Source organism: Kitasatospora sp. NPDC087861 (genome assembly GCF_044742585.1).
In the GTDB taxonomy this organism is placed as follows: Bacteria; Actinomycetota; Actinomycetes; order Streptomycetales; family Streptomycetaceae; genus Kitasatospora.
Genome location: NZ_JBIUUS010000003.1, coordinates 57,672 through 173,014 on the forward strand (window position 1 = coordinate 57,672; position 115,343 = coordinate 173,014).

A 115,343-nucleotide genomic window follows, 5' to 3' on the forward strand; every position below is an offset into this window, starting at 1 on the left:
GTACGACACCGTGTGACCGGTCCCCCTCTCCCGCCGTCGGCGCGGACGTGCCATGATGTGCGCGTTCGACGGCGCGCCGCGCCGCCGGACCCACAACTCCATACCGGCCGCTCGAACCCGCGCGGGAGAGCCCGGAGTGCCCCGTCAGGCGGCACGGCCGGCGCCGAAGGAGCAAGTCCTCCCCGGAATCTCTCAGGCCCCCCTACCGCACGGGTTAGGCACATCTGGAAAGTGGCGCACGGCCCTGTCGCGCGCCCACCCACGGTGCAAGCCACCATGCTGTCCTGGATGCTGGAAACAGCTGCGGGCAGGTGGGCGGTGAAGCTCTCAGGTTCGACGACAGATGGGGAGACCCACGCCGCCGCATGCCCGCGCGCAGGGTCGGTCCCCGAGCGGATCCGGTTCCGGCGCGTGCACCCATGAGTGCCCCGACCGAGGAGTTCCAGGCCATGTCGTCCCTCCGCCTCACCGCGCTCGACGCGCTGCACCGCGCCCTCGGCGCGACCATGACCGACTTCGCCGGCTGGGACATGCCGCTGCGCTACGGCAGCGAGCGCGAGGAGCACCTCGCCGTCCGCACCCGGGCCGGTCTGTTCGACCTCTCCCACATGGGCGAGATCACCGTCACCGGCCCGCAGGCCGGCGAGATGCTGGACCACGCGCTGGTCGGCTTCGTCTCCGCGCTGGGCGTGCTGCGTGCCCGCTACACCATGATCTGCGCCGAGAACGGCGGCATCCTGGACGACCTGATCGTCTACCGCCTGCGCGAGGACGCCTTCCTGGTCGTCGCCAACGCCTCCAACGCCCAGCTGGTGCTGGACGAGCTGATCGCCCGCGCCAAGGGCTTCGACGCCGTCGTCACCGACGACCGCGACACCTACGCGCTGATCGCCGTCCAGGGCCCGGAGTCCACCGCCATCCTGGCCGGGACCACCGACGCCGACCTGCCCGGCCTGAAGTACTACGCGATCCTCCCGGCCCAGGTCGCCGGCCGCGACGTGCTGCTCGCCCGCACCGGCTACACCGGCGAGGACGGCTTCGAGGTCTTCTGCAACCCGGGCGACGCCGAGGCGATCTGGCAGGCGCTGACCGCCGCCGGCGAGGGCCACGGCCTGGTCCCGTGCGGCCTGTCCTGCCGCGACACGCTGCGCCTGGAGGCCGGCATGCCGCTGTACGGGCACGAGCTCTCCACCGACCTGACCCCGTTCGACGCGGGCCTGGGCCGGGTCGTCCGCTTCGACAAGACCACCAACGAGGGCGCCTTCATCGGTCGCAAGGCGCTGGAGAAGGCCGCCGCCGAGGCCGAGGCCAACCCGCCGCGGGTGCTGGTCGGCCTGGTCTCCGAGGGCAAGCGCGTCCCGCGCGCCGAGTACACCGTGGTCTCCGCCGACGGCGCCCCGATCGGCCGGATCACCTCGGGCTCCCCGTCCCCGACGCTGGGCAAGCCGATCGCGATCGCCTACGTCGACGCGGCCCACGCCGCCCCCGGCACCACCGTCGCGGTGGACGTGCGCGGCAAGCACGAGCCGGTCCAGGTCGTGGCGCTGCCGTTCTACAAGCGCGCCCGCTGAGGCCCCTGCGGGCGCGCCTGCCGACGACCCACCGGCGCGCCCGCCGAGGCCTCCTCCCCCGTAGACCCACGTCGAAGCCGTCCGTGCGGCGGCCCGCTTCGTCGTACCCGCTTCCCATCCTGGAGAATGACGCCATGAGCAACCCCCAGCACCTGCAGTACACCAAGGAGCACGAGTGGCTGACCGCCACCGAGAACGGTGTCTCCACGGTCGGCATCACCGCCCACGCGGCCGACGCGCTCGGTGACATCGTCTACGTGCAGCTGCCCGAGGTCGGCGACGACGTGACCGCGGGCGAGTCCTGTGGCGAGCTGGAGTCCACCAAGTCGGTCAGCGACCTGTTCTCCCCGGTGACCGGGAAGATCGTCGAGATCAACCAGGACGTCGTGGACGACAACAGCCTGGTCAACAGCGCCCCCTTCGAGGGCGGCTGGCTGTTCAAGGTCCAGGTCGAGTCCACCGACGAGCTGCTCAGCGCGGACGAGTACACCGCCTTCATCGGCGGCTGACCCTCTTGTGACGGGGCGGCCGCAGCGCGGCGGCCGTCCCGCCCCGGCTCCCCTCTCTCTCCTCCCGGGAAGACCACACCATGACGGTTCTGAACCAGTCCCTGCACGCCCTCGACCCGGAGATCGCCGCCGCGGTCGACGCCGAGCTGCACCGCCAGCAGACCACCCTGGAGATGATCGCCTCCGAGAACTTCGCCCCGGTGGCGGTCATGGAGGCCCAGGGCTCGGTGCTCACCAACAAGTACGCCGAGGGCTACCCCGGTCGCCGCTACTACGGCGGCTGCGAGCACGTCGACGTGGTCGAGCAGATCGCGATCGACCGCATCAAGGCCCTGTTCGGCGCCGAGCACGCCAACGTCCAGCCGCACTCCGGCGCGCAGGCCAACGCCGCCGCGATGTTCGCGCTGATCCAGCCGGGTGACACCATCCTGGGCCTGAGCCTGGCCCACGGCGGTCACCTGACCCACGGCATGAAGATCAACTTCTCCGGCAAGCTCTACCACGTGGCCGCGTACCACGTGGACGAGAAGACCGGCCTGGTCGACATGGCCGAGGTCGAGCGCCTGGCCAAGGAGCACCAGCCGAAGCTGATCATCGCCGGCTGGTCCGCCTACCCGCGCCAGCTGGACTTCGCCGAGTTCCGCCGCATCGCCGACGAGGTCGGTGCGCTGCTGATGGTGGACATGGCGCACTTCGCCGGCCTGGTCGCCGCCGGTCTGCACCCCAACCCGGTGCCGTACGCGGACGTGGTCACCACCACCACCCACAAGACCCTGGGCGGCCCGCGCGGCGGCGTCATCCTGTCCAAGGCCGAGTACGCCAAGAAGATCAACTCCGCGGTGTTCCCCGGCCAGCAGGGCGGCCCGCTGGAGCACGTGATCGCGGGCAAGGCCGTCTCCTTCAAGATCGCCGCGTCCGAGGAGTTCAAGGAGCGCCAGGAGCGCACCCTGGAGGGTGCCCGGATCCTCGCCGAGCGCCTGCTCCAGGCCGACGTCGCCGAAGCCGGTGCCTCGGTGCTGTCCGGCGGCACCGACGTGCACCTGGTCCTGGTCGACCTGCGCAACAGCGAGCTGGACGGCCAGCAGGCCGAGGACCGGCTGCACGAGGTCGGCATCACGGTCAACCGCAACGCCATCCCGAACGACCCGCGCCCGCCGATGGTCACCTCCGGCCTGCGCATCGGCACCCCGGCGCTGGCCACCCGCGGCTTCCGGGCCGAGGACTTCCGCGAGGTCGCCGACATCATCGCCGAGGCGCTCAAGCCCGCCTTCGACGAGGACGCCGCCGCCGCGCTCAAGGCCCGCGTCACCGCGCTGGCCGAGAAGTACCCGCTCTACCCCAACCTGTAAGCGACCGGTCTCCGATCACTGCGGTGATCCTTCGGGCGGGGTGACCGGCCTCACGCCGCCGCGGTACCTGGGACCCCGGGGCACCGCGCACACTGGACAGTGCGCGCGGTGCCCCGACCCGTGTCAGCAGCCCTGCCCGCACGTTCCTCCACGAGACCAGACAAGGACGTCCCCCCGTGGCCATCAGCGTCTTCGACCTCTTCTCCATCGGCATCGGCCCGTCGAGCTCCCACACCGTCGGCCCGATGCGCGCGGCCCGGATGTTCGCCCGCCGCCTGCGGTCCGAGGACCTGCTGCCCGAGGTGGCGAGCGTCCGCGCCGAGCTCTACGGCTCGCTGGGCGCCACCGGCCACGGCCACGGCACCCCGAAGGCCGTCCTGCTCGGCCTGGAGAACAACTCCCCCCGCACGGTCGATGTCGACCAGGCGGACAAGGACGTCGACCGGATCACCGCCGAGAAGCGGATCAACCTGCTCGGCACCCACGCCATCGCCTTCGACCCCGACACCCAGCTGATCCTGCACCGCCGCCGCTCGCTGCCGTACCACGCCAACGGCATGACCCTCTGGGCGTTCGCGGCGGACGGTTCCACGCTGCTGGAGAAGACCTACTACTCGGTCGGCGGCGGCTTCGTCGTCGACGAGGACGCCATCGGCGCAGACCGGGTCAAGCCCGACGACACCGCGCTGCGCTACCCCTTCCGCACCGGCGAGGAGCTGCTGCGGCTCACCCGCGAGACCGGGCTGTCCATCTCCGGCCTGATGCTGGAGAACGAGAAGGCCTGGCGCTCCGAGGAGGAGATCCGAACCGGTCTGCTGGAGATCTGGCAGGTCATGCAGGAGTGCGTGCGGGCCGGCATGTCCCGCGAGGGCATCCTGCCCGGCGGCCTCAAGGTCCGCCGCCGCGCCGCGGCCGCCGCCCGGGCGATGCGCGCCGAGGGCGTCGGCCCGGCCAACGCGATGGAGTGGGTGACCCTCTACGCGATGGCGGTCAACGAGGAGAACGCCTCCGGCCGCCGGGTGGTCACCGCGCCGACCAACGGTGCGGCCGGGATCATCCCCGCCGTCCTGCACTACTACCTGAACTTCATCCCGGGCGCCGATGAGGACGGCATCGTCCGCTTCCTCCTCGCGGCCGGCGCCATCGGCATGCTCTTCAAGGAGAACGCCTCCATCTCCGGCGCCGAGGTCGGCTGCCAGGGCGAGGTCGGCTCCGCCTGCTCGATGGCCGCCGGCGGCCTCGCCGAGGTCCTCGGCGGCACCCCCGAGCAGGTCGAGAACGCCGCCGAGATCGGCATCGAGCACAACCTCGGCCTCACCTGCGACCCGGTCGGCGGCCTCGTCCAGATCCCCTGCATCGAGCGCAACGGCATGGCCTCGGTCAAGGCCGTCACCGCCGCCCGGATGGCCCTGCGCGGCGACGGACGGCACCACGTCTCGCTCGACAAGGCGATCAAGACGATGAAGGAGACCGGCGCCGACATGAAGATCAAGTACAAGGAGACCTCGCGCGGCGGCCTCGCCGTGAACGTCATCGAGTGCTGATCGCCCGGGCGGCGGGCGTTGACGGCTGGGCGCTGACCGCCTGAGCCCCGTACCGAGCCTCCGGAGGGGATCCCTCCGGAGGCTCGTGGCGTTCTCCCCCGGCGCCCGCCGGGCCGCACCCGACGCCGTCGCCGGTGGGGCCCCGCGTGGCCCGTCAGGCCTGACCCTCGCCCTCGCCGTCGCCCTCGCCCTCGGCTTCGAGCCGGGCCGCGACGGCGCCCAACCGACCCATCGCGTGGGCCACGCCGAGCCCGCCCGCCGTCCCGACGGTCAGCCCGCCCCCGCCGGGGCCGACGCGCCCTCCGGGGCCTCCTGGTCCGCGCCGACGCCCAGGCCCGGCCGGCGGCTCGGGCGGGCCAGGCAGGCGACGGCGGTAGCGACGGCGGCCAGCACCACCCCGCCGGCCACGGCGCCGTGCAGGCCGTCGGTGACGGCCGCCCCGACCGCGTCCCGGACGCCGGTCGGCAGGCCGGTGAGCGCCGCCGGGGTGAGTTCGCCGCCACCGGTCAGCCGGGCGCTCCGGCCGGCGCCGAGCCGCTCGGTGAGGGCGGCCGTCATCCGGGCCGTGTAGACCGCGCCCAGCGCCGCCATGCCGAGCGAGCCGCCGATGCTGCGGAGCAGGGTGACCACCCCCATCGCGGCGCCCATGTCCCGAGGCTGGACGGCGCCCATCGAGGTCAGCATGGTGCTCTGCATGAGCAGGCCGATCCCGACCCCGGCGACGGCGGTCAGCGCCGAGGCGAGGACCGTCGGGGTGCCGGTGCCGAGGAGCAGCAGCAGGGCCGCCCCGACCACCGCCAGGGCACCCCCGAGCAGCGGGTAGCGCCGCTCGCCGCCGGGCTCGGCCATCAGCCGGGCGGTGAGGAGTTGGGTGCCCATCATGCCGAGCATCAGCGGCAGCAGGAGCAGGCCGCCGGTGGTCGGCGAGGCGCCCTGCACGAACTGCAGGTACTGCGGCAGGTAGCCGACCAGGGCGAGCATCAACGCGCCGGTGAGGAAGCCGAGGACCTGGGCGACCGTGAAGTTGCGGTCGCGGAACAGGGCGGGCGGGATCAGCGGTCCGGGCGCACGCCGTTCCACCCGGGCGAACCAGGCGAGCGCGATGGTCGCGACGGCCGCCGTCCCGAGGATCCAGGGCGAGGTCCAGGAGTACGTCACGCCACCCCAGCTGCCGATCAGGGTGAGGGCGAGGATGCCGGTGGTCAGCAGGGCCACCCCGGCCCAGTCGAACGGCGCGCGGACGCGTTCCGTCCGCAGCCGGACGCCCAATCCGACCGCCGCCAGCGCGAACAGGCCCACCGGCAGGTTGACGTAGAACGCCCAGCGCCAGCTCAGCCGGTCGGTGAGGAAGCCGCCGAGCAGCGGCCCGCCGACGAAGGCGATCGGCATCAGCACCCCGATCACCGACTGCACCCGCCCCCGGTCGGTCGCCGGGATGAGCACCCCGATCACCGAGAGCGCGCCGACCATCAGCCCGCCGGCGCCGACCCCCTGGACCGCCCGGAAGGCGATCAACTCGCCCATGTTCTGGGCCAGTCCGGACAGCACCGAACCGGCCAGGAACACGCCCACCGCCCACTGGTAGGCACCCTTGCGCCCGTACAGGTCGCCGAGCCGGCCCCAGAGCGGGGTGGCGGCGGCGGAGGTGAGCAGGTAGGCGGTGACCACCCAGGAGAGGTGGTCCAGCCCGCCGAGGTCGCCGACGACGGTCGGCAGCGCGGTGCCGATGATCTGGCCGTCGAGGGCGGAGAGGAAGATGCCGAGCATCAGCCCGAGGATGCCGAGCAGCGGCGGCTTGGGGCGCTCCTCGACCGGTTCCGTCACCATGGTGGGTCCACCGTCCGCCGTCCTGGGGCCACCGGGTCAGGCCGCGAACGGGCGGACGCGCCGGGCCTCGCGCAACGCCTCGGCCCACCAGGCGAGTTGGTCGAGCATGGTCTTGGCGGCGGCGTCGGCGGCCGGCTCCAGCGGCTTGCCGTCGGCGTCGAAGCACTGGGCGGCACCGTGGAAGCTGACCGTGTTGCGGATCGTCATGGCGTTCAACTCGGCGAGGACCACCCGCAGTTGCTCGACGGCGCGCAGGCCGCCGGAGAGTCCGCCATAGGAGACGAAGCCGACCGGCTTGCCGTGCCACTGGTGATTGTGCCAGTCGATGGCGTTCTTCAGCGGGGCCGGGAAGCTGTGGTTGTACTCGGGCGTGACGATCACGAAGGCGTCGGCGGATTCCAGCCGGGGCGAGACGGCGGCGATCAACTCGGCGGCGCCCGGCTCCAGTTCGCCACCGAAGGACGGGAAGGTGGTCGGCAACGGGGTCTCCACCAGGTCGATCAGGTCGGCGGTCATGTCGTCGCGCGTGGCGACGTGGCCGAGCAGCCAGTCGGCGACGACGGGCGCGAACCGGCCGTTCCGGGTGCTGCCGGCGATGACCGCGACCTGCAGGCCCTGCCGGTTCCGCTTGTTCTCCGTGGACATGGGGGTCCCCCTCCGGGACGATGTGTACACCGTATCTGGTGGATACAACGTACACATCGTCGCGTACGCCGTCCACTACCGATACGCCGTACACGCGAGTGGTACGGTGGGGAGCCCCAGCCGGAAGGAGCCCGCCCCATGCCCGCCCCGCAGGCCCCCACCGGGGACGACGACCGGACCAAGCCCCCGGCCTCACTCTGGGAGCGCCTCGCCCGCCCGGCGCCCGCACCGCGCACCACCCTCACCCCGTACCGGATCGCCGAGGCCGCGGTCGAGATCGCCGACACCGAGGGGCTCGACGCCGTCACCATGCGCCGGCTCGCCACCGCCCTCGGCGTCGCCCCGATGGCCGCCTACCGGTATGTCTCCGGCAAGGACGAACTCATCGAGCTGATGGTCGACTTCGTCTACGGCCGGCTCCCCCTGGACGCCCCGGCCGCCGGCTGGCGCGACACCATGCGCATCCTGGCCGTCCACCTGCGCGCCATGAACCTGGCCCACCCGTGGACCGTCCGCGCCGCCGCCGCCTCCCTCAGCCCCAACCAACTGGCCGTCCCCGAGCGGGCCTTCGCCGCCCTCGCCGACCACGGACTGGACGCCGACACCACCATGGCGGTCTTCCGCACCGTCACCGGCTACGTCCACGGCTCCGTCGCCGCCGAGATCGCCCTGCAGGACCTCCAGCGCGACCACGGCTGGTCCGGCGGCGACGAGACCCGCGCCGCCCTCGCCCCCCGCATGTCCTTCCTCATGAACACCGGCCGCTACCCCGCCTACCAGCGCTACCTCCACGAGGCCACCCGCAAGGACGACCCCACCTGGCAGTTCGAAACCGGCCTCGACTGCGTCCTCACCGGCATCGCCACCCACCTCGGCATCTGACCCCGCCCCCGCCCCGCCCCCGACTGCGCAGGACGTCGGACGGGCCGACGTCCTGCGCGGTGGACGGTCCGTGACGGTCCGACCCGGTCAGGGGCGGCGGCGAACCGGGCGGGTGGGGAGGGCGAGGAGGGCGAGGCCGGCGGCGAGGACGGCGAGGCCGGACCAGGAGACGGCGGGCAGGCGTTCGCCCAGGGCGGCGACGCCGAGCACGGCGGCGACGGCGGGTTCGGCGAGGGTGAGGGTGGTGGCGGTCTGGGCGGAGGTGTGCCGCAGGCCGTGGCCGAAGAGGCGGTAGGCGAGGAAGGTGGTGATCACGGCGAGGTGGAGCACCACCGCCGCGCCGCGCGCAGTGCCGATCCACCGCACGTCGCCGAGCAGCAGGACCGGCAGGACGAGGAGCGCCGCCCCGCCGAACATCGCCCCCATCACCCCGGCCGAGGGGTGCCCGCGCATGATGAGCTTCCCGCCGACGAGCGAGTAGGCGGCGTAGGAGAGCCCGGCGAGCGCGGCCAGCACCACCCCGGTGGCGTCCACCGCCGCGGCGCCGCCGGTGAGTTCGGGGCCGAGCACCAGGACGGCGCAGCCGACGACCGCCGTCGCCGTGGCGCAGGCCCAGCGGCCGGTCGGCCGGCCCTGCCGGGTGAGCCAGCCGAGCAGGCCGGTGAAGACGGGGGCGCTGCCCAGCGCGATCACGGTGGCCACCGCCACGCCGGTGCGGCTCACGGCCGGGTAGAAGCTGATCGGGTACCCGACCACCGCGACCGCGCCGAGGACGAGCAGCCACCGCTCCCGGCGGCCGCACGTCCGGGGCAGCGCGCGGGCGCTACGGGTGGAGAGGAAGAGCAGCAGCCCGCCGAGGACGAGCGCGGCGGCGCCGATGCCCGCCGCCGGGGCCCCGGCGGGCGCGAGCGAACTGGCGGTCCCGGTGGTGCCCCACAGCAGGGCGGTGGCCAGGATCGGGACCGGCCCGTCGAGGGGGTTGGTACGGCGCCCGGCGGGGGCCGGGCGGGTGGGCGCGGGCACAGTGGTGCGGTTCGGCACAGTCGTGAACTTCCGTCGTCGAAAACCGTGAGAGAGGACTGGTTTCGAAACGGGCGCACACGGCAAACCCCTGGCGGCGGTCTGCGCCGGCCAGGGTCGCGGGGCTCAAGCCACCAGCGCGCGCCCGATCAGGCGCTGAGCGGTGGCAGCGCGACGCGCCAGTACGAGTTCACGCGCCGATGGTAGCCGGGAGGAGGTGGCGGATGGCCCGGAACAGCCGCCCACGCAGCCCTCCGATGCGGGCGATCGTGAATATTCACAGGCGGCGGCGTTAACCTATGCAAAATCCAAAGGTGAACTAGGTTACAAACCTTTCAATCCAAGACGCCTGGTTTGCCCACATGCTGAGATCCGTGCGATAGTCGAAGCAGCCCGACGGCGGGCGCCACAGCACGCCGCCCTGGGCGCGGAGACTTCGGCTGGCCCGACCTGGCACGGCCGACGCCCATCGCGCGGCACGCACCCCCTTGGCCGGCGCGATGACTTGCAGGGGCCCCCACCCGCCGGACCACGGCGACCTCGGGGGCCCTGCGCGTTTTCCGGGGGACGCCCGGACCCGCAACACCGGACCCGCGACGCCCGGACCCGCGACGCCCGGACCCGCAGGCCCCGGCACGCGGACTTCGCAAGCCCTCAGGGGCGCTCACGGAACTCGCGGACCTTCAGCTCGAACCAGACGCCCTTGCCGCGCGGCAGCAGGTCGGCACCCCAGCGGTCGGCCAGGTCGTCGACGACCCGCAGGCCCCTCCCCCGCTCGTTGGCCGGCTTCGCCTCGGCGAGGATCATGCAGGGCAACGCCCGGGAGGAGTCCCGGACCTCGACGCGGAGCCAGCCGGGCTTGCGGACCACCTGGAGCCCGATGGTGCGCCCGGCGGCGTGCCGAACGGCATTGGAGACCAGTTCGCTGGTGAGTAACTCCCCGGCCTCCAGGTGCTGGTGGAGGTCCCAGGCCTCCAGGACCGACAGCACCAGCCGGCGGGCCACCGGGCCGGTCTCCGGCCGGGACGGCAGTCGTACCTCGTTCGGCACGGACTGATCGCCCAACCTGCCGCAATACATCTCCTGCAGTTCCTCGGAGCTGAGCCGTTCCAGCGCCGCCAGCGCGCCCTGGACATCGATCCACGACGCCTCGGCGACCATTCCGGCCCCGGGAACTGATGACTGATCTGTTTCGCCCCAACCCGCCATGCGGTCCATCATTGCGGAACGCAAGCGGCCGCGTACGGACAATGAGCAAACGATCTCCCCCGAGTCGGCATATGCCGCGTGCAAGAGGAGGGCGGCAGGAGAGCGACAAGAAGCCCCGGAGGAGCCGCGGCGAGGGCAACCCGGGCCGCGTCGGCGTCAAGCCCGGGTTGCCGCGAAGCCGCCCCGACCAGGGCGATCAGCAGCCGGTCCCCGGCCGGCTACCAGGCGCTCCAGGCCAGGTTCCAGCCACTCAGACCGTTGGCCGGGTCGAGGGTCTCCTTCTTCGTGGAGTTCTTCACGATCACCACGTCGCCGACGATCGAGCCGTCGTAGAACTTGCCCATCGAGGTGGAACTGCCGCCGCCCTCGACGTCCTTGAGGCCGACGCAGCCGTGGCTGACGTTGTCCTCGCCGATGACCTTGCTCCAGTAGTTACCGTGCACGTAGGTGCCGGACGTGGTGAGCCGCATCGAGTGCGGCACCTGGAGGTCGTACGGGGAGCCGGTCATGCCGGGCATGGTGCTGGACTGCATCCGCACCACGCCCTCCTTGGACATGACGACCATGGTGCCGTTCCAGGTGGGGTGTTCGGGCGAGCCGGAGGTGATGTCGATCTCGGACGCCTGGCCGTTCAGCTCGACGGTCATCCGGTGCGCGGCGGCGTCAACCGTCGAGATCTGGGATCGCCCGATCGTGAAGGGCTCGTCCCGGTCGGTGCCGTACACCCCAGGGGTGATCTCGACGTTCTTGAGGCGGTAGTGCACGGTCACCTTGGTGCCGGGCGTCCAGTACTTCTCGGGACGGAAGTCCAGCCGGCGGTCGTCGAACCAGTGGCCCTTGACCACGGTGCCGTTGTCGGTCTCGAACGTGATGCCCTTGAGGACCGCCTCCTTGTTCTTGACGTCCTTGCTGAAATCCACCGAGACGATCATGCCGACGCCGTACGTCGCGTCGTTGTCCACGTTGTCGACGGCCTTGGCGAGGGCCGTCGGCGTCAGCGTGGTGAAGCTGCTGTCCGCGGTGGCGACCGCGCCGCTGGCGTCCGCGGCCATCGCGCTCACCTGGTAGGCGGTGCCCACCGAGAGGCCGGCGGACGGGGTCCAGCTGGAGCCGTCGGCGGCGATCGTGCCGGGTACCTCCTTGCCGCTCTTGTCGCTGACCTTGACGGTGGTGAGCTTGCCGCCGGTCGCACCGACCTTGAGCGCGTCGGGCGCGACGTCCACCGCGCCGGCCTGCGGCGCGATGGTCACCGCGGCCTGGGACGCCTTCGGCGCCGCACTGCTGGGCGTCGCGGTCGGAGCGGCCGTCCCGGCGGCCGCGCCGGCCCCCAGGTCCGCCTTGGCCACGCTTCCGCCCCCGTTCCCGCTCCCGCTCCCGCCGCCACCGCACGCGGCCGTCAGCACCATCGCCCCGCCGACCAGACCGACGGCCACCACTCTGCGTATCGACCTCAACGTCGATCCCTCCCTCTGAACCCTCCGCGGAGGAACCCCCGCGGACCCCACCAACACGACGGACCACACCGACACGGCCGACCTCACCAGCACGGCGAACCCGACCACTACACGCACCGGCCCCCGGAAAGGTTGCGCCATTCGAGGGCCGGGGCGCTCCCGAAACGCGAGCGGCCCGACCCCAACGGGTGAGGATCGGGCCGCTCGTCCGTACCGCGCCGACGAACCGGGACTATCCGGGCCGTCGGCGGGCAGGGATTACCAGTTCGCCCAGGCCACGTTCCAGCCGCCCAGCCCGTTGGAGGGCGCGACGGTCTTCTCCTTGGTGTTCACGATCTTGACCACGTCACCGACCATCGAGTCGTTGAAGAACTTGCCCGCGACCGAGGTGTCGCTGCCGCCCTTCTCGTCCGCCATCGAGACGCACCCGTGGCTGGCGTTGGTCTTGCCGAACGGGTTGGCCCAGTAGTTGCCGTGCACGAAGGTGCCGGAGGTGGTCAGCCGCATCGCGTGCGGCACGTCCTGGATGTCGTACTCGCCGCCGAGACCGACGGTCTGCGAGTTCATCCGGGTGACCTTCTCCTTGGACATGACCACCATGGTCCCGCCCCAGGACGGCGTCGCGTCCGCGCCCAGGGTGACCGGCACGGTGGTGCTCTTGCCGTCCCGCTCGACCGTCATCTGGTGCGACTTGGCGTCGGCGGTGGAGATCTGGGAGCGGCCGACGGTGAACGGCTCGTCCTTGTCCACGTCGCCGTAGACGCCCGGGGCGACCTCGACGCTCTTCAGCCGGTACTTGATGGTGACCTTGGTACCCGGCTTCCAGTACTCGGCCGGACGGAAGTCCAGCCGGTTGTCACCGAACCAGTGGCCCTTCACCTCGGTGCCGTTGTCGCTCTCGAAGGTGATGCCCTTGAGGACGGCGTCCTTGTTCTTGACGTTCTTGCTGAAGTTCACCGAGACGATCATGCCGACGCCGTAGGTGCCGCCGTCGCTGATGTTGTCGTTGGTGGAGACCTTCTTGTCCGGCGTCAGCGTGGTGAACGAGGTGGTGGACGCGGCCACCAGGCCCTCGGCGTCCTTGGCCTGCGCGTTCACCTTGTACGCCATGCCGACGGTGAGCGCGGCGGCGGGCTTCCAGCCGGTGCCGTCCGGGGTGATCGCCCCCTCGACCGGCTTGCCGTTCTTGTCCGTCACGTCGACCGCGGTGAGCTTGCCGTTCGAGACGGACACCTGCAGCGCGTTGCTCGGCGCCACGTCCTGGGCACCGTCCTTCGGCTCGACCGCCAGCACCGCGGCCGAGGTCTTCGGCTCCGCTGACGCACCCGCCGTCCCGCCCGCACCCGCCGTCGCCGCGGGCGCCGCGTTGTCGCCCCCGCCGCTCGTGCCGCCGCCCTTGTCGTCGTTGCAGGCCGCGGTGAGCAGCAGCACCCCACCCATGACCAACGCCATCGCACCCCTGCGCCCGTAGCGGCTGGTGGTACGTATCGCGGCGCCGGCCGTCTTCCCCGTCTTCACGGTTTCTCCCCTCCCGGTATTCACTCCCTTGACGCGTTGAGTGCCCCCATGAGTTGCACCGGGCGTCGATCTTTCGCGCCGGGTCAGGGCGCGCCGGAGCAGGATAGCCGGGCCGTCTGAGCGAGCCCCGGGCGGAGGTGGGTGGAGCGGGGGTGAACCGGCAGTGAAGATCGACTACTGCGGGGTGGAGCCGGCGGCGGCCGAGACGGGACCGAGGGCACTGCCGGCCACCCACTGCTCCCACGGCACGTTCCAGCCGTTGAGGCCGTTCTGCGGCGGCACGAAGTCCCCGGCGGAGGCCTTCACCTCCACCACGTCCCCCGGAACGGTGTGCTCGAACAACCAGCCCGCCGGGGAGTCCTTGCTCGCGCCGCCCTTGGCGTCGACCAGGCCGATGCAGCCGTGGCTGGTGTTGGCGGTGCCGAACACCTCGGGATCCGCCCAGTAGTTGCCGTGCAGGAAGGTGCCGGAGGTGGTCAGCCGCATCGCGTGCGGCACGTCCTTGATGTCGTACTCGTCGCCCATCCCGACGGTCTGCGAGTTCATCCGGGTCACCTTGTACTTCTCCGACACCACCATCACCCCCCGGTAGGTGGTGTGGTCGGGGCTGCCGCCGGACACCTTGAGCACCCGCACCACCCGGCCGCCCTGGCCGGCCCGGACGGTCAGGGTGTGCGCGTCCAGGTCGACGGTGGAGACCTGGGCCCGGCCGATGGTGAAGTGCAGGTCCTTGGTCTGGGTGCCGAACTCGCCCGGTGCGCCCTGCACACCCTTCATCCGCAGCGCCACCGTCACCTTGGTGCCGGCCGCCCAGTACTGCTGCGGGCGGACGTCCAACCGCTGGTTGCCGAACCAGTGCGCGGCCACCGGGACGGGCGGGTCGGCGCTCACCTGGACGGCCTTCTCCACCGCCGCCCGGTCGGTGATCGGCCGGCTGAAGCGCAGCGACACCGGCATGCCGACGCCGACCGTGGAGCCGTCCTCCGGGGTGAAGAAGGCGACGAAGGTGTGCGCCCGGGTCATCGTCGAGAACGCCGAGTGCTGGGCCGCCCGTTGACCCTGGTCGTCCTCGGCGACGGCGTCCAGGGTGTACGCGGTGCCCAGCGGCAGCGGGCCGTCGGGCGTCCAGGTGGCACCGTCCGGGGCGATCGTGCCGGGGACCTCGGCGCCCTTGGTGTCCGCCAACCGGACGGTGACCAACCGGCCCTGTGCCGCGGTCACCCGGACCGGGCCCTCGGGCGGCACGTCCTGGGCGCCGTCGGCGGGCAGCGTCGCGACGACCGCCCGGGACGGCGGCGGGGGCGGGGTGTGCGCCCCCGGCCCGGCGGCGTCCTGCCCCGGGGCCGCCGGGGAGCCGCCGCACCCCGTCAGGACGGCGAGGCCCCAGGCCACCGCCGCCGCCCGCCGCGCCCACACCCGTCCTCGGCGCCGCATTCCGGGGCCTCCCACTGTCCACGTCCGATACCGGGAACAACGAGGGCAATCACGGCGGGGACACGCGGAGCGGCCCGAAATCCCCCCATCCATCAGCCGCCATCCGCCGGTAAGCCCCCGTTCAGCCGCTTCCGATCTGCGCAATCCGGGAAAGAGGAAGTGAACGGGGTCCGGGACACCCCGTCCAGGGAGGGTACGGCCATGGCGTCAGGGCAGGAGCTGGAAGCCGGAGTGCGGCCGCCCGGCGGGGACACTGCCGAGCCACCGTGGCCCGGCAGCTGGCAGCCGCTCGGCGCGCGCTTCCGGACCGACCAACAGGGCGGCCAGGGCACCAACTTCGCGCTCTGGGCGGCCGGCGCCGAGGCGGTCGACCTCTGCCTGTTCGACGAGGACGGCCGGGAGAGCCGGCACCGCCTCACCGAGCAGGACTTCCAGATCTGGCACGGCTTCCTGCCCGGCGTCCGCCCCGGCACCCGGTACGGCTTCCGGGTGCACGGCCGGTGGGACCCGTGGACCGGCGCCCGCTGGAACCCGGCGAAGCTGCTGCTCGACCCGTACGCCCGGGCCGTCGACGGCTGTTACACCAGCCACGACGCGGTCTGCGCCGCCGTCCGCAACTGGCCGGAGCCGGACGTCGCCGACACCGTCCGGGACAACCGCGACTCGGCCGACTACGTGCCCAGATCCGTGGTCGTCCACGATGACGACGACTGGTACGACGACCACCGGCCGAAGACCCCGTGGGCCGAGACGGTCCTCTACGAACTGCACGTGCGCGGGTTCACCATGCGCCACCCCGACGTCCCGCCGGAGCTGCGCGGCACCTACGCGGGCCTGGCCCACCCGGCCGCGATCGCCCACCTGACCCGGCTCGGCGTGACCGCCGTCGAGCTGCTGCCGGTCCACCAGTACGCCAGCGAGGACCACCTGCAGGCACGCGGCCTGGTCAACTACTGGGGCTACAACACGATCGGCTACTTCGCCCCGCACGCCGGCTACTCCGCGGCCGGCTCGCGGGGCGGCCAGGTCGGCGAGTTCAAGCGGATGGTCCGCGCCCTGCACGCCGCCGGGATCGAGGTGATCCTCGACGTGGTGTTCAACCACACCGCCGAGGGCGCCGAGCTCGGCCCGATGCTCTCGCTGCGCGGCATCGACAACGCCGCCTACTACCGGCAGGCCCCGCACCGCCCGCGCGGCTACGCCGACTACACGGGCTGCGGCAACACCCTGGACACCCGCCGCCCGCAGGTGGTCCGGCTGGTCACCGACTCGCTGCGGTACTGGGTCACCGAGATGGGCGTGGACGGCTTCCGCTTCGACCTCGCCGCCGCCCTCGCCCGCGGCACCGACGGGGTGGACATGGACCACCCCTTCCTCGCCGCCGTCTCCCAGGATCCGCTGCTCAGCCGGGTGAAGCTGATCGCCGAGCCTTGGGACGTCGGTCCGGGCGGCTACCAGGTCGGCGGCTTCCCGCCGCTGTGGGCCGAGTGGAACGACAAGTACCGCGACACCGTACGGGACTTCTGGCGCGGCGCCCGTCCGGACGTGCGCGAGCTGGGCTACCGGCTGTCCGGCTCCTCCGACCTGTACCAGCGCGGTGGCCGCCGCCCGTACGCCTCCGTCAACTACGTGACCGCGCACGACGGTTTCACCCTGCGCGACCTGGTCAGCTACGACCGCAAGCACAACGAGGCCAACGGCGAGGCCAACCGGGACGGCACCGACGACAACCGCTCCTGGAACCACGGCGTCGAGGGCGAGACCACCGACCCGGAGGTGAACGCCCTGCGGCTGCGCCAACTGCGCAACCTGATGGCCACCCTGCTGCTCTCCACCGGCGTCCCGATGATCACCGCCGGGGACGAGTTCGGCCGCACCCAGCGCGGCAACAACAACGCCTACTGCCAGGACAACGAGGCCAGTTGGCTGGACTGGTCGCTGCTCGCCGAGGGCGCCGAACCCGGCTGGCGGGAGCTGAGCGAGCTGACCGCCCGGCTGATCCGGCTGCGCCGGGCCCACCCGGTGCTGCGCCAGCGGGCGTTCTTCTCCGGCCGGGCCGCCGCCCCCGGCGGCCAGCCGGACCTCGCCTGGTTCACCCCGCTCGGCAAGGAGATGACCGAGGCCGACTGGTTCGCCCCGACCGCCTGCCTCGGCATGCTGCTGTCCGGCACCGCGATGTCCGAACGGGACGAGACCGGGCGGCCCTCGCGGGACGACAGCTTCCTGCTGCTGCTCAACGCCGGCCACGAACCGGTGGTGTTCACCCTGCCCGGCGAGCCCTGGGCCGCGCCGGAGGCGGCGTACCGGACGGTGGTCGACACGGCCGCCGCGGGCACCGGCGAGCCGCGTCCGCGGGGCGCCGTGGTGCTCGGCGGGCGCTCGCTGCGGCTGCTGCGGGCACCCGCCCAGGCCTCCTGACGGACCTCGACCGCGCAAGAGGCGCCCGAGACGCGCCCGGCGCGCGGTCCGGCCCGCTCAACCGGCCCCGCCCGCACCACCGTTCACCCGTGCCCCACCCGTACGGGTGGCCGGTTCTCGCCGAAGAGCCCTGTCAGGGGTGAAAAACCTGATGAGAAATGACGCGGCCTCGTCCTACCCTCACGACGATGGCCGAGAACCGACAACACGACGACACCGCGACCGGGCACCGCTCCACGGTCCGCTCCCTGCTGCGCCTGTGGCCCTACGCCCGGGCCGTCCGCCGCCAGTTGGCCACCTCGGCGACCGCCGCCGCGCTCGCCATGTTGAGCGTCCTCGGCGTCCCGCTGATCCTCGGCCGGATCGTCGACGGCCCGCTCGCCCAACACGACCTGCGCGGGCTGTGGCCGCTGGTGGGCCTGCTGCTGCTGCTCGGCCTGGTCGAGGCCGCACTGTTCTACACCCGCCGGGTGATCCTGGCCCGACCACTGGCCGGGCTGGAGACGGCCATGCGCGGCGACCTCTTCGCCAAGCTCCAGCGGCTGCCGATCTCCTTCCACGAGCGCTGGGGCTCCGGCCAGCTGCTCTCCCGGGCCACCGCCGACATGTACACCATGCGGCTGTTTCTGGCCTTCCCGCTGGTCTTCCTGATCGTCAACTCGGTGATGTTCCTGGCCGGCACGGTGGTGATGTTCACCCAGGACTGGCGGCTGGCGCTGATCACCCTGCTGCCCTCCGTCCCGCTGTTCCTGCTCACCCGGCGCTTCGAGTCCGGTTACTCCGGCGCCGCCCGCCGCGCCCAGGACCAGAACGGCGACCTCGCCACCGTCGTCGAGGAGTCCGTCCTCGGCATCCGCATCCTCAAGGCCTTCGGCCGCCACCGCTCGATGGCCGAGCGCTTCCGCGCCCAGTCCCACGACCTGCGCCGCACCGAACTGCGCAAGGCCGGGCTGCTCGCCAACCTCTGGGCGGTCATCGTCGGCCTGCCCGAGATCGCCCTCGGCTGCGCCCTCGCCGTCGGCGCCTACCTGGTCGCCCACGACGAGCTGAGCGCCGGCACCCTGGTCGCCTTCCTCTCCACCGCGCTCGCGCTGCGCTGGCCGGTCGAGTCCCTGGGCTGGCTGCTCGCCTACGCCAACGAGGCCGCCACCGCCACCGACCGCTTCTTCGAGGTGCTGGACGAGCCCGAGAGCGCCGATACGGGCACCGCCGACGGCCTCGGCCCCACCCCCGACGGCATCCGCTTCACCGACGTCCGCTTCCGCTACCCCGACGCCCCCGACGACACCCCCGACCTGTTGGCCGGCATCGACCTGCACATCCGCAGCGGCGAGACGATGGCCCTGGTCGGCGCCACCGGCAGCGGCAAGACCACCCTCACCGCGCTGCTCCCCCGCCTCCACGAGGCCACCGCCGGCGCCATCACCCTGGACGGCCGGAACATCCGCGACCTCCCCCGGGAGCGGCTGCGCGAACTCGTGGCCGTCGCCTTCGAGGAGCCCACCCTGTTCTCCGCCACCGTCCGGGAGAACGTCCTGATGGGCGCGCCCGGCGCGGGCAAGGAGCAGCTTCGTTCCGCCCTGGCCACCGCCCAGGCCGCCTTCGTGGACAAGCTCCCCGAGGGCGTGGACACCGAGGTCGGCGAGCAGGGCCTGAGCCTGTCCGGCGGCCAGCGCCAGCGTCTCGCGCTGGCCCGCGCGGTGGTCGGCGACCCGGCCTTCCTGGTGCTGGACGACCCGCTCTCCGCCCTCGACGTGCACACCGAGGCACTGGTCGAACGGGCGCTGCGCGAGGTCCTCGGCGCCACCACCGCCCTGGTGGTCGCCCACCGCCCGAGCACCGTACTGCTCGCCGACCGGGTCGCGGTGCTCTCCGACGGCCGGATCGAGGCCGTCGGCACCCACCAGGAACTGCTGCGCGACTGCGCGCACTACCGCGAACTGATGTCGGGCGAGGCCGCCCTCGTACCCGAGACCGCCCTGATCTCCGAGGGGGGCACCACCCGATGACCACCACCGTCTCGCCCGCCGGCCCCGCCGAGCGGGAGACCGCCGATCCGGCCGAGGAACGGCTGCCGCCGCCCCCGGCCGACGAGGAGGACATCCCCGTCCCGCCCGGCGCGCCCCGGGCACTGCTGCGCTCGCTGCTCGGCCCGCACCGCGCCCGGATCGCCGTCGCGATGGTGGTGATCCTCGTCCAGCAGGCCGCGCTGCAGTCCGGCCCGCTGCTGGTCGCCGTCGCGATGGACCGCGGCATCCCGGCGCTGCGCGAGCACGACTCCGGCCCGCTGATCGCGGTGGTCGGCGCCTACCTGGCCTGCGCGCTGATCAGCCCGGTGCTGCAGTGGGCGTTCATCAAGATCAGCGCCCGGGTCAACCAGGACATCCTGCTGGAGCTGCGCGGCCGGATCTTCCGGCACGCCCAGCGGCTGAGCCTGGACTTCCACGAGCGGTACACCTCGGGCCGGATCATCTCCCGCGCCACCAGCGACGTGGACGCGTTGCGCGAGCTGCTCTCCGAGGGCCTCCAGGAGCTGCTGACCGTCTTCCTCTCGGTCTGCTACATCTCGGTGCTGCTCCTGGTGCTGGACTGGCGACTCGGCCTGGTCTCACTGGTGTCGGTGCTGCCGCTGGCGCTGATCGCCCGCTCCTTCCGCCGCCGCTCTCGCCGGGTCTACCGGCGCTCCCGCACCTCGGCCGCCTCGCTGATCGTCCGCTTCACCGAGACCATGAACGGCATCCGCCCGGTGCAGGCCTTCCGCCGCGAGCAGGCCAACGACGACGCCTTCGCCCTGGTCAACCGGCAGTCCGCCACCGCGACGGCGGACGGCCTGCTGGAGATCGCCCGCTACGTCGGCCTCTCCCGCGCCACCGCCAACCTGTGGACCACCGGCGTGGTGCTGCTCGGCGCCTACCTGGTCGCCGACGGCACGGTGGAACTGGGCGTGCTCACCGCCTTCGTGCTCTACCTGCGCCGGCTCTACGACCCGATCGACCAGCTGGCGATGTTCCTGAACAGCTACCAGTCGGCCGCGGCCGCGCTGGAGAAGATCGCCGGCCTGCTCGCCCACGAGCCGACCGTCGCCGAACCGGCCGAGCCCACCGAGCTGCCGGCGGCCGCCGGCAAGGGGCGCGAGGTCCGCTTCGAGGACACCCGCTTCGCCTACCGCACCGGCAAGGAGGTGCTGCCGCCGTTCGACCTGGTGATCCCGGCCGGGCAGACGGTGGCGGTGGTCGGCGCGACCGGCGCGGGCAAGTCGACGGTCGCCAAGCTGCTGGCCCGCTTCTACGACCCGACCGACGGCCGGATCCGGCTGGACGGCGTGGACCTGCGCGACCTCGCCACCCCCGAGCTGCGCCGCGGCGTGGTGATGGTGACCCAGGAGTCCTTCCTGTTCTCCGGCACCGTCGCCGAGAACATCGCGATCGGCCGCCCCGGCGCCGGCCGCGAGGAGGTCGAGCAGGCCGCCCGGGACATCGGCGCCCACGAGTTCATCGCCGCGCTCCCGGACGGCTTCGACACCGACGTGCGCAAGCGCGGCGGCCGGATCTCCGCCGGGCAGCGCCAGCTGGTCGCCTTCGCCCGTGCCCTGCTCGCCGACCCGGCGGTGCTGATCCTCGACGAGGCGACCAGCTCGCTGGACGTCCCCGGCGAGCAGGCCGTCCAGCGGGCCATGCGCACGGTGCTGGCCGGCCGGACGGCGGTGATCATCGCGCACCGGCTCTCCACCGTGGAGATCGCCGACCGCGTCCTGGTGATGGACCAGGGCCGGATCGTCGAGGACGGCTCCCCGCAGGAGCTGGTCGACGGCTCCGGCCGCTTCGCCGCCCTCCACCAGGCCTGGCGGGACAGCCTGGTCTAGGCCGTCCCGCCAGCGCAGCCCTAGCGCAGCACCCCCGCGTCCATCCCCGCCGACTCGGCGGGCAGGGCGACCAGCCCCAGCTCGGCCGGGGAGGCCAGCCGGGGGTGGGCCGGCAGCACCCGGACGGTGTAGCCGAACGGCCCGGTCCGGCACAGCTCCAGCGAGCCCTCGTAGCGGGTCCGTCCGTCCAGGTCGGACCCGCCGACGGGCTTGAGGGCGAGCACGCAGGCATCCGAGATGCCGTCCGACTCGTCCACCCGGCCGGACACCGCCTGCACCTCGACGTCGCCCGGGTCCAGCGTCCCGAGCGCGACCTGCACCCGCAGCGACAGCGCGCTGCCCAGCTCCTGCGCCTCGTCCGGACAGTCCGCCTCGACGTGCTCGACCCGCACGGCCGGCCAGCCCTCGCGGACCCGCGCCTTCCACTCGGCCAGCTCCCGCGCGCCGCGGTAGGCCGCGCCGGCCAGCTCCCGCTGGGCCAGCGCCGCCGGGGTGTACAGCCGTTCGACGTACTCGCGGACCATCCGCCCGGCCAGCACCTTGGGCCCGAGGGTGACCAGGGTGTGCCGGACCATGGAGATCCAGCGGTGCGGCAGCCCGTCCGTGCCCCGGTCGTAGAACCGGCCGGCGACCTGCGCCTCGATCAGGTCGTACAGCGCGGCGGCCTCGATGTCGTCGCGGTGCTCGGCCTCGCTGCTCTCCGGGTCGAGCACGCCGCCGGTCTCGTCGGCGGTGGGGATCGCCCAGCCGTTCTGGCCGTCGTACCACTCGTCCCACCAGCCGTCCAGGACGGACAGGTTGAGGCAGCCGTTGAGCGCGGCCTTCATCCCGGACGTGCCGCAGGCCTCCAGCGGGCGCAGCGGGTTGTTCAGCCAGACGTCGCAGCCCGGGTAGAGGTGCCGGGCCATCGCCATGTCGTAGTCCGGCAGGAAGACGATCCGGTGCCGGACGGCCGGGTCGTCGGCGAAGGCGACCATCTGCTGGATCAGCCGCTTGCCGCCGTCGTCGGCCGGGTGGGCCTTGCCGGCGACCACGATCTGGACCGGCCGGACGGGGTGCAGCAGCAGGGCGCGCAGCCGGTCCGGGTCGCGCAGCATCAGGGTGAGCCGCTTGTACGAGGGCACCCGGCGGGCGAAGCCGATGGTGAGCACGTCCGGGTCGAGCACCGAGGAGACCCAGCCGAGTTCGGCCTCGCCGGCGCCGCGCTGGCGCCAGGAGTCGCGCAGCCGGCGGCGGGCCTCGTCGACCAGTTGGGCGCGCAGGCTGCGGCGCAGGTCCCAGATCTCGGTGTTGCCGATCCGCTCCAGGCCCGTCCAGCGCTTGGCGTCGCCGGTGGTCATGGCGTCCTCGGCACGGTCGGCGCCGATCTCGGCGGCGCCGAGCCGCACGACCGCCGGGTCGATCCAGGTGGCGGCGTGGACGCCGTTGGTGACCGAGGTGATCGGCACCTCGGTGGCGTCGAATCCGGGCCAGAGGCCGTTGAACATGGAGCGGCTGACCTCGCCGTGCAAAGTGGACACCCCGTTGGCGCGCTGGGCGAGCCGCAGGCCCATGGCGGCCATGTTGAAGAGCTTCGGGTCCCCGCCGGGCCAGGTCTCGGCGCCGAGCGCCAGCACCGGTTCGACCGGGACTCCGGGCAGCGCGGCGTCGCCGCCGAAGTGCCGGGCGACCAGCTCGCGGTCGAAGCGGTCGATGCCGGCCGGGACGGGCGTGTGGGTGGTGAACAGGGTGCCGGCCCGGACGGACTCCAGGGCGGCGGCGAAGTCCAGGCCGGCCGCATCGTCGGCGACGAGTTCGCGGATCCGTTCGACGCCGAGGAAGCCGGCGTGGCCCTCGTTGGTGTGGAAGACCTCGGGGGCGGGGTGCCCGGTGAGCCGGCAGTAGGCGCGGACGGCGCGGACGCCGCCGATGCCGAGCAGCATCTCCTGGAGCAGCCGGTGCTCGCTGCCGCCGCCGTAGAGCCGGTCGGTGACGTCGCGCTCGGCCGGCGAGTTGGCCTCGATGTCGGAGTCGAGCAGCAGCAACGGCACCCGTCCGACCTGGGCCTTCCAGAGGTGCGCGGCCAGGGTGCGGCCGCCGGGCAGGGCGAGGTCGACCCGGGCGGGGGTGCCGTCACCCTCCCGGAGCAGGCTGACCGCGAGTTCGTCCGGATCGAGCAGCGGGTAGCGCTCCTGCTGCCAGCCGTCCCGGTCGAGGGACTGGCGGAAGTAGCCGTGCCGGTAGAACAGCCCGACGCCGATGATCGGGACGCCGAGGTCGCTGGCGGCCTTGAGGTGGTCGCCGGCCAGGATGCCCAGGCCACCGGAGTACTGGGGCAGCGCGGCGGCGATGCCGTACTCGGGGGAGAAGTAGGCGACGGCGGCGGGCGGCGGGGTGGCGCCGGCCTCCTGCTGGGTCTGGTACCAGCGGGGGCCGCTCAGGTACTCGCGCAGGTCGTCGGCGAGATCGCCGAGTCTGCGCAGGAACCGCCGGTCGGCGGCGAGTGCGGCGAGCCGGGCGGCCGGGACCTCCCCGAGCAGCCGCACCGGGTCCTCGCCGGTCGCGGCCCAGACCTCCGGGTCCACGGACCGGAAGAGGTCCCTGGTCTCGGGGTGCCAGGACCAGCGCAGGTTGAGGGCCAGCTCGTGCAGCGGCTGGAGTTGTTCGGGCAGGACGGTGCGGACGGTGAATCTGCGGATTGCCTTCACGGCGTGAAGCGTAGCCGCGATGGCCGTCATGACCGTGCGTCAAGTGGGCTATTGGGCATCCGTTCGGCCTATTGATGAGATCGCATTCGGCGCATTGGGCTGCACGGGGGGCGCGCGAGGCGCACATTCCGGGGGCCCGCGCTACCAATGCATGAACACTGTGGAACAGGTCCATTTCCGATGGCTCATCCGCTCAGGACAAAGCCCGAAACTACTGTCGTACCGCTGCAAAAGTCTTGTCCCCGGTGCGAGGATGACTCAAGGTCGTTGATGCTGCGGGGAGTGCGGCGGCGGGTGGCGTCCGCCTTGAAGCAGCACGTCCGAATCCTTTTCGCGTTGATCGTTCCCCTTCTTCTTAGCCCATTCGGCGCCCACCGCGCACCGACGCGTGTCCTCGTACCCGGCCTGCTCGTTCACGGGTGGACCGGGTCGCCCAGGGGCGTGCCCCTGGAGGCGCGCGCCGGGACGCGCACGGGCTCCGGGCGTCCCGCCGCGGGCTCGGCGGGCGCCGGGCAGGTTGCCGGGGACAGCGACGCGGGCAGGCTTCCGGTCGCACGTCCTCCCCACCCAGCAGTCCTCCCGGTACTCCCCTGGCCCATCCCGGCCCGCGGGAGCTGCCGCCGATCTCGGGCAGGAGTTTGACATGCACGGCGACACGCGGGACCAGTCCACACCGGTGGCCGACGCCATCGACGCAGCGGTCGCGGAATCCGCCGGACGGATGGATTCTGACACTCGGACGGATCCGGCGATGCCGGCGCCGCGGGCCGGGGCGGTCCACGGCGAGCCGACCGGCGCGGCCCGAGAACCCGGGTCCGAGGAGGGCCGGTCGGCGACACCGCGCAGGCGCACCACCACGACGCGCCGCGCCGCCGCCACCGCGAAGGCCACCGCCGACGCCGCCGAGGCCACCGCCGACGCCGCGCCGCGCAAGGCCCCCGCCCGCAAGCCCGCCGCCCGCAAGACGACAGAGAGCGACACCGTGATCGGCCGCATCCCCGTCCTGGACGTCAGCCCCCTCGTCGACTCCGGCCGCCGCCCGGCCAAGGCCGTCGTCGGCGAGACCTTCCTGGTCACCGCGACCGTGTTCCGCGAGGGCCACGACGCCGTCAACGCCAACGTGGTGCTGCGCGACCCGCGCGGCCGCAGCGGCCCGTGGACACCGATGCGCGAGCTGGCCGAGGGCACCGACCGCTGGGGCGCGCACGTCACTCCGACGGCCCCCGGCCGCTGGTCGTACCTGGTCGAGGCCTGGAGCGACCCGATCGCCACCTGGCGCCGGACCGCCGCCGTGAAGCTGCCCGCCGGGATCGACACTGTGCTGGTCCTGGAGGAGGGCGCCCGACTGCTGGAGCAGGCGGCGAACGGGGTGCCGAAGAAGGAGGGCCGGGCGCACGTGCTGGCCGCCGCCGACGCGCTGCGCGACCCCGGGCTGCCGCCGCTGTCCCGGCTGGCCGCCGCGCTCGCCCCCGAGGTGCTGGAACTGCTGGACCGCCACCCGCTGCGCGAACTGCTCAGCGCCTCCCGCCCGCTGCCGCTCCAGGTGGACCGCGAGCGCGCGCTGTACGGCTCCTGGTACGAGTTCTTCCCCCGGTCGGAGGGCGCGGTGGTGGACCCTGGCGGCGTCGAGCCGCCGCGCTCGGGCACCCTGCGCACCGCCGCCGAGCGGCTGCCGGCCGTCGCCGCGATGGGTTTCGACGTGGTCTACCTGCCGCCGGTCCACCCGATCGGACGAGCCTTCCGCAAGGGCCCGGACAACACCCTGACGGCCGGTCCGCACGACGTCGGTTCGCCGTGGGCGATCGGCTCCCCGGAGGGCGGCCACGACGCGATCCACCCGGACCTCGGCACCATCGAGGACTTCGACCACTTCGTCACCGAGGCCCGGGACCTGCACCTGGAGGTGGCGCTGGACTTCGCCCTCCAGTGCTCCCCCGACCACCCGTGGGTGAACAAGCACCCGGAATGGTTCAACCACCGCGCGGACGGCACCATCGCGTACGCCGAGAACCCTCCGAAGAAGTACCAGGACATCTATCCGGTCAACTTCGACCAGGACATGGATGGAATCGTCAAGGAAACCATCCGGATCCTCCGGTTCTGGATGTCCCACGGCGTTCGGATCTTCCGGGTCGACAACCCGCACACCAAGCCGGTGGTGTTCTGGGAGAACGTGCTCGCCGACATCGCCCGCACCGACCCGGACGTCGTGTTCCTGGCGGAGGCCTTCACCAGGCCCGCGATGATGCACACCCTGGGGAAGATCGGCTTCCACCAGTCGTACACGTACTTCACCTGGCGCACCACCAAAACGGAACTCACCGAGTACCTCACCGAACTCACCGGTGACGCCGCCGCCTACATGCGGCCCAACTTCTTCGCCAACACCCCGGACATCCTGCACGGCTACCTCCAGCACGGCGGCCGGGCCGCGTTCGCCGTCCGCGCCGTGCTCGCCGCCACCCTCTCCCCCAGCTACGGCGTCTACGCCGGCTTCGAGCTGTACGAGAACGAGCCGGCCCACCCGGGATCCGAGGAGTACCTGCACTCGGAGAAGTACGAGCTGCGCCCGCGCGACTGGGCCCGTACCGACTCCCTCGCCCCGCTGCTCACCGTGCTGAACCGGCTGCGCCGGCGCCACCCCGCCCTGCAGCAGCTGCGCAACCTGCGCTTCCACCCCACCGACAACGACCAGGTGCTCGCCTACTCCAAGACCGCGACCACCCCCGAGGGCCTCGCCGACCAGGTCGTCACCGTGGTCAACCTCGACCCGTACCAGGTCCAGGAGGCCACCGTCACCCTCGACGGCGACGGCCCGTACGCGGTGCACGACGAGCTCACCGGCGCCGTCTACACCTGGGGCCGGCACAACTACGTCCGGCTCGATCCCTCAGCCGAGCCGGCTCACCTCCTCACGGTTCGGAGGAACCCAGCGTGACAGTGAACGAGCCCGTCCCCGACATCTTCCCGGAGACCTCGAAGAAGAACCTGGACCCGGAGTGGTTCAAGCGTGCGGTCTTCTACGAGGTGCTGGTGCGATCCTTCCAGGACAGCAACGGCGACGGGGTCGGGGACCTGAAGGGGCTCACCACCAAGCTCGACTACCTCCAGTGGCTCGGGGTCGACTGCCTCTGGCTCCCGCCGTTCTTCGCCTCGCCGCTGCGCGACGGCGGGTACGACGTGGCCGACTACAAGTCGGTGCTGCCGGAGTTCGGCGACCTCGCCGACTTCATGGAGTTCGTCGACGCCGCGCACGCCCGCGGCATGCGCGTGATCATCGACTTCGTCATGAACCACACCAGCGACCAGCACCCGTGGTTCCAGGCCTCGCGGGCGGACCCGGACGGCCCGTACGGCGACTTCTACATGTGGGCCGACGACGACAAGCAGTACCCGGACGCCCGGATCATCTTCATCGACACCGAGACCTCCAACTGGACCTACGACCCGGTCCGCAAGCAGTACTACTGGCACCGGTTCTTCTCCCACCAGCCGGACCTCAACTACGACAACCCCCGCGTCCAGCAGGAGATGATCGCCGGGCTGCGGTTCTGGCTCGACCTCGGCATCGACGGCTTCCGGCTGGACGCGGTGCCGTACCTGTTCGCCCGCGAGGGCACCAACTGCGAGAACCTGCCGGAGACGCACGAGTTCCTCAAGCGGGTCCGCAAGGAGATCGACGCCGACTACCCCGACACCGTGCTGCTCGCCGAGGCCAACCAGTGGCCCGAGGACGTCGTCGACTACTTCGGCGACTTCACCGCGGGCGGCGACGAGTGCCACATGGCGTTCCACTTCCCGGTGATGCCCCGGATCTTCATGGCCGTGCGGCGGGAGTCCCGCTACCCGGTGTCGGAGATCCTCGCCAAGACCCCGCAGATCCCGGGCGGCTGCCAGTGGGGCATCTTCCTGCGCAACCACGACGAGCTGACCCTGGAGATGGTCACCGACGAGGAGCGCGACTACATGTACGCGGAGTACGCCAAGGACCCCCGGATGCGCGCCAACGTGGGCATCCGGCGCCGGCTCGCCCCGCTGCTGGAGAACGACCGCAACCAGATCGAGCTGTTCACCGCCCTGCTGTTCTCGCTGCCCGGCTCGCCGGTGCTGTACTACGGCGACGAGATCGGCATGGGCGACAACATCTGGCTGGGCGACCGGGACGGCGTGCGCACGCCGATGCAGTGGACCCCGGACCGCAACGCGGGTTTCTCCTCCGCCGACCCGGGCAGGCTCAGTCTGCCGCCCATCATGGACCCGGTGTACGGCTACCAGGTGACCAACGTCGAGGCGCAGCAGAGCAGTTCGAGTTCGCTGCTGCACTGGACGCGTCGCATGATCGAGATCCGCAAGCTCAATCCGGCGTTCGGCCTCGGCACGTACACCGAACTGCCCTCCAGCAACCCCGCCGTGCTGGCCTTCGTGCGCGAACACGAGGGGGACCTGGTCATGTGCGTGAACAACTTCTCGCGGTTCGCGCAGCCGACCGAGCTGGACCTGCGGCAGTACGGCGGACGGTACCCGGTCGAGCTGATCGGCGGGGTGCGCTTCCCCTCGATCGGCGAGTGGCCCTACCTGCTCACCCTGGCCGGCCACGGCTTCTACTGGTTCCAGCTCCGGCAGCCCCCGCGCCTGAGCGGGACGAGGCGCTCGAAGTAACGATCCGCCACATCCGGCCCCAACAGCACCACCAGACCCTCCGGGGGCGCGAGTTGAACCCCTGCGCCCCCGGAGTTCTCTGCACCACCGCGTACGGAGAACAGCCCAACGGCCACCCACACGAAGGCGTGACACCTGAGCCCCGCTCGCGTGCCGCCGCCGCCGCGCCGCCGAAATCCGGAAGACTGACGGACCCGGCCAGACCCGTCGGGCCGTCCGCCCGCTTCCGGGGAAAGGGAGTCATGTCCGAAACCTCCCGTTCTCAAGCCCATGTGCAGCACGACACCCCCGCCGAATCCGCCGCGTCGGCGGGCCCGCGGAGCACCGGGGCCCGGAGAACCGCCCTGGGGGTCAGCGAACTCGTCCAGGCGGCCCTGCCGCTGATCGCCGAGTGGCTCCCCACCCAGCGCTGGTACGCCGGGAAGGGACGGCCCATCACCGGCCTCACCCCGATGGTCGGAACCCCGCTGCAGGTCGGCGACCCGGCCCTGCTGCACCTGCTGCTGCGGGTCGAGCACGCCACCACGGCCGGCGCCCCGCACGGGGACATCTACCAACTCCTGCTCGGCATCCGCTCGGACGGGCCCGCGGACATCGAGCCCAGCGCCGTGCTCGGCCGGCTCAGCCAGGGCCCGTACGACGGCGCGGCGCTCTACGACGCGGTGCACGACCCCGAACTCACCGGGCGGCTGCTGGAACACCTGGCCACCGGCGACCGGTTCGGCTCGCTGTCCTTCCGCCGCACCCCCGGCTCCGGGCTCCCCGCCAACCTCCCCGGCCGCGCCTCCACCGCCGAGCAGTCCAACAGCTCGGTCATCTACGGCACCTCGTACATCCTCAAGCTGTTCCGCCGCATCCACCCCGGCACCAACCCCGACCTCGAACTCTCCCTCGCCCTCTCCCGGGCCGGCTCCACCCGGATCCCCCGGGTCGCCGCCTGGTTCGAGAGCCGGATGGAACGCGCCGAACCCGCCACCCTCGGCCTGCTCCAGCGCTACCTGCCGGACGCCGAGGACGGCTGGGAGCTCGCCCTCGATCAGGTCGGCCGGCTCAAGGGCGACCCCTCCCCCGGCAACTTCGCCATCGAGGCCCACCGGCTCGGCCGGGCCACCGCCGAGGTGCACCGGGTCCTGGCCCGGTCGATGCCGGTCGCCCGGCTCGACCGCGCCCAGACCAGCCGGCTCGCCACCACCATGGCCGACCGGCTGGACAGCGCCGTCGCCGCCGTCCCCGGGCTGCTGCGCTACCGGGCCGCGCTGCGCACCGCCTTCCAGCAGCTCGCCGACGCCCACCCGGACGGCCTGCCGGTCCAGCGCATCCACGGCGACCTGCACCTCGGGCAGGCCATGCGCACCCCGCACGGCTGGGTGCTGCTGGACTTCGAGGGCGAACCGGCCAAGTCCGTCAACGAGCGCCGGGAGCCGCAGCCCGCGCTGCGCGACATCGCCGCGATGCTCCGCTCCTTCGACTACGCGGCCGCCCACCTGCTGGCCGGCGGCCCGGTCGACCCGGAGCTCGCCCACCTCGCGGCCGCCTGGGCGCAGCGCAACCGCACCGCCTTCTGCGCCGGCTACACCGCCGGCGGCGGCGCCGACCCGGCGGCCTCGCCGGAGCTGATGCGGGCCCTGGAAATCGACAAGGCGGTGTACGAGGTGGTCTACGAGGCCCGGCACCGGCCGAGCTGGCTGCCGATCCCGCTCGCCGCGATCAACCGGCTCGCCCTCACCGTGTGACCGCCCCGGCCGCACCCGCACCCCCGGTTCCGCCGCCCTGGAGTTTGCCCACCCCCCGTCGCAGGAGGACCCAGCCGTGACTCCGCTCGATCCGCCCGGCCGCACCACCCGCCCCGTACCGGCCACCTTCCTGGCCGGCCCGGACTCCCCCGGGCCCGAGCCCACGACGCCCCGGGCGGCCGCGGAGCCCGAGCCGGCCGCCGAGCCCGGGCCGGTCGCGGCCCCGCCCACGGCCTCGCTGCGGCTGCCCGAGGCGCCGCTGCCGCCGTCCGAGGTGGACCGGCTGGTCGGCGGGCAGCACCACGACCCGCACGCCCTGCTCGGCGCCCACCCGGTGCACGGCGGCACCGCGATCCGGGTGCTGCGTCCGTTCGCCGAGCGGGTGGTCGTCGAGACCGCCCAGGGCCCGGCCGAACTCACCCACCAGCAGGGCGGCCTGTTCACCGGGCTGGTGGCCGGCGGGAGCGTGCCGGACTACCGGCTGCTGGTGACCTACCCCGGCGGCGAGCCGCTGGTCCAGCACGACGGCTACCGCACCCCGCCCACCCTCGGTGAGCTCGACCTGCACCTGATCTCCGAGGGCCGGCACGAGCAGCTGTGGCGGGCGCTCGGCTCGCACCCGCGCACCGTCGACGGCGTCGCCGGCACCGCCTTCGCGGTCTGGGCGCCGAACGCCGTCGGGGTCCGGCTGATCGGCGACTTCAACCACTGGGACGGCACCGGGCACCCGATGCGCTCGCTCGGCTCGTCCGGGATCTGGGAGCTGTTCGTCCCGGGCCTCGGCGAGGGCGCCGCGTACAAGTACGAGATCCACACCCGGCAGGGCTGGGTGCTCGACAAGGCCGACCCGCTGGCCCGCGCCGCCCAGTGCCCGCCCGCCACCGCCTCGGTGGTCACCAGCTCCGACTACCGCTGGCAGGACGGCGAGTGGATGGCCCGCCGGGCCCGCACCGCGCACCACCGGGCGCCGATGTCGGTGTACGAGCTGCACCTGGCGTCCTGGCGGCCGGACCTCACCAACTACCGCGCCATCGCCGAGGAACTCCCGCGCTACCTCAAGGAGTTGAACTTCACCCACGTGGAGTTCATGCCGGTGATGGAGCACCCCTTCGGCGGCTCCTGGGGCTACCAGGTGTCCGGTTACTACGCCCCCACCGCCCGGCTCGGCGGCCCGGACGACTTCCGCCACCTGGTGGACACCCTGCACCGGCACGGCATCGGCGTGATCGTCGACTGGGTGCCCGCCCACTTCCCCAAGGACGCCTTCGCGCTCGCCCGCTTCGACGGCGAGCCGCTGTACGAGCCCGCCGACCCACTGCGCGCCGAGCACCCCGACTGGGGCACCCTGGAGTTCGACTACGGCCGCAAGGAGGTACGCAACTTCCTCGTCGCCAACGCGGTCTACTGGTGCGAGGAGTTCCACATCGACGGCCTGCGGGTGGACGCCGTCGCCTCGATGCTCTACCTCGACTACTCCCGCGAGGGCGGCGCCTGGACGCCCAACCAGCACGGCGGCCGGGAGAACCTGGACGCCGCCGCGTTCCTGCAGGAGATGAACGCCACCGTCTACCGGCGCTGCCCCGGCGTGGTCACCATCGCCGAGGAGTCCACCGCCTGGGACGGCGTCACCCGCCCCACCGACGCCGGCGGCCTGGGCTTCGGGCTGAAGTGGAACATGGGCTGGATGCACGACTCGCTGGTCTACATGTCCAAGGAGCCGGTGCACCGCAAGTACCACCACAACGAGATCACCTTCTCGATGGTGTACGCCTACTCGGAGAACTACATCCTGCCGATCTCGCACGACGAGGTGGTGCACGGCAAGCAGGCGCTGGTGGCCAAGATGCCCGGCGACTGGTGGCAGCAGCGCGCCAACCACCGCGCCTACCTGGGCTTCATGTGGTCCCACCCGGGCAAGCAACTCCTCTTCATGGGGCAGGAGTTCGCCCAGGGCGCGGAGTGGCACCACGAACAGGGCCCGCAGTGGTGGGTGCTCGACGAGCAGTGGCCGGCCCACCAGGAGCACCTCGGCGTGCGCCGACTGGTCCGCGACCTCAACCGGCACTACCTGGACACCCCCGCCCTCTGGGAACGGGACGCCACCCCGGACGGCTTCCGCTGGCTCGACGGCGGCGCCGCCGAGGACAACCTGCTCTCCTACGCCCGGTACGCGGCCGACGGCTCGCCACTGGTCGCGGTCTGCAACTTCTCCCCGGTCGTCCGGCACGGCCACCGGGTCGGCCTGCCCGCCCTGGCGGGCCGCGACCAGCTGTGGGAGGAAGTGCTCAACACCGACGCCGAGGCCTACGGCGGCGGCGGCATCGGCAACTCCCACCCGGTCAAGGCCGACCCGACCCCCTGGAACGACCAGCCCCGCTCCGCCGAACTGGTCCTCCCCCCACTCGCCACCCTCTGGCTCCGCCCGGCCCGCTGAGGCTCCTCCGCGCCGGAACCGGACGGCGGCACTTCGGACGTCCGACGTCCGAAGTACCGCCGTTCGCCGTGTGTGTGGGGGGGTCGCGACTGCGACCGCGGCCGCGCAGAGCCCGCAGCCCCCGTCCCGCCGCGGGACCTTCGTCCCCTTGCCTCCGCCGGGTCGCTCTGCTCGCGGACACCCGTTCGCGGTGCGAAGGTATGGTCGATATGGCCATATTCCGAGACGACGGGACGGAGACACCCACGTGGCGCGCAGCGTGTACGTGACCGGCATCGACCGGGGGGACGGCCGGCAGGCGGTCGAACTCGGGGTCATGGAACTGCTCACCCGCCAGGTGGACCGGGTCGGGGTGTTCCGCCCGCTGGTGCACGCGCACGCGCCCGGGGCGCCGGGCTCGGACCACGTGGTCGAGCTGCTGCGCGGCCGGTACCGGATCGACCTGCCGAGCTCCGAGCTGTACGGGCTCACCTACGAGGAGGCCGCCGCGCTGCAGGCCGCCCAGGGGCAGGACGAGCTGGTCTCCACCCTGGTCGACCGCTTCCGGGCGCTGGAGCGGCACTGCCAGGCGGTGCTGGTGCTCGGCACCGACTTCGCCGACACCAACATCCCGGACGAGCTGGCCTTCAACGCCCGGCTGGCGAACGAGTTCGGCGCCGCCGTGCTGCCGGTGGTCGGCGGGCACGCCGAGGACCCGGAGGCCGTGGTCGCCGAGGTCCGCAACGCCCACCGGGCGTACACCGACCTGGGCTGCGAGACCCTGGCGATGGTCGCCAACCGGGTCGCCCCGGGTGCCAAGCAGCGGATCCAGCGCAAGCTCACCGAGAAACTGCCGGTCCCCGCCTACGTCATACCGGAGGAGCCGGCGCTGGCCGCGCCGACCGTCGCCCAGCTGGTCGAGGCGACCGGCGCCGACGTCCTGCTCGGGGACGCCGCCGGCCTGGCCCGCGACGTCCGCGGCTTCGTCTTCGGCGGCGCCATGCTGCCGACCTTCCTGGACGCCCTGACCGAGGGCGCCCTGGTCGTCACCCCCGGGGACCGCGCCGACCTGGTGATCGGCTCGCTGGCCGCGCACGCCGCCGGCGCCCCGCCCATCGCCGGCGTACTGCTGACGCTCGGTCAGCACCCCGGTCCGAACGTGCTGGCGCTGGCCGCCCGGCTCGCCCCCGGCACCCCGGTCGCGGTCGTCCCCGAGGGCAGCTGGCCGACCGCCGCCACCCTCACCCACCTGGAGGGCAAGCTCACCGCGGCCAGCCCGCGGAAGGCCGAGATCGCCCTCGGCCTGTTCGAACTGCACGTCGACACGGCCGAGTTGACCAACCTGATCGAGGTCGGCCGGTCCGAGCGGGTCACCCCGATGATGTTCGAGCACGAGTTGCTGGAGCGGGCCCGGGCGAGCCGGCGGCACGTCGTCCTGCCGGAGGGCACCGAGGAACGGGTGCTGCGCGCGGCCGAGATCCTGCTGCGCCGCAACATCTGCGACCTCACCCTGCTCGGCGAGCCGGACGCGGTGCGCCGCAAGGCCGCGAGCCTCGGCATCGACCTCCCGCAGGTGGGGGCACCTCCCGGCCAGCAGGCTGGCGGAGAGCCGGGCGCCGACCGCGCCCAGGTCCGGATCGTCGACCCGGCCACCAGCCCGCTGCGCCGCCAGTTCGCCGAGCTGTACGCCCGGCTGCGCGCCCACAAGGGGATGACCGTCGAGCTCGCGCTGGACGTGGTCACCGACGTCTCGTACTTCGGCACCCTGATGGTCCAGGAGGGCATCGCGGACGGCATGGTCTCCGGCGCGGTGCACTCCACCGCGGCCACCATCCGGCCCGCCTTCGAGGTGATCAAGACCTCGCCCGGCGCGTCCATCGTGTCGAGCGTCTTCTTCATGTGCCTGGCCGACAAGGTGCTGGTGTACGGCGACTGCGCGGTCAACCCCGACCCGGACGCCCAGCAGCTGGCCGACATCGCGATCCAGGCCGCCGCCACCGCCGCCCAGTTCGGGGTCGAGCCGCGGATCGCGATGCTCTCGTACTCGACCGGCACCTCGGGCTCCGGCGCGGACGTCGACAAGGTCCGCAAGGCCACCGAGCTGGTCCGCGAGCTGCGGCCGGACATCCTGGTCGAGGGCCCGATCCAGTACGACGCGGCGGTGGACGCCCACGTCGCGGCCACCAAGCTGCCGGGCTCGCCGGTGGCGGGCCGGGCCACCGTGCTGATCTTCCCGGACCTCAACACCGGCAACAACACCTACAAGGCGGTCCAGCGCTCGGCGGGCGCGGTGGCGGTCGGCCCGGTGCTGCAGGGGCTGCGCAAGCCCGTCAACGACCTCTCGCGCGGTGCGCTCGTCCAGGACATCGTCAACACCGTCGCGATCACCGCCATCCAGTCCCAGGACCGCAAGGAGCCGCAGGCATGAGCGAAGGTACCCGCGTTCTGGTGCTGAACGCCGGCTCCTCGTCGGTGAAGTACCAGCTGATCGACATGCTGGACGGCGCCCGGCTGGCCTCCGGCCTGGTCGAGCGGATCGGCGAGTCCAGCGGGCGGCTGGTGCACACCCCGCACTCGGGCGAGCCGCGCGAGACCCTGCAGGTCTTCCCGGACCACGCCGCCGCCCTGAAGGCCGTCGCCGAGGAGCTGGCCGCCGACGGCCTCGGGCTGGACTCCCCCGAGCTGGCCGCGATCGGCCACCGGGTGGTGCACGGCGGAAAGCGGTTCACCGAGCCGACCGTGATCACCGACGACGTGCTCAAGGAGATCCGCCGGCTGATCCCGGTCGCCCCGCTGCACAACCCGGCCAACATCACCGGCATCGAGGTGGCCCGCGCGCTGCGCCCGGACCTCCCCCAGGTGGCCGTCTTCGACACCGCCTTCCACGCCTCGATGCCCGAGTACTCCGCCCGGTACGCGATCGACAAGGCCGTCGCCGACGAGCACCGGGTGCGCCGCTACGGCTTCCACGGCACCTCCCACCAGTACGTCTCGCGGGCCACCGCCCGGCTGCTCGGCAAGGACCCGGCCGAGGTGAACGTGATCGTGCTGCACCTGGGCAACGGCGCCTCCGCCTCGGCGGTCAGCGGCGGTCGCTGCGTGGACACCTCGATGGGCCTGACCCCGCTGGAGGGCCTGGTCATGGGCACCCGCTCGGGCGACATCGACGCCGGCGTGGTCTTCCACCTGCACCGGGTCGGCGGGCTGTCCATCGACGAGATCGACGACCTGCTCAACCGCCGCAGCGGCCTGCTCGGCCTGTGCGGCGACAACGACATGCGCGAGATCATGCGCCGGGCCGAGGCAGGGGACGCGGACGCCCGGCTCGCCTTCGACTCGTACATCCACCGGCTGCGCAAGTACATCGGCGGCTACTACGCGGTGCTCGGCCGGGTGGACGCGATCGCGTTCACCGCGGGCGTCGGGGAGAACGCTGCGCCGGTGCGCGCGGCGGCCACCGCCGGGCTGGAGGAACTGGGTATCTCGGTCGACCCCGAGCTGAATTCGGTGCGCTCCGGCGAGGCCCGGATCATCTCGCCGGCGTACGCCCGGGTGACGGTCGCCGTGGTGCCCACCGACGAGGAACTGGAGATCGCCCGACAGGCCTTCGCCCTGGTGCACCGGCAGTCCGGGGGCTGACGAGACGTCGTCTCGACCCCCGGAATCCTTCGTCGGCGATTCCTCACGATTCGTGCCGAATGCACCTATAACACGAACGGATAGACTGATCCATATGCGCCGAGCGAAAATTGTCTGCACCCTGGGTCCGGCGACGGACTCCTACGAACAGCTGAAGGCCATCGTCGAGGCGGGCATGAACGTCGCCCGACTGAACATGAGCCACGGCAACCACGCGGACCACGAGGAGCGGTACCGCAAGGTCCGCCAGGTCTCGGAGGACACCGGCAAGGCCATCGGCGTCCTGGCCGACCTCCAGGGTCCCAAGATCCGTCTGGCGACCTTCGCCAACGGCCCGGTGACCGTCGACAACGGCGACGAGTTCACCATCACCACCGAGGACGTCCCCGGTGACCAGCACATCTGCGGTACCACCTACAAGGGCCTGCCTGGCGACGTCAAGCCCGGCGACCCGATCCTGATCAACGACGGCGTCATCGCCCTGGAGGTCGTCAGCGTCGACGGCCCGCGGGTGAAGACCGTGGTGATCGAGGGCGGCGTGCTCTCGAACAACAAGGGCATCAACCTGCCCGGCGCGGCCGTGAACGTGCCCGCCCTGTCCGAGAAGGACAAGGACGACCTGCGCTTCGCGCTGCGCCTGGGCGTCGACATGATCGCCCTGTCCTTCGTCCGCAACGCGGACGACATCAAGGACGTCCACGAGGTCATGGACGAGGTCGGCATCCGCGTGCCGGTCATCGCCAAGATCGAGAAGCCGCAGGCCGTCGAGGCCATGGAGGAGATCGTCCTCGCCTTCGACGCCATCATGGTCGCCCGCGGCGACCTGGCCGTCGAGTACCCGCTGGAGCGGGTGCCGCTGGTCCAGAAGCAGCTGATCACGCTGGCCCGCCGCAACGCCAAGCCGGTCATCGTCGCCACCCAGATGATGGAGTCGATGATCCACGCCTCGCGCCCGACCCGCGCCGAGGTCTCCGACGTCGCCAACGCCATCCTGGACGGCACCGACGCGGTGATGCTCTCCGCCGAGTCCAGCGTCGGCAAGTACCCGATCGAGACCGTCCGCACCATGAGCCGGATTGCCGAGAAGGCCGAGGAGGAGCTGCTCTCCCAGGGCCTGCAGCCGCTCAACCCGGGCCGCAAGCCGCGCACCCAGGGCGGCTCGATCGCCCGCGCCGCGTGCGAGCTGGGCGACTTCCTCAACGGCCAGGCGCTGGTCGCGTTCACCAAGTCCGGTGACACCGCCCGCCGCCTGTCCCGCTACCGCTCGCCGATCCCGGTGATCGCGTTCACCCCGGACGTCGCCACCCGCAACCAGCTCTCGCTGAGCTGGGGCGTCGAGGCGCACGTCACCGAGCAGGTCGAGACCACCGACGAGATGGTCGCCCAGGTCGACCGCGAGCTGCTGAACATGGGCAAGCTCGCCGAGGGCGCGACCGTCATCGTCACCGCCGGCTCGCCGCCCGGCATCCCCGGCAACACCAACATGGTCCAGGTGCACCACCTGGGCACCCGGGGCGAGTAGCACCCGGTCGCACCAGCGCCCGTGGGGCGGTCCTCCGCAGTGGAGGACCGCCCCACGGGCGTTTCCGGGCCGTGTCGGCGCCCGGGGCCGTCACTTGTCGCTGTACGGCGCGTCGTCGTTGAACAGGTGCATGCCGGGGATGGTCAGCGTGCCGCCGAACTGGCCGGCCTGCTTGGCGGTGACCCCGGTCAGCTCCAGGTCCAGCGGGATCGGGATCGAGCCGATCAGGTCGTACAGCCAGCGCGGCAGGGTGTCCGGGGTGAGCGTGATCTCGCCCAGGTCGATCGGGATCGGCAGGCCGAGCAGCTTGGAGAGGTGGCCGGACAGCCGCTCCACGTACATCGTGACCGGGCCCTTGCGCATGGTCGAGGTCGATCCCCGGGCCCCCTGCACGTGGAAGGTCTTGCCGTTGCCCTCCAGGGTCGACATGTCGAGGTTCTCGATGTCCACGCTGTCGACCACGAACTTCAGCACCCGCTTGGTGCCGGTCGGGGTCCGCACGTCGTAGACGCCGTGGAAGACGGCGCCGTGCAGGCCGAGCCGGCTGGTCTGCAGCGTCCAGTTCTGCTCCGGGACGACGTCCCCGGTGGCGGGCGCGCCGGCGGTCAGGCCTCTGGTGTCCACCGCACAGTTGGGATTGGCACTCGGCGAGGCGGACGGGGTGCCGGAGGCCGCCGTGGACGGAGTGGCGCTTCCGGAGGCGGCCGCGGACGGGGTCGTCTTCGGGCTCGCCTTGCCGCTCGGCTTCCCGGTCGCGCCACCGTCCGCGGACGGTGGCGCGGTGGGCGAGGCCTGGTCACCCGCCGGGGTCCGGTCGCCCGCGCCGCCGGCGGGCGGCTGGGCGGCGGGCTGCCCGTCGGCCGGGGCTCCGGTGGTCGGGGCCTGCGGCTGGGCCGGCGTCCCGGCCCGCGGCGCAGGGGCGGTCGGAGCGGGGGCCTGGGTGGTGGTCGGCGCCGTGGCGGCCGACTTGGCGCTCGACGACGGGCTCGGCGAAGCACCCGGGTTCAGCAGGTGGTCGATGCCGCCCACGAGGTCGTCGATCAGCCCGGCCCGGCTGGCCGTACCGGGCCCGTCGGCGCCGCCCTGGTAGACCGCGCTCGTCGTGCCCGAGCCGCCGGTGGCGGCGGAGCGGGTGGCCGGCGGGGTCGTCGGGGCGGTGGCCGCACCGGTCGGGGTCGCGGTCGGGGGCGCGGTGGCGGTCGGCGTACCGGCCGGCGCGGAGGGCTGTTGGGCGGGCCCGGTGGTCGGCGTCTGGGTGGGAATCGCGCTCGGACCCGTCGAGGGCGCCGCGGCCGGGCCGGGCGGCGGCTCGGGCAGCTCGCTCTTGGGGACGGGCGTCTCCAGCGGCGCGACGTCCGGGACGGCGGCGGGCGCGGTGCCACAGGCCTTGCCCGACTCGGCGACCGCCGGGTTGGGGGTGTACGCGGCAGCCATCAGCAGTGCGGTCGGCACCGCGGCCATCGCCAGCGCGCGGCCTCTCAGCCGGACCCGTACGGGCGTGCGCGGGGCCGCGTGCCGGCCGGAGCGCTGCGGTTGATCCTCCGACATGCTCACCGCGTCTCCTTCGGGTCCGCGGCAGCGGCCTGCTCGTTCGACGCGGCCTGTGCGGGCAGCTTCGCGATGGGCGCCTCGACGGCCGCGGACTCGGCGACGACGGTCTCGGCAGCGGGGGCCTCCGTAGCAGGGGTCTCGGCGGCGACGCTCTCGGCGACGCCGGCCTTGGCCGCCTTCGGCTCCGCCAGCGGCGCCCAGGACGCCATCAGACCGCCGCCGATCAGCCCCGGCAGCAGCGCCAGGCCGAAGCCGGCCAGGTTGGAGACCGGGATCGAGACCAGCGTCAGCAGGGTGGTGGCGACCCCCGCGAAGACCCGCACGGTCGGCTGGAACCACGCGGTCAGCCCGAGCACGATCAGCAACACACCGATGATCAGCGATCCGGCGCCCGCCGTGGTGGCCATGGCCACCGTCATGCCGCCCAACGAGAGCTTGGCATACGGGAAGTACATGATCGGGACGCCGGCGATCATGGCCAGCAGGCCGCCGTAGTACGGCCGCGTCCGACGGAAGGTACGGAACACCCGGCGCAGCCACTGGACGGGGTTCTCGTGCTCGGCGGGCCGGTATGAGGCAAGGGCGCTGGACACGATGCAGCTCCTCGATGGTGTGAACGAGGGATGGACGAGACACGGGATCCGGAAACGGCGCACGCACCGTCCCCGGTCCCACAGGCGCCGTCAGAGCGGCGGGCCGGGCCCGGCCCGCCGCCCGTCAACGGCCTAGTAGCACTCGCCGGTGCCGTCGGTGTGCAGCGCGAGCTTCAGGCCGGGGAGCTTGAAGGTGCCGGCCGAGGTGGCCCAGGCGGTCTGCTGCACGTTGTACAGGTCGGCCTTGTCGGCGGCCTGGGCGAAGCCGGTCGCGCCGGACGGCAGACCGCCGAGCTTCGACTTCCAGCCCTGGGTGGCCTCGCCCTTGAGGGTCGAGGCGTCCTGGCCGATGTTGATGTTGGTGAACTCGGCGTCCGCGTTCAGCTGGTCGAGGTCGATCAGCAGGTTCTTGGCGTAGACCTGCTTCTTGACGTCGTCGCTGTTGCCCGCCTCCAGACGCAGGATGATCTTGGGCAGCTTCCACGGCAGGCCGGGGATGATGTTGGGGTCGGTCACCACCGACTGGCAGAGGCCCTTGATGGTGGCCTCGTCGAACGCCGAGACGGCGACCGGGTGCGGAGTGCCGTTCACCTCGGCGTCGATCGAGCCGAACTGGGCGAAGTTCTTGCCGTGCAGCTCCGGCGTGGTGACCTTGAAGCTCTGGCCGGAGACGCTGAACGAAGCCGCCAGCGCATTGTTGGCCATGGCGACGCCGACCATCGCGGTGGCCGCGATGCTCGGCACCATCACCAGGGCGAAGCGCTTCCAGCGGGTCTTGCCGTAGGTCTGGGACATGCGAGTCCTCCTTCTAGGACGTACATCTCCGGCTCCCCGGCGGCGCGTCCCGCGCCGGTGGGGGCCTGGGATGGGAGAGAGCTACGTCCTCGGTAGCGGAGAGCGCCTTGGGCGTCGTCGGACGCGGGAGCGGCCGGCGTACGGCGGCACTCCCGTTCCTCCACCGGCCGTCCTTGCGGAGCGGCGGGCAGGACCGACGACATCGGCGATCACCCCCGAGCGACAACCAGCGACCGCGCAGGGCCGCGCGGCCGGTCGAAGGACAGGAACCGCCGTGGGACCGCGGATACCCCCCTGCCCTCCCTACCGCCGACCGGAGCCGGCGGAGCACCCGGTGGGGATCCCGCACTCCGCATGGCCGACCGGCTTGTCGGAGGGTGTGGAGGCTGGGACCGGGCGTCGCCGATCGTGCTCGAATCCCGGGCGAAGCACAAGAGGTTCCTTACTGACGGGTAATGCAACACCCGGCGGCGTTGATCATGGAATCGGCCCGACATGCACCGTCCGTGACGCCTTGAAGGAAACGTGACGACGAAATCCGCCGGAAACACCAGCGAAACACCCGTGGACGGTCACAAGTTGTGACCGTCCACGGGTGTTGTCAAGATTTGGTAAACCTCTGTCCGGTTGACCGGATTGTCGCCAAATCACCCGGCGACACCGCAGGTCATCCGCCGTGCCAGGACCCGCTCGGAGCCCGGCCCGGAGAGGGCGTCAGAACAGCACGCGCGCCAGCGCCGTCCGGGCCGCGGTGACCCGCGGGTCCTCCGGGCCGATCACCTCGAACAGCTCCAGCAGGCGCAGCCGGGCGGTGTCCCGGTCCTCGCCGGCGGTCCGGCCGACAGTGTCCACCAGGCGGCCGAAGGCGTCCTCGACGTGACCGCCCACCAGGTCCAGGTCGGCCGCCTGCAGCTGGGCCGTCACGTCCTTCGGGTCGGCCGCGGCCGCCGTGCGGACGGTCTGCGGGTCCATGCCCTCGATCCGGTGCAGCAGTTCGGCCTGGGCGAGGCCCAGCTTGGCCTCGGTGTTGCCCGGCTGGTCGGCCAGCACGTTCCGGTAGGCCTGGATGGCGCCGCCCAGATCGCCGCTGTCCAGCGCGTCGTGCGCGGCGGCCAGCGCCGGGTCCTCCGGTCGCTCCGGGGCGGCGGCCGGGGCCTCGCCCGCGGCCGCGGCGCCGCCGACCACGCCGAAGCGCTGCTCGGCGACCAGGATCAGCTGGTCCAGCACCTTGCGGACGTTGGCCGCGCTCTCGGCGCCCTGGAACAGCGGCACCAGCTGGCCGGCCACCACGGCCATCACGGCCGGGATGCCCTGGATGCCGAACTGCTGGGAGATCAGCGGGTTGGCGTCCACGTCGATCTTGGCGAGCACGAAGCGGCCGGCGTACTCCTCGGCCAGGCCCTCCAGGATCGGGCTGAGCTGCTTGCAGGGCCCGCACCACTCGGCCCAGAAGTCGATGACGACCGGCACCTCGGTGGAACGCTGGACGACCTCGGTCTCGAAGGTGTCCTCGGTGACGTCGATGACGAGCGAGTAGGCGGACTGGGCGGGGGCGACTCCGGCCGCCTCCGCGGCGGCCGCCTGACGGGCCCGCTCGACCCTGGCCTGCTCGGCCTTCTGGGCAGCCTCGCCGGCTGCCTTCACTGCGGCGAGGTCGACCGCACCGCGCAGGGCGGAGCTGTTGGGACGCGAATTCCGTGGCTGCATGGCACCATCCTCCCCCGTCCGCGCCGCCTGCGGGCACCAACCTCCGGAAAGTCGCCCCGCGCGGGCCGCGCGGCGCGGGTTCCCGGGCGCCGTGACCCTCCCCCGGTAGCCTGAACCGTTCTGCGCGGATCCCCACCCGCGCCCGCGCCGCCCCGTCCCACGGGTGCGGCGCCTGGTTGTCACTGCTTTCGCTACGAGTCGTAGCGTAACTGGATCCGGGGCCCCGGCCGCAAGCCCCGCCGGGAGTTCGGGAACGTGAGCTGCCCCACTTTCCCGGGCGGCCCGGCTGCCCGGATCGACGATCAGCCGCTACGGTTACCAGCCCCACCCATGTTACTCACCAGTAGAGCGCAAGGAGGCCCGGTGCCGGCCCCCCAGCCCCCCGCGAGCCCGGACGTCCCCGCCCCGGAGACCCCGGACGACCCCGCCCCCGCGGCGGGCACCGCCGCCAGGGCCAAGGGGCGCCCGCGCAGCGCCGCCGCCGACCGCGCGATCCTCGACGCCACCCGCGAGGCCCTGGCCGAACTCGGCTGGGGCGGGCTGACCATGGGCCACGTCGCGATCCGCGCCAAGGTCGCCAAGACCACCCTCTACCGCCGCTGGCCCTCCAAGAACGAGCTCGTGGTGGACGCCGTCGCCAGCCTCTTCGACGACCTGGTGATGCCCGACCTCGGCAGCCTGCGGGCCGACATCGAGGCCGTGGTCGCCCAGTTCGCCGACCTGCTGGCCCGCCCCGAGAGCCAGGCCGCGCTGCTCGCGCTGTTCGCCGAGGGCACCCGCGACCCGCACCTGCGCCGCCGGATCCGCGAGGCCATCGTCGACCCGCAGAAACGGCTGGTCCGGCAGGGCCGGGCGGCCGCCCAGGCCCGCGGTGAACTCGCCGCGGACACCGACCCGCGGACGGCCGGTGAGGAGATCGACATCATCTTCGACACCATCGCCGGGACGGTCGAGCACCGCGTCCTGGTCAGCGGCGAGCCGATCACCGCCGACTGGACCCGCCGCTTCACCGACCTGCTGCTCGGCCCGTTCCCGAGCCTGCTGTCCGGCTGAGGGCACGGCGGAGCCGCCCCACGCACGGTGCGTACGGGGGCGGCTCCCGGGCCGGTCGTCAGAAGGCCGCGTTCTCCTGGTACGTGCCCCACTCCTGCCGCAGCGCGTTGCAGATCTCGCCCAGGGTCGCCTCGGCGCGCACCGCGTCCAGCATCGGCGGGATCATCGACTCGCCCGAGCGCGCGGCCGCCAGCATGGCGTCCAGCCCGGCCCGCACCGCCGCCTCGTCCCGGCCGTCCTTGCGCTCCCGCAGCACCCGCACCTGCTCGCGCTCGACCTCGTGGCTGACCCGCAGGATCTCCAACTCGGGGGTGACGCTGCGCGGGTGGCAGTTGACGCCGACCACGCGCTTGTCGCCCTTCTCCACCGACTGCTGGTACTGGAAGGCCGCCTCGGCGATCTCGCCGGTGAACCAGCCCTCCTCGATCCCGCGCAGGATGCCGGCGGTGATCGGGCCGATCTCGTGGTCCTCGCGGCCCTTGTCCAGGATCCGCTGGAAGATCGCCTCGGCCTGCTGCTCGATCCGGTCGGTGAGCGCCTCGACGTACCAGGAACCGCCCAGCGGGTCGGCCACGTTGGCGACGCCGGTCTCCTCCATCAGCACCTGCTGGGTACGCAGGGCGATCTCGGCGGCCTGCTCGGAGGGCAGCGCCAGGGTCTCGTCCAGGGCGTTGGTGTGCAGCGAGTTGGTGCCGCCGAGCACCGCGGACAGCGCCTCGACGGCGGTGCGGACCACGTTGTTGTACGGCTGCTGCGCGGTCAGCGAGACGCCGGCCGTCTGGGTGTGGAAGCGCAGCCACTGCGCCTTGTCGGTCTTGGCACCGAAGCGGTCGCGCATCCAGCGGGCCCAGATCCGGCGCGCGGCGCGGAACTTGGCGATCTCCTCGAAGAAGTCCAGGTGCGCGTCGAAGAAGAAGGACAGACCGGGCGCGAAGACGTCCACGTCCAGGCCGCGGGACAGGCCCAGCTCGACGTAGGCGAAGCCGTCGGCGAGGGTGTAGGCCAGCTCCTGCGCGGCCGTCGCGCCGGCCTCGCGGATGTGGTAGCCGGAGACGGACAGCGGCTTGTACGCGGGAATGCCCTGGGCGCAGTACGCCATCAGGTCGCCGATCAGCCGCAGGTGCGGCTCGGGGGCGAAGAGCCACTCCTTCTGGGCGATGTACTCCTTGAAGATGTCCGTCTGCAGGGTGCCGTTGAGCACTGCCGGGTCGACGCCCTGGCGCTCGGCGGCGACCAGGTACATGCAGAAGATCGGGACGGCCGGGCCGCTGATCGTCATCGAGGTGGTGACCTCGCCGAGCGGGATGCCGGCGAACAGCACCTCCATGTCGGCGGCCGAGTCGATGGCGACGCCGCAGTGGCCCACCTCACCGAGCGACTTCGCGTCGTCGGAGTCGTACCCCATCAGGGTGGGCATGTCGAAGGCGACCGAGAGGCCGCCGCCGCCCGCCTCCAGGATCATCCGGTAGCGCTCGTTGGTCTGCTGCGCGTTGCCGAACCCGGCGAACTGGCGGATGGTCCAGGTGCGGCCCCGGTAGCCGGTGGGGTGCAGCCCGCGGGTGTACGGGTACTCGCCCGGCCAGCCGATCCGCTCGAAGCCCTCGACGGCCTGCCCGGGGGCGGGCCCGTACACCGGCTCGACCTCGTCACCGGAGAGGGTGGTGAAGTCCGCGTCCCGCTTGCGGGCGCTGTCGTACCGCTGCTGCCAGCGCTGCCGTCCGCGCTCGATCTCCTCGGCGTCCATGGGCCCCGAACTCCGCTCCGTACGGCCGCCACGGCACCGGGGCGGCACAGCTATTAGGACGTCCTACTAATTTACTCGGGCGTCCTACCAGCTGTCGATGGATACCGGGGCCGAAACGCCGGGGCCCGAAACACGAAGCACCCCTCCCCCCGGTCGGGGAAGGGGTGCTCACGGGCCTCGGACTCGCGGGCCTCGGACTCACGGGCCTCGGGTCAGACGCCGGCGGGCTGGCGGGCGCCGGCGCCGGCCGGGAGCTGCTCGGCGGCCTCACGGACCACCTTGCGCTCGAAGACGAAGGACGCGAACGGGATGCAGCCGGCCGCCAGGGTCAGGATCATCCGGCCGAGCGGCCACTTCAGCTTCTGCCCGAGCAGGAAGGTCACCACGAAGTACCCGATGTACAGGTAGCCGTGCAGCATCGCGACGTACATGGTCACGTCCTTGGCCGTGTCGAAGCCGTACTTCGCGACCATGAAGCCGCAGAAGACCAGCAGCGCCACACCGGTCGCAATGGCCAGGGCCCGGTACCAGCCCAGCAGGGGGGTCGCCTTCATACTCTTATCGCCTCGCTCGGCAGGATCGGCCGGTGCGCCAGGATCCGCGCACCGCTCCCACGAGGGTAGCCGTCCTCACGGCCGCTCCCGCGCAGCCCCCTCGTCGCGGTCGTCGGTGAAGTCGCCGGCGGCGATCCGCAGCGGCCTGAGCAGTTCGAACACCTGGCGACACTGCTCGGTGTCGTACTCCTCCAGCCCGAACTCCATCGCCATGAGCTCCCGGGTGGCCTCCTCGACCGCCTCGCGGCCGCGGCCGGTGATCGCGGCGAGCACGCCGCGGCCGTCCAGCGGGTTCGGGCGGCGGGCGACCAGGCCGGCCCGCTCCAGCCGGTCGACGGTGTTGGTGACGCTGGTCGGGTGGACCATGAGCCGCTCGCCGATCTTGGACAGCGAGAGCTCGCCGGTCCGGCTGAAGGTCAGCAGCACCAGCGCCTCGTACCGGGCGAAGGTCAGCCCGTACGGCTTGAGCACCGCGTCGACCCTGGAGAGCAGGATCTGGTGGGCGCGCATGATCGAGGTGATCGCCGCCATCGAGGGGACCCCGCCCCAGCGGCGGGTCCAGAGCTCGTCGGCGCGGGCGATCGGGTCGAAGTCGAGGGCTAGGGGCTTGGGCACCTCCTTACCGTACCGGCGGAAGGGACGTGTGCTACCAGCTGTCCTGATGGTGGACAAGCGCAACGCGTGGCGGGAACCCGCCAATCGGGCGGCCAGGTCCATACCTGGACATTGCGCCGGTGTGAATGCACGACAACACGACCGGGGCGTGCCGGAGTTGGCGGCCGATCGACCCGCAGCCGCACTACCAGGCCTCGGTTCGGACGGTAACCCGCTGAAAGTCAGGGTGATTCGCCCCTTTTGTCGGTCCGTTCACAATCCGCCCGACTGGCGGGACTTGGCCAATTCATGAGCAAGACCTGTCATTTGATTTGCTCGATTGTCATGCTTTCGGCCAGCCCCGTCCGGCAGCCACCACCCCCACCCATCGGTGACCTGCCGCTCGACCGCACGGGGCCCGCACGTCAGCGCCCGTCCCGCCCCTCAGGTGCCGACCCCGGCCCCCGGGACGCGGTGCGACCGCCCACACGCGGTTTCCCGGAAGGACTCGTCCGTGAAGCGAAAGCTCGCAGCAGTCGCCGTACTCTCCGCCACCGCCCTGCTCACCGGCGTGGTCCAGGTGAGCACCGCCGCCCAGGCCAGCCCGATCCCCGCCCTGCAGGCGCAGGCCGCCGAGCAGCACGCGGCGGCGCTCGCCCTGGCGGGCGGCCAGTCCGGCCCGCTGGCGAAGGCGCTCGCCCTCGGCGGGCAGGAGCAACTGGTGGCGAAGGACGCCGTGGTGGACCAGGACGGCACCCGGCACCTGCGCTTCGAGCGCACCTACGCCGGCCTGCCGGTGCTCGGCGGTGACCTGGTGGTGCACCAGAGCGCCCGCGGTGCGGTGGAGTCGGTCGACAAGGCGGTCACCGCGCAGCTGAGCCTGCCGAGCCTGACCCCGCAGATCCCGGCCGACCAGGCCGCCGCGCAGGCCACTGGCGCGGTCCAGGCCACCGTCGGCGTCGTCGCCGACAAGGACGAGTCCCCGCTGACGGCCGTGCACCAGACCGGCAAGGCCGAGCTGGTGGTCTGGGCGAGCGACGGCAACCCGCGCCTGGCGTACCGGACCACCGTCGAGGGCGTGCGCGCCGACGGGACCCCGAGCAGCCAGCTGCTGGTCACCGACGCCGCCACCGGCGCGGTGCTCTCCACCCACGAGCAGGTGCAGACCGCAGCCGGCACCGGCAAGGGCGTGTTCGTCGGCAGCGTCCCGCTGACCACCACCCAGAGCGGCTCCTCGTACCAGCTGAAGGACGCCACCCGCGGCGGCCAGTCGACCGTCAACCTGAAGAACAAGACCTCCGGCACCGGCACCCTGGTCGCCAACTCGACCGACACCTTCGGCAACGGCCTGGCCTCCAACGCCGAATCCGCCGCGGTGGACGCCCAGTACGGCGCGGCCGCCACCTGGGACTTCTACAAGAACACCTTCGGGCGCAACGGCATCAAGAACAACGGCGTCGGCGCGACCAGCCGGGTGCACTACGGCTCCAACTACGTCAACGCGTTCTGGAGCGACGCCTGCTTCTGCATGTCCTACGGCGACGGCAGCGGCAACACCCACCCGCTCACCGAGATCGACGTGGCCGGCCACGAGATGAGCCACGGCGTCACCGCCGCCACGGCGAACCTCAACTACTCCGGTGAGTCCGGCGGCCTCAACGAGGCCACCTCGGACATCTTCGGCACCATGGTCGAGTTCTACGCCAACCTGCCCGCCAACCCGCCGAACTACTGGATCGGCGAGCTGATCAACCTGAACGGCGACGGCAGCCCGCTGCGCTACATGGACAAGCCCAGCAAGGACGGCGGCTCGGCGGACGCCTGGTACTCCGGCGTCGGCAACCTGGACGTCCACTACTCCTCGGGCATCGCCAACCACTTCTTCTACCTGCTGTCCGAGGGCAGCGGCGCGAAGACCATCAACGGCTTCAGCTACAACAGCCCGACCTCCAACGGCTCGACGGTCACCGGCATCGGCCGGGACAAGGCCGCGCAGATCTGGTACCGCGCGCTGACCGTCTACTTCACTTCCACCACCAACTACGCGGGTGCCCGCACCGGCAGCCTGAAGGCCGCCGCGGACCTGTACGGCGCCACCAGCGCCGAGTACCAGGCGGTCGCGGCCGCGTGGAGCGGCGTCAACGTCAACTGACGTACGACGCACGATGACAGGACGCCCGCACGCCCGAACGCCGCCCGGTGGCGGAGTCCCGCCAGCCGGACGAACCGCCCGTAGCGGGGCACTGGGCGGCAACCGAACCATCCGCACCAGCGCTGGCGATTGTCGGCCAATACCCGACAGCACCCTGTCATTTCCTGTCATCGATTGTCATGCTTCTGTCCAAGCCCCGTCCGACGTTCCGTCACCCCCACCCGTCGACGGACCGTCAGTGGCCGCACGGGAGCAGCACGTCCGCGCCCTACCGCCCCTACGGCGCCACCCCCGGCGCCCCGGTACGCGGCGCAACCGCGCGCACACGCGGTTTCGTGGAAGGAACCCCGTACGTGAAGCGAAAGCTGACAGCCGGCGCCGTACTCTCCGCCACCGCCCTGCTCGCCGGCGTGATCCAGATCGCCGTCGTCCCCGCCGCCCAGGCCGCCGCCCCGGCCCCGGAGCAGCAGCGCGCGGCGCTGCTCGCGCTGGCCGCCGGGCAGAGCACCCCGGTCGCACAGGCCCTGTCCCTCGGCGGCCAGGAGCGGCTGGTGGTCAAGGACGTCGTCGCGGACGCCGACGGCGCGCGCCACCTGCGCTACGAGCGCACCTACGCCGGCCTCCCGGTGCTCGGCGGCGACCTGGTCGTCCACCAGCGCGCCGACGGCTCGGTGAGCTCGGTCGACCGGGCCTTCGACGGCCGGTTGTCGCTGCCGAGCCTGGCCCCGGGCCTGGCCGCCGGGCAGGCCGCCGAGCGCGCCACCGCCGCGGTGCGGGCGACCGTCGGGACAGCCGTCGACCAGGACGAGCCGGCGCTCAGCCGGGTCGACGGCGCGGGCGCGGCCGAGCTGGTGGTGTGGGCGACCGACGGCACCCCGCGGCTGGCCCACCGCACGGTGGTCCGCGGCGAGCGGGCCGACGGCACCCCGAGCAGCCAGCAGGTGGTCACCGACGCCGCCACCGGCGCGGTGCTCTCCACCCACGAGGAGTTCCAGACCGCGGCCGGCACCGGCAAGGGCGTCAACGTCGGCACCGTCCCGCTGACCACCACCCAGAGCGGCTCGACCTACTCGCTGAAGGACGCCTCCCGGGGCAACCAGTCCACCACCGACCTCAAGGGCGCCACCTCCGGCAACGGCACGCTGTTCACCAGCACCACCAACTCCTGGGGCAACGGCCTGGCCTCCAACCGCCAGTCCGCCGCCGTGGACGCCCAGTTCGGCGCCGCCGCGACCTGGGACTACTACAAGAACACCTTCGGCCGCAACGGCATCAAGAACAACGGCGTCGGCGCCACGAGCCGCGTCCACTACGGCTCCAACTACGTCAACGCGTTCTGGAACGACTCCTGCTTCTGCATGACGTACGGGGACGGCTCCGGCAACACCAACCCGCTGACCGCGATCGACGTCTCCGGCCACGAGATGACCCACGGCGTCACCTCCGCCACCGGCGGCCTGAACTACTCCGGCGAGTCCGGCGGCCTCAACGAGGCCACCTCGGACATCTTCGGCACCATGGTCGAGTGGTCGGCCAACCTGCCCGCCGACCCGCCGGACTACCTGATCGGCGAGAAGCTCAACATCAACGGCAACGGCACCCCGCTGCGCTACATGGACAAGCCCTCCAAGGACGGCAGGTCCGCGGACGCCTGGTACTCCGGCGTCGGCAACCTGGACGTCCACTACTCCTCGGGCATCGCCAACCACTTCTTCTTCCTGCTCGCCGAGGGCAGCGGCGCCAAGGTGATCAACGGGGTCAGCTACAACAGCCCGACCTCCAACGGCTCGACCGTGACCGGCATCGGCCGGACCAAGGCCGCCGCGATCTGGTACCGCGCGCTGACCGTCTACTTCACCTCGACCACCAACTACGCGGGCGCCCGCACGGCGACCCTGAAGGCCGCGACCGACCTGTACGGCGCCACCAGCGCCGAGTACAAGGCGGTGGCCGCGGCCTGGAGCGGGGTCAGCGTCAACTAGGGCCGGCCGGCACCAACCAGCCACCCCCGGTAAAACCGGCGACAGGCTGCCGCGGCCCTTTGGGAGAGGAGGCCGCGGCAGCCTGTCGACCGTCGCGTGGAGGGGAGTCCGCTCAGGCGGTGGCCGGCTGCAGCTCGCCGCGCTCCTCCTTGCCGAGCATCCGCTCGGCGAAGAACCCGCCGGTGGGCAGCACCGAGAGGACGAACAGCAGGACACCGCGCTTGGCGTCCCACTTCTGCGCCTGCCAGGCCTGGATCCAGAAGACGACGTACAGGATGAACAGGATCCCGTGGATCATGCCCATCACCGGGACGCCGTCGAAGGACGTGGTCCGCTTCAGCACGGAGCAGATCAGCAGCAGGATGAACGAGACCCCTTCGGGGCCGGAGACCAGGCGCAGGCGGTGGACGGCGCTGCTGTTCACGATGGGTACCTCAATACGGGGGTCGGAGGCGTACCTGCTTGTGAAGCGACTCACAAGCCTTCCGGCCATTATCACCGAGCACACGTCCGAACCCCCGGCCGGGGTGGGCACCGTGCCCGATGTCACAGCCGTGCGCCAGAACCCGGCCGGACGCGGCGGCCCGTCACCCGCTGCCCCTATCCTGCTGCCCGCGCGTCCATCGAACCGGGCGCCGCAGACGTCGGACGACCGGGGGTAGCCACACATGTTCAAGCGGGACTGGGACCGAAGGACCTGCGCCAAGCGCGGCCACATCACCTACGCGCCGGCCGAGGCCGAGCTGGCCGCCCGGCTGCACGCCGCGACCGCCCTCGGCGACGCCTGGCGCTGCCTGCGCTGCGGCGACTTCGCGCTCGGCGCCCCGCACGGCTCCGGCCCGGCGCAGGACGCCCCGCTGGTGCCACGCGGCAAGGCGCTGCGGGACCTCTTCATCCTGCGCTTCCTCGCGATCGAGCGGGTGCTGCGCGGCCTGCTGATCATCATCGTGGCCTGGGCCGTCTGGAAGTTCTCCAACAGCCAGGACGCCGTGCACCGGGTCTTCGACGAGAACCTCTCGGTCTTCCGGCCGGTCACCGACCACTTCCACTGGGACCTCGAACACTCGCCGATCGTCGACACCATCCGCAAGACCTTCGACTACAAGAAGAGCACCCTGCTGATCGTCGCGGGCGCGCTGCTGACCTACGCGCTGATCGAGATCGTCGAGGCGGTCGGCCTCTGGATCGGCAAGCGCTGGGCCGAGTACCTGACCGTGGTCGCCACCGCCGCCTTCCTGCCGCTGGAGGGCTACGAACTGAGCCACCACGTCAGCGCGGTGAAGATCGGCACGCTGGTGCTGAACATCGCCGCCGTCCTGTGGATCATGCTCTCCAAGCGGCTGTTCGGCCTGCGCGGCGGCGTGGTGGCCTTCGAGGCGGAACGCCACTCGGCCTCGCTGCTGGAGGTCGAGGAGGCGGCCGGCGCCGTCCCGCACGCCGCCCGGGGGGCGCACGCGCGGGCGTGACCGGCGCGTTTGTCGCAGACCCGTACCAGTTCGTCCCCACCCCCTCGCCCGGCCACGGCCGCTCCCGCTAGATTGCGGCCGTGGCACAGTTCAGACTCCAGGGATCCCGGGTACTCGCGGTCGAGTTGGCCGGTGAGGCCGTCAAGGCCAGACACGGCTCGATGGTCGCCTACACCGGCCAGATGAGCTTCAAGAAGCTGACCGGCGGTGGGGACGGCCTGCGCGGCATGGTCGCCCGCCGGCTGACCGGCGAGCAGATGACCGTCATGGAGGTGAAGGGACAGGGCACCTGCTACTTCGCCGACAAGGCCACCGAGATCAACCTGGTCAGGCTGAACGGCGAGACGCTGTTCGTCGAGGCGGACAACCTGCTGTGCACCGAGGGCTCGCTGCGCACCGGCACCACCTTCACCGGGCTCAACGGGATGTCCTCCGGCAACGGCCTGTTCACCACCAAGGTGGAGGGGCACGGCTGGGCCGCCGTCACCTCGAACGGGCCCGCGATCATCCTGCGGGTCGACAAGAGCCAGCCGCTGCGGGTGGACCCGGGCGCCTACGTGGCGCACACCGGCAGCCTGCACCGCAGCCTGAAGTCCGGCGCGGGCTGGACCACGGTGATCGGCGAGGGCGGCGGCGAGGCCGTCCAGGTGGAGTTCACCGGGGAGGGGCTGGTGTACGTGCAGCCGTCGGAGAAGGTCACCATCGGGGGCGACGTCTGATGGGCTTCACGAAGATCAACGGCAAGATGGTCGAGGCCCTGCTGGTGCCCGGTCAGCGGCTGTTCAGCCAGCGCGGCGCGATGCTCGCGTACACCGGCGACGTCCGCTTCACGCCGAACATCACCGGCGGGCAGGGCGGCGTGATGTCGATGATCGGCCGCCGGGTGGCCAACGAGGACACCCCGCTGATGACCGTCGAGGGCCAGGGCCGGGTGATGTTCGGCCACGGCGGCCACCACGTGCACGTGATCGACCTGGTCGGCGACACCCTGTACGTCGAGGCGGACCGGCTGCTGGCCTTCGAGGGCACGCTGCGCCAGTCCACCATGTTCATGGGCTCGCAGGGCGGGGTGATGGGCATGGTCCGCGGCCAGGTCACCGGGCAGGGCCTGTTCACCACCAAGCTGGAGGGCCAGGGGGCGGTCGCGGTGATGGCGCACGGCGGCGTCTTCGAGCTGCCGATCGTCCCGGGCCAGTCGGTGCACGTCGACCCGCAGGCGTACGTGGCACACCGCGGCCAGGTGCAGAACAAGCTGTCCACGGCGCTGGGTTGGCGCGACATGATCGGCCGCGGCTCCGGCGAGGCGTTCCAGCTGGAGCTGTCCGGGCAGGGTGCGGTGTACGTCCAGGCGAGCGAGGAGAAGCTCTGATGTCCTACCCGCCGCAGCCGCCGTACGGGCAGTCGCCGTACGACCAGCCGACCCAGCCCGGCTTCGCCGCGCCCCCGCCGCCGGGCTACGGGCCGCAGCCCGGCCAGGGCTACCCGCCCCCCGCGCCGGGTTACCCGCAGCAGGGTGGCTACCCGCCGCCGCCTCCCCCGCAGCAGCCCCAACAGGCCTACGCCCAGGAGCAGTTCGGCGGCCCACAGGCCCCGCTGCCGAGCGCCCACGGCGGCTCCGGCCCGGTGGTGTACGACGCGTTCAGCCTGCCGGTGAACGACAACGTCAACCCCTACGCCTTCTCGGTCGACCTGAACGGCTCGTACTTCCTGCAGAAGGGCAAGATGGTCGCCTACTACGGCGACATCACCTTCAAGGGCGTCGGCGCCGGCGTGCTCGACCGGATGATCGGCCAGCACTTCAACTCGCCGATGCACGCGGCGGACTGGGTGGTCGCGCAGGGCCGCGGCAAGCTGCTGCTGGCCGACCGCGCCTTCGACCTCAACTCCTACGACCTGGACGAGGGCAACCTGACCGTCCGCTCGGGCAACCTGCTGGCCTTCGACCCGTCGCTGCGGCTCAAGCAGTCGATCATCCCGGGCTTCCTGACCCTGATCGGCACCGGGAAGTTCGTCGCCGCCTCCAACGGGCCGGTGCACTTCGTCGAGCCGCCGATCCGGGTGGACCCGCAGGCGCTGGTCGGCTGGGCGGACTGCCCGGCGCCGTGCCACCACTACGACCACGACTACATGCACGGGCTGATCGGCGGCATCCGGCGGCTGACCGGGCTGGGCGGCGCCTCCGGCGAGGAGCACCAGTTCGAGTTCATCGGCGCCGGCCAGGTGCTGCTGCAGTCCAGCGAGAAGCTGATGGCGGAGCGGTCGGTCGGCCAGGTGGACGCCGAGGCGGGCGTCCCGGTGGGCGGGGTGCCGTCCCAGCCGGCGGCGTCCGGCCACGGCGGGGGCAACCTCAATGTGCCGGGCCTCGGTAACCTGGGCGATCTGGGACGGCGTTTCGGCCTGTAAACTTGTACAAGATTGAACTAAATGCGGTATGCTGACCCGCATGGATACGCACACGATCGACACTGCGGACACCCCTCCGTCGCAGCCCGAGGAGGAGACTCCCTGGCTGACCGCCAGGGAGCAGCGGATGTGGCGCGCCCATCTGGAGGTCGCCAAGCTGCTGGACTACCAGCTCAGCCGCGAACTCCAGCCGCACAACCTGGCGATCAACGACTACGAGATCCTGGTCGTCCTCTCCGAGGCCCCCGACCGCCGGATGCGGATGACCGACCTCGCGACCGCCACCCTGCAGTCCAAGAGCCGGCTCTCGCACCAGATCACCCGGATGGAGAACGCCGGACTGGTGCTGCGCCAGGAGTGTCCGGGCGACCGCCGCGGCCTCTACGCCCACCTCACCGAGCAGGGCTGGGAGACCATGCAGCGGGTCGCCCCCGACCATGTGCGCAGCGTCCGGTCGCACTTCATCGACCGCTTCACCCCGGAGCAGTTGGACGCCATGTACGAGGCGCTGGCCCCGGTCGCCGAGCACCTGCGAGGGCTTCGCGGCCGCTCCTGACCGACGGCGCGACCTGACCGACGTACGGGGAAGGGGGGCCGGTCCCGGGACCGGCCCCCCTTCCCCGTACCGCCGTCAGCCCCGGGTGAGCCCGGCCACCAGCTCGTCGGCGGCGCCGTACGGGTCCAGCTCGCCCGCCACCACCCGCTCGGCCAGGCCGGCCAGATGGCGGTCCCCGCGCAGGTCGCCGATCCGGGTGCGCAGTTCGGCCAGCGCGATCGCCTCGATCTCGTCGGAGGCCCGGCGGCGGCGGCGCACCGCCAGCTCACCGTGCTCCTCCAGCCAGGCACGGTGCTTCTCCAGCGCCTCGACCACCTCGTCCACGCCCTCGCCGCGGGCGGCGACGGTCTTGACGATCGGCGGCCGCCAGTCCCCCACGTCCCGGGCCTCGCCGAGGCCGAGCATGTGGTTGAGCTCCCGGGCGGTGGCGTCGGCGCCGTCCCGGTCGGCCTTGTTGACCACGAAGACGTCGCCGATCTCCAGGATCCCGGCCTTGGCGGCCTGGATGCCGTCGCCCATCCCGGGGGCGAGCAGCACCACGGTGGTGTCGGCCTGGGCGGCGATCTCCACCTCCGACTGACCCACCCCGACGGTCTCGACCAGGATCACCTCGCAGCCGGCCGCGTCCAGCACCCGCAGCGCCTGCGGCGCCGTCCAGGACAGCCCGCCGAGGTGGCCGCGGGTGGCCATCGAGCGGATGAACACCTCGGGATCCGTGGCGTGGTCCTGCATCCGGACCCGGTCGCCGAGCAGCGCGCCGCCGGAGAACGGCGAGGACGGGTCGACCGCCAGGACCCCGACCCGCTTGCCGAGCCGCCGGTAGGCGGAGACCAGCGCCGAGGTGGAGGTGGACTTGCCGACCCCGGGCGAACCGGTCAGGCCCACCGTGTAGGCCTGACCGGTGTACGGCGCGAGCGCGGCCATCGCCTCGCGCAGCTGCGGGGCCGCGTTCTCGACCAGCGTGATCAGCCGGGCGACCGCCCGCGGCCGGCCCGCCCGGGCCTGTTCGACCAGCGTGGCGACATCGATCATCGGGAGCTCCTAGGGCGGATGCGGATGCCGAAGGGGCTGCGGACCGCTTGTGGCGGTCCGCAGCCCCGAAGATCAGATCAGCTGATCAGGCCTTCGGGACGCGCACGATCAGCGCGTCGCCCTGGCCGCCGCCGCCGCACAGCGCGGCCGCGCCGACACCGCCGCCGCGCCGCTGGAGCTCCAGCGCCAGGTGCAGCACCACGCGGGCACCGGACATGCCGATCGGGTGGCCGAGCGCGATCGCGCCGCCGTTGACGTTGACGATGTCCGAGGAGACGCCCAGGTCCTTGGTCGACTGGTAGGCGACGGCCGCGAACGCCTCGTTGATCTCGATCAGGTCGAGGTCGGAGACCTCCAGGCCCTCCTTGGCCAGCGCGTGCCGGATCGCGTTGGACGGCTGCGACTGCAGCGAGTTGTCCGGGCCCGCCACGTTGCCGTGCGCGCCGATCTCGGCGATCCAGCTCAGGCCCAGCTCCTCGGCCTTGGCCTTGCTCATCACGACCACCGCGGCGGCGCCGTCGGAGATCTGCGAGGAGGTGCCGGCGGTGATCGTGCCGTCCTTGGCGAACGCCGGGCGCAGTCGGGCCAGGCCCTCGACGGTGGTGTCCGCGCGGATGCCCTCGTCCTGGCCGAACAGCACCGGCTCGCCCTTGCGCTGCGGGATCGCGACCGGGGTGATCTCGGCGTCGAAGACGCCGTCGGCCTGTGCCTTGGCGGCCCGCTGGTGGGAGGCCGCGGCGATCTCGTCCTGCACCCCGCGGGCGATGCCCAGGCGGGTGTTGTGCTTCTCGGTCGACTCGCCCATCGGAATGTTCTCGTAGGCGTCGGTGAGGCCGTCGTGGGCCATCGCGTCGAGCAGCTCGACCGCGCCGTACTTGTAGCCCTCGCGGGACTTCGGCAGCAGGTGCGGGGCGTTGGTCATCGACTCCTGGCCGCCGGCCACCACGATGTCGAACTCACCGGCCCGGATCAGCTGGTCGGCCAGCGCGATGGCGTCCAGGCCGGAGAGGCACACCTTGTTGATGGTGAGCGCCGGGACGTTCATCGGGATGCCGGCCTTGACGGCGGCCTGGCGGGCCGGGATCTGCCCGGCGCCGGCCTGCAGCACCTGGCCCATGATCACGTACTGGACCTGGTCACCCGTGACGCCGGCCCGTTCCAGTGCGGCCTTGATCGCGAAGCCGCCGAGGTCAGCGCCCGAGAAGCCCTTGAGGGAGCCGAGCAGGCGGCCCATCGGGGTCCGCGCACCGGCAACGATCACAGAGGTGGTGTTGGTCATGGGACGAGCCCCTTCGCACGTCGTGGCCAGGTGAGGATGCGCTCAATGTACTGACCTGTTACCCGCCCGTCACCGGAGCGACGGTGTGATCGAGCGCACTGGCACCCTCCAGTCAACACCGTGTCAACGCGGCCCGGGTGAACCCCCGGCGTGTGAGCAGACTCGCACGTCCGGCGGTGGCGCCGGTCGAGAGCGATGCGCTGCACTGGTGCCACCTGGTTCCCTACGTCGCCAACCCGCCTCCCGGAGGTCACCGTGCTGACCCGTATCGACCACATCGGCATCGCCTGCCGCGACCTCGACAAGACGGTCGAGTTCTACCGCGCCACCTACGGCTTCGAGGTGTTCCACACCGAGGTCAACGAGGAGCAGGGCGTCCGCGAGGCCATGCTCAAGATCAACGACACCGGCGACGGCGGCGCCTCCTACCTCCAGCTGCTGGAGCCCACCCGGCCCGACTCGACCGTCGCCAAGTGGCTGGAGAAGAACGGCGAGGGCGTGCACCACATCGCCTTCGGCACCGCCGACGTGGACGGCGACGCCGAGGCCGTCCGGGCCAAGGGCGTGCGGGTCCTCTACGACGAGCCGCGGATCGGCTCGATGGGCTCGCGGATCACCTTCCTGCACCCCAAGGACTGCGGTGGTGTGCTGACCGAGCTGGTGACCTCCGCCGGGCCCGACGAGCACGCCGCCCACTGAGCCGACGGGTGCCGTCCACCCGGGCGGCACCCCCGTCCCACCGGTCATGACCCGTCAGTAACCTCGTCGGACAGTCGGAAAACCCCCACGCGGCCATTCCCCCGCAGTGCGCTCCCACTACAATGCCCAGGTGCGCGAAGGCTCCGGGGGACGGAGGCGACGGGCACGGCCGATGACAGGCCCGTCCGCCCTGCGGTGGCCGGCCCGTCGCAGGGGAGTCCAGTACGCGGGCACGGCTGAACAGTCGCAACACGGATCTGTCACCATTCTCCACAAGGCAAGAGTTCGCCCAGGAGTCCACCCGGACGAGGGAACGCGGGATCACCGCGCTTCCACGCCCAGGGCTCCGACCACCGCGGAGTGCGGCCCCGGCATGACCGGAGGGCCGTCCACCGGCTGCGGATGCAAGGAGCCAGTCGGACCGGCACCCGGACAACGGGGGCCCTGGACCGGCCGGGTCGAGGACGCGACCAGGAGATGGATGGGACCGCGGAGTGCGGGGCAACGACCGCTACGAGGTTGACGATCACCTCTCCCAGTTCGAGGCCGAGATGGGTCGGACTCGAAAGGAGCGGGACAAGGCAGTCGAGCATGCCGAGGACCTCGCCTACCAGGTGGAGGTGCTCCGGGCCAAGCTGCACGAGTCCCGCCGCATGCTCGCCCAGCCGCGCGCCTTCGACGCCGTCTCCGGCCAGGCCGAGCAGATGCTCCGCACTGCCGAGATGCAGGCCCAGCAGCTGCGCGCCGACGCCGAGCGCCAGCTGCGCGACTCCCAGGCCGCCACCCAGCGGATCATGGCCGAGGCCGCCGAGCGCACCGCCCGACTGGAGGCCGAGCTCACCGCCCGCCGCCGCCAGCTGGAGGACGAGCTCGCCGAGCTGCGCCACACCGCCGAGCAGCACGTCAACGGCTGGGCCGAACAGACCCGGGCCGGCTCCGAGCAGGAGGCCCAACGGCTGCTCCAGGAGGCCCGCGCCGAGGCCGAGCGGATGGTCGCCGCCGCCCGGGCCGAGGCCGTCGCGCTCTCCGACCAGGCCCGCGCCCAGACCGCCGCCGACGTCGACGCCGCCCGCGGCGAGGCCCAGGCCGCCGCCGAGGCCGCCCTCCAGCGGGCCCAGAGCGACGCCGAGCGCCTGCTGCGCGCCGCCTCCGAGCACGCCCAGCAGGCCGGCGCCCAGGCCGCTGCCGAGGTCGGTGCCGCCCGCGGCGAGGCCCAGCAGCAGCTCGCCGCCGCGCACGCCGCCGCCGAGCAGCAGCTCGCCGCCGCGAAGGCCGAGATCGACCGGCTCAAGGAGCAGTCCGCCACCGAGCAGAGCCGGGCCGAGCAGCAGCTCGCCCACGCCCAGGCCGAGATAGAGCGGCTGCGCGCCGAGGCGATCGCCGAGGCCGAGCGCACCCGCCGCGAGTCCGCCGAACTGCGCGCCCAGGCGGAGCAGGCCGCCGAACAGCTCCAGGCCGACGCCGAGGCGGCCGCCGAGCGCAAGGTCGCCGACGGCGAGGCCGCCAACGAGCAGCGCTCGCAGACCGCCCGCGCCGAGGTCGCCCGGATGGTCGCCCAGGCCACCAAGGAGGCCGAGGCCATCCGCGCCGAGGCCACCACCAAGCAGGCCGAGGCGGAGGCCGCCAAGGCCGCCGCCGCCGAGGAGAGCGAACGGCTGCGGGCCACCGCCGAGTCGGTGGCCGGCGAACTGCGCGCCGAGGCCGAGGCCGCGATCGCCGAACTGCGCGCCCAGGCCGAACGGGACGTCGCCGAGTTGCGCGCCCACGCCGAGGCCGAGGCCCAGCGGCTGCGCCACGCGGCCGAGGAGGAGGGCCGGGCGACCGGCGCCAAGGACGCCACCGTCCACCTCGCCAAGGCCGCCAAGACCGCCGAGGAGGTGCTCGGCCGGGCCAACCAGGACGCCGAGACCGCCCGCACCGAGGCCGCCACCGAGGCCGAGCGGATCCGCACCGAGGCCGCCGCCGAGGCCCAGCGCCTGCGCGAGCAGGCCCAGGCCGCCGTCGAGCAGGCCCAGAACGCCGCCCTCGACGACGCCGCCGCGATCCGCGAGCGGATCGAGCAGATGCAGGACGAGGCGGCCCGGCTGCGGGCCGAGGCCGAGGAACTTCGCGCCCAGGCCGCCGCCGAGGCCGACCGGGTCCGCGGCGAGGCCCGCCGCCAGGCCGTCGTGCAGATCGAGGAGTCGGCGAAGAACGCCGAGGAGCTGCTCACCAGGGCCAAGGCCGACGCGGACGAGCTGCGCGCCGGCGCGGCCGGGGAGATCGAGCGGCTGCGCGAGCAGGCCCACGAGCAGGCCGCCGAGACCCAGGGCCGGGCCGAGCAGACCCTGGCCCGGGCCCGCGCCGAGGCCGCGAAGACCACCGCCGCCGCCGAGCAGCAGGGCCAGGACGCCCTCGCCGCCGCCAAGGCCGCGGCCGCCGAGAACCGCGCCGCCGCCGAGCGCGAGACCGCCGAACTCCGCCGGGACGCGGCCGAGTTCGACCAGCGGGTCCGGTCCGAGGCGAGCGCCGCCGCGGCCGCCGTCACCGCCGACGCGCAGGCCGAGGCGAACGCCGTCCGGGACGCCGCGGTGGCCGACGCCGAGCGCGTCCGCACCGAGGCCGACACCGAGGCCGCCCGTACCCGGGGCGAGGCCGAGGCCGCCGCGAACGCGCTGCGCGAGGAGAGCCGGCGCGAGCACGAGGAGGCCGCCGCCGGCCTGCGCCGCGAGCGCGAGGAGACCGCCGAGCTCCTGGCCGCCGCCCAGGCCACCCACGAGCAGGCCGAGCAGACCGCCGCCGACCTCGCCGAGCGCACCACCGCCGAGACCACCGCCCAGCGCGCCGAGGCCGAACAGGCCGCCGCCGAACTGCGCGCCCTCGCCGAGCGCGAGACCTCGGAGCAGCGCGAGCTGGCCGACCGCGAGACCACCGAACAGCGCACGGCCGCCGAGGCGTACGCCGCCGACGTCCGCGCCGAGGCCGAGCAGGCCGCCACCGAACTGGCCGAGCGCACCACCGCCGAGACCACCGCCCAGCGCGCCGAGGCCGAGGACCTGCTGGAGAGCGCCCGGAGCGCCGCCGAGCAGCGTCAGGCCGAGGCCGCCCGGGACGCCAAGGCCGTCCGGGAGAAGGCCGCCGCCGACCTGGCGCTGGCCTCCGAGCAGGCCGAGACGGTCCGTGCCGAGGCCGGTCGCGAGCTGTCCGAGGCCCGCGCCACCGCCGACGGCATCCGCGCCGAGGCCGCCGCCGTCCTGGAGCAGGCCCGGGTCGACGGCGAGGAACTGGTCGCCGCCGCCGGGGCCGAGGGCGCCGCCCTGGTCACGGCCGCCGAGGAGGAGGCCGCCGAGGTCCGCCAGTCGGTGGCCGGCATGCACGAGGCCGCCGCCGAGCAGATCGCCGAGCGGCGGGCCGCCGTCGAGCGGGAGGCCGCCGAGCTCCTCGACCGGACCGAGCAGGCCGCCGCCGAACTGCGCGAGCTGGCCGAGCGGGAGACCACCGAGCAGCGGGCCCTCGCCGACCACGAGACCGCCGAACAGCGCGAACTCGCCGACCGCGAAACCACCCAGCAGCGCGAACTCGCCGACCACGAGACCGCCGAACTGCGCGCCCGCACCGACGCCGAGACCACCGCCCTGCGCGAGCGGACCGAACTGGAGCTGGCCGCCGAGCGCGAGGCCCACGAGGCCGAGCTGGGCCGGCAGCGCGCCGAGGCCCAGGCCTACGACGCGCACCTGCGGGCGGAGGCCGACGCCGTGCTGCGCGCGGCCCAGGAGAACGCCGAGCAGCTGCGCGCGGACGCCGAGGCCCAGGCCGTGCGGACGATGGCCGCCGCCGACGAGCGCTCGGCCGCCCTGGTCGCCGACGCCGAGGAGCTGGCCGCGGCCCTGCGCACCGAGGCCGAGGAGTACGCGCTCGCCACCCGCACCCTCGCCGACGAGTACGACGCTGCCGCCCACGGCCGCGCCGACGCGTACGACGCGGAGACCCGGGAGGCTGCCGAGCAGTTCGACCGGGCCACCCGCGAGCAGGCCAACTCCGTCCTGGAGAAGGCGTTCGCGGACGCCGAGGCGCTCGGCGAGGACGCCCAGACCACCGCGCTGGCGACCACCGCCGCCGCCGAGGAGCAGGCGGACGCGATGGTCGCCGCCGCCCGCAAGGAGGCCGACCGGCTGGTCGCCGCCGGCGAGGCGGCCGGCCAGGCCGAGGTGGAGAAGGGCCGGTCCGACGCCGACACGCTGCTCGCCGAGGCCCGCCGGGACGCCACCGCGATCCGCGAGCGCGCCGAGGAGCTGCGCGAGCGCACCGACGCCGAGGTGGAGGCGCTGCACGAGCGCGCCCGCAAGGAGAACGCGGCGGCCATGAAGTCGGCCGGCGAGCGGGTCGACGCGCTGGTGACGGCCGCTCAGGAGCAGCTGACCGAGGCCGAGGAGCAGGCGGTGGCCACCGTCGCCGAGGCCGAGGAGCGCGCGGCGGCCCTGGTCGCGGCCGCCGAGGAGCGGGCGGGCGAGCTCACCTCGGAGGCGTCCGCGGAGGCCAGCAAGGTCCGGATCTCGGCCGTCCGCAAGGCCGAGGGCCTGCTGAAGGAGGCGGAGACCAAGCTCGCCGACTCCACCGACCGCGCCGAGGCGCTGATCGTCAAGGCCGAGGCCAAGCTGCAGTCGGCCGAGGCCGAGGCCGAGGAGCGGCTGGAGAGCGCCGCCGCCGAGGCGGAGAAGCGGCTTCGGGACGCCGACCGCGGCGCGGACGAGCAGGTCGAACTGGCGAAGGCGGAGGCCGAACGGCTGCTCGCCGAGGCGCAGGCCGAGGCGAAGCGGGTCACCGACGAGGGCCGGCGCGAGCTGGACGAACTGGTGCGCCGTCGCAAGGACATCAACACCGAGATCTCCAGGGTCCAGGACGTGCTGTCCGCGCTGGAGGCGTTCGAGGCACCGTCACCGGTGGCCCAGGCCAACGGGGGAAGCACCACCAAGAAGGACGGGGGCGCCAAGGCGGGTGCCGGAATTGGCTCCCCCCGGTCGGGCGGCAATCGTTCCAAGAACGCACCACCCGATTGAGCGGACATTGTCCGCGGGACAACGGCAACTCGCCGTCGACACTCCGGTACCGTGTCAGGATTCCCCCAACCACCTCAGCGGTTTGACGACAGGAAGCCCAGAACCCCATGAGCGACAGTCACTCCCCTCACGGCTTCGACCTGGTGCGCCGTGGGTACGAGCGCGCCCAGGTCGACGAGCGGATCACCAAGCTGGTGGCCGACCGTGACAGTGCCCTGACCCGGATCAGTGCGCTGGAGAAGCGCATCGAGGAGCTCCACCTGGAGACCCAGACCGCGCAGGCCGCGGTCACCGAGGCGGAGCCCTCCTACGCCGGTCTCGGCGCCCGGGTCGAGAAGATCCTGCGACTCGCCGAGGAGGAGGCCAAGGACCTGCGCGACGAGGCGCACCGCGCTTCCGAGCAGCACCGTGAGCTCGCCGAGGCCGCCGCCCAGCAGGTCCGCACCGAGGCCGAGAACTACGCCAAGGACCGCAAGGCCAAGGCGGAGGACGAGGGTCTGCGGATCGTCGACAAGGCCAAGAGCGACAGCGCCCAGCTGCGCGCCGAGGCCAACAAGGACGCCCAGAACAAGCGCGAGGAGGCGGACGCCCTCTTCGAGGAGACCCGCACCAAGGCCGCCCAGGCCGCGCTGGAGTTCGAGACCAACCTGGCCAAGCGTCGCGAGCAGTCCGAGCGCGACCTGGCCGCCCGTCAGGCCAAGGCCGAGAAGCGTCTGGCCGAGATCGAGCACCGGGCCGAGCAGCTGCGCCTGGAGGCCGAGAAGCTGCGCACCGACGCCGAGCGCCGCGCCCGTCAGACCGTCGAGACGGCCCAGCGCCAGTCCGAGGACATCGTGGCGGACGCCAACGCCAAGGCGGACCGGATCCGCAGCGAATCCGAGCGCGAGCTGGCGGCGCTCACCAACCGCCGCGACAGCATCAACGCCCAGCTGACCAACGTCCGCGAGATGCTGGCGACGCTGACCGGCGCGGCCGTGGCCGCCGCCTCGCTGCCGGGCGACGACACCCTGGGCGTGCCCGCCCAGCAGTCGCGCTGACGCCGACGCCGGCAGGCCCTCACCCGCCCGGGTGAGGGCCTGCCGTCTTTTCAGCCGTCATCATCTCGGATGAGTGGGCATCACCGCGGATAGGCCCCGTCGGGCCGCTGGTGCCCGCTGCTGAGCTGGTTGCCCTCGTCGTCCGAGACGGTGCCGAACCACGAGGTGCACCAGACCGACACCGAGTCGGGCCAGTACTGCACCTCGAACGGGTGGCCGGATCCGTGGTCGCCGTACGAGGTGACGACGAAGGTCTCCCCGGGGCGCAGCCAGTAGTCCTCGCCGAGCGGCTCCAGGGTCAGTTCGACCAGTCCCTCGCCGCGGTTGGTCACGGGCATCCGCCCGGTCACCTCCAGCGCCGAGAAGTCCCAGCCGGCCGTGTCCTCCCTCATCCGGCCGCCACCCGGGCCAGCAGGTCGCGGACGGCGGTGTCGAACGCCTCCGGCGCCTCCAGGGCGCTCAGGTGGCCCGCCCCGGGGATGACGGTCAGTTCGGCGTCCGGCCGGGCCCGGACCATCAGCTCGGCCTCCTGCGGCGCCACCAGGGGGTCCTGCGCGCCCGCGACGACCGCGACCGGCACCCGCAACCCGGCCAGGACGTCCAGCGCGTCCGGCCGGACCGCCATGGCTCGCTGGGCCCAGGCGACGGCGGCCGGCGGCGCGGCCGCGACCAGTGCCTGCACCCGGTCCAGCAGATGACCGGAGTCCGGCCCGAGCTGCCCGGCCGCGACCTGCTCGTCGAGCAGCAGCCGGACGCTGTCCCGGGCGGTGACGGCGGCGGCGATCCGCTCCCGGTTGGCCCGCACCGCGTCGGTGTCGGCGGTGGCGCGGGTGTTGGCCAGCAGCAGGCCGGCCAGCCGGTCCGGGTGGCGGCGGGCGAAGGCGAGCGCCACGTAGCCGCCCATGGAGAGCCCGCCGACCACCGCGCGCCCGATCCCGGCCGCGTCCAGCAGCAGCGCGAGGTCGTCGGCGACCAGGTCCAGCGAGGGCTCGTCGGCCCCCAGCTCGGTGCCGCCGAAACCGCGCTGGTCCGGGGCGAGCACCCGGGCCTCGTCGCCGGTCAGTCCGGGCAGCGCGTCCAGTTGGGCGGACCACATCGAGGCGTTCAGCGGGAAGGCGTGCAGCAGCACGATCGGTGTTCCGGTACCGCTCTCGCGGACCGACAAGGCGGAGGGGAGCTGGGTCATGGGCCCACCGTATTCCGGCACGCCCGGCGGGCCCACTCAGCGGGCCGCGATATCCGCTTTGTCCTAGCCTGACAGCGAGTAAGGGAGCGCGGATGATCGAGTTGCACGACCTGACGAAACGTTACGGCAAGACCCTCGCCGTGGACCGGCTCAGCTTCCAGGTCCCCCAGGGCGTGGTGACCGGATTCCTCGGTCCGAACGGCGCCGGCAAGTCCACCACCATGCGCATGATCCTCGACCTCGACCGCCCCACCAACGGCCGGGTCACCATCGACGGCAGGCGCTACGGGCAGCTCAGCGAGCCGCTCAAGTACATCGGCGCACTGCTGGAGGCCAAGTCCGTCCACCCCGGCCGCACCGCCCGCGACCACCTGCTCTGGCTCGCCCAGAGCAACCGCATCCCGACCCGCCGGGTGGACGAGGTGCTCGCCCTGGTCGGCCTCACCCCGGTCGCCCGCAAGCGGGCCCGCGGCTTCTCGCTCGGCATGGGCCAGCGCCTGGGCATCGCCTCCGCGCTGCTCGGCGACCCGGAGATCGTCATGTTCGACGAGCCGGTCAACGGCCTGGACCCGGAGGGCATCCTCTGGATCCGCAACCTGATGAAGCGGCTCGCCACCGAGGGCCGGACGGTCTTCGTCTCCTCCCACCTGATGAGCGAGATGGCCGTCACCGCCGACCACCTGGTGGTCATCGGCAGGGGCCGGCTGCTCGCCGACCTGCCGATGCCGGAGTTCATCCGACGCAACTCCCGCTCCGCCGTACGGATGCGCACCCCACACCCCGAGCGGCTGCTCGACGCCCTGGCCGGCGCCGGGATCCGGCCCGAGCCCGGGCCGGGCGGCTCCTACGAGGTGGTCGACGGCGACCTCGCCCGGCTCGGCGACCTGGCCGCGGCCCACGGCGTCGTCCTGCACGAACTCAGCCCGCAGCAGGCCTCGTTGGAGGAGGCGTTCCTGCAGATGACGGCCGACTCGGTGGAGTACCACGCGGGCGACGGGCCGGGCCGGGACGCGGCCGGCGCACCCGGCGTCTGGGGCGCCGGGTGGACGGCGGACGGCACCCGGCAGTCCGCGGCGGCACGGCAGGAGGAGAACTGAGATGACGTCCTTCCCGGCGATCCTGCGCTCCGAGTGGACGAAGATCCGCAGCGTCCGCTCGACGGTCTGGACGCTCGCGCTGACCTTCGTCGTCACCGTCGGCATCGGCGCGCTGCTGTCCCTGCTCACGAACAACAACTTCACCGAGTTCCGCCGGAGCGACCAGTCCCCGTTCGACGCGACCGGCACCTCGTTCTCCGGCATCATGCTCGGCGAACTCGCCATCATCGTCTTCGGCGTGCTGGCGATCGGCAACGAGTACAGCACCGGCATGATCCGGGTCACCCTGGCCGCCGTCCCCCAGCGCGGCACCCTGCTCACCGGCAAGGCGACGGTGCTCGGCGCGATGGCCCTGGTGGTCTCGGTGGTGACGGCCTTCGTCACCTTCTTCCTCGGCCAGGCGCTGCTCGGCTCGCACGCCACCGGCCTCGGCGAACCGCACGTGCTGCGCGCGGTGTTCGGCGCCGCGCTGTACCTGACGCTGCTCTGCCTGTTCTCGGCCGGCGTCACCACGATGCTGCACAACCAGACGCTGGCGCTGGGCGTGCTGGTGCCGTTCTTCTTCCTGCTCTCGCCGATCCTCTCGGCGGTGCCGAAGGTCAAGACCCTGGCCCACTACTTCCCGGACTACGCGGGCTCGCGGATGCTGCTGGTGTACGAGCAGCACGGCCAGCCGTACGGGCCGTGGACCGGCTTCGTGATCTGCCTGGCCTGGACCCTCGCCGCCCTGGTCGGCGGCGCGCTGGTGCTCAAGAGCCGGGACGCCTGAGGCGGTTCAGTACCGCGGAGCGCCGCGGCCGCGCAGGATGTTGGAGGCCCGGCGCTCCCGCGCACCCCAGCAGGAGCGGTGCCAGTGCCGCCGGTCGTCCACGCCCGCACCGTACGCCGGCCAGGCCACCACATGGCCCACCCCGGGCGGGATCTCCTGGTCGCAGCCCGGGCAGCGGTAGTGCCGCCCGGCCGTCCCGGCGACCGTCTGGACCACCCAGTCGTCGCCCCGGTAGCTCTCGGTGCGGCGCAGCGATCCACCGAGTGGGGCGGCCGGCTCGGCGCTCTCGCGGGGGTCGGCGCTCTTGATCCGGTTGCGGCGCGGCGACACGTCGGACTACCTCTCTTCCAGGGGCTCGTGGCCGTTCCAGCCTACGGCCGTCCATCCCTCCCGAAGGCCACTATCACGGCATCCTCCGGCGCTCCCGCGTTTTTGCCGAGATCCACCCGATCTTCGAGGAAATACGGGGTTCCGCGTGCCATTGGCACATGACATCGGATACCCACAAGGGGAACAGGCGGGGCCCGCAGACCCTGCGCGCACCCGAGGAGGCCCAACGATGACCAAGACCAGTCCCCGTGCCGAGACCCGTCGGCCCGTCGGGGTCCGGCCACCCGCCCCCGGTCCGGTGCTGACCGCCGTCCCCCCGATCACGGCCACGGCGGGCGATCCGCTGCCCACCCCCCAGCGGGCGGGCGCGCTCCCGCCGGAGACCGCGCCGGTACGGGTCGGCGCGTTCCTGCTGTCCGCGCAGTTCCCCGGGCAGAGCCACCGCGAGGCGCTGGACCGCACCGTCCGGGCCGCCGTCGAGGCCGAACGCGCGGGTCTGGACAGCGTCTGGCTGGCCGAGCACCACTTCGTCCCGTACGGGGTCTGCCCCAACGCCGTCACGCTGGCCGCGCTGCTGCTCGGCCGGACCCGCCGGATCGGCGTCGGCACGGCGGTCAGCGTGCTCTCCACCGCCCACCCGGTGGCGCTCGGCGAGCAGGCCGCGCTGTTGCACCTCACCTCGGACGGGCGCTTCACGCTCGGGGTGGGCCGCGGCGGGCCGTGGATCGACCTGGACGTGTTCGGCGGCGGCGTGGACGCCTTCGAGAGCGGCTTCCCGGAGCGGCTGGACCTGCTGCTGCGCTGGCTGCGCGGCTCCCGGGTGGGCGCGGACGGCCCGCAGTTCGCCTTCCCCGAGGTGGCGGTGGTGCCGCGCGCCACCGAACCGCTCCGCCGCCCCGGGCTGGGCAGCTGGCTCGGTCTCGGCGAGGAGTCCGGCCCGGTGCGCTTCCCGCGCCAGCGCCAGGACGTCGAGGGCCTCGGCGAGGAACTCGACCCGACCGGGCGGCCGGTGGCCGGCCCGCCGATGGTGGTCGCCTGTACCTCGCCGGGCGGGGTGAAGCTCGCCGCCGAGCGCGGCCTGCCGATGCTGCTCGGCATGCACTCCGGCGACGACGACAAGCTGCACATGCTGGAGCTGTACCGCACCGCCTGGCTGGCCGCCGGGCGCGGCGAGGAGCAGCTGCGCCGGGTGAACCGCCGGCACGTCGCGGCCGGGGTGGCGCAGGTCGACGACCGCACCTCGGCGGCCCGGGCCACCCTGCTGAACGCCATGCCGGGCTGGTTCGAGTACGGGCTCGGCGCCCACCGCACCGTGGACGGCCGGGAGCGCAAGATGCGCGACCCGCGGCAGTACACCGAACTCCTCTGCGACCTGCACGCGGTGGGCACGCCGCGGCAGTGCGCCGACCGGCTGCTGGCCACCGCCGAGCGGACCGGCATCCGCCGTTTCGCGCTCCTCGCGGAGGGCAGCGGCGACCGCGAGGCGACGCTGCACAACATCGCCCGGCTCGGCTCCGAGGTACTGCCGCAGCTGGGTTGATCCCGCGCCCGTCCCGGGGCCGGTCCGGGCCGCCGCCCCTCCCCCCGCACCGGGGGACGGGGGCGGCCCGACGACCTTCCGGGTCGGTCGGTACCGGCACCGGATCAGCGGTGCCGTCCGGTCAGCAGTCCCGCAGCTGCTCGGACTGGTTGAGCAGCTGCTCCCGGACCGAGGTGAAGCGCGCGTGCCGCGCCTCGTTGGTCTCCGACGGCAGGAAGACCGCAACCCGGTGACAGTTCTGGAAGGCCAGCCGCACCCCGAAGTGCCGTTGCAGGGCACCCCGGATGGCGTCGCTGGCGAGGGCCCGCAGGAGCTGGCCGCGGGCCTGCTCGCTGGGCGGCGGTACCTGGTTGTCGGCGAAATCGGTACCGTCGACCTTCGCCTGGGCGACCAACGAGCTGATCAGGTCCCAGGCGTACGGCAGCGAGACGCGGACGCAGTCGACGAATTCCCGCTCGTCGACCTCGCCCCGCTCGGCCTTTTCCAGCAGGGCCGGTGAGACGTCGAGCGACATGGATTCTCCTCTCGCGGTCCACCCGCGCGGCGCCCGGGTGGTCATGCGTAGTCCAAGCTCACAGTGAGGGTGGGCGGATCGCGCGTGGTGCCCGGAACACCGTGGAACGGGCGTTTCCGGCACCCTGCGAAAGCGGCGGCGCCACGGGACGTGACGTCCCGGACACCGACCGCACTCGGAACAGCGTGGCAGTCAACGGTGGAGCGGGCCGGTCATTCCAGTGGATTGCTTCGGAAATACGCCGTGGTGCACCAGATTGGCCGGATCCCGTCGGATCGTTCATCTGAAGTCTCCATCCCCGTTGACAGCGATCCCGCATGCGTGCCGTCACACACGGTAGCGACCAGAGGGGATGGGCGCCAGACCGCGACGGGCGGGTAGCGGAATTGCCGAGCCTCCATGTTCGCGGGGTTCGCGCTTTCTTCACCCGGTCGTCGTGGAATCGCATCAACTGGCCCCGGTGGGCTAGCGTGGTCGACCGTGCGTCTCGTAATTGCCCGCTGCTCAGTCGACTATGCCGGTCGGCTCTCCGCCCATCTGCCCTCCGCCACCAGGCTCATCCTGGTCAAGGCCGACGGCAGCGTCAGCATCCACGCCGACGACCGCGCCTACAAGCCGCTCAACTGGATGTCCCCGCCGTGCGCGCTCAAGGAGGCGGACGGGGTCTGGACGGTGGAGAACAAGGCCGGCGAGAAGCTCATCATCACGCTGGAGGAGGTGCTGCACGACTCCTCCCACGAACTCGGGGTGGATCCGGGCCTGATCAAGGACGGCGTCGAGGCGCACCTCCAGGAGCTGCTCGCGGACCGGATGGAGGTGCTCGGCGCCGGCTGGTCCCTGATCCGCCGCGAGTACCCGACCGCGATCGGCCCGGTCGACATCCTCTGCCGCGACTCGGACGGCGCCACGGTGGCCGTCGAGATCAAGCGCCGCGGCGAGATCGACGGCGTCGAGCAGCTCACCCGCTACCTCGAACTCCTCAACCGGGACCCGCTGTTGGCCCCGGTCAAGGGCATCTTCGCCGCGCAGGAGATCAAGCCCCAGGCCCGTGTGCTGGCCACCGACCGGGGCATCGGCTGCGTGGTGCTGGACTACGACGAGCTGCGCGGCATCGACGACGACAAGCTCAAGCTGTTCTGACCGGTCACCGCTGACCGGTCGCTTCTGACCGGTCTCCCCGCAGGCCGGTCACCCCGCGGACGTCGTCGACGTCGGGCTGGGCGTGCCGGTCCCGGTGGCGCTGGTCGTCGGGGTCGCCGTGGCGCTCTGGGTCGGCGAGGGCGAGCTGCTGCTCGGTTTCGGCGAGGGCGACGTCCCGGTGCCGCCGCCACCGCCGGACTGACCGCCGCCGGGCTGGCCACCGCCACCGCCGTTCGAGCTGCCGCCCGGCTGCGGGCCGGGCTGCTGGACCGGCGGCTGCGACTGGCCCGGCGCGGGCGGCTGCGGCTGCTGCGGCGGTGAGCTGTCGGACGGGCTCTCGCTCGCCGACCTGCTCGGCTTCTTCGACGGCGACGCGCTCGGCGAGTGCGACGCGCTCCCGCTCGCCGACGGCTCCGGGCTGGTGCCGTCCGTCGCCGGGGCGGAGCCCGCGGCCGGACCGGCGGTGCCGGTGGTGGCCGGTGCGCTGCCGGTGCGCGGCGCCGGGAGCGGACCGGTCTGGGTGCCGTCCGGATCGTCGAGCCGGCTGTGCGGATCGTTCCCCTGGTGCGGCTCCGGGCCGGTGGCGCTCATCGCCACCGCCGTCCCGAGGGCCCCGAGCGCCAGGACGGGCGCCGACGCGGCGATCACCCGGCGCCTGGTCCCGGACCGCAGGCTGGACGGCACCTTGGCTATCGCTCGGATGACGGGCCGCCGGGAGGGCGCCGACGCGGCGGCCGCGGCGGGCTCCAGCTGCCGGCCGTCGGCGCGCAGCAGGTCCAGCATCCGGCGCGCGGCGGCGACCCCGCGCTGCTCGCCGGCCGCGGCCCGCAGGGTGAGCGCGGTCTCCAGCTCGGCCATCGCCCGGGACGGCTCCCGGACGCAGAACGCGTGCACGCCCGCCTCGTGGTGGAACCAGGCCTGGTCGGTGCCGGAGCCCGTCCGGCGGGCCGCCTCCAGGCCCAGCTGCAGGACCCGCTCCCAGGCGCCCCAGCGCAGCGCCAGCGCCAACGCGGGCGCGGCGGCCCGGGCCAGGCGAACGACCGCGTCGTGCCGGCCGGCGGCCCGGTCCGCGAGCAGGACGCCGATCACCACCTCCGCCTCGGCCGCGACCTGCGCCAGCGACACCGAGCTGTGCCCGACCCACCAGGCAAAGTGCTGGGCCGCGCCGTCCAGGCAGCCGCGGGCCGGCCAGTGCGGGGCGAGCAGGTCGAGCACCCCGGCGGTCAGCCGGTGGTGCCCGCCGATGGACACCGCGAGCCCGGCGTCGGCGAGTTCGGCGAGGGCGCTCTCGCCCTGGCCGACGTCGATCAGCGCGGGCAGGTGCGGCGCGGTGGGGCACTCGCCGCCGAGCGCGACGGCGAGCCGCAGGACGGCCTGCGCGGGCTCGCTCAGCCCCTCGGCGAGCCGGACGGCGGGCGAGGCGGTCTCGGCGACGGACGGCAGCGGGACGGTCCGGCGCAGCGCGTTCTCGCGGACCGCCGGGTCGGGGTCGTGGACGGGCTCCTCGACCGCGCCGAAGACGCCCATCCGGTCCTCCTCGGCGGCGACCAGCGCGTCCACCGAGACGTCCCGCTGGCGCAGCAGCGCGGCGGCCTGGACGAAGCGCAGCGGCAGGCCCTCGGACTCGAACCAGAGGTCGACCGCCCAGGCCTTCTCGGCGACGTCCAGCGGCCGCCCGGCCTGGCGGGCGGCGAGGGCGAGGCAGGCGGAGCGGGAGAGCCCGGCGACCAGGTGGTCCTGCAGCCGGGAGCCGGGCGGCAGCGGCGGGCTGCCCGGGGCCGCCGAGATCAGGAAGGCGCAGCCGGGGGCCGCGGCGAGCAACTCCTCCAGTTCGGCGCCGGACTGCTCGGCGCCGTCGACGACCACGATCGCGCCGACCTCGGCGAGGTGGGCGGCCAGCTGGCCGGGGTCCGGCCGGTAGCCGGGGGCGTGGTGGGTGGCCGCGAAGAGGTCCTGGAGCAGGTCGGCGGCGGTGCGGCGGTGCCCGCAGAGTTGGACGACGCCGCCGGGGGCGAGGTCGGCGGCGGCCTCGGCGACGGCCGACAGCAGCGCGCTGCGGCCCGAGCCGGCCTGGCCGACCAGGCGTATCGAACGGCCCTCGGCGAGCAGGCCGAGGAGTTCGGCGATGTCGGCCTCGCGGTCGAGCAGCGGCAGGTCGGCGGGCCCGGCGCCGAGGGCCAGCGGGCCGACCGCGCGGCCGACGCCGCCGACCGGGCCGCGGGCGGGCTCGCTGCGCTCGATCCGGCGCGGGCGGGGCCGCCACTCCTCGGGGCAGGGCCTGACCTCGGAGCCGTCCGGGGCACCGACGCCGACCAGCAGCCCGCCGGAGACGAGTTCGCCGCCTCGGGTGCGGGCGGCCTCCTGCCGGAACTCCCCGGATGGCTGTGCCACGTTCTGCTCCGCATCGTGCTCGGCCGACGGCGCCCCGCACCGGCCGGCTGACGTCTCGGTCGCGGCCGCGTGCGAGCTGGGGGCAGCTGGCTGAGGCGGCCGTCATCTGACGGGCAGACTCTTGCACATACTGGCCCGGCCGCGCAGGGCGGTCCGGTCCGGGGCTGGACCGGGGCGGCCCCGCGGCCGGTCCGGGTGCTGGTCAGGGGCCTAGAGGATGATCCCGTGGGCCTCGGCGATGCCGCCGTCGACGGCCAGGATGCGGTGCAGCTTGGTGGCCACCAGCAGCCGCTGGAGCTGGGCCGGGACGGAGCGCAGCACCAGCCGGCGGCCGATCCGGCCGGCCCTGCGATGGGTGCCCATGATCACACCGAGGCCGGTGGCGTCCCAGAACTCCAGTCGGGCGAGGTCGAGCACGAGGTCGCCGAAGCCGCCGTCCACGGCCTGGTGCAGCCGGGCCCGGGCATCGGCGGCGGTGCGCACGTCGAGGCGGCCTTCGATGGCCAGCGCCCTGTGGTCGCCGGTGATGCGCATGCTCTCCTCCTTCGCCTGGCCGGTCTGGTAGGGGTTGTTCCGGGGCGGGGTGTCCATCCGGGCGGGCCGTGGCCCCTCGCCCGGGCCCGGTCGGAATGCCGGGTTCCCCCTCATCTGACGGTGAACCAGTACCGCAGGTTGCTGGTTCCGGTCAGATCTGAAGCAACTTCACTCGTCCGAGGGAATATACGCAGTAAGTCTCCACACCTACGCTCGATTACCGCCCAAATCACCCGTGTGCGGCATCCGGCGTGAGGAAACTCACCCGACCCGACCGGGCGGGCGTACGGTGCTCCGACCGCACGGCCCGCCCGGTCGCCCGGCATCGTCGCTCACCTGCTCCGACGGGGGCTCACGCGCCCTGGTACGGGTAGAAGCCGCGTCCGCTCTTGCGGCCGAGGTCACCGGCGGTGACCATGCGCGCCATGATCTCCGGGGCGGCGAACTTCTCGTCCTGGGTCTCGTCGTAGATGTTGCGGGCGGCGTGCAGCAGGATGTCCACGCCGGTCAGGTCGGCGGTCTCCAGCGGGCCCATCGGGTGGCCGAAGCCGAGGCGGCAGGCGGTGTCGATGTCCTCGGCGGTAGCGACGCCCGACTCGTACAGCTTGGCGGCCTCGACGACCAGCGCGGTGATCAGGCGAGTGGTGACGAAGCCGGCCACGTCGCGGTTGACCACCACGACCTCCTTGCCGACGCCCTCGGCGAAGGCCCGGGCCACGGCCAGCGTCTCGTCGCTGGTCTTGTAGCCGCGGACCAGCTCGACCAGCTTCATCAGCGGCACCGGCGAGAAGAAGTGCACGCCGACGACCGACTCGGGGCGCCGGGTCGCGGCCGCGATCCGGGTGATCGGGATGGCGGAGGTGTTGGAGGCCAGCACCGCGCCGTCCTTGGCGAGCTTGTCGAGCTCCCGGAAGACGCCCTCCTTGACCTCCAGCTGCTCGAACACGGCCTCGACCACGATGTCGGCCTCGGCGACGGCGCCCAGGTCGGTGGTGGTGGTGATCCGGCCCAGCGCGGCCTCGGCGTCCTCGGCGCTCAGCCGGCCCTTGGCGACGAACTTGTCGTAGGAGGCGCGGATGCCCGCGAGCCCGCGCTGCAGGGCCTCCTCGGTGACGTCCCGCAGCACCACCGGGTGGCCCGCCTGCGCGGACACCTGGGCGATGCCGGCGCCCATCAGGCCGGCACCGATCACGGCGATCTGCTTGCTGGACGCATTGCTCATGGCTGGGTCTCCCGATGCCGTCGCCGCCCTGGGGCGGGCCCTGAAGGCGGCTCAGGGCAGGGGTCACCGCCATCGAGCCGCGTCGCTCGTTGCCGGGACTCTAATGCCCAATCCGCCCGCGCAGTAGCAATCGGGAGTGTGATCTGCAACCGACCTGGTCAGCCGCCCCAGACCGGCCCCGGTCGGCTGATCGGACAATCAGATGGTCAGCCCCAGGTCCTGCGCCAGGATCGCCGCCTGCACCCGGCTGCGCAGCCGCAGCTTCGCCAGGATCCGGCTGACGTGCGTCTTGGTGGTCGCCTCCGCCATCTCCAGCCGGGCCGCGATCTCACCGTTCGACAGGCCCGCCCCGAGGCAGGCCAGCACCTCCCGCTCGCGCGGGGTCAGCTCGGCCACCGTCGCCCGGGCCTCGGGGCCGACCGACCGCTCCGGGCGGGCGAAGGTGCCGATCAGCCGCCTGGTCACCGAGGGCGCCAGCATGCCGTCCCCGCGCGCCACCGTCCGGATGCCTTCGACCAGGGTGTCCGCCTCCAGGTCCTTGAGCAGGAACCCGGCCGCGCCGGCCCGCAGCGCGCCGTAGACGTACTCGTCCAGGTCGAAGGTGGTCAGCACGAGCACCTGGGCGGCCCCGGCGGCGACCACCTGCCGGGTCGCCGACACGCCGTCCAGCCGGGGCATCTGCACGTCCATCAGCACCACGTCCGGCCGCAGCTCCAGCGCCAGCCGGACGGCCTCCTCGCCGTCGGCGGCCTGCCCGACCACCTCGACGTCCGGCTCGGCCCGCAGGATCATCACCAGCGCCGCCCGTACCGCCGCCTGATCCTCGGCCACCAGCACCCGGATCGTCATGCCCGTCCCTCGCTCTCCCGCCCGCGCGGCAGCACCGCGCGCACGCTCCAGTGCCCGTCCCGCGGGCCCGCCTCGAAGCTGCCGCCGAGCAGCCCGGCCCGCTCCGCCATGCCCACCAGCCCGGCCCGGGCGCCGGGCAGTCCACGGCCGGCCTCGCCGCGGTACGGGCTGTCGACGGCGATCCGCAGCTCCTCGGGCCCGAACTCCAGCCGCAGCCGGACGAGTCCGGGCCCGGCGTGCTTGAGCGCGTTGGTCAGCGACTCCTGGACGATCCGGTACGCGGCCAGGCCGACCGGCACCGGGACGTCCCCGCGCTCGCCGTGCTCGGCCAGGTCGAAGTCCAGCCCGATGTCCTGACCGGCCGCCCTGGCCTTGGCCAGCAGGGCGTCCACGGCGGCGAGGTCGGGCGCCGCGTACGACTCGTCGGCCTCTCCCCCGCCGCTGTCGCGCAGCAGTCCGATCATGCGACGCATTTCGGCCAAACCCTGGACGCTGTTCTCCCGGATCACTGCCAGCACCTCCACCAGCGGGTCGTCCTCGGCCAGCCGACGGCGCCGGGCGACGGACTGCGCACCGGTCGCGTGGATCGCGATCGCCGACAGGTGGTTGGCCACCACGTCGTGCAACTCCCGCGCCATCCTGGCCCGTTCGGCGCCGACGGCCTCGCGCCGGTCCATCTCCGAGAGCAGCGCGGTCTGTTCGGCCCGCAGCCGCTCGGCCTCCGCCTCCTGCCGGTGCTTGCGCACCACGTCGCCGGTCCACACCGGGGCCAGGAAGATCATCGAACCGACCACCGCCACCAGCAGCGCGCCCGCCGTGCCGCCGTAGATCGCCGCGAGCGTCGAGAGCACCAGCACGGTGGACCCGCCGGTCAGGTGCAGCACCCGCGACATCCGGCGGCTGCCGTAGATCACCGCCGCGTACAGCAGGTCGGTGTACATGATCAGCGTCGCCAGCAGGCTGCCGGCGAACAGGCTCGCCGCGAAGGCCAGCCCGCCGACCGACACCGCCAGCACCGGTCTGGTCCGCCGGACCAGCTCCAGCGCCGACATCACCAGCATCGGCGGCAGCACCGCCCACAGCGGCACCTGGCCGGCGCGGTCGTACACCTTGAAGACGATCAGCACCACGCCGCCGAGCAGACCGCAGAGGGCGATCAGCCGGTCCTGCCGGCGCGGGGTGAGGGACGGGAGGGGCACACCCCCATCCCACCATCCCCGGCGGACCGCCCGGCTCCGGTGTGCGGAGGAGCCCGCTACATCGAAAGATGCAGACCGGGACGGCACCGGACGACGACGACACCGGCGGGCGCCCGCGCGAGGCTGGTGACACCGCCGACCCGTCCGGGAGCACATCGTGATCGTCACCCTCATCGTCGCGGCCGAGATCTCCTTCTGGATCCTGCTCGGCCTCGGCCTCGCCGCCCGCTACCTGCTGCGCCGGCGCCGCACCAGCACCGCGCTGCTGATCGGCCTGCCGGTCGTGGACCTCACCCTGTACGTGCTCACCGTGCTCGACCTGCGCGGCGGCGCCACCGCGAGCTGGACGCACGCCCTCGCGGCGAGCTACGCCGGCTTCTCGATCGGGTACGGCCCCTCGCTGGTCCGCTGGGCCGACCGGCACTTCGCGTACCGCTTCGCCGGCGGCCCCAAGCCCCTGCCCTCGCCCAAGTACGGCCCCGAGCGCACCCGGCACGAGTGGCAGATCTGCCGCCGCACGGTGGCCTCGGCGGCGATCACGCTGAGCCTGATCACCCTGTTGGTGCCGCTGTCCGCGGGCGCCGCGCACTACGGCACCTTCCTCCAGTGGTACCTCAAGCTGGGCATCGCCGCGGTGGTCAACGTGATCGTCGCCGGCTGCTACTCGATCTGGCCCAAGCAGCCGCCGGCCGACGCGCACGCGGAGGGCGACCGAACCGTCGAGCGGCCCACCGCCGACGCCGCACAGAAGCGGCTCTAGCGGTTCCAGCCGCTCCAGCGGCCCCAGGGCCTGTCCGGCCGATCCTGCCGGGCCGGCCCTAGCGGTTCTCGCCGGGCACCCAGAGCACGTCGCCGCGCTCCTTGTTGGCCGCCCGGGCCAGGATGAACAGCAGGTCGGAGAGCCGGTTGAGGTACTTCGCGGTCAGCGGGTTGACGGTGTCCCCGTGCTCCGCGATCGCCGCCCAGGTGGCCCGCTCGGCCCGCCGCACCACCGTGCAGGCCAGGTGCAGGTAGGCCGCACCGGGCATGCCGCCGGGCAGGATGAAGCTGCGCAGCTTCTCGACCTGCGCCAGGTAGTGGTCGCAGTCCCCCTCCAGCCGGTCGACGTACGACTGCAGCACCCGCAGCGGCGGGTACTTCGGGTCCTCCACCACCGGCGTGGACAGGTCCGCGCCGACGTCGAACAGGTCGTTCTGGATCCGGACGAGCACGGTGACGACGTCCTCGGGCAGCGATCCGGCGGCGATGGCCACCCCGATCGCCGCGTTCGCCTCGTTAGTGTCGGCGTACGCCACCAGCCGGGGGTCGGTCTTGGTGGTCCGGCTCATGTCGCCGAGCGCGGTGGTGCCGTCGTCGCCGGTACGGGTGTAGATGCGCGTCAGATTGACCATGCGGCCAGCGTAGCCGGGCAGGTTAGGCGGCGTTAACCCTCTGCCCGGACGGCGGATCTGGTCGCTACGCGACGTTGACCCTCCCCCAGCCTCCGGCCGGGGGTGCCCCCATCCCGAGGGTCTCGTCGCTACGCGACGTTGACCCGCTGCCCGGGCGGGGCCGCTTCCAGCCAGGCGAGGAAGCCGGTGAGCGCGTCCTCGCTCATCGCCAGCTCCAGCGGCTCCCCGTTGTGCAGGCAGCGCAGCACCACCGAGCCGGAGAGCAGTGCCAGCTCCTCCTGGCCCTCCGGGTAGCGCCGGCCGAGCACCTCGATCTCCCGGCGGGGCAGCACCCGGCGCGGGCGGGGGGCGTACGAGAAGACCCGGAACCACTCGATCGAGTCGCCGCTGTAGCGGCCGATACCAAAAACCCACCCCTTGCCGTCGGTCTGGGGGGCCGGGGCCGAGGTGGGTTTGCCGTTCTCGTCGAGGTCGGGCTGCGTCGAGGCGTCGGCGGGCATTTTGAGCCGGTAGCTGCAGTCGAACGTGCCGCCGACCCGCTGGATCAAGCGGCGTCGTACCGCGAACGCCACCAGGCCGATCACACCCAGCGCCACGACCGCCGCACACACCACAAGCGCGAGGACCATGCTCACCTACCTCCTCGCTACCCGCGTTCCCCGTATCGGTCGTATCAAGCGACCGCGTTGACCTACCAACTACGACGACAGTCCCGGGGTCACGCTCACGCGTCCCCGGGACCGTCGGTCGACCCCGCTAAACCAGGGTCCGGCGTACTCAGACGTGGGCCTTGAGGCCGCGCGCCGCGAACAGGCGCACCTCGGCACGCCGCTCGGCGTGCTCGTCCAGGTCCGACTTCGCCTTCTCCAGCGCGCGCTCGGCACGGGCGACGTCGATCTCGTCCGCCAGCTCGGCGATCTCCGCGAGCAGAGACAGCTTGTTGTCGGCGAAGGAGATGAAGCCGCCGTGCACCGCGGCGATCACGGTGCCGCCGTCCACCGTGCGGATGGTGACCGGGCCGGTCTCCAGCACGCTCAGCACCGGGGTGTGACCCGGCATGATGCCGGTGTCGCCGGAGGCCGTACGGGCGACGACGATGGTGGCCGCACCGGACCACACCTTGCGGTCGGCTGCGACCAGCTCGACGTGCAGCTCAGCCAACGTGGGCTCCTAGGCTCATGCAACCCCCGATTACTCGGGAGTTTCGGTAAGAATAACGGCCGCGCGCCTCCGGCATGAAACCGGCGGCACGGATTTGACCGGAATCACAGCCGATGCGACGTGAGGGGTGGTCCCCAGGCTCGGGGGCCACCCCTCACGGTCACTCAGCTGCTACCGGCCGCGACTACTTCTTCGCCAGCTCGGCGGCGTTCTTCTCGAGGTCCTCGATGCCACCGCACATGAAGAAGGCCTGCTCCGGGATGGAGTCGTACTTGCCGTCCGCGATCGCGTTGAAGGCCTCGATGGTCTCCGACAGCGGCACGGTCGAACCCTCGACACCGGTGAACTGCTTCGCCACGTAGGTGTTCTGCGAGAGGAAGCGCTCGATGCGACGGGCACGGTGGACCGTGACCTTGTCCTCCTCCGACAGCTCGTCGATACCGAGGATCGCGATGATGTCCTGGAGGTCCTTGTACTTCTGCAGGATCCCCTTGATGCGGAGGGCCGTGTCGTAGTGGCCCTGCGCGATGTACCGCGGGTCGAGGATGCGGGACGTGGAGTCCAGCGGGTCGACGGCCGGGTAGATGCCCTTCTCCGAGATCGGGCGCGACAGAACGGTGGTCGCGTCCAGGTGGGCGAAGGTGGTGGCCGGCGCCGGGTCGGTCAGGTCGTCCGCGGGGACGTAGATCGCCTGCATCGAGGTGATCGAGTGACCGCGGGTCGAGGTGATGCGCTCCTGCAGGAGGCCCATCTCGTCGGCCAGGTTCGGCTGGTAGCCCACCGCGGAGGGCATGCGGCCGAGCAGGGTCGACACCTCGGAACCGGCCTGGGTGAACCGGAAGATGTTGTCGATGAAGAGGAGCACGTCCTGCTTCTCGACGTCGCGGAAGTACTCCGCCATGGTCAGCGCGGAGAGCGCGACGCGCAGACGGGTGCCCGGCGGCTCGTCCATCTGGCCGAAGACCAGCGCGGTCTTGTCCAGAACGCCCGAGTCGACCATCTCGTCGATGAGGTCGTTGCCCTCACGGGTGCGCTCACCGACACCGGCGAACACCGACACACCACCGAAGTTCTCGGCGACGCGGTAGATCATCTCCTGGATCAGCACGGTCTTGCCGACACCGGCACCACCGAACAGACCGATCTTGCCACCCTGGACGTACGGGGTGAGCAGGTCGATGACCTTGATGCCGGTCTCGAACATCTCGGTCTTGGACTCGAGGTCCTTGAAGGCCGGGGCCTTGCGGTGGATCGGCCAGCGGACCTCGACCTGCTTGTCGAACTCCGCCTGGTCGACGTTCAGCACGTCGCCGAGGGCGTTGAAGACCTTGCCCTTGGTGATCTGGCCGACCGGCACGGAGATGGCCGCGCCGGTGTCGGTGACCTGCGCGCCACGGACCAGGCCGTCGGTCGGCTGCATCGAGATGCCGCGGACCACGCCGTCGCCGAGGTGCTGGGCGACCTCGAGGGTCAGGGTCTTCAGACCCGTGCCGTCGGGGTTGTCCACCTCGACGTGCAGGGCGTTGAACATGTCCGGAATCGCGTCGACGGGGAACTCCACGTCGACGACCGGGCCGATGACCCGCGCGACGCGGCCCGTCGCCGTGGTCGGCTCAACAGTGGTGGTCATTCTCATTCGCTCCCGCGGCTAGCGTCGGCGAGGGCGTTGGCACCGCCGACGATCTCGCTGATTTCCTGGGTGATCTCGGCCTGACGGGCCGAGTTGGCAAGCCGCGTGAGCGACTTGATGAGCTCGCCGGCATTGTCCGTCGCGCTCTTCATCGCGCGCCGACGAGCGGCGTGCTCGGAGGCGGCCGACTGCAGCAGCGCGTTGTAGATCCGGCTCTCGACGTACCGCGGCAGCAGCGCGTCGAGGACGCCCTCCGCCGACGGCTCGAAGTCGTACAGCGGGAAGATCTCGGCCTTGGCCGGCCGCTCGTCGCTGAGCTGGACCTCGTCCAGCTTCAGCGGCAGCAGCCGGGCCTCGACCGCGGTCTGCGTCAGCATCGACTCGAACTTCGTCGAGATCAGGTGCAGTTCGTCCACGCCGCCGGTCTCGGCCGTGAAGGCCTCGATCAGGTCGGCCGCGACGGCCTTCGCGTCACCGTACGTCGGCTTGTCGGAGAATCCCGTCCACGACTCCGCGACCTTGAAGTCGCGGAAGGTGTAGTACGAGACGCCCTTGCGGCCGACGATGTACGTCACCACGTCCTTGCCCTCGCCGCGGAGCCGCTCGGAGAGCGTGAGCGCCGCCTTGATGGCGTTGGTCGAGTAACCGCCCGCCAGACCGCGGTCCGCCGTGATCAGCAGGACTGCGGCCGTCTTGGCCTGCGGGTTCTCGGTGGTGAGCGGGTGCTTGGCGTTGGACCGGGTGGCCACCGCCGTCACCGCCCGGGTGAGCTCATCGGCGTACGGGGTGGAGGCGGCCACCGCGCGCTGCGCCTTGACGATGCGCGACGCGGAGATCATCTCCATCGCCTTGGTGATCTTCTTCGTCGCGGTGACAGAGCGGATCCGGCGCTTGTAGACCCGAAGCTGTGCTCCCATGGGTCGTTACGTCCTTTCCCTCGCTACCGGACTCAGGCCTGCTCGCCGAGGAGCTTGCCGTCGGCGGTGGTGAAGCCCTGCTTGAACGAGTCGATCGCGGCGGTCAGCGCGTCGACGGTGCCGTCGGCGAGCAGACCGGTCTCGACGATGCCGGCCAGCAGGTCCTTGTGCTGCAGGCGCACGTGGTCCAGGAACTCGCGCTCGAAGCGGCGGATGTCCGCCACCGGAACGTCGTCCAGCTTGCCGGTGGTGCCGGCCCAGATGGAGACGACCTGCTCCTCGACCGGGAACGGCTGGTACTGACCCTGCTTCAGCAGCTCGACCATCCGCGAACCGCGCTCTAGCTGCGCCTTGGAGGCCGCGTCCAGGTCGGAACCGAAGGCGGCGAAGGCCTCCAGCTCACGGTACTGGGCGAGGTCCAGACGCAGGCGGCCGGCGACCGAGCGCATGGCCTTGATCTGGGCGGAGCCACCGACGCGGGAGACCGAGATACCGACGTTCACGGCCGGGCGGATGCCGGCGTTGAACAGGTCGGACTCCAGGAAGCACTGGCCGTCGGTGATGGAGATGACGTTGGTCGGGATGTACGCCGAGACGTCGTTGGCCTTGGTCTCGATGATCGGCAGACCGGTCATCGAGCCGCCGCCCAGGGCGTCGTTCAGCTTGGCGCAGCGCTCCAGCAGGCGGGAGTGCAGGTAGAAGACGTCACCCGGGTAGGCCTCGCGGCCCGGCGGGCGGCGCAGCAGCAGGGAGACGGAGCGGTAGGCCTCGGCCTGCTTCGACAGGTCGTCGAAGATGATCAGGACGTGCTTGCCGTCGTACATCCACTCCTGGCCGATGGCCGAACCGGTGTACGGGGCGAGGTACTTGAAGCCGGCCGGGTCGGAGGCGGGAGCAGCCACGATGGTGGTGTACTCCAGCGCGCCGGCCTCCTCCAGGGCGCCGCGGACGGACGCGATGGTGGAGCCCTTCTGGCCCACGGCGACGTAGATGCAGCGGACCTGCTTCTTCGGGTCGCCCGAGCGCCAGTTGTCGCGCTGGTTGATGATCGTGTCGACGGCCACCGCGGTCTTGCCGGTCTGGCGGTCACCGATGATCAGCTGGCGCTGGCCGCGGCCGATCGGGGTCATCGCGTCGATGGCCTTGATGCCGGTCTGCAGCGGCTCCTTGACCGACTTGCGGGCCATGACGCCCGGGGCCTGCAGCTCCAGGGCGCGACGACCGGTGGAGGCGATGTCGCCCAGACCGTCGATCGGGTTGCCCAGCGGGTCCACGACGCGGCCGAGGTAGCCGTCGCCGACCGGAACCGAGAGGACCTCGCCGGTGCGGCGCACGGTCTGGCCCTCTTCGATGCCACCGAACTCACCGAGGATGACGACACCGATCTCGCGGGTGTCGAGGTTCAGCGCGAGGCCGAGCGTGCCGTCCTCGAACTTCAGCAGCTCGTTCGCCATGACCGAGGGCAGGCCCTCGACATGCGCGATGCCGTCCGCCGCGTCAGTGACCGTGCCGACCTCTTCCACAGAAGCGGCGTCCGGCTGGTACGACTGGACAAAGTCGGCCAGCGCGTCCCGGATCTCCTCCGGACGGATCGTAAGCTCCGCCATCAGGCTTCCCTGCTCTCCTAGTTTGCGATCCTCGGCCCGCCATTGAGGGCCGCAAGTATTCGACTCTCGGCCGGGTCTGCCGAACCGGCCGTCCGATGTGCCGACTCCATGGGGAGCCGGTTTCCCGACCGAGGGTCGGATGTGCTGCTTCGGTGCTCAGCCTTCGAGCGACTGGCGAGCGCCTTCGAGGCGGCTCGACACGGTGCCCTCGATGATCTCGTCGCCGACCTCGACCCGGACACCGCCGACGACCTCGGGGTCGATGTCGATGTTCAGGTGGACCTGGCGGCCGTACATCCGGCCCAGAGCACCGGACAGGCGCTCCTTCTGGGTGTCCGACAGCGGCACCGCGGTGGTGACCAGGGCCACCACGCGGCCGCGGCGTGCGGCGGCGAGCTTCGAGTAGGACTCCAGGCCCTGCTCCAGGCTACGGCCACGCGGCGCGTTGACGATGGCCGTGACCAGCCGGACGGTGCCCGCCTGGGCGCGGCCGCCGAGCAGCTTGCCGATCAGCGCGGCCTTGGCGGCGGCGCCGGCCTTCGGCTCGGTCAGCGCGGCGCGCAGCTCGTGCGAGCCGCCCACCACCCGGCCGAACCGGAACAGCTCGTCCTCGACGTCGTCCAGGGCGCCGGCCTTGTCCGCGACGATGATCTCGGCGTACGCGGCGAGCTCCTCGATCCCGTCCACCAGGTCGCGCGAGCCCGACCAGCGGGAGCGGACCAGGCCCGACACCAGGTCCACGGTCTCGCCGGAGACCTGACCGGTCAGCAGCGAGGAGACCAGCTGGGCCTTGTCCTGGCCGGACCGGGACGGGTCGGTCAGGACTCGGCGCAGCGACACCTCACGGTCCAGCAGGGCCGTGACGGCGGTGAGCTCCTCGGCGAGCTTGGCCGCGTCCACCGAGGTGGAGTCGGTCAGGCTCTCCAGGTTCTGCCGGCCGGCGGCGAGGGCCTCGCGGCTGGCGCCGATCACTTGGCCGCACCCTGAGCAACGGTGGCCTTGGCCTCCAGCTCGTCCAGGAAGCGGTCGATCACGCCGCTCTGCCGCGCGTGGTCCTCCAGGGACTCACCCACGATGCGGGAGGCCAGCTGGGAGGCCAGCGAACCCACGTCCTGGCGCAGGGCGGCAGTCGCCTGCTTCTTGTCCGCCTCGATCTGGGCGTGGCCGGCGGCGACGATGGCCTCGCGCTGGCGCTGGCCCTCCTCGCGCATCTCGGCGAGCTGGGCGGCGCCCTGCTCGCGAGCCTGCTCGACGATGCGGGCAGCCTCGTGACGCGCCTCGGCGAGCTCGGCGCGGTACTGCTCAAGCAGGGCCTGGGCCTCGGCCTGAGCGGCCTCGGCCCGCTCCATGCCGCCTTCGATGGCGTCCCGGCGCTCCGACAGCACCTTCTCGATGCTGGGGAGGAGCTTCTTGCCGAGCAGGCCGAAGACGATGAAGAAGCAGAGCAGGCCGATGATGATCTCGGGCCACGCGGGCAGGAGAGGATTCATGATCTTCTCCGTCTCCGCAAGCTGAGCCACGACGCTCATATCTGGACCTTCCTCGAAGGGTCTACGGCGGGGATTACTTGGGGCCCTGGCCGAAGACGAACGGCATGACGATGCCGATGAGGGCGAGCGCCTCGGTCAGCGCGAAGCCGATGAACATGTTGGAGCGGATCAGGCCGGCAGCCTCGGGCTGGCGGGCCATCGCCTGCACGCCGTTACCGAAGATGAGACCGACACCGATGCCGGGGCCGATCGCGGCGAGGCCGTAACCGATCGAAGCGACGGAACCGTAGACGCCGACCTCAGCGAGCATGCTCATTGCAGTGTGTCCTTTGCGGGGATGGTGTACCGGTGGTGATTGGCCACCGGGCGTTCCGGGGGTGGTTCAGGAGGGCCGAGGCCCCCTGGCTCAGTGCGCCTCTTCGAGGGCACCGGCGATGTAGCTGCTGGCGAGCATCACGAAGATGTAGGCCTGCAGGAACTGGACCAGCAGCTCGAAGGCGGTCAGGCCGACGGCGACGACGAACGAGGCCGAGCCGTAGAGCGCGCCCAGGGACGGGCTGAGCAGGTACCAGGAGGCGACGGAGAACATCACGACCAGCAGGTGGCCCGCGAACATGTTCGCGAAGGCTCGGACCGCGAGCGTGAAGGGGCGCACGAAGATGTTCGAGAAGAACTCGATCGGCACCAGGATGAACATGACCCAGCCGGGGATGCCCGAGGGCCAGCAGAGGTTCTTGAGACCGCCGACGAAGCCGTGCTTCTTGAAGGTCAGCGTCATGTAGGTGATCCACACGACCGCCGCGAGGCCGGCCGGGAACGCGATCGCCGCCGTCACGGGGAACTGTGCGAACGGGATGATCGACATGATGTTCATCAACCAGATGAAGAAGAACATCGAGACGAGCATCGGGACGTACTTCTCGCCCTTCTTGCCGATCGTCTCCAGCACGATGGAGCGCTTGACGAAGTCGTAGCCGATCTCGCCGACCAGCTGCAGCTTGCCGGGGACCAGGCGCGGCTTGGCGAAGGCGGCCCAGAAGAAGACGACGACCAGCAGCGCGACGATGATCGACAGCAGCATCGGCTTGTTGAACTCGATGCTGCCGATCGAGAAGATCGGCTTGAACTGGAACTCGTTCAGACCCGGGGCCGGGAAGCCGCAGCCAGCGTCCCCGAAGTGGCAACTGCCTGAGGCGAGGAACGTGAGCTGATCAGCACTCACCACGGACTCCTTCGTCGTGACGCATGGTTACGGCAACCTCGGTGTGTCGGCGTGGCCTGCGACCACGGAGCGGCACTGGAACTTGATGGGTTTCTCGCCGATCCCGCGCGACGGTGCGCCGCACCACAGCGGGATCATCGAAGACTGCGCGGATCCGGGGGGCGATCCGTCCGCTGTTCGGACAGACCTGGCCGCTTCCCGTACTCCGTTGTTGCGACGGACGATAGCAGTCCGTCAGTGCGGCATAAACACCGCCCCCCTCGTTGGGGGGACAGTCAGGCCTCGTCACTGTTGACGCCCCGAGTCGGAAGGCTTGTCACCCTTCTTTTCCGAGGCGTCGGGGTCGACGTAGAAGGTCTTGGCCTTCAGCGCGCCGCGCACCTGGAACCCCGTCCAGATCAGCGCGCAGCCGAGCAGCGTGAAGGCGAAGGCCTGCCGGTTGAAGAGCTCGGTGTTCTTGAAGACGGCCAGGACGATGCCGACCAGCAGGATCTGGGTGGTGTACACCAGGAGCGCCGCGGCCATCATGATCTGCGGGTTCGACCTGGTCAGGCGGTCGAGCGCGAACTGGCCGGAACTGAAGAAGGCCATCACCAGCAGTGCGCCGAAGAGGGCGCCGAGCAGCCCCTTCCCGCCGGCGACGGCGAACGAGATCGCCATGGCGATAATCCCGGCGGCCGCAGTGGGAATCGCGGCGCCTCGGAGGATCCGGGCGTCGGTGGACGGCATGTCGGCAGCTCCGGCGGCATGTCGATGTGGCGGGGGACGGGGCACAGAAGGTGGTGGGTGACACCGAACCGAGAGGCCGCCGCCCGGGCCGCCCGCTTGAGCGGCGGGCCCGTCGAGGGAGACCGACCAGGGACGGAAGTCCTCCACCTGTCAGGTCTTTCGGCGTGTTCTCGGTACTCGTGAACGGTATCACAAACTATTTGATGAGAGCTTTACCATGAATGTGTGGCACCTGTCACACCGACGGCGCAACGGTACAGCCGAACGGGTGAGGCCATTTGACGCAAGCTCAACTGCCTTGCTACCGGCGGCCGGTGGATCGACCGTGGTGGTCGCCGAGCGCCGAGGACCCCCGACCGGCTTCACCGAGAAGTTCCTTGTCCTTCGCCGACAGTTCAGCCATCGGCGCGGACTGCTGCCTGCGGTAGCGCGGCGGGACGAAGGACTGCACCGCCCTCGGCGCGCGCGGCCGGAACCGCGGCGTCAGCAGCACCACCAGGCCGACCAGGCAGAGCCCGGCGAGCGTCAGCACCACCGTGCGGCCGGTGTTGGTCACCGAGAAGGCCACCGTGCCGAAGGCGATCAGCGCGGCCCAGAAGTACATGATCAGCACGGCCCGGCTGTGCGAGTGCCCGACCTGGAGCAGCCGGTGGTGCAGGTGGCGCTTGTCCGCGGCGAACGGCGACTGGCCGGCCCAGGTGCGGCGCACCACCGCGAGCAGCAGGTCCGCCAGCGGCAGCGCGATGACCGTCAGCGGCAGCAGCAGCGGGATGTAGATCGGCACCAGGGCGTGCACGGTCGCGGTCTGCGAACCGGTCTCGCTGGTGATCAGGTCCGGGTCGACGCGGCCGGTGATGGAGATCGCGGCGACGGCGAGCATCAGGCCCAGCATCATCGAGCCGGAGTCGCCCATGAAGATCCGCGCGGGGTGCATGTTGTGCGCCAGGAAGCCCAGGCACATCCCGATCAGCAGCACGCTGAACAGCACCGCGGGCGCCGCGTCGGTGATCGTGTAGCCGTACCAGAGCCGGTAGCTGTACAGGAAGAACGCCATCGCGGCGATGCAGACCATGCCGCCCGCCAGGCCGTCCAGGCCGTCGATGAAGTTCACCGCGTTGACCATGACGACGACCAGGGTGACCGAGATGACCATGCCCTGGGTGGGGCTCACCGCGACCGCGCCGACACCGGGCACCGGGAGGGTGATCACCGTGACGCCCTGCCAGACCATCACACCGGCGGCGATCATCTGGCCGCCGAGCTTCACCAGCGCGTCCACGCCCCACTTGTCGTCGAGCACCCCGAGCAGCCACATGATCCCGGCGCCGGACAGCAGCGCGCGGATGTCGGTGCCCTGGGAGAACACCTTGCTCAGGTTGTCCAGCTGCGAGGCGACCAGGATGCCCGCGCACAGCCCGCCGAACATGGCGATCCCGCCGAGCCGGGGCGTCGGTTCGCGGTGCACGTCCCGGGCGCGGACCGGCGGCATGGCGCCGGCCGCGATGGCGAACTTCCGGACCGGGCCGGTCAGCAGGTAGGTGACGGCGGCGGTGCAGAACAGCACCAGCAGATACTCACGCACCACCGGCCTCCTGCGTCACTGTCCAACGGGGAGGTACCGAAGGTACTCCCCTGCCTTCCCGGGGTTCGAGGTGCGTCGCCACGCCTCACACCTTATTGAGTCGGACGCCCGAGGCGTGCATCGCGGTTCGCTCTCCCGGGTAGGAGATTCGGTTACCCGGGGCCGGGCGTGCGTCACCGCCGGTCGGCGAAGGCCAGGGCCAGCTCCCGGACCCGCTCGCCCACCCGCGCGCCCGTACCCCCGGCGAGCACCTGCGCGATCAGCCCGGCGATCTCGGCCAGTTCCGCCTCGCCCATCCCCTGGCTGGTCACCGTGCCGGTCCCCAGCCGGATCCCGGAGGCCTCGGCCGCCGGCGCCGGGTCGTACGGCAGTGCGCACTTGCCGAGCAGCAGCCCGGCCGCCGCGCAGCGCCGCTCGGCCTCCACGCCGGTGACGCCCAGCGGGCGCACGTCCGCCGTCACCAGGTGGGTGTCGGTACCGCCGGTCGACGGGCGCATCCCGGCCTCCGCGAGCCCCGCCGCCAGCACCCGTGCCCCCGCCACCGTCCGCTGCGCGTAGGCCCGGTAGCCGGGTGTACGGGCCTCGGCCAGCGCCACCGCCTTGCCCGCCACCTCGTTCATCGCCGCCCCGCCCTGACTGAACGGGAACACCGCCCGGTCGATCCGCTCGGCCAGCTCCGCGGTGGACAGCAGCAGGCCCCCGCGCGGACCGCGCAGCAGCTTGTGGGTGGCCGCCACGGTGACGTCCGCGTAGGGCACCGGGGAGGGCGCCACCCCGGCCGCGACCAGGCCGGTGGTCTGCGCGATCGAGGCGATCAGATAGGCGTCCACCTCGTCGGCGATCTCCCGGAACGCGGCCCAGTCCGGGTGCCGGGGGTGGGAGATCGAGCCCGCCACGATCGCCTTCGGACGGTGCGTGCGGGCCAGGTCGCGCACCTGGTCCAGGTCGATCAGACCGTCGCCCTCGCGCACCCCGTAGCCGGTGAAGGCGAACCAGCGGCCGGAGAAGTTCGCCCGCGACCCGCAGCTGAGGTGGCCGCCGTGCTCCAGCGACATCGCCAGCACCCCGTCACCGGGCCGCAGCAGCGCCGCGTACACCGCCAGCATCGCCGAAGTCGCCGACCGGGGCTGGACGTTGGCGTGCGGGGCGGAGAACAGCTCGCGGGCCCGGTCGATCGCCAGCAGCTCGGCGGCGTCCGCGAGGGCGCAGCCGGTGTGGTGCCGATGGCCCGGGTAGCCCTCGGCGTACTTGTCGATCAGCGGGCCGGACAGCGCCGCCAGGACGGCCGGGGAGGTCAGGTTCTCCCCCGCCAGCAGCTGGATCGTCTCGGCCCGCCGCTCGGCCTCGGCCGCCAGCAGGTCGGCCACCTGCGGATCCGCCCGGTACAGCGCCTCGGAGGCCCACGGGCGCCCCCTGGTCGCGGGCGGGCCGGTCGGGACGGTCGGGACGGTCGGGACGTCGATGACGGTCATGGCGGGGCTCCGGGGCGGCGTGGGGGCGCCTCCCGGCGTGGGGGGCCGGGAAGGGGTCGGTTCCTCCAGCGTAGGACCGGCCGGGGCGGGTGGCTCGCCGACGCGGGGCCATTCGGCGCTCGTCGGCCGGGGCGGCGGGGCGGCGGGCGACCGGCGGCGCGCTCACGCCGCGGGCGGATCAGCGCAGCGCGAGCGGTCAGCGCAGCGCGGGCACGCCGGTGAGCGCGGTGACCACCGGGTCGACCGCGTGGAATATCTCCTCGCCGCAGTTGCGGAACATGCCGATCGGCGCTCCGTACGGGTCGTCCAGCTCGTCGGACTCCGGGGTGGCGGCGAGCAGCCAGCCGCGCAGCGCGGCGGCCGCCCGGACCAGGGCGCGGGCACGCTCGGTGACGTCGGCGCCGCGGCGCGGGTCGGGCAGGGTGCCCGGGTCGATCGTCCGCACCAGGCGGGTGAACTCCTTCAGCGTGAAGGTGCGCAGGCCCGCCTCGTGGCCCATCGAGATGACCTGGGCGCGGTGGTCCAGGGTCGCGGTGAGCACCAGGTCGGCCTCGACCACGTGCTCGTCCAGCAGCTCACGGCCGGTGAAGCCCCCGCTGTCGGCGCCGTACTCGTTCAGCACGGTCGCCGCGTGGTCCTCCATCGGCGCGCCCACGTGGCCCCAGGTGCCGGCGCTCTCCACCAGGATCCGTCCGGCGACCCGGGGGCTGAGCCGGGTGTCCAGCTCACGCCGGGTGAGCCGCTCGGCTATCGGCGAGCGGCAGATGTTGCCGGTGCAGACGAACAGGATCCGGAAGTGGTCCAGCGGCCTGGGGCCCACGCTCAGGTACGGCGCTATGCCGGGCCCGGCATGGAGCGAGGCGGTGGGCGTCAACTGCCGGCCTCCAGGTCGGGGACGACCTCCCTCAGCTGCTCGACGCTGATCGCGCCAGCCCGCAGCAGGACCGGGACCTTGCCCGTGACGTCGACGATGGACGAGGCGGTCGCGTGCTCCGCCTGCCCGCCGTCCAGGTAGACCGAGATGGCGTCGCCGAGCTGCGCCTGCGCCTCGTCGCAGGTGGACGGGGACGGGCCGCCGGTCCGGTTGGCGCTGGAGACGGCGAGCGGGCCGGTGGCGTTCAGCAGCTCGATGGCGACCGGGTGCAGCGGCATCCGGACGGCGACGGTGCCGCGGGTCTCGCCGAGGTCCCAGCGCAGCGAGGGCTGGTGCTTGGCGACCAGGGTGAGCCCGCCGGGCCAGAACGCGTCGACCAGCTCCCAGGCCTGCTCGGAGAAGTCGGTGACCAGGCCGTGCAGGGTGGTCGGCGAGCCGACCAGGACGGGCGAGGGCATGTTGCGGCCGCGGCCCTTGGCGGCCAGCAGGTCCCCGACGGCCTCCGGGGAGAAGGCGTCCGCGCCGACCCCGTACAGGGTGTCGGTGGGCAGCACGACGAGTTCGCCGCGGCGGATGGCCGAGGCGGCCTCACGCAGGCCGGTGGCACGGTCCCCGGTGTCGGCACAGTCGTAGCGGCGGCTCATCGGTGCGGTCCCCTTCCGGAATGGCTCATCACAGCGTTCACAGCACGGTCGTCACGGTGCGGCCCGGCGAGCGGCGGTCGTGCGCTCGCCCGTTCACAACGACGCCCTGCGGGCGGTGGTGAAACGCGGCCGGTTGTTGAGGTCACGGTGGTCGGCGGTGTCCGTCCAGCCGCGTTCCTCGTTGAAGATCCACGGGACCTGCCCGCCCTGCTGGTCGGCGTGCTCGATCACCACCGCGCCCCCGGGGCGCAGCAGCCGGGCGGCCACCCGCTCGATGCCGCGGATGGTGTCCAGGCCGTCCTCACCGGAGAACAACGACATCTGCGGGTCGTGGTCGCGGGCCTCCGGTGCGACGTACTCCCACTCGGTGAGCGGGATGTACGGCGGGTTGGAGATCACCAGGTCGAAGCGGCCGTCCCAGGAGCGGTCGTCGGCGAAGGCCCGGGTGGCGTCGCCGGCGTGCAGGGTGACCCGGGCGCGGTCGGGACTGGCCTCGATGTTGCGCCGGGTGTACTGCAGCGCGCCCTCGTCGAGTTCGAAGGCGTGCACGGTCGAGCGCGGCAGCTCCTGGGCCAGGGCGAGCGCGATGGCGCCGGAGCCGGAGCACAGGTCGACGACCAGCGGCTCGGCCACGTCCATGTCGCGGACGGCGTCTATGGCCCACTCGACGACCGTCTCGGTCTCCGGCCGGGGCACGAACACCCCGGGGCCGACCTCCAGTTCGAGGTAGCGGAAGAACGCCCGCCCGGTGATGTGCTGGAGCGGCTCGCGCGCCTCGCGGCGGGAGACGGCCTCCCAGTAGCGGGCGTCGAAGTCGGCGTCCTGCACCGTGTGCAGCTGGCTGCGCTTGACGTTGTGGACGTAGGCGGCGAGTTCCTCCGCGTCGAAGCGCGGCGACGGCACGCCGGCCGCGGCCAACCGCTGGGTGGCCTGGGCCACCTCGGCGAGCAGCAGGTTCATCCGTACGACCTCTTGTTTCTGCGCTCCGGCTCGCGCCGTCGCTCGGGCTGGGGCGCGCCGGTCTCAGTTCTGTTGGGCCGAGGCGAGCTTGGCCGCCGCGTCCGCGTCGACGCAGGACTGGATCACCGCGTTCAGTTCGCCGTCCAGGACCTGGTCCAGGTTGTACGACTTGAACCCCGTGCGGTGGTCCGAGATGCGGTTCTCGGGGTAGTTGTACGTCCGGATCCGCTCGGAGCGGTCCACCGTACGGACCTGGCTGCGACGCGCGTCCGAGGCCTCGCGCTCGGCCTCCTCCTGCGCGGCGGCCAGCAGCCGCGACCGCAGGATGCGCATCGCCTGCTCCTTGTTCTGCAGCTGGCTCTTCTCGTTCTGGCAGGACGCCACGATACCGGTCGGCAGGTGGGTGATCCGGACCGCCGAGTCGGTGGTGTTGACCGACTGGCCGCCGGGGCCGGAGGAGCGGTAGACGTCGATCCGCAGGTCGTTGGCGAGGATCTCGACCTCGACCTCCTCCGCCTCGGGGGTGACCAGCACGCCCGCCGCGGAGGTGTGGATGCGGCCCTGGGACTCGGTGGCGGGGACGCGCTGCACGCGGTGCACGCCGCCCTCGTACTTCAGCCGGGCCCAGACGCCCTGGCCGGGCTCGGCGTTGCCCTTGGTCTTCACGGCCACCGAGACGTCCTTGTAGCCGCCGAGGTCGGACTCGTTGGCGTCGATGATCTCGGTCTTCCAGCCGATCCGCTCGGCGAAGCGCAGGTACATCCGGAGCAGGTCGCCGGCGAACAGCGCGGACTCCTCGCCGCCCTCACCCGCCTTGATCTCCAGGATGACGTCCTTCTCGTCGCTCGGGTCGCGCGGCACGAGCAGCAGCCGCAGTTCCTCGGTCAGCCCCTCGCGGCGCTGCTCGCCGTCCTTCACCTCGGCGAGGAACTCCGGGTCCTCGGCGGCGAGTTCACGCGCGGCCTCGATGTCCTCGCCGGCCTGTCGCCACTGCCGGTAGACCCGGGTGATCGGGGTCAGCTCGGCGTACCGCTTGGCCAGCTTGCGGGCGTTGGCCTGGTCGGCGTGGACGGACGGGTCGGCCAGCCTCTTCTCGAGGTCGGCGTGCTCGACGAGGAGCTCTTCGACTGCCTCGAACATGGAGTGGGCCTTCTTCCCGTGAGAACCGTTGAGAACCGGTCGGTCGTACCGACCGGCGGTGTGGCGCGCGAACGCCGGGGGACGCGAACGGCGCCGGCCCCCAGCGCCCCCGGAACGAGTACGGGGGCACCGGGAACCGGCGCCGAGGGAGCGCTAGGCCTTCGCGCTGTGCTGCTTGCCGAAGCGGGCCTCGAAGCGGGCCACGCGGCCACCGGTGTCGAGGATCTTCTGCTTGCCGGTGTAGAACGGGTGGCACTGCGAGCAGACCTCGGCGCGGATCTCGCCGCTGGTCTCGGTCGAGCGGGTGGTGAACTCGGCACCGCAGGTGCAGGTCACACGGGTGACCACGTACTCGGGGTGAACGTTGGGCTTCAAGGGGTTCTCCTAGTTTTCGGGAGGGCACCGGGTCGGCGGCTGGAGCGCCGCACGTGAACCGGGACCGACGGACCAGTCTGCCAGGACCGGCCGCATCTTCCCAAACCGGGTCGTGTTCCGGGATATTCCGGGCGCCGCTCAGCGCCTGGCGGGGACCTTCGCCGGGGCCGTCGCAGCGGCCGTGGGGGCGGCCGTGGGGGCGGCCGTGGCGGGGTTCTCCGGCTGCGCCGAGACGACGGACTGCGGGACCGGCTGGTCGGCCTTGAGCGCCGCCCAGACCTGCCCGGCCTGCGGCTGCTGCTCGACCACCCGGTTGGGGTCACTGGGCGCGGTCACCACCGGCAGGGTCACCATGCCGAGCTGGTCCGGCCCTATCCCCTTGAGCTCCTGGACGAGCCCCACCAGGGAGTTCACCGAGCCCAGCGCGGAGTCGGTGGTGATGCTGCGGGTCATGGTGTCGCCGATCGACCAGAGCTTGACCGGGTTGGAGAACAGCCCGATCCCGCCGGCCTGCTGGAGCAGCGACTTCACCATCTGCTTCTGGAGCTCGATCCGGCCGAGGTCGCTGCCGTCGCCGACGCCGTGCCGGGTGCGGACGAAGGCCAGCGCCTGCTGCCCGTCGAGGTGGTGCTCGCCCGCTGCCAGGTCGAGACCGCTGTCCTTGTCGTGGATGGCCACCGTGGTGCTCACGGTGGCCCCGCCTATGGAGTCCACGACCCGGGCGAACCCGGCGAAGTCGATCTGCACGTAGTGGTCCATCCGCAGCCCGGTGAGCTGCTCGGTGGTCTTGACCGCGCAGGCCGCGCCGCCGCTCTCGAAGGCGCTGTTGTACATCGCGTGCTTGGCGCCGGGCACCGCCCTGCCGCCCGCGTCGGTGCAGTCGGGCCGGGTGACCAGGGTGTCGCGCGGGATCGAGACGACCTCGGCGTGCGAGTGGTCCTGGTTGACGTGCACCACCATCGCGGTGTCCGAGCGGGCGGTGTCGCCGGTGTCGCCGCCGGCCAGGTCGCCGTTCTCGCCGTTCCGCGAGTCGGAGCCCAGCACCAGGATGTTGAACGAGCCGTTGGTGGCGGCCGGGGGCCGGGCGTCGCCGAGGCGGGTGTTGATGTCGACGCTCTTGATGTTCCCGTTGAGCTTGACGTACGCGTACCCGGCCGCTCCGGCGCCGAGGACGACGAGTGCGGCGAACGCGCAGGCAGCCACCCGCAGGATCTTGCGGCGGCGGGTCAGGACCCTCTTGTGCTCGGCCATACGGTCCAGAGTAAATCGGACAAGATGATCCAAAGGACCCCAGATGTCCCGACTCTGGAACAAAGCCGGAGTGGACGCACGGAACCCCGGACCGCTCGCGCGATCCGGGGTTCCGTGTCCGACAGCCGTCCGGCTACGGTCAGTCGCCGGAGCCGGGGGTGGTCTTGGCGATCTGCATCAGGAACTCGGCGTTGCTCTTGGTCTGCTTCATCTTGTCCAGGAGCAGCTCGATGGCCTGCTGCGAGTCGAGCGCGTGCAGCACCCGGCGCAGCTTCCAGACGATGGCCAACTCCTCGCTGCCGAGCAGGATCTCCTCCTTGCGGGTGCTGGAGGCGTCCACGTCGACGGCCGGGAAGATGCGCTTGTCCGAGAGCTTCCGGTCGAGCTTGAGCTCCATGTTGCCGGTGCCCTTGAACTCCTCGAAGATCACCTCGTCCATGCGCGAGCCGGTCTCGACCAGCGCGGTGGCCAGGATGGTCAGCGAGCCGCCGTTCTCGATGTTGCGCGCGGCACCGAAGAACTTCTTCGGCGGGTACAGCGCGGTCGAGTCGACACCACCGGACAGGATGCGGCCGGAGGCCGGCGCCGCCAGGTTGTAGGCGCGGCCGAGGCGGGTGATCGAGTCCAGCAGGATGACCACGTCGTGGCCCAGCTCCACCAGGCGCTTGGCGCGCTCGATGGCCAGCTCGGCGACGGTGGTGTGGTCCTCGGCCGGGCGGTCGAAGGTCGAGGAGATGACCTCGCCCTTCACCGACCGCTGCATGTCGGTGACCTCCTCCGGACGCTCGTCGACCAGGACGACCATCAGGTGGCACTCGGGGTTGTTGTGGGTGATCGCGTTGGCGACCGCCTGCAGCACCATCGTCTTACCGGTCTTCGGCGGCGCGACGATCAGACCGCGCTGGCCCTTGCCGATCGGCGACACCAGGTCGATGATCCGGGTGGTCAGCACGCCCGGGTCGGTCTCCAGGCGCAGCCGGTCCTGCGGGTAGAGCGGGGTCAGCTTGTTGAACTCGGGGCGGCCGCGGCCGCTCTCCGGGTCCATGCCGTTGACGGAGTCCAGCCGCACCATCGCGTTGAACTTCTCGCGGCGCTCGCCCTCGCGGGGCTGGCGCACCGCGCCGGTGATGGCGTCGCCCTTGCGCAGGCCGTTCTTGCGGACCTGGGCGAGCGAGACGTACACGTCGTTCTGGCCCGGCAGGTAGCCGGAGGTACGCACGAACGCGTAGTTGTCGAGGATGTCGAGGATGCCCGCGACCGGGATCAGGACGTCGTCGTCGCCGACCTGCGGCTCGGCGGGGCCGACCTCGAAGCCCTCGCGGCGGCTGCCGCGGCCCCGACGGTCGCGGTAGCGGCCGCGGCGGCCCCGGCGACCGTCGCCGAACTCGTCGTCGTCGTAGCCGCCCTGCTGGGCCTGCGGCTGCTGGGTCTGCTGGCCGCCCTGGCGGCCCTGCTGGCCGTCGCCCTGGCCGCCCTGCTGCTGGCCGCCGCCCTGCTGGGGCTGGCGGTCGGTGCGCTCACGGCGGTTGCGGCGGTCGCGGCGCGACTCGCGCGAGTCGCCGTCCTGACCGGCCTGGGCCTCGCCGCCGTCCTGGCGCTCGGTGCGCTCGGTGCGCTCGCCGCCGTCGCGGCGGTCCCGGCGGTCCCGGCGGTCGCGGCGGGTCTCGGGACGACCCTCCTCGCGGCCCTCGAAGCCGCGGGTCTCGGCCTGGCGGGTCTCGGCCTGCTTGGGCTCGGCCACGACCACGCCGGCCTCGGCCTCGACCTCGGCGACCGGGGCGCCGGCGGCGGAGGTGGCCCGGCGGCGGGTGCGCTCGGCGCGGGCCGGCGCGGCGGTCTCGGCGGCGGCCTGGACCGGGATCTCGATCTGGGCCTGCGACTCGGCGGCGGCCGGGGCCTCGGCGGCGGCCTTGGCGGCGGCGGCCTTGGTGCGGCGGGCGGGCTTCTCGGCCGGGGCCTCGGCGTCCGCCTTGGCGGCGGTGCGCTTGGCGGCAGCCGGGGCACCACCGGCGGCGAGCAGCGGGTCGCCGCCGCTCTTCTCCTTGATGGTCTCGATCAGCTGGCTCTTGCGCATGCGTCCGGTACCGGTGATGCCCAGGTCCGCGGCGAGCTTCTGCAGCTCGGCCAGGACCATGCCGTCCAGGCCCGCGGCGGCGGTACGGCGGCGCCGCGCCGGGGCCGCGGGGGCGGCGGCTGCGTCCGACGCCTCGGCGTCCGGGCGCGCGCCCATCAGATCGGTGGAGTCGCTCACTAAGGGTCCTTCCCTGGAGCGGACGTCGGCCTGTCTGGCTCGGCGACCGGTTGTGCTGTCCTGACCGACGCTCGACTGCGTCGGTCCGAGGCGGTGATCCCTCGAAAGGCGGAAGCCGGTCGAGGGAGAGCTGCGAGGTGCGGTGCATGAAGCACGGTGGTGCTGAATGGCGCGGCGGGCCGGTCGTGTGCCGACCGGGCGTACCCCCACGCTGCCTGCGAATCCCGGGCCCCCGTCGCGTGACGGTGGCCCGCGCTCAGCCCGTCCTGGCCTCAAGGTGGGAGGCCGCGGGTGGGAGTCAGGTGCCGTCACGGCTTCGGGATGCGGCCGCGTGTCGCGCAGGCAGGCTGCGTACGCGCTGCGGTGGGCTCCCGGAGAATCGTCGCCCCGTACATCGCCGCGACTCCACGGCAGTGGAGTGCTGGGATCGGGACGCGGCGCACCGAGCCCCGGAGGGCACCTGGTGCAGCAATGAGGTTAACACTACCGACCCCCTCAGACATTCCCCAGCCTTGTGCTTGCCAATCGTGTCCGGACGGCCCGGCTCGGCACGGGGCCGAGCCGGGCCCGACGAGCGGCCCGAACGGGCCGCTCAGACGTCCAGCGGGAGCACGGTGGCCCCGATCCGGTCGAGCTCCAGGCGGTGTGCGGCGAACGCCGGGTCGCCGCCGTGGCCGTGGTGCCCGGCGAAGGAGAGCACCTTGTCGGCGCCCGCCTCGTCGGTGAGCGCGAGGACGGTCGGACCGGCCCCCGAGATCACCGCGGGGACGCCCTCCGCGCGCAGCGCGCCCACCAGCGCGGCGCTGTCCGGCATGGCGGAGGAGCGGTAGTCCTGGTGCAGGCGGTCCTCGGTGGCGGCGAGCAGCAGCTCGGGCCGCCGGGTCAGCGCCTCGACCAGCAGCGCGGCGCGGCCCGCGTTGACGGCGGCGTCGGTCAGCGGGACGGTCTTCGGCAGCAGGCCGCGGGCGGTCTCGGTGAGCACCTCGTCGGCGGGGACGAACACCACCGGGACGACCTGGTCGGAGGGCTCCAGGGTGACCGCCTTGGCCGACTCCTCGTCGGTCCAGGCGATGGTGAAGTTGCCGCGCAGGCAGGCCGCGACGTTGTCGGGGTGGCCCTCCAACTCGGAGGCGAGGGCCAGCAACGCGTCGTCGTCCAGCGCGGACGGGCCGCCGATGGTGACGGCGCGGGCGGCCACGATGCCGGCGCAGATGGCGGCCGAGGACGAGCCCAGGCCGCGGCCGTGCGGTATCCGGTTGGCGCAGACCACTTCGAGGCCGCGCGGCTGGCCGCCGAGGCGGTCGAAGGCGGCGCGCATCGAGCGGACCAGCAGGTGGCGTTCGTCGCGGGGCAGCGTGTCGGCACCCTCGCCGGCGATGTCGACGGAGAGGCCGGAGTCGGCGACCCGGACGACCACGTCGTCGTACAGACCCAGCGCGAGTCCGAAGGCGTCGAAGCCTGGGCCGAGATTGGCACTGGTCGCGGGAACCCGGACCCGGACGGCGGCGGCACGGAACGCGGGACCGGCCATGCGGTGGACTCTCCTGGGGAAATCGGGCGGCGCGGAGCGCGTCGTCGGTGCGAAGGGCGGGGAGGGGGCCGCGGGCCCCCTCCGGGGCGGGCGGTCACAGTCGTCGGCGCGGTCTGGAGAAGACCGGGCCCGGGGCATGTGCCACACGGCCGAACCCAGAGTATCGAAGAGAGGTTCCCCAGTGGTACACCCCGTGGTCCTTCGATCTGGTGTGTTGCCGCTTCTGGCCGGAATGCGTACCGGAATCGGATCGGAATGCGCGCCGTAATCGACACAAAAGTGTCAGCGGAGAACGCCGACGGGCCGACCCCCTGAAGGGGCGGCCCGTCGGGGCGTCAGGTGCCGTGGGCGGCCCGGCGCGGGGTCAGTCGAGCAGGCCCAGGCGCTGCGCGGCCGCCTCCGGGTCGATCGGGACGATCTGCGGCTGCGGCGCTCCGGCCACCGCCCAGTCCGGGTCCTTGAGGCCGTTGCCGGTCACGGTGCAGACGATCCGCTGGCCCGGGTCGACCAGGCCGGCCTCCGCCTTGGCCAGCAGACCGGCCACCGAGGCAGCCGAGGCGGGCTCCACGAAGACGCCCTCCTGAGCGGCCAACAGCCGGTAGGCGGACAGGATCTGACGGTCGGTCACCTTGTCGATGAGGCCGCCCGACTCGTCCCGCGCGGCGAGCGCGAAGTCCCAGGAGGCCGGGTTGCCGATCCGGATCGCGGTGGCGATGGTCTGCGGCTTGAGCACCGGCGCGCCGTCCACGATCGGGGCCGAGCCGGAGGCCTGGAAGCCCCACATCCGCGGGGTGCGGGTGGCGAGGCCGTCGGTGGCGTACTCGCGGTAGCCCTTCCAGTACGCGGTGATGTTGCCCGCGTTGCCGACCGGCAGGACGTGGATGTCCGGGGCGTCGCCGAGCATGTCGACGATCTCGAAGGCCGCGGTCTTCTGGCCCTCGATGCGCGCCGGGTTGACCGAGTTGACCAGCGCCACCGGGTACTTCTCGGACAGTTCACGCGCGAGGGTGAGGCAGTCGTCGAAGTTCCCGTCCACCTGCAGGATCTTGGCGCCGTGCACCAGCGCCTGGCCCATCTTGCCGAGGGCGATCTTGCCCTGCGGGACGAGCACCGCGCAGACCATCCCGGCCCGCACCGCGTACGCGGCGGCGGAGGCCGAGGTGTTGCCGGTGGAGGCGCAGATGACGGCCTGCGCGCCGTCCTCCTTGGCCTTGGAGATGGCCATCGTCATCCCGCGGTCCTTGAAGGATCCGGTCGGGTTGGCGCCCTCGACCTTGAGGTAGACCTCGCAGCCGGTGCGCTCGGAGAGCACCTGGGCCGGGACCAGCGGGGTGCCGCCCTCCAGCAGGGTGACCACCGGCGTGGCCGCGGTGACCGGCAGGCGGTCCCGGTACTCCTCGATCAGGCCGCGCCACTGGTGGGTGTGCGCGCCTCGGACGACGTTCTCGGCAACGGCGTTCATGGCTGTTCCTTACTCCCCTTCGACCCGCATGATGCTGGCCACGTCCCGCACGCTGTCCAGCGCGCGGAGCTTGTCGACCGTCGCCGACAGCGCGGCGTCGGTCGCACGGTGAGTGACCACGACGAGCGAGGCGTCGCCCTCGCGGCCCTGCTGGCGCACGGTGTCGATGGAGACGCCGTGCTCGGCGAAGACGGACGCGACCTGGGCGAGCACGCCCGCGCGGTCGTCCACGTCCAGGCTGACGTGGTAGCGGGTAACCACCTCGTCCATCGGCTTGGCGGGCAGCTGCGTGTACACCGAGTCACCGGGACCGGTCGCGCCGGCCAGCTTGTTGCGGCAGACCGCGACCAGGTCGCCGAGCACCGCGGAGGCGGTCGGCGAGCCGCCCGCGCCCGGGCCGTAGAACATCAGCCGGCCGGCCGCCTCGGCCTCGACGAACACCGCGTTGTACGCCTCGCGGACGGAGGCCAGCGGGTGCGACAGCGGGATCATCGCCGGGTGGACCCGCGCGGTGACGGACTCGCCGTCCGCCGCCCGCTCGCAGATCGCGAGCAGCTTGACCACGCAGCCCATCTCCTTGGCGGAGGCGATGTCGGCGGCGGTCACCTCGGTGATGCCCTCGCGGTAGACGTCCGCCGCGGTGACCTCGGTGTGGAAGGCGATGCCGGCCAGGATCGCGGCCTTGGCGGCGGCGTCGAAGCCCTCGACGTCGGCCGTCGGGTCGGCCTCGGCGTAGCCCAGCGCGGTGGCCTCCTCCAGCGCCTCCGAGTAGCCGGCGCCGGTGGTGTCCATCTTGTCGAGGATGAAGTTGGTGGTGCCGTTGACGATGCCCAGCACCCGGTTGACCTTGTCCCCCGCGAGGGACTCGCGCAGCGGGCGCAGCAGCGGGATCGCGCCCGCCACCGCGGCCTCGTAGTACAGGTCCACCCCGGCGGCGGCGGCCGCGGCGTGCAGTTCGGTGCCGTCCTTGGCGAGCAGCGCCTTGTTGGCGCTGACCACCGAGGCGCCCTGCTCGAACGCCGACAGGATGAGGTGTTTGGACGGCTCGATGCCGCCCACGACCTCGACCACCACGTCGATGTCGCCCCGGTTGACCAGGGCCTCGGCGTCGGTGGTGATCAGGTGCTCGGGCACGCCCGGGCGGACCCGGCCGGCCCGGCGGACCGCGATCCCGGCGAGCTCGACCGGGGCACCGATGCGCGCGGCGAGGTCGTCGGCCGTCGTCGTCATGATGCGCGCCACCTCGGAGCCCACCACACCACAACCCAGCAACGCCACCTTCAGCGGGCGCGTACGCATCATCCGACTCCGCTCTGCATTCATCGTGCTTCGGTAATTCCGGCGGGATTCTCGGGGCCGCCGGGAACTTCGGTCCGTACCAGTCTCGGTGACTTCCCGGACGGATCTACGGTCGTTCCATGATCTGAGACAAGAATTCCGTCATCCGATATCGAGACGCAGGAGATCCTCCTCCGTCTCGCGCCGGACGATCACCCGCGCGGCACCGTCCTTGACGGCGAGCACGGGAGGCTTCAGGGCGTGGTTGTAATTGCTCGCCATCGAGCGGCAGTACGCGCCGGTGGCGGGCACCGCGATCAGGTCGCCGGGGGCCAGGTCGGCCGGCAGGAAGGCGTCCCGGACCAGGATGTCGCCGGACTCGCAGTGCTTGCCGACCACGCGGACCAGCATCGGCTCCGCGTCGCTGCGGCGCGACACCAGGGCGACCGAGTAGTCGGCGTCGTACAGCGCGGTCCGGATGTTGTCGGACATCCCGCCGTCCACGCTGACATAGGTGCGCAGGCCCTCCAGCGGCTTGACGGTGCCGACCTCGTACAGCGTGAACGCCGTCGGGCCGACGATCGCCCGGCCCGGCTCCACGCTCAGCCGGGGGGCCTTCAGGTTCGCGGCGGCGCACTCGCGGCGCACGATCTCGGCCAGCGCGGCCGCGATCTCGGCCGGCTCGCGCGGGTCGTCGTCGCTGGTGTACGCGATGCCCAGGCCGCCACCCAGGTCGATCTCGGGCAGCTCGACGCCGTGCTCGTCGCGGATCTCGGCCAGCAGGCCGACCACCCGGCGGGCGGCCACCTCGAACCCGGCGGTGTCGAAGATCTGCGATCCGATGTGCGAGTGGATGCCGCGCAGTTCCAGGCCGTCGTGGCCGAGCACCCGGCGCACCGCCTCGGCGGCCGCTCCCCCGGTCAGCGACAGCCCGAACTTCTGGTCCTCGTGCGCGGTGGCGATGAACTCGTGGGTGTGCGCCTCGACGCCGACCGTGATCCGGATCAGCACCTGCTGGCGGACGCCCTGGCGGGCGGTGATCGCGGCCAGGCGCTCGATCTCCTCGTAGGAGTCGAGCACGATGTGCCCGACGCCGGTCTTCACCGCGTGTTCCAGCTCGTCCGCCGACTTGTTGTTGCCGTGCAGCGCGATCCGCGCCGGCGGCATCCCGGCGGCCAGCGCCACCGCCAGCTCGCCGGAGCTGCACACGTCGAGGTTCAGGCCCTCCTCGTGCAGCCAGCGCACGATCGCCTTGGAGAGGAACGCCTTGCCGGCGTAGTAGACGTCCGCGTCGGTGCCGAAGGCGTCCCGCCAGGCGCGCGCCCGGGTCCGGAAGTCCTCCTCGTCGAGCACGTAGGCCGGCGTGCCGAACTCGGCCGCCAGCGCCGTGACGTCGATCCCGCCGACGGTGGCCACGCCCTCGGCGTTGCGGGCGACGGTGCGCGACCAGACCTTGGGGTCGAGCGCGTTCAGGTCGGCCGGCGGGGCCTGGTAGTGGCCCTCGGGCAGCACGTCGCCGTGACGGGGGCCCGCGGGGTGTGCAGAGCGACTCATGTCCCTCGTTCCTTGACCTATGGCGAGGGGCGGCGACGGTCCTCGTTGACCGTCAGCCGCCCCCGCCGTGCGCTTGGGGGTGGTGCCTACATCCGCTCGGGCGCCGTGACGCCCAGGAGCGTCAGGCCGTTGGCGACGACCGTGCGCGTCGCGTCGGCCAGCCACAGCCGGGCGCGCGTGAGGTCCGTGACCTCCTCGTCACCGCGCGGCAGGATGCGGCAGTTGTCGTAGAAGCGGTGGTACTTGGCCGCCAGGTCCTCCAGGTACGTGGCGACCCGGTGCGGCTCGCGCAGCTCGCCGGCCGAGGCCAGCACGCGCGGGAACTCACCGAGGTGGCCGAGCAGGTCGGACTCCCACTCGGTGATCAGCAGCTCCGGTTTGAAGTCCTCGGCCGCACCGCGCGAGATGCCGTGCTCGTCGGCGTTGCGCTGGACGGCGCACATCCGGGAGTGGGCGTACTGGACGTAGTAGACCCGGTTCTCGTTGGTCTGGCTGGTCAGGACGTTGATGTCGAGCGTGATGGTGGAGTCCGTGGAGGACCGCGCCAGGGTGTAGCGGGCGGCGTCCACGCCGATCCACTCGACCACGTCGTCGATCGTGATGATGTTGCCGGCCCGCTTGGACATGCGGACCTCCTCGCCGTCGCGAAGCATCTTCACGAACTGGCCGATCTTCACCTCGATGTTGTGGTTCATGTCGTCGCCCGCGCAGGCCGCGATGGCCTTCAGGCGGTTGACGTACCCGTGGTGGTCGGCGCCCAGCATGTAGAGCGCGACCTCGGTGCCGCGGTCGCGCTTGGACAGGTAGTAGGCGGCGTCGGCGGCGAAGTAGGTGGTGTCGCCGTCGGCCTTGATCAGGACGCGGTCCTTGTCGTCGCCGAAGTCGGTGGTGCGCAGGAAGACCGCGCCGTCCTGCTCGAAGACGTGGCCCTGCTCGCGCAGCCGGCTGGTGGCCTGCTCGACGGCGCCGGAGTCGTGCAGCGACTTCTCGGAGAACCACACGTCGAAGTGGGTGCCGAACTCGTCCATGGAGCGCTTGATCTCGCCCACCATGAGCTTCAGGCCCTCGGTGCGGAAGACCTGCAGCTGCTCGGCCTCGGGCAGGTCGAGCACGCCCGGGACGGCGTCGGTGATCGCCTTGGCGATGTCGGCGATGTACTCGCCGACGTACCCGCCCTCGGGCGCCTCGTGGCCGTTCGCGACGGCCTGCAGCGAGGCGGCGAACTTGGTGATCTGCACGCCGGCGTCGTTCAGGTAGTACTCGGTGGTGACGTCGGCGCCGCAGGCCCGCAGCACGCGCGCCAGCGAGTCGCCGACGGCGGCCCAGCGGACGCCGCCGATGTGGATCGGGCCGGTCGGGTTGGCGGAGACGAACTCCAGGTTGATCTTCAGGCCCGCGAGGTCCCGGTTGCGGCCGTAGGCCTCGCCCGCCTCGACGATGGTGCGCGCCAGCGCACCGGCGGTGGCGGTGTCCAGGGTGATGTTCAGGAAGCCCGGCCCGGCGATGTCGACCTTGGCGACGCCGGTGATCCCTCGCAGGCGGTCGGCGAGCAGTTCGGCCACGGCTCGCGGCGGCCGGCCGGCCGCCTTGGCGAGCTGGAGGGCCACGTTGGTCGCGTAGTCGCCGTGGTCCCTGTTCTTGGGCCGCTCGACCGTCACGTGCTCGGGCACGGCGACGGTCAGCTCGCCCGCCTCGACGGCGGCGCTCACTGCGGCCTGGACTGCCTGGGAAAGCTCTGCGGGTGTCACGACGCCAAGGGTAGGCGAGACGGGGTACCCGCCCGCCACCCGGTTTGCCGGTTGAGACACCGCCACGCCGTCCCGACAGGGGTGTCGGCCCCGATCCGTCCGCCCTGTTCGCTCAGGGCGAAACTCTCGCGGCGGGACTCGTCAGACCCGCCCGGCGGCCATCAGCCGCCGCACCAGCGCCACCAGATCGGCCGGATCGAAGGGCTTGCCGAGGTAGCCGTCCACGCCGACCGCCTCCCCCAGGTCCAGATCGGCCGGGGTGCAGGCGCTCACGATCGCGATCGGCAGTCGGCTGGTCCCCGGGGTCGCGCGCAGCCGGGCCGCCGTCCGCAGGCCGTCCAGGCGTGGCATCACCACGTCCAGCGTGACCACGTCCGGCTTCACCCGGCGGACCACCTCCAGGCACTCGGCGCCGTCGGCGGCGGTCACCACCTCGAAGCCCTCAAGCTCCAGGTTGACCCTGATCAGCTGGCGGATCACCTCGCTGTCGTCCACCACGAGGACCCGCCCGGACACTCCCGACACCTCACCGAGGGTATCGGCGCCCCCGCCGCCCCGTCCGGCCTTTGGGCACTTCCGCCGGCCCCTCGCCACCTGGCGCCCGTCCGGCGCCGTCGCCGTCGCGCAAACCCGTGCACGGACCACGCCCGGAGCCTGGTAGTGTTCTTCACGTCGGAGGCCGAAGCGCCGATGACACCAGCCAGGCCCCCGTAGCTCAGGGGATAGAGCACCGCCCTCCGGAGGCGGGTGCGTAGGTTCGAATCCTACCGGGGGCACTTCGCAGGAAGTGCAACAGAGGCCCAGATCAGTGGAGTTGATCCACGGATCTGGGCCTTCGTCATGTCCGGACCCGGACGGTCGGTCCTGGGATGGGTGGTCGAGGAGCGGGACGGGCGGGGAGCACCCCCGGCCCCGGGCTCAGGAGGCGGCGGCCTCGACCTGGGAGACGAGCCCGGCGACGGTGTGGTCGAAGTAGGCGCTGTAGGAGATGTCGTCGGTGTCGCCGCCCTGCTGGTAGCCGCCGATGGCGCCGACCACGTCGCCGGTGGCGGTGTCGATCCAGGGGCCGCCGCTGGTGCCGGACGGGTAGGCCGGGCACGCGATGACGCGCTGGTAGGCGCTCTGCTGGCCGGTGGTGCTGGTGCAGAGGACGGGCTCCTCGGCGTCGCCGGGGTAGCCGTAGAGGCGGACGGTGGCGCCGAAGGGCTCGTCGGGGCCGAGCCGGTTGCCGCCGACCACGTCCTCGACCTTGCGGCCGTTGCTCGGCGCCGTCTCCAGGACGGCGAAGTCCTCGTCCTGGTCGCCCTGCTGGGACCAACCGGTGGTGGTGTGGACGGCGGTGACCTGCCAGCTGCCGTACGGGGCGGAGCCGTCGCGGTAGCCGGGGACGAAGGTGACGCCGGCGGTGCCGCTGAGGCAGTGCGCGGCGGTCAGCAGCAGGTTGCCACCCGGGCTGTGCAGCACGCTGGCGGTGCAGAAGTGGTTGCCGGCCGCCACGGCGCCGCTGAACAGCGCGCCGACGGTGGCGGCTTCGGGGGTGGCGGCGGCGGTGGCGGTGGTGCCGGGGAGGGCGCCGTGGGTGGCGGGGGTCGCCGCCGCGGAGGGCGTCGGGGAGGCCGACGGGGTGCCGCCCGGCGCGGCGGCGGGGTCGGCGGTCGGGCCGTCGGACGGGGCGGCGGACGGGCCGTCGGTCGGCACGGGGGCGTCGACCGGCGCGGGTGAGGCGGGCGCCTCGGGCGTGGCCGTGGTCTCGGCCGGCGCGACGGCGGCCCGGGGGCTGCGCGCCGCCTTCCCGGCGGCCGTCGCGTCGGACAGGCTCAGCCCGTGCGTGCCGGTCACCACGGCGGCCACCAGGACCGCCGAGAGCGCGGCGAGCAGGGCCGGACCCAGAAGGCTGCGGCGGCGCGGCGGCCGGCGGCGGTGCTGACCCATGCCTGTCTCTCCTGCCAGTGGTCGACGGCTCGTTCGGTGGTGACGTGCGATCACCGACTATGCCGTCTCAGCCTGGAAAGGTCGTTACCGATGGCTGGGATCTCGATGAGAAAAAGCTCACCCGGCGTCGAGTAAGCGGTTCAGCTCCCCGGCCTGGACGAAGGCGGTGTGCGTCCCGGCGGCGGTGCAGGCGAAGGCGCCGGCGACCGAACCGGCCCGGGCGCAGTCCAGCGGCGGGCGGCCCCGGAACCAGGCGGACAGGAAGCCGACGACGAAGGCGTCCCCGGCGCCGTTGGTGTCCACCACCGGGCGGCCCGGGTCGACCGCCGGGAGGTGGCGCACCTGCGCGTCGCCCCGGGTGAGCAGGTAGCAGCCGTCGGCGCCCGCGGTGGCGGTGACGACGGCGGCGCGGCCCTCGGCGAGGATCGCGCGCATCACCTGTTCGTGGCGGCCCCGGCAGCCGGCCACCGAGAGGAACACCAGGTCGGAGCCGAGCGCGTAGTCGCGGTGGTGCGGGTTGGCACCGTCCCAGTCGTGCAGGTCGGTGGAGGTGGTGCGGCCGAGCCGGTGGAGGTCGGCGTACATGTCCCGGTTGACGCCGGTGATGGAGAGGTGGACGTGCCGGCTGCGCCGCGCGTACGGCAGGTAGAACTCGCGCGGCAGCCGCAGGTCGGCGGGGTGGCGGCCGTCGTAGAAGGAGAACCGGCGGCCGGCGGCGTCCACCAGGTTGACCCCGCGCGGGGTGCCGTGCGGGCTCACCAGGTGCGCGAAGTGCAGGCCGTGGCGCTCGAAGGCGGCGCGGACCAGGCCGCCCTGCGGGTCGTCGCCGAGGAAGTCGAGGAAGGCGGTGCGCAGGCCGAGGTGGTGGGCGCCGAGGGCGACGCCGCTGCCGGTGTGGCCGACGTAGTCGCGGACGGGTTCGACGAACTGCGAGTCGCCGGGCGGGATCTCCAGCCGGTCCACCCGGACGATGGTGTCCACGCCGGCGCCGCCGACGACGAGCAGGTCGAACTCGGGCGGCATGACGGCGCCTCCTTGATCCCTGGACGGTGGCCAGGAGTCAAGCAGGCGCCGGAGGTGACTGCAAGACCTTGCTGAAAATTTCAGGTTTCCCGTCGGCGCTCCGCCGGGGCGGCCGTGTGCGCCCCGGCGCCCGACCGGCCGTCGCCGGACCTGACCTCGGCGGGCCGGGCCTCGACGGAGCGCGCCTCGACGGGGCGCACCTCGACGGGGCGTGCGGCGGCCGCCGACCCGGTCGCCGGCCGGTGGTCGATCACCAGGACGGCGATCAGCGCGGCCAGCAGCAGGATGCCCGTCGACACCCAGGTCGCGACCACGTAGCCGTGCACCGTGCCCTGGGCCCGGACCGCCGGGTCGGTGGCGATCCGGGTGGCGAGGAACCCCGCCGTGGCGCTGGCCGCGACCGTGTTGAGCAGCGCCACGCCGATCGAACCGCCCACCTGCTGGGACGAGTTCAGGGTGGCCGCGGCCGCGCCCGCCTCGCGCGGGCCGACCCCGAGGGTGGCCAGGCTCATCGACGGCATGAAGACCAGGCCCATGCCGACGCCGAGCAGCAGCTCGGCGGGCAGCACCAGGACCGCCCACGGGCTGTCCACCCTCATCTGGGTCAGCCAGGCCATGCCGGCCGCGGCGAGCAGCAGTCCGGGCCCGATCAGGTTGCGCGACGGCACCCTGGTCATCAGCCGGGCCGCGAAGCCCGTCGAACTGATCACGACGACGGCCGTCATGGGCAGGAAGGAGATGCCGGACAGCACCGGTGAGAAGTGCTTGATGACCTGCAGGTAGTAGGTGAGGAACAGGAACAGGCCGAACATGCCGATCATCGCCAGGCCGACCGAGAGGGCGGCGCCGACGCGGTTGCGCTGGGCGACGACGTGCAGGGGCAGCAGCGGGTGCGCAGTGCGCTTCTCGACCAGGACGAACGACGCGATCAGCGCCGCGCCGACGGCCAGCGAGCCGAGCACCAGCCGGTCGCCCCAGGTGCGGGTGACGGCCTCGGAGGTGCCGAAGACGATCGCCAGCAGGCCGCCGCAGCCGAGCAGCGCGCCGGGCAGGTCGAGCTTGACCCGGCGCCCCTTGCCGATGTGGTCGCGGTCCAGGATGGAGAAGGCCGCGATGGCCGCCGCGGCGGCGATCGGAACGTTGACGAACAGGCACCAGCGCCAGTCCAGGTACTCCGTCAGCAGACCGCCCAGGATCAGGCCCATCGCGGAGCCGCCGCCGGCGATCGCGCCGAAGACGCCGAAGGCCGTACCGCGTTCCTTCGGCTTGGTGAAGGTGGTGGAGAGCAGCCCCAGCGCGGAGGGGGCGAGCAGGGCGGCGAACGCGCCCTGGAGGGCACGGGAGCCGAAGAGCATGGCCGGGCCGACCGCCGCGCCGCCGAGGGCGGAGGCGAGGGCGAAGCCCAGCAGGCCGACGGTGAAGACGCGCTTGCGGCCGAAGAGGTCGCCGAGCCGGCCGCCGAGCAGCAGCAGGCCGCCGAAGGCGAGCGTGTAGGCGGTGATCACCCACTGCCGGCCGGCGTCGGAGATGCCCAGGTCCCGCTGGGCCGATGGCAACGCGATGTTCACGATGGTCACGTCGAGGACGATCATGAGCTGGGCGATGGCGATGACGGCCAGCACCCACCAGCGGCGGCTGTCCGCGTTCTCATGAACGGTGGCGGGATGCACAGGCACTGGTCGAGCCTTCCGGATACGGAGAGGTCACGCACTCGCCTTCAAGCGAAACCCCCGCGCGGACGAACCGCAAGGCAAAACCTCGCCGAATCGACCTTTCCGGGACCAGAGGACCAGGGCCCCGGGACTCGCGGACGAGTCCCGGGGCCCTGGTCGCCGAGGGGTTCCCGGAGCGGGAGGGGTTCCTACAGCGCGGAGAGCTCCGCGACCAGGTCGTCCAGCCCCAGCGAGCCCTGCGAGAGCGCCGCCATGTGCCAGGCCTTGAGGTCGAACTCCTCGCCGCGCGCCTCGTGCGCCGCCCGCGCCGCCGCCCGGCCGCGCAGCCAGGCGCGCTCGCCCAGCTTGTAGCCGATCGCCTGGCCGGGCATGCCCAGGTAGCGGACCAGTTCGCTGTCCAGGAAGTCGGCGGACAGGCCGCAGTACCGGCCGAAGAACTCCCGGGCGGCCTCCGGGCTGACCGGCCGGCCCGGCTGGTACGGGGAGTCGGCCGGGAAGTCCAGGCCCGCGTGCATGCCGATGTCGACGATCACCCGCAGCGCGCGCATCATCTGCGCGTTGAGGTAGCCGAGGCGGTGGCCCGGATCGGTGAGGTAGCCGAGCTCGTCCATCAGGCGCTCGGCGTACAGCGCCCAGCCCTCCAGGTTGGCGCTCACCCCGCCGAGGCTGACCTGGTAGGTGGAGAGTCGGTCGGCGACGTAGTTCCACTGCGCGAGCTGCAGGTGGTGGCCCGGGACGCCCTCGTGGTACCAGGTGGAAACCAGGTCCCAGACCGGGAAGTGCTCCCGGCCGAGCGTCGGCAGCCAGGTCCGCCCGGGGCGGCTGAAGTCCAGCGAGGGCGCGGAGTAGTACGGCGCGGCCGCGCTGCCGGGCGGGGCGATCCTCGACTCGACCCGGGTGACCGGCTCGGCCAGGTCGAAGTGGGTGCCCTGGAGGTCCCGGATCGCCTGGTCCATCAGCTCCTGGAGGTACGCCCGGGTGGCCTCGGCGCCCTCGACCGCCGGGCCCTCCGCCTCCAGCCACTTCATCGCGGCCATCGGGTCGGTGCCCGGGCGGACCTTCTCGGCCTCGGCCTCCATCTGCGCGAGCAGGTCGTGGAACTCGCCCCAGGCCCACGCGTAGGCCTCGTCCAGGTCCAGGTCGGAGCCGGTCCAGAAGCGGACGAACCGGCGGTAGCGCTCCCGGCCGGTGGTGTCGGGGGTGTCGGCGGCGGCCGGGCCGTAGACGTCGCGCAGCCAGTCGCGCAGGGCGGCCAGCGCCTCGGCGGCGGCCACCGCGTGCTCGGACAGCCCGGCGCGCACGCCCTCCGGCGCGCCCTGGACGAACTCGCCGAACCAGCCACCGGGCACGTCCCCCGCCAGCCACTCGCCGAACTGCCCGACCACGGTGGTCACCTGGCGCGGGCCGGACAGCAGGCCGCGCTCGATGCCGGCGGCCAGCGTCTCGCGGTACTGCTCCAGCGCGAGCGGGATGCGGGCCAGCCGGCGGCCGACGATCTGCCACTCGGCCTCGGTGTCGGTCGCCATCAGGGTGAAGACGTCACGGACGTCGTGCACCGGGGAGCCCAGGTTGCGGACCGCGCGGAAGTTCTCCCCGGCCTCGTGGACGGCGAGTTCGGCGGTCAGCCGCTCGCGCAGCAGGCGGGCGCAGCGGCGCTCGGCCTCGTCCTCGGCGGCGCCGGCCCGTTCGGCCTCAGCGAGGGCCGCCAGGGTGCGGCGGCCGAGGTCGGCGATCGCCTCGGCGCCGGTCGGCGAGAGGTCGGGCAGCCGGTCGTCCTCGGGATTGAGCCCCAGGTAGACCGCGGTCAGCGGGTCGAGTTCGGCCAGGGCCCGGACGTAACCGTCGGCGATGCGGCGCGGGGTGGTGGCATCGGAGGTGATCAGTTCTTCAACCATTCGGACATCATGGCGTGACACGGGCCGAATGCAAGCCCTTACCGGCGATCGGTGACATGTACCGGCCGAATCCCGGCCAGGGTGCGTCCGGCGGACGCACCCTGAGCGGGAACCTCGCAAACACGCGTTCGGGAAACCACCGCGCGCGACAGGACCCGATCCGGCCGGCGCCCATTACGCTGACCGCCATGGAAGCCCGCCCCGCCACGGCAACCGACCCGGTGCCCACCCCGGCCGCACCCGCCGCCCGCCCGCGCCGCACCGGATACCGGCGGCTGCCGGTGCAGCAGCGGCGCGAGCAGCTGATCGCGGTCGCCCTGGAGCTGTTCGCCGCCCGGCCGCCCGAGGAGGTGAGCCTGGACGACGTCGCCGAGGCCGCCGGGGCCTCCCGCCCACTGGTCTACCGCTACTTCGCGGGCGGCAAGCAGCAGTTGTACGAGGCGGCGCTGCGCAGCGCCGCCGACGAGCTGACCAGCCGCTTCGCCGTCCCGCTGGCCGGGACCCCGTCCGAGCAGCTGGCGGCCGTCCTGGACGGCTACTTCGCCTTCGTGGCCGAGCACGACGCCGGCTACTCGGCGCTGCTGCGCGGCGGTTCGGTGGTGGAGACGACCCGTACCTCGGCGATCGTCGACGACGTCCGGCGGGCGGCGCTCAAGCGGACCCTGCGGCACCTCGGCGTGCGGGAGGCCGGTCCGCGGCTGACGCTGCTGGTGCGCTCGTGGATCTCGGTGGTCGAGGGCGCGTCGCTGAGCTGGCTGGACGAGGGGCGCACGCTGCCGGTGGGCGAGCTGCGCGACTGGCTGGTGGACCAGTTCACGGCGATGGCGGCGGCGACCGCGCTGCACGATCCGCAGACCGCGCAGGTGCTGTCGGTGCTGCTCGCGCTGGAGGGGCCGCGGGCGACGCGGGCCGAGCGGCTGCGCGAGGTGCTGGCGGCCCGGTGACCCGACCCCCGTGCCCGGGGTCGGGGCGGCCGGCGCCGCGGGAGGGTCAGGCCTTCCCGAGTACCTGGCGCTGGCGGCCGAGGCCGTCGACCTCGATCTCGACGATGTCGCCCGGAGCCAGGAACGGCGTGCCGGGGTGGCCCAGGGTGACGCCCGCCGGAGTGCCGGTGACGATCACGTCGCCGGGCTCCAGGACCATGAACTGGCTGACGTAGCGGACCAGTTCGAGCACCGGGAAGACCATCTTCCCGGTGTTGCCGTCCTGCCGCAGTTCGCCGTTGACCCAGAGCCGCAACGGCAGCTGCTGCGGGTCGGCCACCTCGTCGGCGGTGACCAGCCAGGGCCCCAGCGGGGTGAAGGTCTCCGCCGACTTGCCCTTGTCCCACTGGCCGCCGCGCTCGAACTGGAAGGCCCGCTCAGTGACGTCGTTGGCGATCGTGTAGCCGGCGATCACCTCCGCGGCCTCCTCGTGCCCGGCCAGGTAGCGGGCGGTGCGGCCGATCACGATGGCCAGTTCGGCCTCGTAGTCGGTCTTCTCGCCGCCGCGCGGCACCAGCACCTCGTCGTACGGGCCGACCACGGTGTAGCTCGGCTTGAGGAAGATCACCGGTTCGTCCGGGATCGCGGCCCCGGCCTCGGCGGCGTGGTCGCGGTAGTTGAGCCCGATGCCGACCACCTTGCCCGGACGGGCGACCGGCGCGCCCACCCGCTGCCCGGCGAGGTCCACCCGGGGCAGGACGCCGGCGGCCACGTCCCGCGCCAGCACGGCGGTGTCCAACCCGGCCAGGAAGGCCCCGTCGATGTCCCGGGCACGCCCGGAGAGGTCGTACCCGGTGCCGTCCTGGCCCAGCACGACCGGGCGCTCGGCGCCCGGGGGTCCGACGCGGAGGAGCTTCATCGATCCGTCACCAGCCTTTCGTCGCAGCTCGCCGGGGCGGCGCAGGACACCGCACCCGACCCTGGCAACGAGGTATATCAACGCCACCGGTCGGCGAACCAGACAGTTCCGGGGGGCGAATTCCTATCAATTCCCACAGCCGCCGGGAGCCCCGAATCGGCGGCCCGCACGGTTGACAGCCCGCCGGGCCGGGCCGAGGGACCGGGCGTGCTGTTCACCGGCGACGCGGTCTCCAACGTCCGGGGGCGGACCAGGTGCGGGGTGTTCAACACCGATCCGGCCCGGGCGCGGGCCGCCTTCCGGCGGCTGGCCGCACTGCCGGTGGAGACCGTGGTGTTCGGGCACGGCGACCCGATCGCCGCGGGTGCCTCAGCCGCCCTGCGGGCCGCCGCCGAGCAGGCCGGCCAGGCTTAGCGCCCGCGGCAGGCCCGGTCCGGTCCGGGCGACCTCCCGGTGCCAGCGGTCGAGGTCGCGCAGCACGTCGGCCCGGGCGTCCGGCTCGGCGGCCGCCACCGCGGCCAGGTCGCGCAACAGCGCGACGGCGGCGCCCGGGCTGCCGTCCTGGGCCAGCCAGAGGGCCAGGTCGTGGCAGGTGCGCAGGGTCCGCGGGTCGGCCGGGCCACAGATCCGGGCGAGGTCGGGGATGAGCGCGGTGAGCATCCCGACGGCCTCCGCGGGGGCGCCCTGCGCGCCGCGCTGCCAGGCCTGGTCGGCCCGGCGGCGCAGCTGCTCCGGGCTGGGGTCGTCCGGGCGCAGCACCCCGGGCCGGATCCGGCGCAGCCGCTCCAGCACCTCGACGGCGGTGGCGGGCCGGTCCGCCGGCCGCTTGGCGAGCAGCCCGGCGACCAGGTCGGCCAGCGCCGGGTCGGTGCTGCGGACCCGGGGCGGGGTCTCCTCCAGGTGCTTGTACATGTACTCGGCGGCCGAGGTGGCGCGGAACGGCCGCCGCCCGGCGCAGAGTTCGTACAGCATGACGCCGAGCGCGTAGAGGTCGGCCCGGCCGTCCACGGCGGCGCCGGACCAGCACTCGGGCGCCAGGTAGGGGACGGTGCCGACCACGTTGCCGGTGGAGGTGAGCACGGCGGACTGGGTGAGCAGCCGGGCGATGCCGAAGTCCAGCACCTTGGCCTTGCCGCCGCCGTCGATCATCACGTTCTCGGGCTTGATGTCGCGGTGGACGATGCCCGAGCGGTGCGCGGCGTCCAGCGCCTTGCAGACCTGGCGCATCCACTTCAGCGCGACCTCCTGGTCCGGGACGCCGTCCTTGAGGACCGCGGACAGGGCCCGGCCGCGGACCAGTTCCAGGACCAGGTAGTGGGTCTCCCCGGCGCCGGTCGCGACCCGGCCGTAGTCGTGCACGGTCACGATGTGCGGGTTGGACAGGCCGCCGGCCGTCCGGGCCTCGCGGACGAACCGTCCGATGGCCTCCCGGTCGGTGGCGTGCTCCTCCAGCAGCACCTTGACCGCGACCTCGCGGTCGAGCCGCAGGTCGGTGGCCTTCCAGACCACGCCGAATCCGCCCCGGCCCAGCAGCGCGTCCAGCCGGTAGCGGCCGTCGAGTACCTCCCCCTGCCGCATGTCCTCCCCCAACTCCAGCTCGTCCGGACGGCGTTCGCCGTCGGCTGGGTCACCATAGCGGCGGGGGGAGGCGAACGGGTGAACGGATCAGGGCTTCGGCTTGGGCAGCCCGGGCGGGTTGATCTCGGAGGTCGTCACGGCCTCGTTGTCGAGGCCCCAGCGCTTGAGCACCTGGCCGTACGTGCCGTTCCCGATCACCTCGTTCAGCGCCCCGTTGAGCGCCTGGACCAGC

Annotated in this window: 93 protein-coding genes, 1 tRNA gene and 1 riboswitch (1 of these 95 only partly in view); of the genes, 34 read left to right on the forward strand and 60 right to left on the reverse strand. The window is 72.5% G+C overall.

The window, feature by feature from the left end; translation table 11 throughout:
* Positions 1-112 precede the first annotated feature (112 nt).
* A riboswitch (glycine riboswitch) is annotated at positions 113-218 on the forward strand.
* Positions 219-419: 201 nt separating this feature from the next.
* The 4 genes from gcvT to ACIOJE_RS05380 all read left to right on the forward strand — a co-directional run bounded on the left by gcvT (position 420) and on the right by ACIOJE_RS05380 (position 4,973).
* Entirely contained in the window at positions 420-1,571 is a 1,152-nt protein-coding gene (gene gcvT, locus ACIOJE_RS05365) for a glycine cleavage system aminomethyltransferase GcvT (protein ID WP_400773489.1), read from the forward strand.
* Between the two features lie 134 nt (positions 1,572-1,705).
* Positions 1,706-2,080, forward strand: coding sequence for a glycine cleavage system protein GcvH (gcvH, locus tag ACIOJE_RS05370; RefSeq protein WP_280675909.1), 375 nt, complete (start codon positions 1,706-1,708; stop codon positions 2,078-2,080).
* 80 nt (positions 2,081-2,160) lie between these two features.
* Entirely contained in the window at positions 2,161-3,429 is a 1,269-nt protein-coding gene (gene glyA / locus ACIOJE_RS05375; RefSeq protein ID WP_400773492.1) for a serine hydroxymethyltransferase, read from the forward strand.
* Positions 3,430-3,605: 176 nt separating this feature from the next.
* Positions 3,606-4,973, forward strand: coding sequence for an L-serine ammonia-lyase (locus tag ACIOJE_RS05380; protein ID WP_400773493.1), 1,368 nt, complete (start codon positions 3,606-3,608; stop codon positions 4,971-4,973).
* A 270-nt stretch (positions 4,974-5,243) separates the two neighbouring features.
* On the opposite strand, the gene ACIOJE_RS05385 is transcribed toward ACIOJE_RS05380, so the two are convergent.
* Together ACIOJE_RS05385 and ACIOJE_RS05390 are read right to left on the reverse strand one after the other, a co-directional pair.
* Positions 5,244-6,800 carry an MFS transporter gene (locus tag ACIOJE_RS05385; protein WP_400773495.1) on the reverse strand — a complete coding sequence of 519 codons (1,557 nt, stop codon included), beginning with the start codon at positions 6,798-6,800 and terminating at the stop codon, positions 5,244-5,246.
* A gap of 36 nt (positions 6,801-6,836) precedes the next feature.
* A complete protein-coding gene (locus ACIOJE_RS05390) occupies positions 6,837-7,445 on the reverse strand; it encodes an NADPH-dependent FMN reductase (protein ID WP_400773497.1) in 609 nt (202 codons plus the stop codon).
* A gap of 138 nt (positions 7,446-7,583) precedes the next feature.
* Here ACIOJE_RS05390 and ACIOJE_RS05395 point away from each other — a divergent pair, with 138 nt between their 5' ends.
* On the forward strand, positions 7,584-8,327 hold the full coding sequence (locus ACIOJE_RS05395; protein WP_400773500.1) for a TetR/AcrR family transcriptional regulator: 744 nt from the start codon (positions 7,584-7,586) through the stop codon (positions 8,325-8,327).
* Positions 8,328-8,414: 87 nt separating this feature from the next.
* On the opposite strand, the gene ACIOJE_RS05400 is transcribed toward ACIOJE_RS05395, so the two are convergent.
* The 5 genes from ACIOJE_RS05400 to ACIOJE_RS05420 all read right to left on the reverse strand — a co-directional run bounded on the left by ACIOJE_RS05400 (position 8,415) and on the right by ACIOJE_RS05420 (position 14,962).
* The gene (locus ACIOJE_RS05400; RefSeq protein WP_400773503.1) at positions 8,415-9,368 is read right to left on the reverse strand and encodes an EamA family transporter; all 954 of its coding nucleotides are present in this window, start codon (positions 9,366-9,368) and stop codon (positions 8,415-8,417) included.
* Between the two features lie 633 nt (positions 9,369-10,001).
* On the reverse strand, positions 10,002-10,508 hold the full coding sequence (locus ACIOJE_RS05405; protein WP_280675923.1) for an ATP-binding protein: 507 nt from the start codon (positions 10,506-10,508) through the stop codon (positions 10,002-10,004).
* Positions 10,509-10,774: 266 nt separating this feature from the next.
* Positions 10,775-11,902, reverse strand: a complete 1,128-nt coding sequence (locus ACIOJE_RS05410) for an Ig-like domain-containing protein (RefSeq protein WP_400773506.1) — start codon at positions 11,900-11,902, stop codon at positions 10,775-10,777.
* 366 nt (positions 11,903-12,268) lie between these two features.
* The gene (locus tag ACIOJE_RS05415) at positions 12,269-13,528 is read right to left on the reverse strand and encodes an Ig-like domain-containing protein (protein ID WP_348534072.1); all 1,260 of its coding nucleotides are present in this window, start codon (positions 13,526-13,528) and stop codon (positions 12,269-12,271) included.
* A gap of 174 nt (positions 13,529-13,702) precedes the next feature.
* Complete coding sequence (locus ACIOJE_RS05420; RefSeq protein ID WP_400773509.1) at positions 13,703-14,962, reverse strand: Ig-like domain-containing protein; 1,260 nt, start codon at positions 14,960-14,962, stop codon at positions 13,703-13,705.
* 201 nt (positions 14,963-15,163) lie between these two features.
* On the opposite strand from ACIOJE_RS05420, the gene glgX reads away from it, so the two are divergent.
* The 3 genes from glgX (at position 15,164) to ACIOJE_RS05435 (ending at position 21,242) form a co-directional block, all read left to right on the forward strand.
* Entirely contained in the window at positions 15,164-17,380 is a 2,217-nt protein-coding gene (gene glgX / locus ACIOJE_RS05425; RefSeq protein WP_400773512.1) for a glycogen debranching protein GlgX, read from the forward strand.
* 188 nt (positions 17,381-17,568) lie between these two features.
* Entirely contained in the window at positions 17,569-19,389 is a 1,821-nt protein-coding gene (locus tag ACIOJE_RS05430) for an ABC transporter ATP-binding protein (RefSeq protein WP_400773515.1), read from the forward strand.
* Complete coding sequence (locus ACIOJE_RS05435) at positions 19,386-21,242, forward strand: ABC transporter ATP-binding protein (protein WP_400773516.1); 1,857 nt, start codon at positions 19,386-19,388, stop codon at positions 21,240-21,242. Before ACIOJE_RS05430 ends, ACIOJE_RS05435 begins: the two co-directional genes overlap by 4 nt.
* A 20-nt stretch (positions 21,243-21,262) precedes the next feature.
* Here ACIOJE_RS05435 and glgP read toward each other — a convergent pair whose 3' ends face one another.
* Positions 21,263-23,929 (reverse strand): alpha-glucan family phosphorylase, encoded by a 2,667-nt coding sequence (glgP, locus tag ACIOJE_RS05440; RefSeq protein WP_400773519.1) that lies wholly within the window; start codon positions 23,927-23,929, stop codon positions 21,263-21,265.
* A gap of 982 nt (positions 23,930-24,911) precedes the next feature.
* Here glgP and ACIOJE_RS05445 point away from each other — a divergent pair.
* The 7 genes from ACIOJE_RS05445 (at position 24,912) to pyk (ending at position 37,895) form a co-directional block, all read left to right on the forward strand.
* Entirely contained in the window at positions 24,912-26,867 is a 1,956-nt protein-coding gene (locus ACIOJE_RS05445) for an alpha-1,4-glucan--maltose-1-phosphate maltosyltransferase (RefSeq protein WP_400773928.1), read from the forward strand.
* Complete coding sequence (gene treS, locus ACIOJE_RS05450) at positions 26,864-28,588, forward strand: maltose alpha-D-glucosyltransferase (RefSeq protein ID WP_280675937.1); 1,725 nt, start codon at positions 26,864-26,866, stop codon at positions 28,586-28,588. Before ACIOJE_RS05445 ends, treS begins: the two co-directional genes overlap by 4 nt.
* 242 nt (positions 28,589-28,830) lie before the next feature.
* Positions 28,831-30,321: a maltokinase gene (locus ACIOJE_RS05455; protein ID WP_400668065.1), complete on the forward strand. Its 1,491-nt coding sequence runs from the start codon at positions 28,831-28,833 to the stop codon at positions 30,319-30,321.
* 76 nt (positions 30,322-30,397) lie between these two features.
* Positions 30,398-32,755, forward strand: a complete 2,358-nt coding sequence (gene glgB, locus ACIOJE_RS05460; RefSeq protein WP_400773521.1) for a 1,4-alpha-glucan branching protein GlgB — start codon at positions 30,398-30,400, stop codon at positions 32,753-32,755.
* A gap of 247 nt (positions 32,756-33,002) precedes the next feature.
* Positions 33,003-35,162: a phosphate acetyltransferase gene (gene pta, locus ACIOJE_RS05465; RefSeq protein WP_400773524.1), complete on the forward strand. Its 2,160-nt coding sequence runs from the start codon at positions 33,003-33,005 to the stop codon at positions 35,160-35,162.
* Positions 35,159-36,373 carry an acetate kinase gene (locus ACIOJE_RS05470; protein WP_400773526.1) on the forward strand — a complete coding sequence of 405 codons (1,215 nt, stop codon included), beginning with the start codon at positions 35,159-35,161 and terminating at the stop codon, positions 36,371-36,373. The genes pta and ACIOJE_RS05470 overlap by 4 nt, the downstream gene beginning before the upstream one ends.
* 94 nt (positions 36,374-36,467) lie before the next feature.
* Positions 36,468-37,895 carry a pyruvate kinase gene (gene pyk / locus ACIOJE_RS05475; RefSeq protein WP_400773529.1) on the forward strand — a complete coding sequence of 476 codons (1,428 nt, stop codon included), beginning with the start codon at positions 36,468-36,470 and terminating at the stop codon, positions 37,893-37,895.
* Positions 37,896-37,985: 90 nt separating this feature from the next.
* Here pyk and ACIOJE_RS05480 read toward each other — a convergent pair whose 3' ends face one another.
* The 4 genes from ACIOJE_RS05480 to ACIOJE_RS05495 all read right to left on the reverse strand — a co-directional run bounded on the left by ACIOJE_RS05480 (position 37,986) and on the right by ACIOJE_RS05495 (position 42,541).
* On the reverse strand, positions 37,986-39,443 hold the full coding sequence (locus tag ACIOJE_RS05480) for a hypothetical protein (RefSeq protein ID WP_400773531.1): 1,458 nt from the start codon (positions 39,441-39,443) through the stop codon (positions 37,986-37,988).
* Between the two features lie 2 nt (positions 39,444-39,445).
* On the reverse strand, positions 39,446-40,039 hold the full coding sequence (locus tag ACIOJE_RS05485; protein WP_400773534.1) for a DUF6114 domain-containing protein: 594 nt from the start codon (positions 40,037-40,039) through the stop codon (positions 39,446-39,448).
* A gap of 132 nt (positions 40,040-40,171) precedes the next feature.
* Positions 40,172-40,834 (reverse strand): DUF6230 family protein, encoded by a 663-nt coding sequence (locus ACIOJE_RS05490; protein WP_280675958.1) that lies wholly within the window; start codon positions 40,832-40,834, stop codon positions 40,172-40,174.
* A gap of 714 nt (positions 40,835-41,548) precedes the next feature.
* The gene (locus ACIOJE_RS05495; RefSeq protein ID WP_280675960.1) at positions 41,549-42,541 is read right to left on the reverse strand and encodes a tetratricopeptide repeat protein; all 993 of its coding nucleotides are present in this window, start codon (positions 42,539-42,541) and stop codon (positions 41,549-41,551) included.
* A 363-nt stretch (positions 42,542-42,904) separates the two neighbouring features.
* Between ACIOJE_RS05495 and ACIOJE_RS05500 the strand changes: the two genes are divergently transcribed.
* On the forward strand, positions 42,905-43,594 hold the full coding sequence (locus ACIOJE_RS05500; protein ID WP_400773538.1) for a TetR/AcrR family transcriptional regulator: 690 nt from the start codon (positions 42,905-42,907) through the stop codon (positions 43,592-43,594).
* A 58-nt stretch (positions 43,595-43,652) separates the two neighbouring features.
* On the opposite strand, the gene ACIOJE_RS05505 is transcribed toward ACIOJE_RS05500, so the two are convergent.
* The 3 genes from ACIOJE_RS05505 to ACIOJE_RS05515 form a co-directional block, all read right to left on the reverse strand.
* Positions 43,653-45,338, reverse strand: a complete 1,686-nt coding sequence (locus tag ACIOJE_RS05505; RefSeq protein WP_280675962.1) for a methylmalonyl-CoA mutase — start codon at positions 45,336-45,338, stop codon at positions 43,653-43,655.
* Between the two features lie 212 nt (positions 45,339-45,550).
* Positions 45,551-45,892, reverse strand: coding sequence for a DUF3817 domain-containing protein (locus tag ACIOJE_RS05510; RefSeq protein ID WP_280675964.1), 342 nt, complete (start codon positions 45,890-45,892; stop codon positions 45,551-45,553).
* Positions 45,893-45,967: 75 nt separating this feature from the next.
* On the reverse strand, positions 45,968-46,507 hold the full coding sequence (locus tag ACIOJE_RS05515) for a MarR family transcriptional regulator (RefSeq protein WP_280675966.1): 540 nt from the start codon (positions 46,505-46,507) through the stop codon (positions 45,968-45,970).
* Positions 46,508-47,000: 493 nt separating this feature from the next.
* Between ACIOJE_RS05515 and ACIOJE_RS05520 the strand changes: the two genes are divergently transcribed.
* Together ACIOJE_RS05520 and ACIOJE_RS05525 are read left to right on the forward strand one after the other, a co-directional pair.
* The gene (locus tag ACIOJE_RS05520; RefSeq protein WP_400773542.1) at positions 47,001-48,638 is read left to right on the forward strand and encodes a M4 family metallopeptidase; all 1,638 of its coding nucleotides are present in this window, start codon (positions 47,001-47,003) and stop codon (positions 48,636-48,638) included.
* A gap of 353 nt (positions 48,639-48,991) precedes the next feature.
* Positions 48,992-50,620 carry a M4 family metallopeptidase gene (locus ACIOJE_RS05525; protein ID WP_400773545.1) on the forward strand — a complete coding sequence of 543 codons (1,629 nt, stop codon included), beginning with the start codon at positions 48,992-48,994 and terminating at the stop codon, positions 50,618-50,620.
* Positions 50,621-50,732: 112 nt separating this feature from the next.
* Here ACIOJE_RS05525 and ACIOJE_RS05530 read toward each other — a convergent pair whose 3' ends face one another.
* Entirely contained in the window at positions 50,733-51,044 is a 312-nt protein-coding gene (locus tag ACIOJE_RS05530) for a DUF3817 domain-containing protein (RefSeq protein WP_400773546.1), read from the reverse strand.
* Between the two features lie 244 nt (positions 51,045-51,288).
* Here ACIOJE_RS05530 and ACIOJE_RS05535 point away from each other — a divergent pair, with 244 nt between their 5' ends.
* From ACIOJE_RS05535 to ACIOJE_RS05555, 5 genes are all read left to right on the forward strand, one after another.
* A complete protein-coding gene (locus tag ACIOJE_RS05535; RefSeq protein ID WP_400773549.1) occupies positions 51,289-52,086 on the forward strand; it encodes a DUF2127 domain-containing protein in 798 nt (265 codons plus the stop codon).
* An 80-nt stretch (positions 52,087-52,166) separates the two neighbouring features.
* Complete coding sequence (locus ACIOJE_RS05540; RefSeq protein WP_280675976.1) at positions 52,167-52,805, forward strand: AIM24 family protein; 639 nt, start codon at positions 52,167-52,169, stop codon at positions 52,803-52,805.
* Positions 52,805-53,455, forward strand: coding sequence for an AIM24 family protein (locus tag ACIOJE_RS05545; RefSeq protein WP_280675978.1), 651 nt, complete (start codon positions 52,805-52,807; stop codon positions 53,453-53,455). Before ACIOJE_RS05540 ends, ACIOJE_RS05545 begins: the two co-directional genes overlap by 1 nt.
* A 224-nt stretch (positions 53,456-53,679) precedes the next feature.
* Positions 53,680-54,489: an AIM24 family protein gene (locus ACIOJE_RS05550; RefSeq protein WP_400668730.1), complete on the forward strand. Its 810-nt coding sequence runs from the start codon at positions 53,680-53,682 to the stop codon at positions 54,487-54,489.
* A 40-nt stretch (positions 54,490-54,529) separates the two neighbouring features.
* On the forward strand, positions 54,530-55,045 hold the full coding sequence (locus ACIOJE_RS05555; RefSeq protein WP_280675980.1) for a MarR family winged helix-turn-helix transcriptional regulator: 516 nt from the start codon (positions 54,530-54,532) through the stop codon (positions 55,043-55,045).
* Positions 55,046-55,120: 75 nt separating this feature from the next.
* On the opposite strand, the gene meaB is transcribed toward ACIOJE_RS05555, so the two are convergent.
* Complete coding sequence (gene meaB / locus ACIOJE_RS05560) at positions 55,121-56,077, reverse strand: methylmalonyl Co-A mutase-associated GTPase MeaB (RefSeq protein WP_400773550.1); 957 nt, start codon at positions 56,075-56,077, stop codon at positions 55,121-55,123.
* Between the two features lie 85 nt (positions 56,078-56,162).
* Positions 56,163-57,356: an acetyl-CoA C-acetyltransferase gene (locus ACIOJE_RS05565; protein ID WP_280675984.1), complete on the reverse strand. Its 1,194-nt coding sequence runs from the start codon at positions 57,354-57,356 to the stop codon at positions 56,163-56,165.
* A gap of 255 nt (positions 57,357-57,611) precedes the next feature.
* Between ACIOJE_RS05565 and mce the strand changes: the two genes are divergently transcribed.
* From mce to ACIOJE_RS05580, 3 genes are all read left to right on the forward strand, one after another.
* Positions 57,612-58,055: a methylmalonyl-CoA epimerase gene (mce, locus tag ACIOJE_RS05570; protein WP_280675985.1), complete on the forward strand. Its 444-nt coding sequence runs from the start codon at positions 57,612-57,614 to the stop codon at positions 58,053-58,055.
* A gap of 494 nt (positions 58,056-58,549) precedes the next feature.
* Positions 58,550-63,091, forward strand: coding sequence for a hypothetical protein (locus ACIOJE_RS05575; protein ID WP_400773554.1), 4,542 nt, complete (start codon positions 58,550-58,552; stop codon positions 63,089-63,091).
* A gap of 107 nt (positions 63,092-63,198) precedes the next feature.
* Complete coding sequence (locus ACIOJE_RS05580) at positions 63,199-64,128, forward strand: cellulose-binding protein (protein WP_280675989.1); 930 nt, start codon at positions 63,199-63,201, stop codon at positions 64,126-64,128.
* Between the two features lie 80 nt (positions 64,129-64,208).
* Here the strand turns inward: ACIOJE_RS05580 and ACIOJE_RS05585 are convergent, their stop codons facing one another.
* Together ACIOJE_RS05585 and ACIOJE_RS05590 are read right to left on the reverse strand one after the other, a co-directional pair.
* Complete coding sequence (locus ACIOJE_RS05585) at positions 64,209-64,520, reverse strand: hypothetical protein (RefSeq protein WP_280675991.1); 312 nt, start codon at positions 64,518-64,520, stop codon at positions 64,209-64,211.
* Positions 64,517-65,314, reverse strand: coding sequence for an alpha/beta hydrolase (locus ACIOJE_RS05590; RefSeq protein WP_280675993.1), 798 nt, complete (start codon positions 65,312-65,314; stop codon positions 64,517-64,519). Before ACIOJE_RS05590 ends, ACIOJE_RS05585 begins: the two co-directional genes overlap by 4 nt.
* Positions 65,315-65,406: 92 nt before the next feature.
* Between ACIOJE_RS05590 and ACIOJE_RS05595 the strand changes: the two genes are divergently transcribed.
* Positions 65,407-66,411 carry an ATP-binding cassette domain-containing protein gene (locus ACIOJE_RS05595; protein ID WP_280675995.1) on the forward strand — a complete coding sequence of 335 codons (1,005 nt, stop codon included), beginning with the start codon at positions 65,407-65,409 and terminating at the stop codon, positions 66,409-66,411.
* Between the two features lies 1 nt (position 66,412).
* Positions 66,413-67,180 carry an ABC transporter permease subunit gene (locus ACIOJE_RS05600; protein WP_280675997.1) on the forward strand — a complete coding sequence of 256 codons (768 nt, stop codon included), beginning with the start codon at positions 66,413-66,415 and terminating at the stop codon, positions 67,178-67,180.
* A 6-nt stretch (positions 67,181-67,186) separates the two neighbouring features.
* Here ACIOJE_RS05600 and ACIOJE_RS05605 read toward each other — a convergent pair whose 3' ends face one another.
* Entirely contained in the window at positions 67,187-67,510 is a 324-nt protein-coding gene (locus ACIOJE_RS05605; protein ID WP_280675999.1) for an ATP/GTP-binding protein, read from the reverse strand.
* Positions 67,511-67,739: 229 nt separating this feature from the next.
* On the opposite strand from ACIOJE_RS05605, the gene ACIOJE_RS05610 reads away from it, so the two are divergent.
* Positions 67,740-69,050: an LLM class flavin-dependent oxidoreductase gene (locus ACIOJE_RS05610; protein ID WP_280676001.1), complete on the forward strand. Its 1,311-nt coding sequence runs from the start codon at positions 67,740-67,742 to the stop codon at positions 69,048-69,050.
* Between the two features lie 121 nt (positions 69,051-69,171).
* On the opposite strand, the gene ACIOJE_RS05615 is transcribed toward ACIOJE_RS05610, so the two are convergent.
* Complete coding sequence (locus tag ACIOJE_RS05615) at positions 69,172-69,564, reverse strand: SCO5389 family protein (protein ID WP_280676003.1); 393 nt, start codon at positions 69,562-69,564, stop codon at positions 69,172-69,174.
* A gap of 480 nt (positions 69,565-70,044) precedes the next feature.
* Here ACIOJE_RS05615 and nucS point away from each other — a divergent pair, with 480 nt between their 5' ends.
* A complete protein-coding gene (gene nucS, locus ACIOJE_RS05620; protein WP_280676005.1) occupies positions 70,045-70,704 on the forward strand; it encodes an endonuclease NucS in 660 nt (219 codons plus the stop codon).
* Positions 70,705-70,752: 48 nt separating this feature from the next.
* On the opposite strand, the gene ACIOJE_RS05625 is transcribed toward nucS, so the two are convergent.
* The 5 genes from ACIOJE_RS05625 to ACIOJE_RS05645 all read right to left on the reverse strand — a co-directional run bounded on the left by ACIOJE_RS05625 (position 70,753) and on the right by ACIOJE_RS05645 (position 76,899).
* A complete protein-coding gene (locus tag ACIOJE_RS05625) occupies positions 70,753-73,095 on the reverse strand; it encodes an ATP-binding protein (RefSeq protein WP_400773560.1) in 2,343 nt (780 codons plus the stop codon).
* Between the two features lie 210 nt (positions 73,096-73,305).
* On the reverse strand, positions 73,306-73,629 hold the full coding sequence (locus ACIOJE_RS05630) for an STAS domain-containing protein (protein WP_280676598.1): 324 nt from the start codon (positions 73,627-73,629) through the stop codon (positions 73,306-73,308).
* A gap of 352 nt (positions 73,630-73,981) precedes the next feature.
* Positions 73,982-74,851, reverse strand: a complete 870-nt coding sequence (locus ACIOJE_RS05635; RefSeq protein WP_280676009.1) for a 3-hydroxyacyl-CoA dehydrogenase family protein — start codon at positions 74,849-74,851, stop codon at positions 73,982-73,984.
* 198 nt (positions 74,852-75,049) lie between these two features.
* On the reverse strand, positions 75,050-75,700 hold the full coding sequence (locus tag ACIOJE_RS05640) for a response regulator transcription factor (RefSeq protein ID WP_280676011.1): 651 nt from the start codon (positions 75,698-75,700) through the stop codon (positions 75,050-75,052).
* The gene (locus ACIOJE_RS05645; RefSeq protein ID WP_280676013.1) at positions 75,697-76,899 is read right to left on the reverse strand and encodes a sensor histidine kinase; all 1,203 of its coding nucleotides are present in this window, start codon (positions 76,897-76,899) and stop codon (positions 75,697-75,699) included. The genes ACIOJE_RS05640 and ACIOJE_RS05645 overlap by 4 nt, the downstream gene beginning before the upstream one ends.
* A gap of 157 nt (positions 76,900-77,056) precedes the next feature.
* On the opposite strand from ACIOJE_RS05645, the gene ACIOJE_RS05650 reads away from it, so the two are divergent.
* Entirely contained in the window at positions 77,057-77,659 is a 603-nt protein-coding gene (locus tag ACIOJE_RS05650) for a hypothetical protein (protein ID WP_400773565.1), read from the forward strand.
* 58 nt (positions 77,660-77,717) lie between these two features.
* Here the strand turns inward: ACIOJE_RS05650 and ACIOJE_RS05655 are convergent, their stop codons facing one another.
* From ACIOJE_RS05655 to ACIOJE_RS05780, 26 genes are all read right to left on the reverse strand, one after another.
* The gene (locus ACIOJE_RS05655; RefSeq protein WP_280676017.1) at positions 77,718-78,290 is read right to left on the reverse strand and encodes a cob(I)yrinic acid a,c-diamide adenosyltransferase; all 573 of its coding nucleotides are present in this window, start codon (positions 78,288-78,290) and stop codon (positions 77,718-77,720) included.
* Between the two features lie 128 nt (positions 78,291-78,418).
* Positions 78,419-78,919, reverse strand: coding sequence for a DUF2550 domain-containing protein (locus ACIOJE_RS05660; RefSeq protein WP_400773568.1), 501 nt, complete (start codon positions 78,917-78,919; stop codon positions 78,419-78,421).
* Positions 78,920-79,067: 148 nt separating this feature from the next.
* Positions 79,068-79,451 carry a F0F1 ATP synthase subunit epsilon gene (locus tag ACIOJE_RS05665; protein ID WP_280676020.1) on the reverse strand — a complete coding sequence of 128 codons (384 nt, stop codon included), beginning with the start codon at positions 79,449-79,451 and terminating at the stop codon, positions 79,068-79,070.
* Between the two features lie 184 nt (positions 79,452-79,635).
* The gene (atpD, locus tag ACIOJE_RS05670; protein ID WP_280676022.1) at positions 79,636-81,081 is read right to left on the reverse strand and encodes a F0F1 ATP synthase subunit beta; all 1,446 of its coding nucleotides are present in this window, start codon (positions 81,079-81,081) and stop codon (positions 79,636-79,638) included.
* A 2-nt stretch (positions 81,082-81,083) separates the two neighbouring features.
* The gene (locus tag ACIOJE_RS05675) at positions 81,084-81,998 is read right to left on the reverse strand and encodes a F0F1 ATP synthase subunit gamma (protein WP_280676024.1); all 915 of its coding nucleotides are present in this window, start codon (positions 81,996-81,998) and stop codon (positions 81,084-81,086) included.
* A gap of 32 nt (positions 81,999-82,030) precedes the next feature.
* Positions 82,031-83,605: a F0F1 ATP synthase subunit alpha gene (gene atpA / locus ACIOJE_RS05680; protein ID WP_280676026.1), complete on the reverse strand. Its 1,575-nt coding sequence runs from the start codon at positions 83,603-83,605 to the stop codon at positions 82,031-82,033.
* Between the two features lie 156 nt (positions 83,606-83,761).
* Complete coding sequence (locus ACIOJE_RS05685) at positions 83,762-84,577, reverse strand: F0F1 ATP synthase subunit delta (protein WP_280676028.1); 816 nt, start codon at positions 84,575-84,577, stop codon at positions 83,762-83,764.
* Positions 84,574-85,134, reverse strand: a complete 561-nt coding sequence (locus ACIOJE_RS05690) for a F0F1 ATP synthase subunit B (protein ID WP_280676029.1) — start codon at positions 85,132-85,134, stop codon at positions 84,574-84,576. The genes ACIOJE_RS05685 and ACIOJE_RS05690 overlap by 4 nt, the downstream gene beginning before the upstream one ends.
* A 34-nt stretch (positions 85,135-85,168) precedes the next feature.
* Positions 85,169-85,411 (reverse strand): ATP synthase F0 subunit C, encoded by a 243-nt coding sequence (atpE, locus tag ACIOJE_RS05695; protein ID WP_030302757.1) that lies wholly within the window; start codon positions 85,409-85,411, stop codon positions 85,169-85,171.
* A 90-nt stretch (positions 85,412-85,501) separates the two neighbouring features.
* Positions 85,502-86,317 (reverse strand): F0F1 ATP synthase subunit A, encoded by an 816-nt coding sequence (gene atpB / locus ACIOJE_RS05700; RefSeq protein WP_280676033.1) that lies wholly within the window; start codon positions 86,315-86,317, stop codon positions 85,502-85,504.
* A 285-nt stretch (positions 86,318-86,602) separates the two neighbouring features.
* A complete protein-coding gene (locus ACIOJE_RS05705) occupies positions 86,603-87,046 on the reverse strand; it encodes a hypothetical protein (RefSeq protein ID WP_280676035.1) in 444 nt (147 codons plus the stop codon).
* A gap of 301 nt (positions 87,047-87,347) precedes the next feature.
* Complete coding sequence (locus ACIOJE_RS05710) at positions 87,348-88,628, reverse strand: MraY family glycosyltransferase (protein ID WP_280676037.1); 1,281 nt, start codon at positions 88,626-88,628, stop codon at positions 87,348-87,350.
* A gap of 173 nt (positions 88,629-88,801) precedes the next feature.
* Positions 88,802-90,100, reverse strand: a complete 1,299-nt coding sequence (glyA, locus tag ACIOJE_RS05715; protein ID WP_280676039.1) for a serine hydroxymethyltransferase — start codon at positions 90,098-90,100, stop codon at positions 88,802-88,804.
* A 196-nt stretch (positions 90,101-90,296) separates the two neighbouring features.
* Positions 90,297-90,938: a protein-tyrosine-phosphatase gene (locus ACIOJE_RS05720; protein ID WP_280676600.1), complete on the reverse strand. Its 642-nt coding sequence runs from the start codon at positions 90,936-90,938 to the stop codon at positions 90,297-90,299.
* A gap of 32 nt (positions 90,939-90,970) precedes the next feature.
* Positions 90,971-91,618: an L-threonylcarbamoyladenylate synthase gene (locus ACIOJE_RS05725; protein WP_280676041.1), complete on the reverse strand. Its 648-nt coding sequence runs from the start codon at positions 91,616-91,618 to the stop codon at positions 90,971-90,973.
* A 93-nt stretch (positions 91,619-91,711) separates the two neighbouring features.
* Positions 91,712-92,578 carry a peptide chain release factor N(5)-glutamine methyltransferase gene (gene prmC / locus ACIOJE_RS05730; RefSeq protein ID WP_280676043.1) on the reverse strand — a complete coding sequence of 289 codons (867 nt, stop codon included), beginning with the start codon at positions 92,576-92,578 and terminating at the stop codon, positions 91,712-91,714.
* Between the two features lie 63 nt (positions 92,579-92,641).
* Positions 92,642-93,718, reverse strand: a complete 1,077-nt coding sequence (gene prfA, locus ACIOJE_RS05735; RefSeq protein ID WP_280676045.1) for a peptide chain release factor 1 — start codon at positions 93,716-93,718, stop codon at positions 92,642-92,644.
* Positions 93,719-93,871: 153 nt separating this feature from the next.
* Positions 93,872-94,093: a 50S ribosomal protein L31 gene (gene rpmE / locus ACIOJE_RS05740; protein ID WP_030057539.1), complete on the reverse strand. Its 222-nt coding sequence runs from the start codon at positions 94,091-94,093 to the stop codon at positions 93,872-93,874.
* A 138-nt stretch (positions 94,094-94,231) separates the two neighbouring features.
* Positions 94,232-95,344: an LCP family protein gene (locus ACIOJE_RS05745; RefSeq protein WP_400773575.1), complete on the reverse strand. Its 1,113-nt coding sequence runs from the start codon at positions 95,342-95,344 to the stop codon at positions 94,232-94,234.
* A gap of 139 nt (positions 95,345-95,483) precedes the next feature.
* Positions 95,484-97,595, reverse strand: a complete 2,112-nt coding sequence (rho, locus tag ACIOJE_RS05750) for a transcription termination factor Rho (RefSeq protein ID WP_280676053.1) — start codon at positions 97,593-97,595, stop codon at positions 95,484-95,486.
* Positions 97,596-98,187: 592 nt separating this feature from the next.
* Positions 98,188-99,126 (reverse strand): homoserine kinase, encoded by a 939-nt coding sequence (gene thrB, locus ACIOJE_RS05755; protein WP_280676055.1) that lies wholly within the window; start codon positions 99,124-99,126, stop codon positions 98,188-98,190.
* A 364-nt stretch (positions 99,127-99,490) separates the two neighbouring features.
* The gene (gene thrC / locus ACIOJE_RS05760; protein ID WP_280676058.1) at positions 99,491-100,588 is read right to left on the reverse strand and encodes a threonine synthase; all 1,098 of its coding nucleotides are present in this window, start codon (positions 100,586-100,588) and stop codon (positions 99,491-99,493) included.
* Between the two features lie 9 nt (positions 100,589-100,597).
* Positions 100,598-101,890: a homoserine dehydrogenase gene (locus ACIOJE_RS05765; protein WP_280676060.1), complete on the reverse strand. Its 1,293-nt coding sequence runs from the start codon at positions 101,888-101,890 to the stop codon at positions 100,598-100,600.
* 138 nt (positions 101,891-102,028) lie between these two features.
* Entirely contained in the window at positions 102,029-103,420 is a 1,392-nt protein-coding gene (gene lysA, locus ACIOJE_RS05770; RefSeq protein ID WP_400773579.1) for a diaminopimelate decarboxylase, read from the reverse strand.
* Positions 103,421-103,506: 86 nt separating this feature from the next.
* Positions 103,507-105,168 carry an arginine--tRNA ligase gene (gene argS, locus ACIOJE_RS05775; RefSeq protein WP_280676064.1) on the reverse strand — a complete coding sequence of 554 codons (1,662 nt, stop codon included), beginning with the start codon at positions 105,166-105,168 and terminating at the stop codon, positions 103,507-103,509.
* 141 nt (positions 105,169-105,309) lie between these two features.
* Entirely contained in the window at positions 105,310-105,684 is a 375-nt protein-coding gene (locus ACIOJE_RS05780; protein ID WP_280676602.1) for a response regulator, read from the reverse strand.
* A gap of 188 nt (positions 105,685-105,872) precedes the next feature.
* Here ACIOJE_RS05780 and ACIOJE_RS05785 point away from each other — a divergent pair.
* Positions 105,873-105,944, forward strand: a tRNA-Arg gene (locus ACIOJE_RS05785).
* A gap of 142 nt (positions 105,945-106,086) precedes the next feature.
* Here the strand turns inward: ACIOJE_RS05785 and ACIOJE_RS05790 are convergent.
* From ACIOJE_RS05790 to ACIOJE_RS05805, 4 genes are all read right to left on the reverse strand, one after another.
* Entirely contained in the window at positions 106,087-107,100 is a 1,014-nt protein-coding gene (locus ACIOJE_RS05790; RefSeq protein ID WP_280676066.1) for a serine protease, read from the reverse strand.
* A gap of 117 nt (positions 107,101-107,217) precedes the next feature.
* Complete coding sequence (locus ACIOJE_RS05795) at positions 107,218-108,123, reverse strand: carbohydrate kinase family protein (protein ID WP_280676068.1); 906 nt, start codon at positions 108,121-108,123, stop codon at positions 107,218-107,220.
* 80 nt (positions 108,124-108,203) lie between these two features.
* Positions 108,204-109,793: an MFS transporter gene (locus tag ACIOJE_RS05800; RefSeq protein WP_280676604.1), complete on the reverse strand. Its 1,590-nt coding sequence runs from the start codon at positions 109,791-109,793 to the stop codon at positions 108,204-108,206.
* Between the two features lie 191 nt (positions 109,794-109,984).
* Positions 109,985-111,691, reverse strand: a complete 1,707-nt coding sequence (locus ACIOJE_RS05805; protein ID WP_280676070.1) for a DUF885 domain-containing protein — start codon at positions 111,689-111,691, stop codon at positions 109,985-109,987.
* A 188-nt stretch (positions 111,692-111,879) separates the two neighbouring features.
* Here ACIOJE_RS05805 and ACIOJE_RS05810 point away from each other — a divergent pair, with 188 nt between their 5' ends.
* A complete protein-coding gene (locus ACIOJE_RS05810) occupies positions 111,880-112,635 on the forward strand; it encodes a helix-turn-helix domain-containing protein (RefSeq protein ID WP_280676072.1) in 756 nt (251 codons plus the stop codon).
* Between the two features lie 46 nt (positions 112,636-112,681).
* Here the strand turns inward: ACIOJE_RS05810 and ACIOJE_RS05815 are convergent, their stop codons facing one another.
* Entirely contained in the window at positions 112,682-113,533 is an 852-nt protein-coding gene (locus ACIOJE_RS05815; protein WP_400773583.1) for a fumarylacetoacetate hydrolase family protein, read from the reverse strand.
* Positions 113,534-113,740: 207 nt separating this feature from the next.
* Between ACIOJE_RS05815 and ACIOJE_RS05820 the strand changes: the two genes are divergently transcribed.
* Entirely contained in the window at positions 113,741-113,947 is a 207-nt protein-coding gene (locus ACIOJE_RS05820; protein WP_348534073.1) for a hypothetical protein, read from the forward strand.
* On the opposite strand, the gene ACIOJE_RS05825 is transcribed toward ACIOJE_RS05820, so the two are convergent.
* The gene (locus tag ACIOJE_RS05825; RefSeq protein ID WP_400773585.1) at positions 113,903-115,111 is read right to left on the reverse strand and encodes a serine/threonine-protein kinase; all 1,209 of its coding nucleotides are present in this window, start codon (positions 115,109-115,111) and stop codon (positions 113,903-113,905) included. The genes ACIOJE_RS05820 and ACIOJE_RS05825 overlap by 45 nt on opposite strands.
* Before the next feature lie 87 nt (positions 115,112-115,198).
* On the reverse strand, positions 115,199-115,343 hold the 3' portion of the coding sequence (locus ACIOJE_RS05830) for an ABC transporter substrate-binding protein (protein WP_280676078.1). It continues 845 nt past the right edge of the window; the window shows 145 of its 990 coding nt (coding positions 846-990); the start codon falls outside the window, past its right edge — the gene reads right to left on this strand; it ends in the stop codon at positions 115,199-115,201.

Excerpts from the sequence above, each read along its gene's own strand:
- gcvT (WP_400773489.1), top strand. The coding sequence starts at position 420 with ATGAGTGCCCCGACCGAGGAGTTCCAGGCCATGTCGTCCCTCCGCCTC.
- gcvH (WP_280675909.1), top strand. The coding sequence starts at position 1,706 with ATGAGCAACCCCCAGCACCTGCAGTACACCAAGGAGCACGAGTGGCTG.
- glyA (WP_400773492.1), top strand. The coding sequence starts at position 2,161 with ATGACGGTTCTGAACCAGTCCCTGCACGCCCTCGACCCGGAGATCGCC.
- ACIOJE_RS05385 (WP_400773495.1), bottom strand. The coding sequence starts at position 6,800 with ATGGTGACGGAACCGGTCGAGGAGCGCCCCAAGCCGCCGCTGCTCGGC.
- ACIOJE_RS05390 (WP_400773497.1), bottom strand. The coding sequence starts at position 7,445 with ATGTCCACGGAGAACAAGCGGAACCGGCAGGGCCTGCAGGTCGCGGTC.
- ACIOJE_RS05395 (WP_400773500.1), top strand. The coding sequence starts at position 7,584 with ATGCCCGCCCCGCAGGCCCCCACCGGGGACGACGACCGGACCAAGCCC.
- ACIOJE_RS05405 (WP_280675923.1), bottom strand. The coding sequence starts at position 10,508 with ATGGTCGCCGAGGCGTCGTGGATCGATGTCCAGGGCGCGCTGGCGGCG.
- ACIOJE_RS05420 (WP_400773509.1), bottom strand. The coding sequence starts at position 14,962 with ATGCGGCGCCGAGGACGGGTGTGGGCGCGGCGGGCGGCGGCGGTGGCC.
- glgX (WP_400773512.1), top strand. The coding sequence starts at position 15,164 with ATGGCGTCAGGGCAGGAGCTGGAAGCCGGAGTGCGGCCGCCCGGCGGG.
- ACIOJE_RS05430 (WP_400773515.1), top strand. The coding sequence starts at position 17,569 with ATGGCCGAGAACCGACAACACGACGACACCGCGACCGGGCACCGCTCC.
- ACIOJE_RS05435 (WP_400773516.1), top strand. The coding sequence starts at position 19,386 with ATGACCACCACCGTCTCGCCCGCCGGCCCCGCCGAGCGGGAGACCGCC.
- ACIOJE_RS05455 (WP_400668065.1), top strand. The coding sequence starts at position 28,831 with ATGTCCGAAACCTCCCGTTCTCAAGCCCATGTGCAGCACGACACCCCC.
- ACIOJE_RS05470 (WP_400773526.1), top strand. The coding sequence starts at position 35,159 with ATGAGCGAAGGTACCCGCGTTCTGGTGCTGAACGCCGGCTCCTCGTCG.
- pyk (WP_400773529.1), top strand. The coding sequence starts at position 36,468 with ATGCGCCGAGCGAAAATTGTCTGCACCCTGGGTCCGGCGACGGACTCC.
- ACIOJE_RS05480 (WP_400773531.1), bottom strand. The coding sequence starts at position 39,443 with ATGTCGGAGGATCAACCGCAGCGCTCCGGCCGGCACGCGGCCCCGCGC.
- ACIOJE_RS05490 (WP_280675958.1), bottom strand. The coding sequence starts at position 40,834 with ATGTCCCAGACCTACGGCAAGACCCGCTGGAAGCGCTTCGCCCTGGTG.
- ACIOJE_RS05495 (WP_280675960.1), bottom strand. The coding sequence starts at position 42,541 with ATGCAGCCACGGAATTCGCGTCCCAACAGCTCCGCCCTGCGCGGTGCG.
- ACIOJE_RS05505 (WP_280675962.1), bottom strand. The coding sequence starts at position 45,338 with ATGGACGCCGAGGAGATCGAGCGCGGACGGCAGCGCTGGCAGCAGCGG.
- ACIOJE_RS05510 (WP_280675964.1), bottom strand. The coding sequence starts at position 45,892 with ATGAAGGCGACCCCCCTGCTGGGCTGGTACCGGGCCCTGGCCATTGCG.
- ACIOJE_RS05535 (WP_400773549.1), top strand. The coding sequence starts at position 51,289 with ATGTTCAAGCGGGACTGGGACCGAAGGACCTGCGCCAAGCGCGGCCAC.
- ACIOJE_RS05545 (WP_280675978.1), top strand. The coding sequence starts at position 52,805 with ATGGGCTTCACGAAGATCAACGGCAAGATGGTCGAGGCCCTGCTGGTG.
- ACIOJE_RS05555 (WP_280675980.1), top strand. The coding sequence starts at position 54,530 with ATGGATACGCACACGATCGACACTGCGGACACCCCTCCGTCGCAGCCC.
- meaB (WP_400773550.1), bottom strand. The coding sequence starts at position 56,077 with ATGATCGATGTCGCCACGCTGGTCGAACAGGCCCGGGCGGGCCGGCCG.
- ACIOJE_RS05565 (WP_280675984.1), bottom strand. The coding sequence starts at position 57,356 with ATGACCAACACCACCTCTGTGATCGTTGCCGGTGCGCGGACCCCGATG.
- ACIOJE_RS05580 (WP_280675989.1), top strand. The coding sequence starts at position 63,199 with ATGAGCGACAGTCACTCCCCTCACGGCTTCGACCTGGTGCGCCGTGGG.
- ACIOJE_RS05585 (WP_280675991.1), bottom strand. The coding sequence starts at position 64,520 with ATGAGGGAGGACACGGCCGGCTGGGACTTCTCGGCGCTGGAGGTGACC.
- ACIOJE_RS05590 (WP_280675993.1), bottom strand. The coding sequence starts at position 65,314 with ATGACCCAGCTCCCCTCCGCCTTGTCGGTCCGCGAGAGCGGTACCGGA.
- ACIOJE_RS05595 (WP_280675995.1), top strand. The coding sequence starts at position 65,407 with ATGATCGAGTTGCACGACCTGACGAAACGTTACGGCAAGACCCTCGCC.
- ACIOJE_RS05600 (WP_280675997.1), top strand. The coding sequence starts at position 66,413 with ATGACGTCCTTCCCGGCGATCCTGCGCTCCGAGTGGACGAAGATCCGC.
- ACIOJE_RS05610 (WP_280676001.1), top strand. The coding sequence starts at position 67,740 with ATGACCAAGACCAGTCCCCGTGCCGAGACCCGTCGGCCCGTCGGGGTC.
- ACIOJE_RS05615 (WP_280676003.1), bottom strand. The coding sequence starts at position 69,564 with ATGTCGCTCGACGTCTCACCGGCCCTGCTGGAAAAGGCCGAGCGGGGC.
- ACIOJE_RS05630 (WP_280676598.1), bottom strand. The coding sequence starts at position 73,629 with ATGCGCATCACCGGCGACCACAGGGCGCTGGCCATCGAAGGCCGCCTC.
- ACIOJE_RS05635 (WP_280676009.1), bottom strand. The coding sequence starts at position 74,851 with ATGAGCAATGCGTCCAGCAAGCAGATCGCCGTGATCGGTGCCGGCCTG.
- ACIOJE_RS05640 (WP_280676011.1), bottom strand. The coding sequence starts at position 75,700 with ATGACGATCCGGGTGCTGGTGGCCGAGGATCAGGCGGCGGTACGGGCG.
- ACIOJE_RS05655 (WP_280676017.1), bottom strand. The coding sequence starts at position 78,290 with ATGGTCAATCTGACGCGCATCTACACCCGTACCGGCGACGACGGCACC.
- ACIOJE_RS05660 (WP_400773568.1), bottom strand. The coding sequence starts at position 78,919 with ATGGTCCTCGCGCTTGTGGTGTGTGCGGCGGTCGTGGCGCTGGGTGTG.
- atpD (WP_280676022.1), bottom strand. The coding sequence starts at position 81,081 with ATGACCACCACTGTTGAGCCGACCACGGCGACGGGCCGCGTCGCGCGG.
- ACIOJE_RS05675 (WP_280676024.1), bottom strand. The coding sequence starts at position 81,998 with ATGGGAGCACAGCTTCGGGTCTACAAGCGCCGGATCCGCTCTGTCACC.
- atpA (WP_280676026.1), bottom strand. The coding sequence starts at position 83,605 with ATGGCGGAGCTTACGATCCGTCCGGAGGAGATCCGGGACGCGCTGGCC.
- ACIOJE_RS05690 (WP_280676029.1), bottom strand. The coding sequence starts at position 85,134 with ATGAGCGTCGTGGCTCAGCTTGCGGAGACGGAGAAGATCATGAATCCT.
- atpE (WP_030302757.1), bottom strand. The coding sequence starts at position 85,411 with ATGAGCATGCTCGCTGAGGTCGGCGTCTACGGTTCCGTCGCTTCGATC.
- ACIOJE_RS05705 (WP_280676035.1), bottom strand. The coding sequence starts at position 87,046 with ATGCCGTCCACCGACGCCCGGATCCTCCGAGGCGCCGCGATTCCCACT.
- glyA (WP_280676039.1), bottom strand. The coding sequence starts at position 90,100 with ATGACCGTCATCGACGTCCCGACCGTCCCGACCGTCCCGACCGGCCCG.
- ACIOJE_RS05725 (WP_280676041.1), bottom strand. The coding sequence starts at position 91,618 with ATGAGCCGCCGCTACGACTGTGCCGACACCGGGGACCGTGCCACCGGC.
- prmC (WP_280676043.1), bottom strand. The coding sequence starts at position 92,578 with ATGAACCTGCTGCTCGCCGAGGTGGCCCAGGCCACCCAGCGGTTGGCC.
- prfA (WP_280676045.1), bottom strand. The coding sequence starts at position 93,718 with ATGTTCGAGGCAGTCGAAGAGCTCCTCGTCGAGCACGCCGACCTCGAG.
- ACIOJE_RS05745 (WP_400773575.1), bottom strand. The coding sequence starts at position 95,344 with ATGGCCGAGCACAAGAGGGTCCTGACCCGCCGCCGCAAGATCCTGCGG.
- thrB (WP_280676055.1), bottom strand. The coding sequence starts at position 99,126 with ATGGCCGGTCCCGCGTTCCGTGCCGCCGCCGTCCGGGTCCGGGTTCCC.
- thrC (WP_280676058.1), bottom strand. The coding sequence starts at position 100,588 with ATGAACGCCGTTGCCGAGAACGTCGTCCGAGGCGCGCACACCCACCAG.
- ACIOJE_RS05765 (WP_280676060.1), bottom strand. The coding sequence starts at position 101,890 with ATGATGCGTACGCGCCCGCTGAAGGTGGCGTTGCTGGGTTGTGGTGTG.
- lysA (WP_400773579.1), bottom strand. The coding sequence starts at position 103,420 with ATGAGTCGCTCTGCACACCCCGCGGGCCCCCGTCACGGCGACGTGCTG.
- ACIOJE_RS05790 (WP_280676066.1), bottom strand. The coding sequence starts at position 107,100 with ATGGGTCAGCACCGCCGCCGGCCGCCGCGCCGCCGCAGCCTTCTGGGT.
- ACIOJE_RS05795 (WP_280676068.1), bottom strand. The coding sequence starts at position 108,123 with ATGCCGCCCGAGTTCGACCTGCTCGTCGTCGGCGGCGCCGGCGTGGAC.
- ACIOJE_RS05805 (WP_280676070.1), bottom strand. The coding sequence starts at position 111,691 with ATGGTTGAAGAACTGATCACCTCCGATGCCACCACCCCGCGCCGCATC.
- ACIOJE_RS05810 (WP_280676072.1), top strand. The coding sequence starts at position 111,880 with ATGGAAGCCCGCCCCGCCACGGCAACCGACCCGGTGCCCACCCCGGCC.
- ACIOJE_RS05815 (WP_400773583.1), bottom strand. The coding sequence starts at position 113,533 with ATGAAGCTCCTCCGCGTCGGACCCCCGGGCGCCGAGCGCCCGGTCGTG.
- ACIOJE_RS05825 (WP_400773585.1), bottom strand. The coding sequence starts at position 115,111 with ATGCGGCAGGGGGAGGTACTCGACGGCCGCTACCGGCTGGACGCGCTG.